Annotated in this window: 99 protein-coding genes and 10 pseudogenes (2 of these 109 cut by a window edge); 41 read left to right on the plus strand and 68 right to left on the minus strand. The window is 59.6% G+C overall.

Annotation, left to right across the window (positions count from 1 at the left end):
* Positions 1 to 195, minus strand: a pseudogene (locus BN1800_RS17040) (GNAT family N-acetyltransferase) (its annotated part extends 33 nt beyond the left edge of the window); the annotation flags it as partial.
* Between the two features lie 41 nt (positions 196 to 236).
* On the opposite strand from BN1800_RS17040, the gene BN1800_RS42435 reads away from it, so the two are divergent.
* The 5 genes and pseudogenes from BN1800_RS42435 (at position 237) to BN1800_RS17060 (ending at position 2,626) form a co-directional block, all read left to right on the plus strand.
* On the plus strand, positions 237 to 488 hold the full coding sequence (locus tag BN1800_RS42435) for a P-loop NTPase family protein (protein WP_244564539.1): 252 nt from the start codon (positions 237 to 239) through the stop codon (positions 486 to 488).
* A complete protein-coding gene (locus BN1800_RS42440; RefSeq protein ID WP_244564540.1) occupies positions 479 to 667 on the plus strand; it encodes a hypothetical protein in 189 nt (62 codons plus the stop codon). The genes BN1800_RS42435 and BN1800_RS42440 overlap by 10 nt, the downstream gene beginning before the upstream one ends.
* 145 nt (positions 668 to 812) lie before the next feature.
* Positions 813 to 989, plus strand: a pseudogene (locus tag BN1800_RS17050) (DUF736 domain-containing protein); the annotation flags it as partial.
* A 498-nt stretch (positions 990 to 1,487) separates the two neighbouring features.
* Positions 1,488 to 2,261: a Fic family protein gene (locus BN1800_RS17055; protein WP_244564547.1), complete on the plus strand. Its 774-nt coding sequence runs from the start codon at positions 1,488 to 1,490 to the stop codon at positions 2,259 to 2,261.
* A 101-nt stretch (positions 2,262 to 2,362) separates the two neighbouring features.
* Positions 2,363 to 2,626, plus strand: coding sequence for an SDR family oxidoreductase (locus BN1800_RS17060; protein WP_086999606.1), 264 nt, complete (start codon positions 2,363 to 2,365; stop codon positions 2,624 to 2,626).
* 21 nt (positions 2,627 to 2,647) lie between these two features.
* On the opposite strand, the gene BN1800_RS17065 is transcribed toward BN1800_RS17060, so the two are convergent.
* The 5 genes from BN1800_RS17065 to speB all read right to left on the minus strand — a co-directional run bounded on the left by BN1800_RS17065 (position 2,648) and on the right by speB (position 7,648).
* Complete coding sequence (locus BN1800_RS17065) at positions 2,648 to 3,445, minus strand: ABC transporter permease (protein ID WP_086999608.1); 798 nt, start codon at positions 3,443 to 3,445, stop codon at positions 2,648 to 2,650.
* Positions 3,442 to 4,296 carry an ABC transporter permease gene (locus BN1800_RS17070; protein ID WP_086999610.1) on the minus strand — a complete coding sequence of 285 codons (855 nt, stop codon included), beginning with the start codon at positions 4,294 to 4,296 and terminating at the stop codon, positions 3,442 to 3,444. Before BN1800_RS17070 ends, BN1800_RS17065 begins: the two co-directional genes overlap by 4 nt.
* Positions 4,293 to 5,330 carry an ABC transporter ATP-binding protein gene (locus tag BN1800_RS17075; RefSeq protein WP_086999834.1) on the minus strand — a complete coding sequence of 346 codons (1,038 nt, stop codon included), beginning with the start codon at positions 5,328 to 5,330 and terminating at the stop codon, positions 4,293 to 4,295. Before BN1800_RS17075 ends, BN1800_RS17070 begins: the two co-directional genes overlap by 4 nt.
* 107 nt (positions 5,331 to 5,437) lie before the next feature.
* On the minus strand, positions 5,438 to 6,526 hold the full coding sequence (locus BN1800_RS17080; RefSeq protein WP_425299025.1) for an ABC transporter substrate-binding protein: 1,089 nt from the start codon (positions 6,524 to 6,526) through the stop codon (positions 5,438 to 5,440).
* A gap of 60 nt (positions 6,527 to 6,586) precedes the next feature.
* Positions 6,587 to 7,648: an agmatinase gene (gene speB, locus BN1800_RS17085; protein WP_086999612.1), complete on the minus strand. Its 1,062-nt coding sequence runs from the start codon at positions 7,646 to 7,648 to the stop codon at positions 6,587 to 6,589.
* A gap of 165 nt (positions 7,649 to 7,813) precedes the next feature.
* Here speB and BN1800_RS17090 point away from each other — a divergent pair, with 165 nt between their 5' ends.
* The 3 genes from BN1800_RS17090 (at position 7,814) to BN1800_RS17100 (ending at position 11,048) form a co-directional block, all read left to right on the plus strand.
* Complete coding sequence (locus BN1800_RS17090; protein WP_086999614.1) at positions 7,814 to 8,845, plus strand: LysR substrate-binding domain-containing protein; 1,032 nt, start codon at positions 7,814 to 7,816, stop codon at positions 8,843 to 8,845.
* Positions 8,846 to 8,869: 24 nt separating this feature from the next.
* On the plus strand, positions 8,870 to 10,033 hold the full coding sequence (locus BN1800_RS17095) for an aminotransferase (RefSeq protein ID WP_086999616.1): 1,164 nt from the start codon (positions 8,870 to 8,872) through the stop codon (positions 10,031 to 10,033).
* 67 nt (positions 10,034 to 10,100) lie between these two features.
* Entirely contained in the window at positions 10,101 to 11,048 is a 948-nt protein-coding gene (locus BN1800_RS17100; RefSeq protein WP_086999619.1) for a lytic transglycosylase domain-containing protein, read from the plus strand.
* A gap of 9 nt (positions 11,049 to 11,057) precedes the next feature.
* Here BN1800_RS17100 and maiA read toward each other — a convergent pair whose 3' ends face one another.
* From maiA to hmgA, 3 genes are read right to left on the minus strand one after another with little or no spacing between them, the layout of a single operon-like run.
* On the minus strand, positions 11,058 to 11,717 hold the full coding sequence (gene maiA / locus BN1800_RS17105; protein WP_086999621.1) for a maleylacetoacetate isomerase: 660 nt from the start codon (positions 11,715 to 11,717) through the stop codon (positions 11,058 to 11,060).
* Between the two features lie 8 nt (positions 11,718 to 11,725).
* Positions 11,726 to 12,742 (minus strand): fumarylacetoacetate hydrolase family protein, encoded by a 1,017-nt coding sequence (locus BN1800_RS17110; protein ID WP_086999623.1) that lies wholly within the window; start codon positions 12,740 to 12,742, stop codon positions 11,726 to 11,728.
* 40 nt (positions 12,743 to 12,782) lie between these two features.
* Positions 12,783 to 14,138 (minus strand): homogentisate 1,2-dioxygenase, encoded by a 1,356-nt coding sequence (hmgA, locus tag BN1800_RS17115; RefSeq protein WP_086999625.1) that lies wholly within the window; start codon positions 14,136 to 14,138, stop codon positions 12,783 to 12,785.
* A 67-nt stretch (positions 14,139 to 14,205) separates the two neighbouring features.
* On the opposite strand from hmgA, the gene BN1800_RS17120 reads away from it, so the two are divergent.
* Positions 14,206 to 14,655: a MarR family winged helix-turn-helix transcriptional regulator gene (locus tag BN1800_RS17120; RefSeq protein WP_086999627.1), complete on the plus strand. Its 450-nt coding sequence runs from the start codon at positions 14,206 to 14,208 to the stop codon at positions 14,653 to 14,655.
* 445 nt (positions 14,656 to 15,100) lie between these two features.
* Here BN1800_RS17120 and BN1800_RS17125 read toward each other — a convergent pair whose 3' ends face one another.
* From BN1800_RS17125 to BN1800_RS17135, 3 genes and pseudogenes are all read right to left on the minus strand, one after another.
* Positions 15,101 to 16,447, minus strand: a complete 1,347-nt coding sequence (locus BN1800_RS17125; protein WP_086999629.1) for an SLC13 family permease — start codon at positions 16,445 to 16,447, stop codon at positions 15,101 to 15,103.
* A gap of 96 nt (positions 16,448 to 16,543) precedes the next feature.
* On the minus strand, positions 16,544 to 18,058 hold the full coding sequence (locus tag BN1800_RS17130; protein ID WP_086999630.1) for a malonate--CoA ligase: 1,515 nt from the start codon (positions 18,056 to 18,058) through the stop codon (positions 16,544 to 16,546).
* Positions 18,057 to 19,478: pseudogene (locus tag BN1800_RS17135) on the minus strand (malonyl-CoA decarboxylase); the annotation flags it as partial. The pseudogene BN1800_RS17135 and the gene BN1800_RS17130, both read right to left, overlap by 2 nt.
* 156 nt (positions 19,479 to 19,634) lie before the next feature.
* On the opposite strand from BN1800_RS17135, the gene BN1800_RS17140 reads away from it, so the two are divergent.
* Entirely contained in the window at positions 19,635 to 20,285 is a 651-nt protein-coding gene (locus tag BN1800_RS17140; protein WP_086999633.1) for a GntR family transcriptional regulator, read from the plus strand.
* A gap of 365 nt (positions 20,286 to 20,650) precedes the next feature.
* Here BN1800_RS17140 and BN1800_RS17145 read toward each other — a convergent pair whose 3' ends face one another.
* The 5 genes from BN1800_RS17145 to tauA form a co-directional block, all read right to left on the minus strand.
* Positions 20,651 to 21,157: a cupin domain-containing protein gene (locus BN1800_RS17145; protein WP_425299026.1), complete on the minus strand. Its 507-nt coding sequence runs from the start codon at positions 21,155 to 21,157 to the stop codon at positions 20,651 to 20,653.
* Positions 21,158 to 21,193: 36 nt separating this feature from the next.
* Positions 21,194 to 21,742: a peroxiredoxin-like family protein gene (locus tag BN1800_RS17150; protein ID WP_210191281.1), complete on the minus strand. Its 549-nt coding sequence runs from the start codon at positions 21,740 to 21,742 to the stop codon at positions 21,194 to 21,196.
* Positions 21,743 to 21,900: 158 nt separating this feature from the next.
* Positions 21,901 to 22,755, minus strand: a complete 855-nt coding sequence (locus BN1800_RS17155) for an ABC transporter permease subunit (RefSeq protein ID WP_086999637.1) — start codon at positions 22,753 to 22,755, stop codon at positions 21,901 to 21,903.
* Positions 22,752 to 23,540: a taurine ABC transporter ATP-binding protein gene (locus tag BN1800_RS17160; protein ID WP_086999639.1), complete on the minus strand. Its 789-nt coding sequence runs from the start codon at positions 23,538 to 23,540 to the stop codon at positions 22,752 to 22,754. Before BN1800_RS17160 ends, BN1800_RS17155 begins: the two co-directional genes overlap by 4 nt.
* A 55-nt stretch (positions 23,541 to 23,595) precedes the next feature.
* On the minus strand, positions 23,596 to 24,609 hold the full coding sequence (gene tauA, locus BN1800_RS17165; protein ID WP_086999642.1) for a taurine ABC transporter substrate-binding protein: 1,014 nt from the start codon (positions 24,607 to 24,609) through the stop codon (positions 23,596 to 23,598).
* Positions 24,610 to 24,834: 225 nt separating this feature from the next.
* On the opposite strand from tauA, the gene BN1800_RS17170 reads away from it, so the two are divergent.
* The gene (locus BN1800_RS17170) at positions 24,835 to 26,187 is read left to right on the plus strand and encodes an FAD/NAD(P)-binding protein (RefSeq protein WP_037142403.1); all 1,353 of its coding nucleotides are present in this window, start codon (positions 24,835 to 24,837) and stop codon (positions 26,185 to 26,187) included.
* Positions 26,188 to 26,446: 259 nt separating this feature from the next.
* Here the strand turns inward: BN1800_RS17170 and BN1800_RS17175 are convergent, their stop codons facing one another.
* The 3 genes from BN1800_RS17175 to BN1800_RS17185 all read right to left on the minus strand — a co-directional run bounded on the left by BN1800_RS17175 (position 26,447) and on the right by BN1800_RS17185 (position 27,477).
* Positions 26,447 to 26,785, minus strand: coding sequence for a serine hydrolase (locus tag BN1800_RS17175; protein ID WP_027511086.1), 339 nt, complete (start codon positions 26,783 to 26,785; stop codon positions 26,447 to 26,449).
* Between the two features lie 120 nt (positions 26,786 to 26,905).
* Positions 26,906 to 27,211 carry a type II toxin-antitoxin system RelE/ParE family toxin gene (locus BN1800_RS17180; RefSeq protein ID WP_086999644.1) on the minus strand — a complete coding sequence of 102 codons (306 nt, stop codon included), beginning with the start codon at positions 27,209 to 27,211 and terminating at the stop codon, positions 26,906 to 26,908.
* Complete coding sequence (locus tag BN1800_RS17185; protein WP_027511088.1) at positions 27,208 to 27,477, minus strand: CopG family ribbon-helix-helix protein; 270 nt, start codon at positions 27,475 to 27,477, stop codon at positions 27,208 to 27,210. Before BN1800_RS17185 ends, BN1800_RS17180 begins: the two co-directional genes overlap by 4 nt.
* A 465-nt stretch (positions 27,478 to 27,942) precedes the next feature.
* On the opposite strand from BN1800_RS17185, the pseudogene BN1800_RS17190 reads away from it, so the two are divergent.
* The 3 genes and pseudogenes from BN1800_RS17190 to BN1800_RS17200 all read left to right on the plus strand — a co-directional run.
* Positions 27,943 to 28,284, plus strand: a pseudogene (locus BN1800_RS17190) (FAD/NAD(P)-binding protein); the annotation flags it as partial.
* A gap of 301 nt (positions 28,285 to 28,585) precedes the next feature.
* Positions 28,586 to 28,831, plus strand: coding sequence for a type II toxin-antitoxin system Phd/YefM family antitoxin (locus tag BN1800_RS17195; RefSeq protein WP_086999648.1), 246 nt, complete (start codon positions 28,586 to 28,588; stop codon positions 28,829 to 28,831).
* Positions 28,828 to 29,256 carry a PIN domain-containing protein gene (locus BN1800_RS17200; protein ID WP_086999650.1) on the plus strand — a complete coding sequence of 143 codons (429 nt, stop codon included), beginning with the start codon at positions 28,828 to 28,830 and terminating at the stop codon, positions 29,254 to 29,256. Before BN1800_RS17195 ends, BN1800_RS17200 begins: the two co-directional genes overlap by 4 nt.
* A gap of 315 nt (positions 29,257 to 29,571) precedes the next feature.
* On the opposite strand, the gene BN1800_RS17205 is transcribed toward BN1800_RS17200, so the two are convergent.
* Positions 29,572 to 30,060 (minus strand): Lrp/AsnC family transcriptional regulator, encoded by a 489-nt coding sequence (locus BN1800_RS17205; protein ID WP_027511089.1) that lies wholly within the window; start codon positions 30,058 to 30,060, stop codon positions 29,572 to 29,574.
* Positions 30,061 to 30,188: 128 nt separating this feature from the next.
* Here BN1800_RS17205 and hppD point away from each other — a divergent pair, with 128 nt between their 5' ends.
* Entirely contained in the window at positions 30,189 to 31,301 is a 1,113-nt protein-coding gene (gene hppD / locus BN1800_RS17210) for a 4-hydroxyphenylpyruvate dioxygenase (protein ID WP_027511090.1), read from the plus strand.
* An 87-nt stretch (positions 31,302 to 31,388) separates the two neighbouring features.
* Here the strand turns inward: hppD and BN1800_RS17215 are convergent, their stop codons facing one another.
* Together BN1800_RS17215 and BN1800_RS17220 are read right to left on the minus strand one after the other, a co-directional pair.
* Positions 31,389 to 31,988, minus strand: a complete 600-nt coding sequence (locus BN1800_RS17215) for a HupE/UreJ family protein (protein ID WP_086999652.1) — start codon at positions 31,986 to 31,988, stop codon at positions 31,389 to 31,391.
* A gap of 171 nt (positions 31,989 to 32,159) precedes the next feature.
* On the minus strand, positions 32,160 to 33,176 hold the full coding sequence (locus BN1800_RS17220; protein ID WP_086999654.1) for a substrate-binding domain-containing protein: 1,017 nt from the start codon (positions 33,174 to 33,176) through the stop codon (positions 32,160 to 32,162).
* Between the two features lie 318 nt (positions 33,177 to 33,494).
* On the opposite strand from BN1800_RS17220, the gene BN1800_RS17225 reads away from it, so the two are divergent.
* From BN1800_RS17225 to BN1800_RS17260, 8 genes and pseudogenes are all read left to right on the plus strand, one after another.
* Positions 33,495 to 34,745 (plus strand): ABC transporter substrate-binding protein, encoded by a 1,251-nt coding sequence (locus BN1800_RS17225; RefSeq protein WP_425299035.1) that lies wholly within the window; start codon positions 33,495 to 33,497, stop codon positions 34,743 to 34,745.
* A 70-nt stretch (positions 34,746 to 34,815) separates the two neighbouring features.
* The gene (locus BN1800_RS17230) at positions 34,816 to 35,802 is read left to right on the plus strand and encodes a carbohydrate ABC transporter permease (protein ID WP_027511094.1); all 987 of its coding nucleotides are present in this window, start codon (positions 34,816 to 34,818) and stop codon (positions 35,800 to 35,802) included.
* Positions 35,802 to 36,632 (plus strand): carbohydrate ABC transporter permease, encoded by an 831-nt coding sequence (locus BN1800_RS17235; protein WP_037142405.1) that lies wholly within the window; start codon positions 35,802 to 35,804, stop codon positions 36,630 to 36,632. The genes BN1800_RS17230 and BN1800_RS17235 overlap by 1 nt, the downstream gene beginning before the upstream one ends.
* Positions 36,633 to 36,644: 12 nt before the next feature.
* Positions 36,645 to 37,670, plus strand: coding sequence for an ABC transporter ATP-binding protein (locus BN1800_RS17240; RefSeq protein WP_086999657.1), 1,026 nt, complete (start codon positions 36,645 to 36,647; stop codon positions 37,668 to 37,670).
* A 65-nt stretch (positions 37,671 to 37,735) separates the two neighbouring features.
* On the plus strand, positions 37,736 to 38,521 hold the full coding sequence (locus tag BN1800_RS17245) for a ThuA domain-containing protein (protein WP_086999842.1): 786 nt from the start codon (positions 37,736 to 37,738) through the stop codon (positions 38,519 to 38,521).
* 10 nt (positions 38,522 to 38,531) lie between these two features.
* On the plus strand, positions 38,532 to 39,647 hold the full coding sequence (locus tag BN1800_RS17250; RefSeq protein ID WP_086999659.1) for a Gfo/Idh/MocA family protein: 1,116 nt from the start codon (positions 38,532 to 38,534) through the stop codon (positions 39,645 to 39,647).
* Positions 39,648 to 39,793: 146 nt separating this feature from the next.
* On the plus strand, positions 39,794 to 40,885 hold the full coding sequence (locus BN1800_RS17255; RefSeq protein WP_086999661.1) for a Gfo/Idh/MocA family protein: 1,092 nt from the start codon (positions 39,794 to 39,796) through the stop codon (positions 40,883 to 40,885).
* Positions 40,886 to 40,893: 8 nt separating this feature from the next.
* Positions 40,894 to 41,070: pseudogene (locus BN1800_RS17260) on the plus strand (IS110 family transposase); the annotation flags it as partial.
* A 37-nt stretch (positions 41,071 to 41,107) separates the two neighbouring features.
* On the opposite strand, the gene BN1800_RS17265 reads toward BN1800_RS17260, so the two are convergent.
* Genes BN1800_RS17265 through BN1800_RS17275 form a run of 3 tightly spaced genes read right to left on the minus strand, consistent with a single transcriptional unit; the run spans position 41,108 to position 45,206 of the window.
* Entirely contained in the window at positions 41,108 to 41,380 is a 273-nt protein-coding gene (locus BN1800_RS17265; RefSeq protein WP_086999666.1) for a hypothetical protein, read from the minus strand.
* 51 nt (positions 41,381 to 41,431) lie between these two features.
* A complete protein-coding gene (locus BN1800_RS17270; RefSeq protein ID WP_086999668.1) occupies positions 41,432 to 43,330 on the minus strand; it encodes an ABC transporter ATP-binding protein in 1,899 nt (632 codons plus the stop codon).
* A 22-nt stretch (positions 43,331 to 43,352) separates the two neighbouring features.
* Positions 43,353 to 45,206 carry an ABC transporter ATP-binding protein gene (locus BN1800_RS17275; RefSeq protein WP_086999670.1) on the minus strand — a complete coding sequence of 618 codons (1,854 nt, stop codon included), beginning with the start codon at positions 45,204 to 45,206 and terminating at the stop codon, positions 43,353 to 43,355.
* A 236-nt stretch (positions 45,207 to 45,442) separates the two neighbouring features.
* Between BN1800_RS17275 and BN1800_RS17280 the strand changes: the two genes are divergently transcribed.
* The 3 genes and pseudogenes from BN1800_RS17280 to BN1800_RS17290 form a co-directional block, all read left to right on the plus strand.
* A complete protein-coding gene (locus BN1800_RS17280; RefSeq protein ID WP_086999672.1) occupies positions 45,443 to 45,904 on the plus strand; it encodes a hypothetical protein in 462 nt (153 codons plus the stop codon).
* 392 nt (positions 45,905 to 46,296) lie between these two features.
* The gene (locus BN1800_RS17285; protein WP_086999844.1) at positions 46,297 to 47,703 is read left to right on the plus strand and encodes an FAD/NAD(P)-binding protein; all 1,407 of its coding nucleotides are present in this window, start codon (positions 46,297 to 46,299) and stop codon (positions 47,701 to 47,703) included.
* 112 nt (positions 47,704 to 47,815) lie between these two features.
* Positions 47,816 to 49,279, plus strand: a pseudogene (locus tag BN1800_RS17290) (response regulator); the annotation flags it as partial.
* 113 nt (positions 49,280 to 49,392) lie between these two features.
* Here the strand turns inward: BN1800_RS17290 and BN1800_RS17295 are convergent.
* Genes BN1800_RS17295 through cyoA form a run of 5 tightly spaced genes read right to left on the minus strand, consistent with a single transcriptional unit; the run spans position 49,393 to position 54,442 of the window.
* Positions 49,393 to 50,133 (minus strand): SURF1 family protein, encoded by a 741-nt coding sequence (locus tag BN1800_RS17295; RefSeq protein ID WP_086999674.1) that lies wholly within the window; start codon positions 50,131 to 50,133, stop codon positions 49,393 to 49,395.
* A 48-nt stretch (positions 50,134 to 50,181) separates the two neighbouring features.
* Entirely contained in the window at positions 50,182 to 50,583 is a 402-nt protein-coding gene (gene cyoD / locus BN1800_RS17300; protein WP_027511104.1) for a cytochrome o ubiquinol oxidase subunit IV, read from the minus strand.
* Positions 50,580 to 51,200, minus strand: coding sequence for a cytochrome o ubiquinol oxidase subunit III (gene cyoC, locus BN1800_RS17305; protein ID WP_027511105.1), 621 nt, complete (start codon positions 51,198 to 51,200; stop codon positions 50,580 to 50,582). Before cyoC ends, cyoD begins: the two co-directional genes overlap by 4 nt.
* A 5-nt stretch (positions 51,201 to 51,205) precedes the next feature.
* Positions 51,206 to 53,209: a cytochrome o ubiquinol oxidase subunit I gene (cyoB, locus tag BN1800_RS17310; RefSeq protein WP_086999676.1), complete on the minus strand. Its 2,004-nt coding sequence runs from the start codon at positions 53,207 to 53,209 to the stop codon at positions 51,206 to 51,208.
* Positions 53,210 to 53,254: 45 nt separating this feature from the next.
* Positions 53,255 to 54,442, minus strand: a complete 1,188-nt coding sequence (cyoA, locus tag BN1800_RS17315; protein ID WP_027511107.1) for a ubiquinol oxidase subunit II — start codon at positions 54,440 to 54,442, stop codon at positions 53,255 to 53,257.
* A 372-nt stretch (positions 54,443 to 54,814) separates the two neighbouring features.
* On the opposite strand from cyoA, the gene BN1800_RS17320 reads away from it, so the two are divergent.
* Positions 54,815 to 56,149, plus strand: coding sequence for an MFS transporter (locus tag BN1800_RS17320; RefSeq protein ID WP_027511108.1), 1,335 nt, complete (start codon positions 54,815 to 54,817; stop codon positions 56,147 to 56,149).
* Between the two features lie 68 nt (positions 56,150 to 56,217).
* Here the strand turns inward: BN1800_RS17320 and BN1800_RS17325 are convergent, their stop codons facing one another.
* The 10 genes from BN1800_RS17325 to BN1800_RS17370 form a co-directional block, all read right to left on the minus strand.
* A complete protein-coding gene (locus tag BN1800_RS17325) occupies positions 56,218 to 56,688 on the minus strand; it encodes a cyclic nucleotide-binding domain-containing protein (RefSeq protein WP_027511109.1) in 471 nt (156 codons plus the stop codon).
* A gap of 107 nt (positions 56,689 to 56,795) precedes the next feature.
* Positions 56,796 to 59,510 carry an ABC transporter transmembrane domain-containing protein gene (locus BN1800_RS17330; protein WP_086999678.1) on the minus strand — a complete coding sequence of 905 codons (2,715 nt, stop codon included), beginning with the start codon at positions 59,508 to 59,510 and terminating at the stop codon, positions 56,796 to 56,798.
* A gap of 191 nt (positions 59,511 to 59,701) precedes the next feature.
* Positions 59,702 to 60,835, minus strand: a complete 1,134-nt coding sequence (locus tag BN1800_RS17335) for a glycosyltransferase family protein (protein WP_086999680.1) — start codon at positions 60,833 to 60,835, stop codon at positions 59,702 to 59,704.
* Positions 60,832 to 62,079 carry a glycosyltransferase family 4 protein gene (locus tag BN1800_RS17340; RefSeq protein ID WP_086999682.1) on the minus strand — a complete coding sequence of 416 codons (1,248 nt, stop codon included), beginning with the start codon at positions 62,077 to 62,079 and terminating at the stop codon, positions 60,832 to 60,834. Before BN1800_RS17340 ends, BN1800_RS17335 begins: the two co-directional genes overlap by 4 nt.
* An 11-nt stretch (positions 62,080 to 62,090) precedes the next feature.
* Positions 62,091 to 63,299: a glycosyltransferase family protein gene (locus BN1800_RS17345; protein ID WP_086999846.1), complete on the minus strand. Its 1,209-nt coding sequence runs from the start codon at positions 63,297 to 63,299 to the stop codon at positions 62,091 to 62,093.
* 93 nt (positions 63,300 to 63,392) lie between these two features.
* Positions 63,393 to 64,565, minus strand: coding sequence for an ABC transporter permease (locus BN1800_RS17350; protein WP_027511114.1), 1,173 nt, complete (start codon positions 64,563 to 64,565; stop codon positions 63,393 to 63,395).
* Positions 64,565 to 65,563, minus strand: a complete 999-nt coding sequence (locus BN1800_RS17355) for an ABC transporter permease (RefSeq protein ID WP_027511115.1) — start codon at positions 65,561 to 65,563, stop codon at positions 64,565 to 64,567. Before BN1800_RS17355 ends, BN1800_RS17350 begins: the two co-directional genes overlap by 1 nt.
* Before the next feature lies 1 nt (position 65,564).
* Positions 65,565 to 67,475 (minus strand): ABC transporter substrate-binding protein, encoded by a 1,911-nt coding sequence (locus BN1800_RS17360; protein ID WP_086999686.1) that lies wholly within the window; start codon positions 67,473 to 67,475, stop codon positions 65,565 to 65,567.
* The gene (locus tag BN1800_RS17365; protein WP_086999688.1) at positions 67,469 to 69,364 is read right to left on the minus strand and encodes an ABC transporter ATP-binding protein; all 1,896 of its coding nucleotides are present in this window, start codon (positions 69,362 to 69,364) and stop codon (positions 67,469 to 67,471) included. Before BN1800_RS17365 ends, BN1800_RS17360 begins: the two co-directional genes overlap by 7 nt.
* 148 nt (positions 69,365 to 69,512) lie before the next feature.
* Positions 69,513 to 70,856, minus strand: a complete 1,344-nt coding sequence (locus BN1800_RS17370; RefSeq protein WP_027511118.1) for an adenylate/guanylate cyclase domain-containing protein — start codon at positions 70,854 to 70,856, stop codon at positions 69,513 to 69,515.
* A gap of 448 nt (positions 70,857 to 71,304) precedes the next feature.
* Here BN1800_RS17370 and BN1800_RS17375 point away from each other — a divergent pair, with 448 nt between their 5' ends.
* Positions 71,305 to 72,645, plus strand: a complete 1,341-nt coding sequence (locus tag BN1800_RS17375) for a nucleotide sugar dehydrogenase (RefSeq protein ID WP_086999690.1) — start codon at positions 71,305 to 71,307, stop codon at positions 72,643 to 72,645.
* Here the strand turns inward: BN1800_RS17375 and BN1800_RS17380 are convergent.
* The gene (locus tag BN1800_RS17380; protein ID WP_027511120.1) at positions 72,635 to 73,810 is read right to left on the minus strand and encodes a DUF3095 domain-containing protein; all 1,176 of its coding nucleotides are present in this window, start codon (positions 73,808 to 73,810) and stop codon (positions 72,635 to 72,637) included. The genes BN1800_RS17375 and BN1800_RS17380 overlap by 11 nt on opposite strands.
* A 123-nt stretch (positions 73,811 to 73,933) precedes the next feature.
* Between BN1800_RS17380 and BN1800_RS17385 the strand changes: the two genes are divergently transcribed.
* Positions 73,934 to 74,413 (plus strand): class I SAM-dependent methyltransferase, encoded by a 480-nt coding sequence (locus BN1800_RS17385; RefSeq protein WP_086999692.1) that lies wholly within the window; start codon positions 73,934 to 73,936, stop codon positions 74,411 to 74,413.
* On the opposite strand, the gene BN1800_RS17390 is transcribed toward BN1800_RS17385, so the two are convergent.
* Together BN1800_RS17390 and BN1800_RS17395 are read right to left on the minus strand one after the other, a co-directional pair.
* A complete protein-coding gene (locus BN1800_RS17390; protein ID WP_086999694.1) occupies positions 74,414 to 75,292 on the minus strand; it encodes an FkbM family methyltransferase in 879 nt (292 codons plus the stop codon).
* The gene (locus BN1800_RS17395; protein ID WP_086999696.1) at positions 75,292 to 77,010 is read right to left on the minus strand and encodes an adenylate/guanylate cyclase domain-containing protein; all 1,719 of its coding nucleotides are present in this window, start codon (positions 77,008 to 77,010) and stop codon (positions 75,292 to 75,294) included. Before BN1800_RS17395 ends, BN1800_RS17390 begins: the two co-directional genes overlap by 1 nt.
* Before the next feature lie 302 nt (positions 77,011 to 77,312).
* Here BN1800_RS17395 and BN1800_RS17400 point away from each other — a divergent pair, with 302 nt between their 5' ends.
* Both BN1800_RS17400 and BN1800_RS17405 read left to right on the plus strand, forming a co-directional pair.
* Positions 77,313 to 78,401 (plus strand): glycosyltransferase family 4 protein, encoded by a 1,089-nt coding sequence (locus BN1800_RS17400; RefSeq protein WP_086999698.1) that lies wholly within the window; start codon positions 77,313 to 77,315, stop codon positions 78,399 to 78,401.
* A complete protein-coding gene (locus tag BN1800_RS17405) occupies positions 78,398 to 79,177 on the plus strand; it encodes a polysaccharide deacetylase family protein (protein ID WP_086999700.1) in 780 nt (259 codons plus the stop codon). The genes BN1800_RS17400 and BN1800_RS17405 overlap by 4 nt, the downstream gene beginning before the upstream one ends.
* Here BN1800_RS17405 and BN1800_RS17410 read toward each other — a convergent pair.
* Positions 79,159 to 79,989: an MBL fold metallo-hydrolase gene (locus tag BN1800_RS17410; protein ID WP_086999702.1), complete on the minus strand. Its 831-nt coding sequence runs from the start codon at positions 79,987 to 79,989 to the stop codon at positions 79,159 to 79,161. The genes BN1800_RS17405 and BN1800_RS17410 overlap by 19 nt on opposite strands.
* 289 nt (positions 79,990 to 80,278) lie before the next feature.
* A pseudogene (locus tag BN1800_RS17415) lies at positions 80,279 to 81,002 on the minus strand (SDR family oxidoreductase).
* 116 nt (positions 81,003 to 81,118) lie between these two features.
* On the opposite strand from BN1800_RS17415, the gene BN1800_RS17420 reads away from it, so the two are divergent.
* Complete coding sequence (locus tag BN1800_RS17420) at positions 81,119 to 81,622, plus strand: GNAT family N-acetyltransferase (protein ID WP_086999704.1); 504 nt, start codon at positions 81,119 to 81,121, stop codon at positions 81,620 to 81,622.
* Between the two features lie 14 nt (positions 81,623 to 81,636).
* Here the strand turns inward: BN1800_RS17420 and BN1800_RS17425 are convergent, their stop codons facing one another.
* The 11 genes from BN1800_RS17425 to pcaD form a co-directional block, all read right to left on the minus strand.
* The gene (locus BN1800_RS17425; RefSeq protein ID WP_086999706.1) at positions 81,637 to 82,353 is read right to left on the minus strand and encodes an ABC transporter ATP-binding protein; all 717 of its coding nucleotides are present in this window, start codon (positions 82,351 to 82,353) and stop codon (positions 81,637 to 81,639) included.
* The gene (locus BN1800_RS17430) at positions 82,334 to 83,098 is read right to left on the minus strand and encodes an ABC transporter ATP-binding protein (RefSeq protein WP_027511129.1); all 765 of its coding nucleotides are present in this window, start codon (positions 83,096 to 83,098) and stop codon (positions 82,334 to 82,336) included. The genes BN1800_RS17425 and BN1800_RS17430 overlap by 20 nt, the downstream gene beginning before the upstream one ends.
* Positions 83,095 to 84,090, minus strand: a complete 996-nt coding sequence (locus BN1800_RS17435) for a branched-chain amino acid ABC transporter permease (protein ID WP_425299028.1) — start codon at positions 84,088 to 84,090, stop codon at positions 83,095 to 83,097. Before BN1800_RS17435 ends, BN1800_RS17430 begins: the two co-directional genes overlap by 4 nt.
* A 13-nt stretch (positions 84,091 to 84,103) precedes the next feature.
* Positions 84,104 to 84,967 carry a branched-chain amino acid ABC transporter permease gene (locus BN1800_RS17440; RefSeq protein WP_027511131.1) on the minus strand — a complete coding sequence of 288 codons (864 nt, stop codon included), beginning with the start codon at positions 84,965 to 84,967 and terminating at the stop codon, positions 84,104 to 84,106.
* Between the two features lie 189 nt (positions 84,968 to 85,156).
* Entirely contained in the window at positions 85,157 to 86,329 is a 1,173-nt protein-coding gene (locus tag BN1800_RS17445) for an ABC transporter substrate-binding protein (RefSeq protein WP_086999710.1), read from the minus strand.
* Positions 86,330 to 86,491: 162 nt separating this feature from the next.
* Entirely contained in the window at positions 86,492 to 87,538 is a 1,047-nt protein-coding gene (locus BN1800_RS17450; protein ID WP_027511133.1) for a 3-carboxy-cis,cis-muconate cycloisomerase, read from the minus strand.
* Positions 87,539 to 87,650: 112 nt separating this feature from the next.
* Positions 87,651 to 88,820, minus strand: coding sequence for an acyltransferase family protein (locus tag BN1800_RS17455; protein WP_027511134.1), 1,170 nt, complete (start codon positions 88,818 to 88,820; stop codon positions 87,651 to 87,653).
* Positions 88,821 to 89,004: 184 nt separating this feature from the next.
* Positions 89,005 to 89,616 (minus strand): protocatechuate 3,4-dioxygenase subunit alpha, encoded by a 612-nt coding sequence (gene pcaG / locus BN1800_RS17460; RefSeq protein ID WP_086999712.1) that lies wholly within the window; start codon positions 89,614 to 89,616, stop codon positions 89,005 to 89,007.
* Between the two features lie 2 nt (positions 89,617 to 89,618).
* Positions 89,619 to 90,368, minus strand: coding sequence for a protocatechuate 3,4-dioxygenase subunit beta (pcaH, locus tag BN1800_RS17465; RefSeq protein ID WP_086999714.1), 750 nt, complete (start codon positions 90,366 to 90,368; stop codon positions 89,619 to 89,621).
* Between the two features lie 9 nt (positions 90,369 to 90,377).
* Positions 90,378 to 90,782 carry a 4-carboxymuconolactone decarboxylase gene (pcaC, locus tag BN1800_RS17470; RefSeq protein ID WP_027511137.1) on the minus strand — a complete coding sequence of 135 codons (405 nt, stop codon included), beginning with the start codon at positions 90,780 to 90,782 and terminating at the stop codon, positions 90,378 to 90,380.
* The gene (pcaD, locus tag BN1800_RS17475) at positions 90,779 to 91,588 is read right to left on the minus strand and encodes a 3-oxoadipate enol-lactonase (RefSeq protein ID WP_027511138.1); all 810 of its coding nucleotides are present in this window, start codon (positions 91,586 to 91,588) and stop codon (positions 90,779 to 90,781) included. The genes pcaC and pcaD overlap by 4 nt, the downstream gene beginning before the upstream one ends.
* 92 nt (positions 91,589 to 91,680) lie before the next feature.
* On the opposite strand from pcaD, the gene pcaQ reads away from it, so the two are divergent.
* From pcaQ to BN1800_RS17500, 5 genes and pseudogenes are all read left to right on the plus strand, one after another.
* Positions 91,681 to 92,604: a pca operon transcription factor PcaQ gene (pcaQ, locus tag BN1800_RS17480; RefSeq protein WP_027511139.1), complete on the plus strand. Its 924-nt coding sequence runs from the start codon at positions 91,681 to 91,683 to the stop codon at positions 92,602 to 92,604.
* 725 nt (positions 92,605 to 93,329) lie between these two features.
* Positions 93,330 to 93,596, plus strand: coding sequence for a DUF2277 domain-containing protein (locus BN1800_RS17485; protein WP_086999716.1), 267 nt, complete (start codon positions 93,330 to 93,332; stop codon positions 93,594 to 93,596).
* 106 nt (positions 93,597 to 93,702) lie between these two features.
* Positions 93,703 to 93,996: pseudogene (locus BN1800_RS17490) on the plus strand (RES family NAD+ phosphorylase); the annotation flags it as partial.
* 234 nt (positions 93,997 to 94,230) lie between these two features.
* Positions 94,231 to 94,377, plus strand: a pseudogene (locus BN1800_RS42450) (DUF2934 domain-containing protein); the annotation flags it as partial.
* Between the two features lie 231 nt (positions 94,378 to 94,608).
* Complete coding sequence (locus tag BN1800_RS17500; protein WP_086999848.1) at positions 94,609 to 94,794, plus strand: DUF3008 family protein; 186 nt, start codon at positions 94,609 to 94,611, stop codon at positions 94,792 to 94,794.
* A gap of 32 nt (positions 94,795 to 94,826) precedes the next feature.
* Here BN1800_RS17500 and BN1800_RS42455 read toward each other — a convergent pair.
* The 4 genes and pseudogenes from BN1800_RS42455 to BN1800_RS17520 form a co-directional block, all read right to left on the minus strand.
* A pseudogene (locus BN1800_RS42455) lies at positions 94,827 to 95,240 on the minus strand (recombinase family protein); the annotation flags it as partial.
* 848 nt (positions 95,241 to 96,088) lie between these two features.
* Positions 96,089 to 96,760 carry a hypothetical protein gene (locus tag BN1800_RS17510; RefSeq protein WP_086999718.1) on the minus strand — a complete coding sequence of 224 codons (672 nt, stop codon included), beginning with the start codon at positions 96,758 to 96,760 and terminating at the stop codon, positions 96,089 to 96,091.
* Between the two features lie 295 nt (positions 96,761 to 97,055).
* Positions 97,056 to 97,523: a transposase gene (locus BN1800_RS17515; protein ID WP_086999720.1), complete on the minus strand. Its 468-nt coding sequence runs from the start codon at positions 97,521 to 97,523 to the stop codon at positions 97,056 to 97,058.
* A gap of 394 nt (positions 97,524 to 97,917) precedes the next feature.
* Complete coding sequence (locus BN1800_RS17520) at positions 97,918 to 99,387, minus strand: DHA2 family efflux MFS transporter permease subunit (RefSeq protein WP_086999722.1); 1,470 nt, start codon at positions 99,385 to 99,387, stop codon at positions 97,918 to 97,920.
* 449 nt (positions 99,388 to 99,836) lie between these two features.
* Here BN1800_RS17520 and BN1800_RS17525 point away from each other — a divergent pair, with 449 nt between their 5' ends.
* Entirely contained in the window at positions 99,837 to 100,262 is a 426-nt protein-coding gene (locus tag BN1800_RS17525) for a VOC family protein (RefSeq protein ID WP_086999724.1), read from the plus strand.
* Between the two features lie 86 nt (positions 100,263 to 100,348).
* On the opposite strand, the gene BN1800_RS17530 is transcribed toward BN1800_RS17525, so the two are convergent.
* The 6 genes from BN1800_RS17530 to BN1800_RS17555 form a co-directional block, all read right to left on the minus strand.
* Entirely contained in the window at positions 100,349 to 100,552 is a 204-nt protein-coding gene (locus tag BN1800_RS17530; protein WP_037142411.1) for a hypothetical protein, read from the minus strand.
* Between the two features lie 50 nt (positions 100,553 to 100,602).
* Positions 100,603 to 100,866 carry a DUF1488 family protein gene (locus tag BN1800_RS17535; protein WP_027511145.1) on the minus strand — a complete coding sequence of 88 codons (264 nt, stop codon included), beginning with the start codon at positions 100,864 to 100,866 and terminating at the stop codon, positions 100,603 to 100,605.
* 1 nt (position 100,867) lies between these two features.
* On the minus strand, positions 100,868 to 101,023 hold the full coding sequence (locus tag BN1800_RS41425) for a hypothetical protein (protein ID WP_179213811.1): 156 nt from the start codon (positions 101,021 to 101,023) through the stop codon (positions 100,868 to 100,870).
* A 52-nt stretch (positions 101,024 to 101,075) separates the two neighbouring features.
* Positions 101,076 to 101,954 carry a beta-1,6-N-acetylglucosaminyltransferase gene (locus tag BN1800_RS17545; protein WP_027511146.1) on the minus strand — a complete coding sequence of 293 codons (879 nt, stop codon included), beginning with the start codon at positions 101,952 to 101,954 and terminating at the stop codon, positions 101,076 to 101,078.
* A gap of 275 nt (positions 101,955 to 102,229) precedes the next feature.
* The gene (groL, locus tag BN1800_RS17550; RefSeq protein WP_086999728.1) at positions 102,230 to 103,855 is read right to left on the minus strand and encodes a chaperonin GroEL; all 1,626 of its coding nucleotides are present in this window, start codon (positions 103,853 to 103,855) and stop codon (positions 102,230 to 102,232) included.
* Positions 103,856 to 103,918: 63 nt separating this feature from the next.
* Positions 103,919 to 104,215 carry a co-chaperone GroES gene (locus tag BN1800_RS17555; RefSeq protein WP_027511148.1) on the minus strand — a complete coding sequence of 99 codons (297 nt, stop codon included), beginning with the start codon at positions 104,213 to 104,215 and terminating at the stop codon, positions 103,919 to 103,921.
* A 424-nt stretch (positions 104,216 to 104,639) separates the two neighbouring features.
* Here BN1800_RS17555 and BN1800_RS17560 point away from each other — a divergent pair, with 424 nt between their 5' ends.
* The 3 genes from BN1800_RS17560 to glgB are packed head-to-tail and all read left to right on the plus strand — an operon-like array spanning position 104,640 to position 113,419.
* A complete protein-coding gene (locus BN1800_RS17560) occupies positions 104,640 to 107,885 on the plus strand; it encodes a maltotransferase domain-containing protein (RefSeq protein ID WP_086999731.1) in 3,246 nt (1,081 codons plus the stop codon).
* Positions 107,886 to 107,900: 15 nt separating this feature from the next.
* Positions 107,901 to 111,215, plus strand: coding sequence for a maltose alpha-D-glucosyltransferase (gene treS, locus BN1800_RS17565; RefSeq protein ID WP_086999733.1), 3,315 nt, complete (start codon positions 107,901 to 107,903; stop codon positions 111,213 to 111,215).
* Positions 111,212 to 113,419, plus strand: coding sequence for a 1,4-alpha-glucan branching protein GlgB (gene glgB / locus BN1800_RS17570; RefSeq protein ID WP_086999735.1), 2,208 nt, complete (start codon positions 111,212 to 111,214; stop codon positions 113,417 to 113,419). Before treS ends, glgB begins: the two co-directional genes overlap by 4 nt.
* Before the next feature lie 77 nt (positions 113,420 to 113,496).
* Here the strand turns inward: glgB and BN1800_RS17575 are convergent, their stop codons facing one another.
* Positions 113,497 to 114,716 carry the 3' portion of a putative bifunctional diguanylate cyclase/phosphodiesterase gene (locus tag BN1800_RS17575; protein ID WP_179213812.1) on the minus strand. Its footprint extends 814 nt past the window's final position, so 1,220 of the gene's 2,034 nt are visible here — the last part of the coding sequence; the start codon falls outside the window, past its right edge — the gene reads right to left on this strand; it ends in the stop codon at positions 113,497 to 113,499.

Here is a 114,716-nt window from a genome sequence, read left to right on the forward strand (position 1 = left end):
GTTCTCGGTGCCGTGGCCAAGGAAGCCGTTTGGAATGCGACCAACCTCTACGAAACCGTGGCGTTGATGGAATCGTATCGCTGCCGAATTCTCCGCATTCACCGCGAGCTCCAGCTGCAGAACACCGTGGTTTCGTGCATGCTCTGTAACCTCGTGCAAAAGGTTTGCGGCAATCCCGGTTCCGCGCAGCCCTTGCGCAGGATCACGGGCGAAATGAACTTATCTTCGATGACGTGTTGAAATCGCTTGAGGCCAAGCGTTCGCCGATCGTTTTGACCGAGCGAAAGGACCATCTCGATTATCTCCAGCAGAAGTTCTCGCCGTTTGTAAAAAATCTGGTGGTGCTGCGCGGCGGCATGTCGGCGAAGGACCGCAAGCAAGCCAATACTGCATTGAATGTCGCCGACGATGATGAGCGCCTGATACTTGCGATAGGCCTTACATCGGGGAAGGCTTCGATGACGCACGGCTCGACACATTGTTCCTGACCATGCCGATCGCCTGGAAGGGAACTCTGGCGCAGTATGTCGGCCGTCTGCATCGCCTACATGATGGTAAGAGAGACGTCTTGGTCGTCGACTATGTCGATAGCACCGTTCCGGTGCTGGCCCGGATGGCCGCAAAGCGACGAGTGGGTTATCGCGCGCTCGGCTATGTAATCGAATGATGGCGCCCCGCAGTGAGCGGGGCGCTTATCTCCTCCCCCGGAATTATGCGGAGAGAAATCCGCAGAAATCACCGGCAAATCCGGCCTTCAGCGACCGACACTCTGCATAGTCACGTTCTCAGCATAATCGACATTATGTGGAGCTGCACATAACGTCGAGCTCGGCGCCGCCTGGCAGAAGCGCTCGGAACAGACGGACCGCGACTACCTCTCGGTCAAGCTGGACGACCCGAGCTTCCCGGCTCCGATCTACGCAACGCTGGCCGAGGTCGAAGGCGAGGACGGTTACCAGTTGATCTGGTCTCGCCCCAATCGCGACTGAGTTCATCGAGGCTCCGCCCATCGGGCGGGCCTCTTCGTTGTGACTTCCGCCGTCCATTAGTTCATATTGGATGAAAATGGATGGAAAAATGGATCTCGATGTGCCATATCCCATTTGGATGGAAACGGATGGGATAATGGATGACAGTCCTTAATCTTGCGAAATTGCGTATCACGCCTGAGATCCTGTCGTTGATCGCCGAGATCGACGAATTCAAAGGTGCGTGGCGAGCGCTCGGCCGCATCGCGCCCGACCGGTTGTCCAGTTTGCGGCGGGTGGCGACGATCGAAAGCATCGGCTCGTCGACCCGCATTGAAGGCGCAAAACTAAGCGACCGCGAAGTCGAAAGGCTGCTCTCGAACCTCCGTATCGGCTCGTTCACCAGCNATTGAAGGCGCAAAACTAAGCGACCGCGAAGTCGAAAGGCTGCTCTCGAACCTCCGTATCGGCTCGTTCACCAGCCGAGACGAACAGGAGGTCGCAGGCTATGCCGAGGTGATGGAAACAATCTTCTCCGCCTTCGACGCGATCCCGCTTGACGAAAATCACATCCGCCAACTCCATCGGGATCTGCTTGCTCACTCGACCAAGGATGAGCGACACAGGGGAAACTGGAAAACCCTTGCCAACAACGTCGAAGCCTTCGACGAAGATGGACGAAGCCTGGGCGTCGTTTTCGCGACAGCATCCCCGTTCGATACGCCGAGCCGGATGTCAGAACTGGTGGCCTGGCAACAGGCTCAGGAGAAGGATGGGACGTTCCATCCTCTGCTCATCGTCGCTGTCTTCGTTGTGGTCTTTCTGGAAATCCATCCTTTCCAGGACGGCAATGGCCGCCTGTCGCGAGCCTTGACCACTCTGCTGCTATTGCGGGCGGGTTATTCCTACGTTCCGTATAGCTCTCTCGAAAGCGTTATCGAACAGAATAAGGAATCCTATTACCTCGCGCTTCGTCGAACGCAGGGCACAATCCGGTCGAACCAACAGGACTGGAATCCGTGGGTCGAGTTTTTCCTACGGAGCCTGCAGCGCCAGAAGCAGCGGCTCGAGCGCAAGATCGCGCGTGAACGCATCCTGCTGGGCGACCTGCCGGAATTGTCGGTCGCGATCCTCGAACTGGCGCGTGAGCGTGGGCGGGTTACGGTGATGGACGCGGCCAAGGCCACAGGCGCAAGCCGCAACACCGTCAAGGATCATCTTCGGGCGTTGACCGAGCAGGGGCATCTGACCCTTCATGGAGCGGGTCGCGGGACCTGGTACTGCCTGAACTAAGGCCGGAGTGATTGGTCCGCCGATGCGCCGAGACCACAGCACGGCCCAACTGTGTGCGGCGGCCATTGCCACGTCCCTTTGCCTGACGTTAGCGGCGCTCCATGTGCGGGCTCGATGAGGCATGTCTGACCGGAGAGCGGCTCCGCCTCGATCGTCCTCCCGCAACGGCCATCCGAAACTTTCTTCCCCTGACGGCATTGCCGCCATTCCTCGCGCGGCAACAAAGTTCCTCCCGGCCGCCCTCCATCGGACGTATCGGATCCGCTGGGAAGGCGGTAGCGGTGGCGCTCTTTCTGCTGTGTGACGACTCTTCCTATGTTACAGGTAGCCAATACGCTGTTGATGGCGGGTTGACGCTGCCATGAAATTTCACAGCTTCTGTTCGGTCATTTTTCTGATGCCATTGCTCCCAATAGCTTTGGAAGATCACCGAAGCGGGCGATCAAGCCGAATATGAGGGCAGCTGTCGCGACGAAGAGGATCGTGACAGACGCCATCGTCGGCGTATAGCCGTAACGCAGCGCGTTGAAGATCTTGATCGGCAAGGTCTCCAGCGTGAAGCCCACTGTCATGTAGGCGACGATGTACTCGTTCAGCGACAGAACGAAGGCAAAGGCGTAGCCCGAGACCAGATAGGGCCGGATCAGCGGCAAGACGATTGTTGTGAAGATCGTGCGATCATTTGCACCCATGGTCGCGGCTGCTTCGACGAAGGAGCGGTCGATCGACGTGAAGCCGAGCGACAGCGTCACCAGCGGTAATGTGACGAAGAAGATTGCGTGGCTGATTACGGCCGTCCACGGCGCACCGTAAAAGCCGGTGGTCGCCCAGAATGTCAACAGCCCGAGCGCAGTGATGACGGGCGGCAGGGTGAAGGGCGCGATGCCCAAGAGCTGGAAGATGTTCGCCCATGGGGCAATTCGCCGCCATAAAAACCAGGCAAGCGGCAAGGCGATGAGTACTGCAAGTGCTGCGGACAGAATGGCCAGCGTCAGCGAGGCGAAAAGTGCGTTCCGCCATTCGGGATTGGTGAAGACCTCACCATACCAGCCGAGCGAAAAGCCCTGGGGCGGGAAGGTCAGACTCTGCTTCGCGTTCACTGAGACGCCGGCAACGACGATGATAGGTGCTGCCAGGAAAAGGCCGATCAGAGAGAAATACAAGCGGTGGAGAAAGGTGTTCATGCCGTTTCTCCCTTGCGGCCGATCAGCACCGTCAGTCCGACCATGGCGAGCGTCACCAGTACGAGAAATACGGCCATCGCGGCGGCAAACGGCATGTTCGACTGGTAGACGGCTTGGTCGGTGATGAGCACCGAAAGGGTCCAGTGCGATGGACGTCCGAGAATCTGCGGCAGCAGGTAGGAGCCGAGTGCGAAGATGAAGACCATGATGAGCGTCGCGATGATGGTGTTGCGCAACGCAGGCACGACGATCGTGAAAAATGCCTTGACTGGCGAAGCGCCGAGAGTACGTGCCGCTTCCGTCAGGGTCGGATCAAGCCGGACGAGGGCGGGATAGAGGATCAGGATCGTGTAAGGCAGGGCCTGATAGACCATGCCGGCCAGAACCGCGCTGAAACTCGGCGTCAGCGCCACGGCCTGCTGCATGACGCCCGCCATGACAAGCAGATTGGTGATGCCGGCGGTGCGCGAAAACAGCGTCGACCAGGCAAAGCCGATGATGACTTCAGAAAGCGAAAGGATCGACAGCAGCGCGACCAGCCAAACGACCTGAGCCTTCCGTCCCATGCGCGTCAGCAGATAGGTGAATGGAATGCCAAGCACGATGCAGCAGATCGCAACAGCGATTGCAAGGAACAGTGAAAAGCCGAGTACCTTGCCGAAGAATAGGCTGACGAAGCGAGCGTAATTGTCGAACACGAAGGCGGGTGTGTAGAAGCCGCCCTGCTGCCGCTGGAAAAAGCTCACGGCAATCATCGTTGTAAAGGGAATGACGAAAAAGACCGTCAGCATTCCGGCCGGGAAGGCGAGTGGCCAGTAATCGGCAATCTTGTGCGGTGGTTCGCGCCTCATTTCTGCAGCACCACGCAGACATCGGGCGAGAGCTTGACGCCGACCTCATCGCCGACGTTGACGAGCGGCCGTTCGCGCGGCGTCGAAACGGCGACGACCTGCGTCCCGGAAAGATCGAGGAACGTCTCGATCGTGCCGCCGAGATCGCGGATGAAGGTTACCTTGCCGCCAATGGTGTTGCTGCCTGGCACTGTCAGGTGCACGTCCTCCGGCCGCACCGATATCGTTGCCTTGCTAAGGCCGGGCGGAAGCAAAACACCTTCGATCACCTTGCCGAGGACGGTTGCCCGGCCGGCGCTGTCGGCCTCGACGTTGAGCAGATTGGTCGAACCGATGAAGTCGGCGACGAAGCGGTCGGCGGGACGGCGGTAGATCTCGATCGGGCTGGCCGCCTGGCGGATCTCTCCGCTGTTCATGACGACGACGGTATCGGCCATCGTCATCGCTTCGCGCTGATCGTGGGTCACGACGATTGTCGTGATGCCGAGCTTCTGCTGAAGCTGGCGAAGCTCAACCTGCATCGCCTCCCGCAGTTTTGCGTCCAGTGCCGAAAGCGGTTCGTCGAGGAGGAAGAGCTTAGGCGAAATCGTCAGCGCACGCGCGATCGCGACACGCTGGCGCTGGCCGCCGGAAAGCTTGTTCACGGGACGGTCGGCATATCCGGGGAGATGGATCATCGTCAGCAATTCGTCGACGCGCTTCTTTTGCGCCTCCTTCGCCGTACCGCGGATGCGCAGCGGATAAGCGATATTTTCGCCAACGCTGAGGTGGGGGAAAAGCGCAAGCGACTGAAACACCATCCCCAAGTCGCGCTTGTGGGTCGGGATGGCCGTAATGTCGCTGCCGTCGAGCACGATGGCGCCGCTCGTCGGCATGTCGAGGCCGGCGATCATGCGCAGCAAAGTTGTCTTGCCGCAGCCGGAGGGGCCGAGTAGGCAGACGAACGTGCCATGCGGAACGCTGAGCTGTACGTTGTCGACGGCGGTGAAGGCGCCGAATTGTTTGGTGACGTTGTTGAGTGTCAGTCCGGACATGGATCCCCCGCGTGAGCCGCGTGCGTATGAAGAATGCCCCGCATGCGCCTTGCCGTCAAAGCCGGAAGGCGCATGCCGATCATTGGGGAGCATTCAGGCTTCGAAACTCAGCCGACGATGAGTTCCGTCCATTTCTGGTTCAGCCAATCGGACTTGCTCTGGTAGAGATCGTAGCGCGGCGTGATCGGCTCGATGTCGGAGGAGACGGCTGCGAACTCCTTGTCGGTCAAGTCGAGCAATTCGCGCTTGATGGTCGGTGCTGTGCCCACTTTGCGCGACATCAGCGCCTGGATGGCCGGCTGGCACATGTAGTCGATGAAGATATGTGCCTCTTCCGCCTTCTTGGAAGTGCGCGACAGCGCCCAGCAGCCGGAATCCTGGATGCCGCCTTCCTTCGGGAAGGTCGAGCGGACCGGGAAGCCGTCGGCGGCGGCCAGCCCGGTGACATCGTGGTAATACTGGCCCATCGGGATTTCACCGGACTTCAGCGCCTGCTCGAACTGCGCCTCGTCGCGATACCAGAGGCGGACATTCGGCTTCACCTCAGCAAGCTTGTCGAACGCCTTCAGGATGCCTTCCTCGGTGTCGAGCGCATTCGTACCGCCGAAATGCGTCTTGGCCGTCACTTCGAGTAGGAATGAGTTGGAGACGAGGGCAAGCAGGCCGAGCTTGTCGGCATTTGCCGGATCCCACAGCGCGTTCCAGGAGGTCGGAGCTTCCTTGTAGACATCCGTGTTTGTGACGAGCGTGATGTACCACGCCACGGCACCGACACCGGCAACGCGGCCGTCCGGATATTTGTTGACGAAGCGGTCGATGAGGCCGGAGGCGTTCTTGAGCTCTGCCATGTCGATCGGCGTCCAGAGCTCGGTTGCCTGGCCCTTTAACATCGCGACCTGCGACATCATCGAAAGGTCGGCAGGCGCCTGGCCGGCCTTGGCGGCCTGTTCCAGCTGCACCAGCCAGGCCTCGCCTGTCGGTTCGGCCACCGATTCGATGGCAATGCCGGTTGCCTTGGTGAATTCCGGAAAGACGTTCTTGTCGAACGAATCCTTGAAGTAACCGCCATAGACGCCGACCTTCAGCGACTTGTCCTGCGCGCGCAGAACGGCAGGCATGGCGAGCGTGCTGGTGGCGGCGAGGCCGGTTGCCAGCACGTTTCGGCGGCTGACCGCCTTGTCGAGAATGGTTTTCATGGCTTTGTTCCCTTTTTTGTTTGGTCTGTCATGACGTTGCAGATTCGGTCGTTGCCGGGCTCAATCGCGCTTGCTGCCGATGGATGGGCTGAAGACCATCAGGCTCAGGATTTCGAACAAGACCTGGGCACCGGCGTGGGCGGTATTGGTCGTGGCGTCATATTGCGGGGCGACCTCGACAACATCTCCGCCGACAAGATTGATCCCTTTCAGGCCGCGGATCAATTCCAGAACCTCCCGCGTCGTCAAGCCGCCGACTTCCGGTGTGCCGGTGCCGGGCGCAAAGCTCGGATCGAGGCTGTCGATGTCGAAGGATAGATAGGTGGGAGCTCCGCCGACGATCGCCTTTGCCCTCTCGATGATCGCCGGAATCCCCATGCCCGTCACCTCCTCAGCATGGATCACCGTCATTCCAGATTCGTAGGAGAACTCCCAGAGATATTCGGCCGAACCGCGGATGCCGATCTGCACAGTACGGGTCGGATCGAGCACGCCGTCGAGGACGGCATTGCGGAACGGACCGCCGTGGTGGAACTTTGTCTGGTCGAACGCGCCCCCCGTATCGCAATGCGCATCGATGTGGATCAAGCCGACCGGTTGCTTCTTGCCGACGGCCTTCAGGATCGGGTGCGTTATCGAGTGATCGCCGCCGACTGAAAGCGGTACGACGCCTGCATCAATGATCTGATTGATGCGCTTTTCGATGTCGTCATGACTGAGTTCCAGCCGGTAACGGCTCTGGAAGGGGACGTCGCCGATATCGGCGACGCGCAAATCAAACAGCGGCGCCGTGCCCAGCACATGATTATAAGGACCAATGCGCTCGATGGCGCGCAGTGCGCGCGGTCCGAAGCGCGATCCCGGACGGTTGGTGACGCCGAGATCCATCGGGATACCGGTGATTGCGACCTGCAGATTGCCGAAATCCGGCTCATCGGCGGCGACCGGCATGTAAGGGGCGCTCAGGAATGTCGGAATGCCGGCGTAAGGAGCAAGGCGCGTGCCGGTTTTTGAAAAGATCTTATCGGCCACCTTGCGGAAGTCAGGATCGAGTATCTGGCCGCCGTGGCTCTCGGCGAATTTCGCACGTAGTTCTTCGAGTTTCGTCTGATCCCAGGCCATTCCGGTTCACCTCTTGTCTCAAAAGGTGGGAAAGCGGAACCGCGCTGCGGTTCACGACCATTCCCCTTGCTGTCGTTTATTTTTTGCATTACCCGACAAAAAAGTTGAAAATGCAATTCACATTGTAATAGCAATTAGCGTGAGATTTTTTCACATTAGGTTGCCATGTTCAACCGACTGCCGCCGCTGAATGCATTGCGTGCCTTCGAGGCCGCCGCTCGCCGCGGCTCGGTCTCGGCGGCTGCGCGCGAGCTCAATGTTACTCATGGGGCCATCAGCCATCAGATCAAGGCGCTGGAAGCGGTCTTCGGCACGCCGCTTTTCGAGCGCAACGGCAAGCGGCTGAAGCTCACGCCGCAGGCTGCTCTGCTTTTACCGGCTCTAACAACTGCATTCGAGACGATCGCAGCGGCAACGGCGCTGGTGACCCGGCCATCGACCAGCGGCAGCCTTAGGATTTCATGCGTGCCGGCTCTGCTCTCATTCTGGCTGATTCCGCGCATGCACCAGTTCAGCGAACAGTTCCCGGATATCAGCCTGACGCTCGTCGCCTCCAACGACCCCGACCGGCTTTACTCGCCGGATATCGATGTCTGCATTCTTTATGGCGACGGGACCTGGCTGGACTGCTGGGCGCGCCTTTGGAGCAACCTGCAACTTTTCCCCGTCGTCAGCCCGACCCTGATGAACAGCCGCGCGTTGCGCTCTGTGCGCGATCTGCGCGATCACGTCCTGCTTCACGGCGACGATGGACGCGAATGGAACACCTGGCTTGCTGCAGCCGACGCGTTGGACATGCCGCGCGGCAGGCAGCACTTCATGAGCGATGCGCGGCTATCCACGGAGGCGGCCTTGAGCGGGCAGGGGGTTGCGCTCGGCGATGCGATTACGGCCGGCAGCCTGATCGCTCAGGGCGAACTCGTCGTACCCTTTGATCTCTCCGTTCCGGCCAATGATGCCTTTTATGTCGCCTGCCGAAACGAAGTGCGCGCCGCGCCGATCGTTAGGGTCTTTATCGACTGGTTCTTCTCCGCCCTCGAAAGAGATCGCGGGGCAGAGCCGCAGACGTCGGCCCGGCGTGTGATCCGCGGGCGCGGGCGAATTGACGCTCCGGCGGCTACAGCCGAAAGCTTCACGCCTGTCTCGCGCGCTCGCGCCGCCGCCCAACGGCCCGTCAAGCGCCGCCTGAAACCGTAATCGATCTCTCAAGGAAAGCCCGGAATGCCGCTTGCCCATCCAAATCCGCTCGTCTCTCGTTTGTCGCCGCCACCCATCCCTTCTGTGGTTGCCTGGGCGCGTGACTATAATGGCGGCAAAGGACCGCTGATCGACCTGTCCCAAGCCGTGCCCGGCTATCCCGCTCATCCAGAGATGCTGCGGCTTCTCGGCGAGGCGGCCGCCTCTCCAGCTATGACCGGCTATGGCGCCATCGAAGGGGAGGAGGCGCTCAGGAAGGCTTATGCGGCGCATATGTCGGACGTCTATGGCACGAGCGTTGCTGCCGCCAACATCCATATCACCTCCGGCTGCAATCAGGCCTTCATGTGCAGCACCATCGCGCTTGCCAAATCGGGCGAGACGATCGCGCTCACCAATCCCTTCTATTTCAATCACGAAACCACGCTTTCCATGCTGGGCATCGGACGTGTTCTCGTCGATTGCGATGCTGCGAAAGGCTTCTTGCCGAGCCTGGCATCGGCAGAAAAGGCCTTGTTATCGGGCGTGCGTGCCCTTGCGGTCGTCACACCGAACAATCCGACCGGCGCAGTCTATCCGCCGGCGTTGCTTCGCGAACTCTTCCATCTTTGCCGGAAATATGGAGCCTGGCTGATCCTGGACGAGACCTATCGGGACTTTCTGCCGGCCGATGCCGGAGCGCCGCATGATCTGCTCTCCATCGAGGGCTGGGATGAGACGCTTGTCCTGCTCTACAGCTTCTCCAAATCCTTCTGCATTCCTGGACACCGGCTCGGTGCGATAACAGCCGGTCCGCGCATCGTCGGCGAGATCGCCAAGATCATGGACAACATGCAGATCTGTGCGCCGCGGGCGGCTCAGGCCGCCGTGGCAACTGCCCTTCCGATCCTGGCGGACTGGCGCGCTGCAAACCGGCTGGAAATTTCGCGCCGCGCTGAGGCGCTGAAAGCGGTCATGGCAGAAACGAACGGCTGGTCGATCGCCGCAATCGGCGCCTACTTCGCCTTCGTCCGGCATCCTTGTGGGGATCTGCCTTCCGCCACGGTGGCGGAAAGGCTAGCCAAGGAAGCCGGAGTGATTTGTATCCCTGGAAGCTATTTCGGCGAGAGCCAAGACGGTTATCTCCGGCTTGCCTTCGCCAATGCCGATGTTGGCGTGATCGGGCAGTTGCGCGAGCGCCTGCGATAGGCGGTTTGCGCGCAATTTTTGTGATAGTGTCAGCGCGACGATCCGATGGAGTTTGGAGAGGGCACCGATGAGGCGCTCCATGGGGAAGGCCGCCGGAAGACTTGCGCCGATCGCAGGTGCGTTCATCGCTGTCTTTCTTGCCAGCCACCCCGCCGGTTCACAGCCTGAGGGGAGTGCCGCGCCACCGCCATGTCTTTACTCTCTGCAGGCTTCTTCCGGCGGGCCGGCCCTTTGCGTCCGAAAGGACAGTTTCAGCACGGACATCTGCACGGCCATCGATCATTTCGCGCGCGCCAACCAACTTCCCCCTGATTATTTTGCGCGGCTCATCTGGAAGGAAAGCCATTTTCGCCCCGATGCACTCAGTCCGAAGGGTGCGGAGGGGATCGCGCAGTTCATGCCGGGCACCGCCAAACTGCGCGGTCTTAAAAACAGCTATGATGCGCTGAGCGCACTGCAGGCATCGGCGGCCTATCTCAATGAGTTGCGCAACCGCTTCGGCAATCTGGGGCTTGCGGCGGCAGCCTATAATGCCGGCGAAAATGGTCTTTCGGCTTTTCTGGAAGCCGGTTCCCTGCCTTTCGAGACACGAAGCTATGTCACGGCGATAACAGCGCACACCGTCGAAGAGTGGAAAAACAGCCCACCCGACAAAGCAGCACTTGAACTCGATAAGGACAAGACCTTCCTGGAGGCTTGCATCGCTCTTGCCGAAAGCCGCCGTTTCAAGTCTGCTCCTTGGCAGCCCGAAGGCGAGTGGGCGCCTTGGGGCGCACAACTCGCCGCGCACTTCGACCCCGCAGCGGCACGCAGTCTTTTCCTGGAAGACGTTCGCAAGCTGCCGGTGCCCCTGAACGCCGAAAAGCCTCTCATTTTGCGCCAGCGCGACCGCAGCTTCGGTTACCGGCCGCGCTATGTCGCCCGCGTTGCGCGTCAAACGAGGGGCGAGGCAAATCAGGTCTGTGCGGCCGTGCGCAAAGCTGGCGGCGTATGCCTGGTCTTCAAGAACGACTGATTAGCTTTCTTATCCGGCTGCGGAGCTCGATCGTGCCGCCCGATCGGGATGAGCCGCAGCAAAGGCCGGCAGCCGTTCGCATTTTTCCGCAATCGCCGTAGCGCGCGGATAGGCGGAAAGATCGACACTCCACCGCCGGGCATTATAGATCTGCGGCACGAGGCAGAGCTCAGCCATGGTGGGCTGGTCTTTATGGCAGAATTCGCCGGTTTCCGGCCTGTCCAGCATTAGCTCGAAAGCGTTAAGACCGTCCCGGATGAACCTGCCCATCCATGCCAGCCGGGCGGCGTCGGGATCGTCCGATTGCTGCATGATGTGGGAAACGACGCTCAGATTGCAGATGGGATGTATGTCCATTGCGATGGCGTAGGAAAGGGCCCTGACACGTTGGCGGCCCAGCGCGTCTGGGGGCAGAAGCCCCGTATTCGGCCGTGTTTCCGAAAGATATTCGATGATGGCGAGCGACTGGGTCAGTGTCTCGCCATCGATAAGGAGTACAGGCACCAGTCCCTGTGGATTTCGCGCGAGATGAGCGGGCTGCCTGTGCTCCGTGGCCAGAAGATCGATGGCAACGGTCCGATAGGGGATCGCCAGCATGTTAAGCGCGATCCGGACACGGTAGCTTGCAGAAGAGCGCCAGTAGTCGAACAGAACCGTATCACTCACCATGTCGGCCCTCACTGCTTTTCGTATTTCGCAACGGTCTGCTCGATTGCTCCGAAGATCGAGTGCCCGTCCGCATCCTTCATCTCGATGCGGACAGTATCGCCGAACCTCATGAAGGGTGTTGCGGCAGCGCCGGTCTCGATCGTTTCGATCATCCGGATTTCGGCGATGCAGGAATAGCCGGCGCCGCCTTGGGAAATCGGCTTGCCAGGCCCGCCGTCCAGCTTGTTGGAGACCGTCCCCGAGCCGATGATGGTGCCGGCGGAAAGCGGGCGGGTCTTGGCGGCATGGACGATGAGCTCACCGAAATTAAACGTCATGTCGATGCCGGCATTGGCGCGCCCGAAGGGTTTGCCGTTAAGGTCGACAATGAGCGGCAGGTGCAGTTTGCCGCCGTCCCAGGCGTCGCCAAGCTCATCGGGCGTTACCGCAACCGGCGAGAATGTCGAGGAGGGCTTCGACTGAAAGAAACCGAAGCCCTTTGCGAGTTCCGACGGGATCAGCCCACGCAGGGAAATATCGTTGACGAGCATTAAGAGCCGGATAGCGCTACGCGCTTCGTCGATCGCGGCGCCCATTGGCACGTCATCGACGATGACGGCGATCTCGGCCTCCATATCGATGCCATAGGATATGTCCGCCGCCAGGATGGGGTCGCGCGGCCCAAGAAAGCTGTCGGAACCGCCCTGATACATCAATGGCTCGGTCCAGAAGGTGGCTGGCATCTCGGCTTCGCGTGCCCTGCGGACCAGTTCGACGTGGTTGACGTAGGCCGAACCATCCGCCCATTGATAGGCGCGCGGCAGCGGCGATGCGGCGTCGTGCTCGTGAAACCGCATGGATGGCTGCGCGCCGGTTTCCAGACCCTCCGCAACGGCGGCAAGACGTGGTGCGATGTGAGCCCAGTCGTCGAGGGCAGCCTGCAGCGTCCGGGCGATATGGTGGACTTCGGAGCACCGGCTGAGGTCCTTGGAAACGACCACCAGGCGGCCGTCACGGGTGGCGTCTTTGAGCGTGGCGAGTTTCATGCTCTTTGAATTCCAATTCTTGAATGACGAGTGAACTGTATCACTTGATACCGGCTGTTCCGTCGAATTTGCGTTTTAGACCATCCCAGCATTCGAGGTAGTCGTCCTGCAGCGTCTCAAGCTCGGCTGCGTACCGTGTCAGCTGCTGCGGATAGCGGGTCTCGAACATGAAGGCCATCGTATGGTCAAGCTTCACGGGTTTCAGCTCGACGTTGGACGCGTTTTCAAAGCCCGTCGAATCCGGCCCATGCGGCAGCATCATGTTGTGCAGGCTCATCCCGCCCGGGACGAAACCCTCCGCCTTGGCGTCGTACTGACCATGGATGAGCCCCATGAACTCGCTCATGATGTTGCGGTGATACCAGGGCGGGCGGAATGTGTGTTCGGCCACCAGCCAGCGCGGCGGAAAGATGACAAAGTCGACATTGGCGGTCCCTTCTTCGCCCGAAGGCGCCGTCAGAACCGTGAAGATCGACGGATCCGGATGGTCGAAGAGGATTGCGCCGACCGGCGCGAAAGTCTGCAGGTCGTATTTGAACGGCGCATAGTTGCCGTGCCAGGCCACGACGTCGAGCGGCGAATGGCCGATCTCGGTCACATAGAACTTGCCGCACCATTTGACGTGCAGGCGGCACGGCGTTTCCTTGTCTTCGTAGACGGCGACCGGAGTCTTGAAGTCGCGCGGATTGGCAAGGCAATTGGCGCCGATCGGCCCGCGATCCGGCAACGTGAACTTGGCGCCGTAGTTCTCGCAGATATAGCCACGCCATTCGGATCCGTCGCCGAGACGGGATACCTTGAACATCATGCCGCGCGGAATGAGGCAAATCTCCAAGGGCTCGACATCGATGATGCCCATTTCGGTGAAGACGCGGATGGCGCCGAGCTGCGGAACGACCAGCAGTTCCCCGTCTGCATTGAAGAAATAATCATCGATCATGTCGGCGTTGAAGACATAGGCATGGGCCGCCATGCCGGTCTGGGTCATGACATCGCCGGCCGCCGTCATCGTGCGGATGCCGGCGAGGAAGTTGAGCTCTTCCGCAGGCGCCGGGATCGGGCTCCAGCGCAGCTGGCCGAGCGGCAACGTATGATCGTCGAGACACGGCGACGATTTCCAGAGGGGATAACTGGCATTGGAAAAGCGGCCCGTGTGGCGCACGCTCGGGCGAATGCGGTAGAGCCAGGAGCGTTCGTTGGTGCCGCGCGGTGCGGTAAAGGGCGAGCCTGACAGTTGTTCGGCATAAAGCCCGTAATTGCATTTCTGCGGGCTGTTCTGGCCCTGCGGCAGAGCGCCGGGCAAGGACTCCGTCTCGAAATCATTGCCAAAGCCCGGCATGTATTGCGGGTTATTTACGACCGCATCGGCAGCCGTGCTCCTCGTCTTCTCCAGCATGCCTTGCACCTCCTCTTTCAATATGGTTACAAACGTAACTGTCTATTTTGTAACTATCAAGGAAGCCATGGATACCGGCCAATTCGATCTCGAGCAGTTCCTGCCCTTTCGCCTAAACCGCGCCGCGGAATTCATCGCGTTGCGCTTTGCGGCGGCCTATAAGGCCAAATATGGCCTGACGCGGCCGGAATGGCGCACGCTCGCAGCACTCGGCAGCTCCGGGCGCATGACGGCGAAGGAGGTGGGCGTTCATTCGACCATGCACAAGACCAAAGTCAGTCGCGCGGTTTTCTCGCTTGAGAAACGCCGCTGGCTAAAGCGGGCGCAGCATGAGGATGACCGCCGTGTCGAACATCTGGAACTGACGGCTGCGGGGCGAAATACCTATCGCGAACTGACCATGCTTGCCTGCAGCTATTCGGCGGAAGTGGCGTCGCTTCTCGGACAAGACGGCCTGCAGGCGCTTTCCTCCGGCCTCACCGCCGTTGAGGCCGCCATGGTGACACCGCGTCATTAGCTCATCTTATCCGTGACGGGTCGATCTCGGTGGCGTGGATGAGGACGAGCGCTGATGGAAAAAAGAGCCGCTATCCTTGGCGTCCATCTTCTCGATCATGCGCGTGTCACCAAAGGTTAATCCGCCTCGCATAGCCCCGCGCGGCCCGCCTCGCGGCGATACTGAAAACAGCTATTTGAATGAGAAGTGACTGATAATTTTCTGCGAAAGCTTTGCAGCGAAAGATCGACGCCTTCTGCAACCTCCACCTCTCGCTGATCCAGACGGCCGGCGGTTAATGGAAGGACCGCCGGGCGATGATTGCGGTGTCGACGTCGGTCTGCTCGCGACGAATGCGCGACAAATAGATCCTGGCCTAGACGCGATTGCACCTTCGATCAGGGCGTCCCTCTCCCACCGGACGCCGACAATTTTTCGCCTCCCGAAGGCGGCGGCAGTGCTGCCATCAGACGAGGCCCGGCAAGACGAAGACCGACCAGGCAACGATCGGCCCGATGATGGCGATCAGCGCGCTATAGACCAGCAACTGCCGTAGAACCTGTTCGCGCTTGTCGTCCGGGGCGTTGGCGACGACGAGGGCGCCATTGGTCGAGAACGGGCTGGTATCGACGATTGTTGTCGAGATCGCGATTGCCGCAACCACGCCGACGGCACTGATGTGGCCTTGCAGCAGGAACGGAACAGCCAGCGGGATGATGGCGCCAAGCAGCGCGGTCGAGGAGGCAAAGGCCGAGACAATGGCGCCTGTGAAGCAGAGTAACAGCGCGATCAGGAGCGGCATGCCGAGGCTCGATATGCCGTTGGCGACATAGTCGACGGTGCCCGCCTTCTCCATGACGCCGACATAGGTGATGATGCCGGCAATCAGAAGCACGGTCGACCAGCTTACCTTGTCGATTGCCGCCTTCTGGGTCTTCGGCGAAATGAGGGCGAGCGCGACAGCGACGGTGATCGCGACCAGACCTACATTGAACTTGAAGACCAGAGCGCCGATGCCGAGCGCCGTCAGGCCGATCAAGGTGAAGATCTTTTCCGGAGTCAGGCGCAAATTCTGAGCGGTGTCCGCCGCCGTGCCGTAGACGTGCTCCCTGATGGGCCTGGCCGGCGTGCCGCCGTGGCCCCGGATCGCCGCCGATACACCCTCGGGATGCAGTTCGGGCAGGGGACCGGTAGCAGCCGGTATCTGCTTCATCACGCGAGCGCCACCGAAGACGAAGAAGACCAGCACGGCGATCGCCAGATTGAAGAAGAAGCTTGAGAGGAAAAGCGATGTCGGGGCAAAGGGCAGGCCGGCCTTGGCGACGATCTGATTGGTGATGCCGCCATAGACGCTGATCGGCGAGAAGCCGCCCGCCTGCGCGCCATGGATGACCATCAGCCCCATCATCGCAGGGCGGATCCGGTATTGCACGGCAAAGCTCAACGCGACCGGGGCGAGGATCGCCACCGCCGCCGGCCCGAGCGCACCGAATCCGGTGATGATCGCGGCAACGACGAACATCACCCAGGGAATCCAGACGACATGACCGCGCACCAGCCGCACGGCGCATTCGACGAGCCAGTCGATGGTGCCGTTGATCTGCGCGATGGCGAAGAGGTAGGTGACGGCGACGAGCGTCAGGAATAGGTCGCTGGGGAAGCCCGCGAAAATGTCGCTGGCCTTCATGCCGATGATAAGCGATCCGAGCAGGAAGGTGCAGCCGAAGGCCAGGGCACCCATGTTGATCGGCTGGATGGTCGCGATGACGAACATGGCGATAAGCAGCAGTATGGATAGGATTTCGATGCTCATGATTCCCCTCCCTCCGACGCCTCCAGCGCCGGTAGCTAATGTTCTTCAAGATTGGACATATCCGTGCGCCTTCCTCCCAGAGGGCGCGCGGTTGGCTCACGTCGTGATGTAAAGATCGGCGTATTGCTGCCGCAGGACATTCTTCTGGACCTTGCCCATGGTGTTGCGCGGCAAGTCCTCGGCGAAGATGATGCGCTTCGGCTGCTTATAGCGCGCGAGCCGGTCCTGGAGCGCGCCAAGGATCGCCTTTTCATCGAGCGCCGTGTCGGGCTTGCAAACGACGATGGCGGTAACGCCTTCGCCGAAATCGGGATGCGGAACCCCGATGACCGCGCTCTCAGAGACACCCTCGAGTTGGTCGATCTCGCCCTCGACCTCTTTCGGATAGATGTTGTATCCGCCGGAGATCACGAGGTCCTTGCTGCGCCCGACGATGTGGAGGTAACCGTCCTCGTCGATCTTGCCGAGGTCGCCGCTGATGAAGAAGCCGTCGGCCGTGAATTCCGCGGCGGTCTTTTCCGGCATGCGCCAATAGCCTTTGAAGACGTTCGGTCCCTTGATCTCGATCATGCCGGTTTCCTCGGGCGCAAGCTCGGCGCCGGTCGCGGGATCGGTGATGCGCAGCGTCACGCCGGGGAGGGGCAGGCCGACCGTTCCGGCGATCCGCTCCCCGTCATAGGGATTGGACGTGTTCATGTTGGTTTCGGTCATGCCGTAGCGCTCAAGGATTGCATGCCCGGTACGGTTCTTGAACTCGATATGCGTCTCGGCGAGCAGCGGCGCCGAACCGGAAATGAAGAGGCGCATGTTCGCGACAGCCTGCCGGTCGAAGCGGGGGCTCTGCAGCAGGCGCACGTAAAAGGTCGGCACGCCCATCAGGAGCGTCGCCTGCGTCATCAGCGACATGACCCCGTCCGGGTCGAATTTCGGCAGCAGGAACATCGAGGCGCCGGCAAGCAGCGTGACGTTCGTAGCGACGAACAGCCCATGCGTGTGGAAGAAAGGCAAGGCATGGATTAGCCGATCATCGGCGGTGACGTGCCAGCAGTCGCGCAAGGTTACGGCATTCGAGAGCAGGTTGCCGTGCGTGAGCATCGCTCCCTTGGAGCGCCCGGTCGTTCCCGAGGTATATAGGATCGCTGCCAGGTCGTCGGCGGTGCGCGAGGCATCGACGAAGTCGGCCTGTTCGTCTCCTGCGAGATCGAGAAGCGAGCCCGTACCATCGGCGTTAAGCGTTTCGACGATCGCGCCGTGCGGCTTTGCGATCCTCTCGACGCTCTCGCGGCCGGCCGACGGGACTATGACCAGCCTAGGTTCGGCGTCGCCGATGAAATAGTCGAGCTCGGCGAGCGTATAGGCGGTATTCAGCGGCAGGTAGACGGCGCCCGAGCGAAGGCAGGCAAGGTAGAGGATCAGTGCCTCGGCACTTTTTTCGACCTGCACGGCCACTCGGTCGCCGGGGCGAATGCCGAGCGTATCGATCGCGCTCGCGATGCGGCTCGAAAGGTCCAATGCGTCATCATAGGCCCATATGTGACCACCATTCATCCGGATGAACGGCGCGTTGTCGCGGGCCGCCGCCCGTATGGCGTCGAAAAGATGGTTGCTCATTCTTGCCTCCTCCAATCCTTCTCGTTTACGACCTGCGCACCCGGCCGCGAAACCCGGCGACGTTAGCTGTCGCGCCGGCTTCGCCGTTCCGGTTCATCAGGTTCTTGACAGGCGGCGATGCAACAACCTCCCCGCGCTGCGCCAACGCCTCGTGATTGGTCACGATGTCCTCGAGCTTGTAGAGGTAGTTGACCATCAGGCCGTGTGCCTGCTGCATGGCCTTGGCCGAGCGATCGCCGAGAAAATTCAGTCTTTCCAGCCGGGCGCCGTTGCCGAGATGGAAGCGGGCGACTGGATCGACCGGGCGGCCGTCGGCGGTCCGTGCGATCAGGAAATAATGCGCCGCGAGCCGCAGCAGGACGCGCTCTACCTCGGCCGCCCTGTTTTCGTCGTCGGCCCACGCCGGGTCATCCAGCAGCGTCAGCGCCTTGCGATCCGCATCCGACAGCAGCGGGTCGCTCGCCGAAGCACGCGCCTTGGCGAGCCAGCGCGCAAAGCCCGGAACGGGCGACAGCGTAACGAAATTTTTGAGGCCCGGCAGATCCCTGTGCAGGTCGTCCACGACCTGCTTGATTAGGAAATTGCCGAACGAGATTCCGCGCAGGCCGTCCTGGCAGTTGGAGATCGAATAGAAGACGGCCGTCGTTGCCTCGTCGGCGGCAATTTGCACCCTGCCTTCGTTGAGCACGTCGGCGATGGAGTTCGGCACGGATCGCGCGAGCGCCACCTCGACGAACACAAGCGGCTCGTCGGCCAGCCGAGGATGGAAAAAGGCAAAGCATCGGCGATCAGCCGGCGCAAGACGACGACGCAGTTCATCCCAGCCGGCGATCTCGTGCACGGCCTCGTATTTGATGATCTTTTCCAGGATGTGCGCCGGCGTCGACCAGTCGATCGGGCGCAAAGTCAAGAAACCGCGGTTGAACCAGGAGCCGAACAGATGCGTAAAGTCGGCGTCAAGCGCTTGAAACCCAGTCGTTTGCTCTTTCGAGGCAAGAAGCTGCTGACGTATCCGGACGAGCTTTGCCGTACCGCTCGGCGCGTGATTCAATCGGCGCAGCAGCTCCTGCCGCCGCGGTTCTGCCGCCTGGTGGAGAGCAATGATTGAAGTTGAGCTCTTGTCGGTGCGGTAGTTTTCAACCGCCCGGTCGAGCTTCGCCGTGTCGGGTCCGAATTTGTCGGAGAGCACGTGAAAGAAGTGCTGCACCCTTTCTGCGTCGAGTGCGCTCCAGCGATCGAGTATCTCGGCGGCAATGGCCATGCCCGAAGCTTCGCCGCGGCTCGACAGCAGCATTTCGCAGAGGGTTTCGAGATCCGCCTCGGCGGCGACCTCAGAGACACGTGAGCTGGAAAATAAGAGCTTACGTCCGCGATCGGTGATGCTCTGCAGCATGTCCGTGAAAAAAGAGGTCTCAGGCATGCCCATTCTCCCCCTTCTCAAATCGACTGGTTGCGGCGAGTGCGGCTGCTTCCCATCGCATGGTTTCACCGGTAGTATGTAATCTGCCACAACACGTACACGATGTCAAGTATCGTGTATACAAGAATCGTGCTTATGTATAAGGAACTGCAACCAATGTCCGAGAATGTCGGCCGATGGCTCCGGGATGAGATTGAAAATGCAATTCTTTCCAATGAGTTCTCCCCAGGCGAGCGGCTGGACGAAATGGTGCTCGCCAATCGGTTCGGAGTCTCGCGGACGCCGGTGCGCGAGGCGCTGATGCAGCTCAACGCCATCGGCCTGATCGAAATACGGCCCCGCAGAGGGGCCGTCGTCATCGATCCGGGACCGCACCGCGTCTATGAGATGTTCGAAGTGATGGCGGAACTGGAGGGGCTCGCCGGGGCACTGGCTGCCCGTAGGCTCGACGATGAGGCCCGCGCAGCGATCGCGGCAGCGCACAGGCGCTGCGAGCTTTCAGCCGAGGCGGGCGACAGCGATGCCTATTATTACGACAACGAGGCCTTCCACAAGGCGATCTACGCCGCGAGCCGGAGCGACTTCCTCGAGGAGCAGTGCACCCAATTGCACCGGCGCCTGCGCCCCTACCGGCGGCTGCAACTGCGCGTGCGCAATCGCCTGGCGACGTCCTTCTCGGAGCACTGCGCGATCGTCAACGCGATCTTTGCAGGGGATGGGGAGGAGGCGCGGCGCCTGCTCAGGGCGCATGTCGGGATACAGGGCGAGAGGTTCAGCGATCTGGTTGCAAGCATGGCAAGCAGATGACCTCGGATCCGGTGACGTCGCCGAAGCGTGCACAGCGGTCGGGGCGGGGCCGTTGGGCAAGAATTTCGTCCCGGACTATTCTGGCCATCGTCGCGGAACTCGCCATGCCAGAGCGATGTGTAGCATCCGGGCTTCACGGTTGTGACCAGTGGCTGGTCAAGGGCAATGCGACCTTCAGGACGGCGCCGATTTATCATTGGTGGGACTCGCTATCCGGAGGGCTCGCCGTTCGATTCCCGGCATATCGTGAGGTGAGATAATATCCGGTTCGGCAGATGGCCAAGATGGCAACAATGAAGTGTTCGATAAACGGATGATGAGGCGTCTTTCAAACGCCTCATCATCCGCGTTCACGGCGCGCTTGGTCAACGATGGATCGGATCGATCCAGCGGACCTCTTCCGGCTTTTCGACCGGTTCGATATCGAGATTGACGACCACCGGTTCCTGGCCCGAGCGGACGAGGACGCATTCCAGCGTTTCGTCGCGGCTGGCGTTGATTTCCTGGTGCGGCACATAGGGTGGCACGTAGATGAAATCACCCGGACCGGCTTCGGCGGTGTATTGGAGGTTTTCGCCCCAGCGCATGCGGGCCTTGCCTTTTACCACATAGATGATGCTTTCGAGATCGCCGTGGTGGTGAGCGCCGGTCTTGGCGTTGGCATGGATCGTCACCGTTCCGGCCCAGATCTTTTCCGCACCGGCGCGCGCCTTGCTGATGGCCGTCGCCCGGTTCATGCCGGGCGTCTGGGCGGTATTCGGATCGAGCGAATTGCCGGGAATGACCTTCACCCCATTGTCGCGCCAATGGTCTTCGGCATGGTGATGATCATCATTGTGGTCATGATCGTGATGGCTGCGGTCGTGGGTCACTTTGTTCTCGTTTGCTTGAGGCGTCTCTAGTTAGGATCAGGCGGCGGCGCGCGTGGCAAGCTTGCGCACCGCGTCGATGACCTCTCCGGGTTCGGTGCCGACCAGCCAGTCTGGGCTGAAATCGGCAAAGCGCACATGGCCGCTTTCATCGATGACGATCGTCGCCGGCATTGGCAGTTCCCCCGTGCCGGTACCCGTCACTTCGCCGATTGGCGCACCACCGGCGATCGACGACTGCTTCGAAGGTTTATCGAAAGTGTAGAGGATACCGAAGCGGCGACCAAGGGCATTGTCCTTGTCACTGGCGATTAAGAAATCGAGCTTGTGACGCTTCTTGATCGCGACCAGCCGTTCCGGCACCTGCGGGCTGATGCCGACCAGCGTTGCGCCGAGCGTCGCCAGTTCCGGAGCGAGATGCAGATTATAATAGGGCAGGGCGATATTGCATGCCGGGCATCCGGCAAAGCGGAAGAAGACGAGGACGAGCGGACCATTCTTCAAAAGCGCATCGCGCGTCAGTTGCTCGCCGCCGACCTCGATAAGCTCGAAAGGCTGGCGGACATCCGCGAGGATGACAAGCGACAATCCAGTGAAGCGAATGTCCGATGCCGCCGATCAGGAATATCTTGAGCCGACGAACTCAGATCGGAGTTCGTCGGCGGCCCCCGAGCCGAACCTGATATCGTTTGCCGCTCGCGAAGCGGCTCCTTCAGGAACCCGATGCCGCGCCGCTGCGCCCTCGGTCAGAGCTTGCCCTTCCAGGGTACGAGGAACGCCTCCAGAAAACGAATGGCGGCGGAGAAGATGAACGCGCAGATCGCGATGATGCCGATACCGACAAAGACGACGTCGGTCGCCAGGAACTGTGAGGCCGCCATGATCATGAAACCGATCCCGCGCGTGGAAGCGATCAATTCAGCTGCAACCAGCGTGCCCCAGCCGACACCGAGCGCAATTCGAACACCGGTGAGGATCTCGGGCAGGGCGGATGGCAGGACGATGTCCAGGAAGAGCTGCAGCCGGTTCGCGCCCAGCGAACGCGCGGCATTGACGCGTTCGATCGGGAGCGAGCGAACTCCGGCCTGTGCCGAGAGGCAGATCGGTGCGAACATCGCCAGCACCAGCAGTGTGATCTTCGACGTCTCGCCGATGCCGAGCCAGATGATCATCAGCGGCAGGTAGGAGAGCGGCGGAAGCGGCCAGTAGAACTCTATTGGCGCGTCGAGAACCCCTTTTGCCCAGCGGTTCAGGCCCATGAGCAATCCGAGCGGAATGCCGGCGGAGATGGCGATGAGGGCTGCGGCTACGATGCGGAACAAACTTGCGGAGACATGCTCGGACAGCGACGCACCGGCGTAGCCGTCGCGATAGATGACGTCGATCTGCGTCAGCACCTCGTCTGGACGCGGCAGGAACAGGTGTGGAACGACACCGAGTGCGGATACAAACCACCACAGCAGCAGTATGGCCAGCGCGGTGGTAGCGCTGATGGCCGCTGTCGATTTTTCGCCGGCTCCGAAGCTTGCCATTTTCACCAGCTTGATCTGATGGTTCTGTATATGTGCCGCAATCGGCGGGGCCTGAACTATATCGCTCATGCGGCGCTCCTGAGGTCTTCGGTGCTGTGCAGAATGGCGCGTATCTCCTCGCGCAACTCGGCAAATAGCGGCGACGCCTTGATTGATCGGGCGTCGCCGGTTTCGGCGAAACGGCGAACGAAATCGAGATCGAAGCGTGCCACAACGCGTCCTGGTCGAGGTGACATGACCAGGACCTGCGTGCCCAGGAACAAGGCCTCTTCGATCGAGTGCGTGATGAAGAAAGCCTTCTTTGCCGTTTTATCCCAGATGGAAACCAGCAGTTCCTGCATCTGCTCGCGCGTCAGGCTGTCGAGCGCGCCGAATGGCTCGTCCATCAGCAGGATGCCGGGACTTGTTGCCAGAGCCCGCGCGATGCCGACGCGCTGGCGCATGCCGCCCGACAGCTCGTAAGGAAAAGCGCCGGCGAATTCGTCGAGGCTGACGAGCCGGAGCAGTTCCAGAGCGCGCGTTTCGCGCTCCTTCCGCTTTACCCCGGCGAATTTCAAACCGAGCGCGACATTGTCGACGACGGATTTCCAAGGCAGCAGCGCGTCTTTCTGAAAAACGACACCACGATCCGCGCCGGGTCGTTCGACCGCGCGACCATCGAGTGTTATCCGGCCATCCGAAAGCGGAAGGAAACCCGCAATCGCGTTGAGAAGGGTTGATTTGCCGCATCCCGACGCCCCGAGCGCGACGACGAAGCCCCGTTCGGGAATATCGAAAGAAACGCGATCGAGCGCGTGAATGGTCCGCCCGTCGCGGGCTGCGAAGAAAACGCTAGCGTGATCGACTTTAAGCATGTTGCTGCTCGCAAGTTCGACGCCGGCGCAGGGATTGCGCCAGCGTCAGGGAGGATCAGTTGCTGACGCCGGTGAGCGCGTCTGCGGTTACGAAGGCCCCGTAATTCGCCAGCACGTCGGAAACCTTGCCCTGTTCTTTCAGAAACGACGCCGTGTCCTTGAGGATCTTGGCAGCACCCGCCTTTTCGCCGCCGCCGAGCCAGGCATCCGATGCCTGGACCTCAGGCGTCAACAGGGTGAGGTTCTTCAAGGCCGACGCCTGCTGATCGGGCGTTCCGCCAATGAGTTTCGCAAGCGACTTGGCGTTGTCGCTGTCGGGGCTCCAGGCGGATTTGTCGGACGCGAAGGATGCGTAGTATTTGTTGACGACCGAAGCGAAAGCCTTCAGAAATTCCGGGTTGTCGGCGGCAAACTTCGAGGTCGCGACCCATGCCGAGAATGTTGGCGCACCCTTGTCTGCCACGTCTTTGGAGGTCACGAGGACCTTCCCGTTCTTCTTGAGTTCGGTGAGCGCCGGATCCCAGACGAAGCCGCCATCGATGTCGCCGCGGTTATAGCTCGCGACGATTTCGGGCTGAGGGATTGCGAAGACCTGAACGTCCTTTTCGGTCAGGCCCCGCGATTTGATGAGCGCCAGGAGCTGATAGTGGTCCGTGGACACCGGCGCTGCAGCAAGTTTCTTCCCCTTGAGATCATTCAGGCTTTCGATGCCGGAGCCGTTACGGACGACGAGAGCCTCGTCGATGCCTGAGATGGACGCAAGGTAGAAGGCCTTGACCTCGAGCCCGCGTGATGCAGCAGCCGCAAACGGGCTGGAGCCGACATAGCCGACCTGGACATCGCCGGATGCAATCGCCGCAAAGATTTCGGCGCCTGAATTGAACCTGCGGAAGTCGATGTCGTATCCCGTCTCCTTGGCGAATTCGCCATTGGCGATCGCCACGGAAGACGGCAAGGCGTCGGTTTGGTAGGCGACGACGACCGTCTTGTCCGCCGCTTGGGCGACGATCGCCGTTGCAAGAGTGCCGACGCCGACTGCGATCGCGGCAACTAAGTTCCTGAAATTCATCTTGAGCCCCTTTGTTCAGGGCCCGCACGGCCCTTGATCTCACCTCAAAAGCGTAATGGTTCAGAAGGGGCTAGCGGGAGAAATAACAAACTATATTTATAGACAATAGAGATAATTGTTTTCGTCATTGCGCCGGTTGCGCGATCCGCTGGTCCGGCGCGCGGCGTCGGGCTTGAAAGAAGAAATGTCTCAATGACGTTGCGAAGCTTCAGGGAGAATGCGTCGATGTATGATGTTATCGTGGTCGGTTCCGGTTTTTCAGCGATAGCTGTTACCTGCAATCTCATCGAACAGCTTCCCGCCTCGGCGAAGATCGCCGTCATTGGCGATGATCCCGGTTTCGGCCGCGGGACGGCCTACCGGACGGAGCTCTATCTCCATCGCCTCAACGTTCCCGCAGGCCGCATGAGCCTGCTGCCGCATCATCCCGACGACTTTGTCGACTGGCTGAAAAGCCGTGGACGCCGGTTGCAGGCAGGGGATTTTGCTTCGCGGAGCGATTACGGTCTTTATGTCCGCGATACGCTTGCACGGCTGCTTCGAAAGCGGGACGGCCGCTGCCGGGTCGACCTTATCAAGGCCAAGGCGGCGGGATGCGTGGACCGTTACAGCAGCACGCTGGCCTTCCATCTTGGTAATGGCGACGAGATTACCGGGAAGAACGTGGTGCTCTGCCTCGGTGTCGGGAACGCGACCCTTCCGGTCGATCTGGAGGGAGTCCCAGCATCGGCGCGATCGCGGATCATCGAGAACCCGTGGCGGCTCTCGTGGCTGAGGCGCGTCGCACCGTCCGATGCGGTCTGCATCCTCGGCTCCGGCCTGACGATGATCGATCAGGTTCTTGCTCTTCGCGCCCATGGCCACAGTGGCCGGATCGATGTGCTTTCGCGTCGCGGGCTCGCACCGCTCGGACACGCGAGCAAGCCGCAGGTGCCGCTGCCGATCGACGTTCAGATGCTTCCGGATACGATCAGCGGCATATTGAAGATCTTGCGGGCGAAGAGCAGGGCGGCCGCCGACTGGCGAGGCGTGATGGACGGTCTGAGACCCGCGACGCAGGCTCTTTGGCAACGGCTTTCGAGCGAGGAGAGGGCACGTTTCCTGCGGCACGCGCTTCCCTGGTGGAACATTCACCGTCACCGGGTCGCGCCCGACGTGTTCGACAGGTTCGAGAAGTTGGTCACGGAAGGAACCGTTCGTTTCCACGCGGGCTTCTTGAAATCGCTCGGGGCCGAGGAGGGCAGGCTCGCTGCGAGCTACAGGGTCAGAGCGACGCGAACGATCGCCGAGATCAGCGCGGACTGGCTCGTCAACTGCACGGGAATGGAGCGCGCCGGGATCAGTCACTCACCGCTTTTGAAGGAAATGAGCCGGTTTCACTTGATTGCCCCTGATCCTCTCGGTTTGGGCATCGAGGTGAATGCCGCTTCCGAAGTGATAGCACCATCTCGGATTTCACCTGCTCGACTGTTCGCAGTCGGCGCCTTAACGGCGGGACAATTCTGGGAAATCACGGCCGTCCCGGATATCCGGGTACAGGCCAAGGCCGTGGTTGAAGAGATCGCCGCGAACGGCTGACTCCCACGCATGACGATGAGAATGCGGTTGTCTCTTTTCGATTTGGCATTTGAATCTGAGAACACGAGCGGCTCGGGTTCTCAGATTAATTGCTACGTTCCGCGCCAGCCTTGACAGCCCGGTTCACGGCCCGCCAAAGCTTCAAGGAAGTAGATAAGGCTTGGCGGGAGCGCAGGCGGTCCGTATCGGACGGTGGCAAGCGGAGGCGTCGCAGTCCTTGACCGGTTGCAATCGAAAGCCTCGTGCAGAAATCCGATACCTAATCCGCAGCGCTGTTATCGCTCGCGGAAATCGCCAGAACGACAAGCATTCGAATGGTGAGCGTCGAAGATTCGTCGAAACAGTTTGTAATTGAAGGCAGGAAACTGCTGCCGATATCAGTGCGGTTCACGGACTCGTCCAAATCAAGCGTCTCGTCACATAGCAGCGCACCAATTCCAGCGATTTTGATAACACTCGCTGCAATGCGAGGCTCTTCACCCCGAACCGAGACTAGCTGGTCATCATGTAGAAATGCGAAAGAAGCGGAGCGCCCCGGATCGGACGCGAAAGCCAGAAGTTCATTTTCGATCTGTTGTAGGAGACCGGATGTGAGCATAGGCAGGTCATTCCAATGAAGTCAGGGCAATCTGCGACAACTCTACACTACCGCGCTGGCACCGCCACGGTGATCGTGCAACGCTGCTCCTTCCTCGTCATCTCGGCCTCTGAACATGCGTTAGTTCGGCCATTCCTCGACCGGCCAATCCCGCGATGTATGGATGACTCGCAGGATCACGACGCTATCGCGGCCGGCCACCTGTCGCAGCTCATAGGCGATGATGTACGGATGCCGGGCGAGGCATTTTTCATAGGTTCCGCTCACCCGCCCCGGCCTCCCGGTCGCGAACTCGCCCAGCTTATTGCCGGCGTCCTCGATCGCGTCAACGACCCGCTCGGCGGCAAGTGGGTTGTCCTCGGCGATATAGCGCAAGATTTCGAGGTTATCCCGATGCGCTTCAATCGACCAGACAACCGGCCTCATCCGTGCGCGGCCTTCCGGCGCTTCGCGTCCGCAATGACCTCGCGCATTTCCGCGACGGCTTGTTCATGGGGGATGACTCTGCCAGCTTCGGCGTCGGCCATGCCGCGTTTGATCCCATCGATGATTTCAAGTTCGCGCTCGACATAGGCGGAAATGGCTTCGGCCGCGAGGAACGATTTGCTGCGGCGGGTGTCCGCCGCGATCCGTTCCAGCTTCGACTTAGTTTCGGGAGAAACCCGAATTGTCATGGTGGTGCTGGCTGTCATCATGAAAACCTTGTGTTGAATTGTGTACAAAGTAACACGATCGGCGATGTAGGACAAGGAAGGTGTGCATCCGTGCAACTGTGCACAACACAATTTGGGCACGACATATACGCCTGCGTTCCTCGAATGCCCGCTTGCGACGGGTCCGCGAGCTCGGCGCTGCATTAGGCGCGACGGTGCCGTCACCGGCCTGCACTTAACGAGGGCCAGAACCGCCGCAGGGCCTGCTAACGCGGCCCGAACAGCGGCGTCCGGCTATTTTCGCGTAGTAGATATAAACCTAGATCGGGATTCTGTCTGTCTGGCGGACTCACGTTGTTTCACTGACTTCCCAAGGCGGGCGAGGCGCTATCCCAGGGGCGTATCACCCAACCGGAATGCGTCAGCTCGTCCGGCTACATCGCATCCATGTGAGCCTTTAGCTCTGCCTCGCGGTCCTTGGCGCTGCTGCTCGAAATCCTCGGGCAGGGCAGGCTCGCTGCCAGCTACAGGGTCAGAGCGACGCGAACGATCGCCGAGATCAGCGCGGACTGGCTCGTCAACTGCACCGGAATGGAGCGCGCCGGGATCAGTCACTCACCGCTTTTGAAGGAAATGAGCCGGTTTCACTTGATTGCCCCTGATCCTCTCGGTTTGGGCATCGAGGTGAATGCCGCTTCCGAAGTGATAGCACCACCTCGGATCTCGCCTGCTCGACTGTTCGCAGTCGGCGCCTTAACGGCGGGACAATTCTGGGAAATCACGGCCGTCCCGGATATCCGGGTGCAGGCCAAGGCCGTGGTTGAAGAGATCGCCGCGAACGGCTGACTCCCACGCATGACGATGAGAATGCGGTTGTCTCTTTTCGATTTGGCATTTGAATCTGAGAACACGAGCCGCTCGGGTTCTCAGATTAATTGCTACGTTCCGCGCCAGGCTTGACAGCCCGGTTCACGGCCCGCCAAAGCTTCAAGGAAGTAGATAAGGCTTGGCGGGAGCGCAGGCGGTCCGTATCGGACGGTGGCAAGCGGAGGCGTCGCAGTCCTTGACCGGTTGCAATCGAAAGCCTCTTGCAGAAATGCTGTCTCGCGATTGTTGTAGGCAATATAACTACTTCATGGAGATTTTCATGGAAGAAGCTGTTTCGGCAGCGGATGCAAACCGCAAATTCTCCCTCATTCTGCGCAGCGTCAGAGACGGGAATAGCTACGTCGTCACAAGTCATGGACGACCCGTGGCGCGGATTGTTCCTGCGGACAGGCACGAGAACGTTGTGGTTGGTGCTCGCAACGCTCTTTTGTCCCGCCTTGAGCAACAGCCTGTTGTAAGTGCCGAACGATGGACGCGCGATGAACTTTATGAGGATGATCGGTGAAGGTCGCGCTCGATACCAATCTTCTGGCCTACGCGGAAGGTGTAAATGGAGCGGACCGGAGGGATATCGCCCTTAACTTTCTAAGGCGCTTACCGGCGGATGCTGCGGTTATTCCGGTTCAAGTGCTCGGGGAGCTTTTCAACGTCCTTGTGCGTAAGGCGGGCAGGTCAAGGGACGAGGCGCGTGAAGCCTTGCTCGGCTGGCGTGATGCATTCTCCATAGTCGAGACATCCGCAGAAGTCATGCAAACGGCCGTAAAACCCCGGACCGATGCCCGCCAGTATGCGCATGAAGCCTGGAGAGGCCATGGGCGGCGGCCCGCTCGGCACCCATGTCCGAAACGGGCGGAGCTGTCGTCGATGCCTGCGGAACATGCCTTCCACCTCATGCTGCAGACCTGCCACGCCAGATTCAGGACGGAATGACGGCGTCCTCGGACTGGGAATTGTTCGCCTTGTTCAAGCTTCCTTTAACAAGGGCGGTCTGGACGTTGACTTGTGAAAGGTTGGATCGAGTCGACTAGCGCCCGCCATGCTCCGTCTTCAACCCGTTGAGGCCGAAGCGGGCGTTGATCGCGGGCGGCGACGCATCACCGCCCAAATTGGCGAACCGGCCGGCATTCCGTGGCCTGTCGGTATTTTTTAGATGGCCTTCGCCAGACTGCGGAACCGGCAATCAGCCCTGTCGAGATACCGCGATCTGCAGGAACGAGCCAACCAAGATTGTTGAAAAGGATATCTCTAGGTCGCGCGGTAGGCGTGGGAAGGGCGGACCGGCAAACCTTGAAAGTCCTTCAATGTCTGAAGTACGATGGACGTCTTGACATGCTGAACGCTGTCATGCGGCAGGAGCACGTCGTTGACGAAGCGCGACAGTCCCGCAAGATCGGGCGTCACGACCTTGAGGTGGTAGTCCATTTCGCCAGTCAGTGCGTAACATTCCAGCACCTCCGGCAGGTCGGCGATCAGCGCGGCGAAACGTTTGGCGTTGTCGCGGTTGTGGGTGGCGAGGGTAACGGCGATGACGACCATGAGGTCGAGCCCCAGCCTGCCGCGATCGAGCACGGCGCGATAACCGTGGATAAAACCCTCCGTCTCGAGCCGCGCCCGCCGGCGCGAGCACTGCGATGGCGAAAGGGCGATCAACTCTGAGAGCTCATTGTTGGTCAGGCGGCCGTCGCTTTGGAGCTCGGCCAGGATTTTGAGGTCGTATCCGTCGATCCGTTCCATTTGTGCGTATTGCTCCGCCTTTATGCATGAAACATGTATTGAATTGGGGAAAGTGCGCGTGAATGCAAGCACCGTGCATGAAAATCGCGTCATAATGCGTCTCATGATCCAGTTTGGAGGAGAGAACGATGGGCCCTTATCCGCACGATGCACCGCCGACAGGCATCACTGCCGACAATCCGGCCGGTACGGACGGTTTCGAATTTGTTGAATTCGCCCATCCAGAGCCGGAGAAGCTGGGTGAGCTTTTCACCCGCATGGGCTACACTTGTGTTGCCAAGCACCGCACGAAAGACGTCACCGTCTGGCGCCAGGGCGGCATCAATTATCTCATCAATGCCGAACCCGGCAGCCATGCCATGCGCTTCGTCGGTGAACACGGTCCCTGTGCGCCCTCCATGGCCTGGCGCGTCACCGATGCCAAGCATGCCTTCGACCATGCCGTGTCGAAGGGTGCAACACCCTATGAAAGCAAGGACAAGACGCTCGACATTCCGGCCATCGTCGGCATCGGCGGTTCGCTGCTTTACTTTGTAGAAACTTACGGCGAGAAGGGCTCGCCCTATGATACCGAATTCGAGTGGCTCGGCGAACGCGACCCGAAGCCGGAAGGCGTCGGCTTTTATTACCTCGATCATCTGACCCACAACGTCTATCGCGGCAATATGGACAAGTGGTGGGATTTCTATCGCGAGCTTTTCGGCTTCCGGCAGATCCACTTCTTCAATATCGACGGGCGCATCACCGGGCTTATGAGCCGGGCGATCACGTCGCCTTGCGGCAAGATCCGAATTCCACTCAACGAGTCCAAGGACGATACAAGCCAGATCGAGGAATATCTCAGAAAGTACAAAGGCGAAGGCATTCAGCACATCGCCGTCGGTACGGAGGAGATTTATGACGCGACGGACAAACTGGCCGGGAACGGGCTGAAATTCATGCCCGGGCCACCCGACACTTATTACGAACTCTCGCACGAGCGCGTGCACGATCATGACGAACCGGTCGAGCGGATGAAGCAGCACGGCATTTTGATCGACGGCGAAGGCGTGGTGGATGGTGGCACGACCCGCATCCTGCTTCAGATCTTCTCAAGAACCGTCATCGGTCCGATCTTCTTCGAATTCATTCAGCGCAAGGGCGACGAAGGCTTCGGTGAAGGAAACTTCCGCGCGCTGTTCGAATCGATCGAGGCCGATCAGATCCGGCGCGGTGTGCTGCGTCCCACGGCTGCAGAATAAACGGACCTGGGCCCTTGCCTGGGTCGTCGAAGGGAAGAAGCGGCGAGTGCAGATCGCCGCTTTTTATTTTGGCGTTTGTCCGAAAGGTCAGATCATGCCGGTGAGGATGCCGACGCCTGCGACAGCCGCAAAGCCGCCGGCAAGACGTGTGGCGATGAAGCTTCGACGTTTGCCTGTGCGGCCGATCGCATAGCCAAGGCCGAGACCGGCGGTGTGAAGAAGCGCAGTTGCAATCATGAAGCCTGCCGCAAAAGCGGCGCCTGCGGCGCTTTCCGGCATTTCAGCACCATGGGCATGGCCATGGAAGATCGCAAACAGCCCGGCCACCGCCATTGCGACGGCTGCTGGAGCCTTGACGTCGAACGCGACGACCGCGCCGAGAACGACAACCGACAGTGCTATGCCTGTTTCGACGAACGGAATATCGATGCCCGCGATGCCGAACGCTCCGCCCAGAGCCATAGCCAGGACAAAGGTGGCCGGAACGAGCCAGGTTGCGCGGCCGCCGAGCTGATAGGCGAAAATGCCCACCATGACCATAGCGAGGATATGGTCGAGGCCCGATATCGGATGGCTGAAGCCATGGACGAGGCCTGCAGCTTCACCAATTGCGGGATGAGCATAGGCAGTGGCCGGGAGCGCGACTGCGGCCAGCGCCAGAAGCCCGCTTTTATGTGCTGATTTCATTGGTCAATTCCCCACTGAGTTTCAGAATTCCAACTGCGGTAAGCATAGGTAAGGTCGCGGGTGTCATGCTATGGGACAGGCGCTGGAGGCGTCAACAAAAAATATCGAATATGAATATATTTCAATAGTTTACTGATGTGGTCGCAACATGCATCCGCTTACCTGTGAGCATCACTGCCTCAGGGCGCGCGTCGATTCTCTCAGGTTGAGTTCGACGGGCCACAATTCGTGGATATCCGAAACGGGCCGTCCCGCCAGCAATTGCAGCGTCAGGTCGGCACATCTTGCTCCGGCCGCCCGCATCGATGAACGGCTTGCCGAAAGCGAGGGCGCCATGTTTTCCGCCGTCAGGTAGGGAAATACGTCATCATGCGCGATGACCGAAACATCCTCTCCGATCTGCAGGCCGAGAGATCGGGCAGCGCGATAGACGCCGAGTGCCGTCATCATCGATCCGGCCACGAAGGCTGTGGGAGGATTGGTGTTCTCGAGAAAGAAGCGGGCATGTCTAAATCCCAGCTCATCTGTGAATGTATCGTGGGCAATGAGCTGCGCATCATGCACCAAGCCGCGTTCCTCGAATGCCTTGCGGAAGCCGATATCGCGGTGGATTGAGTAAGTCAGCCCCTTGCGACCGTTGATCATTGCGATCCTGCGGTGCCCGAGATCAAGCAGATGTTCCGTCGATCGGCGGATTGCGCCCTCGTTGTCGATGTCCAGCCATGCGTGCGGAATGGCGATATCCGATCGCCCATGCACGAAGAAGGGAATTCCGAGCCGGTCCAGAAGCTCGATGCGCGGGTCGTTCGGTTTGGGAGAGTGGACGATGATCGCGTCGACGCGCCGGCTTTCGGCGAGCCGCCTGTAGGTCAGCAGCTCTTCGTTATTATCGCGGTCCGCCATGGGGATCACGAGAATGTCGGTATCCTCCGACGCCAACCTCTCGGCCATGCCGGCCATGAATTCGGCGAAGTGGAATTCGCCGGCGCGCCCCATGATCACTCCGATCGCCCCCACGCGGCCGGTCTTCAGCCGCACCGCATTGACATTTGGCCGGTAACCCAGCCTCAGCGCTTCCTCAACGACGCGCGCGCGCGTCGTTTCGCTCACCTCCGGATAGCCGCTCAACGCCCGGCTTACCGTTGTTGGCGACAGCCCGACTTCTTTTGCGAATTCCTTGAGCTTCATTCGAACACGTTCTGTTGGACCTCGCGGATCAATGGCGGATTGTTGACGGTTCGGCAATCTCGTCTATCACCGCCTGGCACGATTTGAAATCGATTTCAATAATTTGATCCATTTGAACTTGGACCACCGCTCACATTCGAGCGTGCTGTATTCTATATAAATAATTGAAATACAATGATAAATATAACTTTTGCACATGGTTTGACGCCGCTAGGGAGCCACCCTTGACGGTTGAAAAAAGTTTTGCAATGCTCAGTTTAGCCAAATCGATTTCAATTTTCGTCTGGCAACGGGAGGACTACTATGAAATACCGTTTGATGGCCGCCGTTTCGGCGGTTTCGATGATCTGTACCTTGAATTTGGCGGCGGCAGCCGAGCTTTCCTTCGCGGCGAGTTCGACGGGGAACAACCTCGAGTTCTTCCGCAAGCAGTTTGTCGTCTTCGAGGAGAAGACTGGCCACAAGGTCAATATTGTGAGCATGCCGTCGTCGAGTTCGGAGCAGTTCTCGCAATACCGGCTGTGGCTCGCTGCCGGAAACAAGGATGTCGACGTCTATCAGACTGACGTCATCTGGGCGCCGCAGCTCGCCGATCAGTTCGTGGACCTGAAAGAAGCCGCCAAGGATGTGGCTGGTCAGTTTTTCCCCTCGATCATCGCCTCGCAGACGGTCAATGGGCGCCTCGTGGCGCTGCCTATGTATACCGATGCTCCGGCGCTCTACTATCGCAAGGACCTGCTCGAGAAATATGGCAAGCAGCCGCCGAAGACCTGGAATGAGCTTGCGGAAACCGCCAAGGAGATCCAGGACAAGGAGCGCACGGCCGGTCAGAAGGATATGTGGGGCTTCGTCTTTCAGGGAAACTCCTATGAGGGCCTCACCTGCAATGCACTGGAATGGGTAAAGTCCTCCGGCGGCGGTCAGATCGTGGAGCCGGACGGCACGATCTCGATCAACAACGAAAAGGCCGCTGCCGCCATCGAACGTGCGAAGGGCTGGGTCGGCACGATCTCGCCTCCGGGCGTGCTTGCCTATCAGGAAGAAGAATCTCGCGGCGTCTGGCAGACCGGAAATGCCGTCTTCATGCGCAACTGGCCGTATGCCTATTCGCTCGGCAACGGCGCAGACAGCGCCGTGAAGGGCAAGTTCGACGTCACGACGCTTCCCGTTGCCACCGCCGGCGACAAGCCGTCGTCGGCACTCGGCGGCTGGAATCTTGCGGTTTCGAAATATTCGGACGAGCAGGAAGCGGCTATTGAGCTCGTGAGGTTCCTGGCGTCGGAGGAGGTTCAGAAGGCGCGCGCCATCGAACTTTCCAACCTGCCGACCCTGACTGCGCTTTACGACGACAAGGATGTCGCTGCCGCGCAGCCTTTCATGCCGGAGTGGAAGCCGATCTTCCAGGACGCCGTGCCGCGTCCTTCGGCAACGGCCAAGGTGAAGTACAACGAGGTGTCCTCAAAGTTCTGGACGGCCGTACACAATACACTGTCCGGCAGCGGGACCGCGGCGGAAAACCTCGAACTCCTCGAGGCCGACCTGACGACCCTGAAGGGCGATAGCTGGTGAGTATGGGAACCGGCGGCCGGAAAGCCGCCGGTTCCGTCTCCAGAAGTCTCAAGCACGGGATAGCCGTTTCATGGGCGAAATCGTAGTTTCACAAGCGGCCAAACCGCCAGCCTCCGCCTTGAGGTCCACAACCGAATTGCGCTCCGAGCGCGTTCGATCGGCCTGGTTGTTTCTGGCACCGACACTGTTCATACTGGCGGTGGTGGCCGGGTGGCCGCTGTTCAGGACGATTTATTTCAGCTTCACGAACGCGTCGCTTACCGATCTTGGCAATGCGCAGTTCATCGGTTTCAGCAACTATCTCTCTTGGGTCACGCTGAAGAGCGGACGCACCATCTATCGCGGGCTGCTTGCCGATCCGGTCTGGTGGAGTGCAGTCTGGAACACTGCCAAATTCACGCTGCTTTCAGTGACGATCGAAACCATGCTTGGCCTTGTCGTTGCGCTCGTTCTCAACGCGCAGTTTGTCGGACGCGGCATCGTGCGCGCTGCGATCCTCATTCCCTGGGCCATACCGACGATCGTTTCGGCAAAGATGTGGGCCTGGATGCTCAACGACCAATTTGGCATCCTGAACGATATCCTCCTCGGATTCGGTCTCATCAGTCAGAAGATCGCCTGGACCGCCAATCCGGAGACGGCGATGATTGCGGTCCTGATCGTCGATGTCTGGAAGACGACACCCTTCATGGCGCTTCTCATTCTCGCCGGACTGCAGATGGTGCCTGCGGATATCTACGAAGCCGCCAGGATCGACGGCGTCAATCCGGTCAAGGTCTTCTGGCGGCTGACGCTGCCCTTGATCCGGCCGGCCATCATGGTCGCGGTGATCTTCCGGATGCTGGATGCGATGCGCATCTTCGATCTGATCTATGTGCTGACGCCCAACAACGCCCAGACCAAGACCATGTCGGTCATGGCGCGCGAGAACCTGTTCGACTTCGACAAGTTCGCCTATGGTGCAACCGCTTCGACAGTCCTCTTCCTCATCATCGCCTCCGTCACCGTGCTCTACATCTGGTTCGGACGCGTCAAGCTCGGCGGGGAGGAACGCTGATGCTGCTCTCGGTCACAAAAAACACGCTCTTCTATCTGCTCGTCGCAGTCATCGTCATCCTCGCGGTCTTTCCGTTCTACTATGCGATCCTCACGAGCCTGAAGACTGGCACGGCGCTTTTCGAGGTCAATTACTGGCCGGTTTCGATTTCATTCGGCAACTATTCGTCGGTGATGAGCCAAGGCGGCTTTGTCCGCAGCCTTGGCAACTCCGTGCTAATCGCCTTGGTCGTGGTTGCCGCGTCGCTGCTGCTTTCCATCACGGCATCCTTCGCCCTGGCGCGCGTGAACTTTCGCGGGCGCGCGCTTTTGATGCTGACGATCCTGTCCGTGTCGATGTTCCCGCAGATTGCGGTTCTCGCAGGCCTCTTCGAGCTCATCCGGTGGATCGGCATCTTCAACACGCCTTTCGCGCTGATCTTTTCGTACATGATCTTCACACTGCCGTTCACCGTCTGGGTACTCACGACCTTCATGCGCGAACTGCCGATCGAGATCGAAGAGGCGGCGATCGTCGACGGCGCCTCGCCCTGGGTTATCATCACCCAGGTCTTCATGCCGCTGATGTGGCCTGCGCTCGTCACCACCGGCTTGCTTGCCTTCATTACCGCCTGGAACGAATTTCTCTTCGCACTAACTTTCACATCATCAAACACACAACGGACCGTGCCGGTCGCCATCGCGCTGCTTTCAGGTGGCAGCCAATTCGAAATTCCTTGGGGCAACATTATGGCGGCTTCGGTCATCGTCACCGTACCGGTTGTTGTCCTCGTCTTGATATTCCAGCGCCGGATCATCTCGGGGCTGACTGCCGGCGGCGTTAAAGGTTGAGGGAGCAGAACATTGGCAGAAATCCGCCTCGACAATATCCGCAAGAGCTTCGGCGCCTTCGAGGTCATCAAGGGTGTGAGCATGGACATCCGCCGCGGCGAATTCATGGTTTTCGTAGGCCCGTCCGGATGCGGCAAGTCCACGCTGCTGCGCCTTATCTCCGGCCTTGAGGACATCACGTCCGGCACGCTTTCCTTCGACGACAAGGTGGTAAACCAGCGTGCGCCGTCGAAGCGAGGCATCGCCATGGTGTTCCAATCCTATGCGCTCTATCCGCATATGACCGTCTTCGACAACATGGCCTTCGGCATGAAGCTATCGGGACGGACGAAGGATGAATGCCGGCAGCGCGTCGAACAGGCAGCCGGTATGCTGCAGCTTTCACCCTATCTCGACCGCCTGCCGCGCCAGCTGTCGGGCGGGCAGCGTCAGCGTGTCGCGATCGGCCGGGCGATCGTTCGCGATCCCAAGGTCTTTCTCTTCGACGAGCCGCTGTCTAACCTCGATGCCGCCCTGCGCGTGGCAACAAGGCTGGAGATCGCCAAGCTCCACCGCAGCATGCACAACACGACGATGATCTATGTGACGCACGATCAGGTAGAGGCCATGACGCTTGCAGACCGGATATGTGTTTTGCGCGACGGCGTCGTCGAGCAGGTTGGCACACCCTTGGAGCTCTATGAGACCCCGAACTCGCTCTTCGTTGCCGGTTTCATCGGCTCGCCGAAGATGAATTTCCTGTCCGACGGACTGGCGCAGCCTTACAATGCCCATACGATCGGCGTGCGCGCCGAGCATGTCCGGATCACGTCGCAGGCGGCCGTGTGGAGCGGGAAGGTCATCCATTCGGAAATCCTTGGCTCCGACAGTTTCGTCTATCTGGACATCGGTGCCGACGAGCCGTTTATCGTCCGGGAAACCGGCGTCTCCGGCCACCGGCCGGGTCAAAAGCTCGGCGTTGCGCCGATCACCGATCACATACACCGTTTCGACCAATCCGGCCGCGCGCTTGCAAAGGCATCCGTGCGCGCTGCTTGACCATCCACGAAGGACTGATCTACCTCCCAAGGATCGATCCGCCTCACATCGCAAGGAGTAACGACGTGTCTATTCGCACCATTGTCTGGGGTGAAAACATCCATGAGAACACCAACGCCGTCGTCAGGGAAATTTATCCCGATGGCATGCACACCACGATCGCCAGTGCGCTGAACAGCGATCCGGTAATCAAGGCGACGACGGCGATGCTGCAAGAGCCGGAACATGGGCTTACCGAAGCCCGGCTTGCCGAAACCGATGTGCTCACCTGGTGGGGCCACAAGGATCACGGCGCGGTCTCCGACGAGGTCGTCGAGCGCGTCGCCAAGCGCGTTTGGGAAGGCATGGGGCTTCTGGTGCTGCATTCCGGACATTTTTCGAAGATCTTCAAGCGGCTGATGGGCACGCCCTGCGCGCTGAAATGGCGCGAGGCGGGCGAACGCGAGCGCCTGTGGGTCATCAATCCGCGCCATCCGATCGCCGCCGGTCTCGACGAGAATTTCGTTCTTGAGAACGAGGAGATGTATGGTGAGCAGTTCTCGGTTCCCGAGCCGCTGGAAACGGTGTTCATCTCCTGGTTCCAGGGCGGCGAGGTGTTCCGGTCCGGCATGACCTGGCGGCGTGGGGCGGGCAACATCTTCTACTTCCGCCCCGGTCACGAGACCTACGCGACCTATCACGATGCCAATGTCCGCAAGGTGCTGATCAACGCTGTCAAATGGGCCTACAACGCGCAGGGAACCCTCAAGGGCATTACCGATGCGCCGAACGTTCCGGTGGAGAAGGCGCCCGAGCCGATTGTGGAGCGCGGCCCGAAATTGCACCAGGCCGGCGAAGCCGGTTATCGCTGAGGGGACACGGATGAGACTTCTTGTTCTCGGCACAGGCTCGATGGCGCGTAGCCAGATCAGCCATTTCAAACTGATCGAAGGCGTCGAAGTGGTCGGTGCCGTCGATACCGATCCGGCACGCCTTGCCGAATTTGCCGATCATTTCGGCATTGAGAGACGTTTCCTTACGCTTGAGGAGGCGATCGCCTGGGGTGGGTTCGATGCGGCGACGAACGTCACGCCGGACCGTGTCCACCATCCAACGACGATGGCGCTCATTGCCGCGGGCAAGCACGTGTTCTGCGAAAAGCCGCTGGCGGAGAACTATGCGGATGCTCTGGAGATGACCAATGCCGCCGAGGCGGCCGGCGTGATCAATATGGTGAATCTGACCTATCGCAATGTGGCGCCACTGCAGCGCGCCCGCGAGATGGTGCTCGCCGGCGAACTCGGTACGATCAAGCACGTGGAAGCATCCTATCTACAGAGTTGGCTCGTGTCTCGCGCCTGGGGCGATTGGCGCACGGAATCGCGCTGGCTTTGGCGCCTTTCCACCGGTCACGGTTCGAACGGCGTGCTCGGCGATGTCGGCATCCATATCCTCGATTTTGCGTCCTATGGTGCGGCAACCGACATTGATCACGTCTTTGCAAGGCTGAAGACCTTCAACAAGGCGCCGGGCGGTCAGATCGGCGAATATATGCTCGACGCCAACGACAGCTTCACCATGTCGGTGGACTTCGCCAACGGTGCGCTCGGCGTCATTCACGCCAGCCGCTGGGCGACGGGTCATCTGAATGAGCTGAAGCTGCGCATCTACGGCGAGCGCGGTAGCCTGGAGGTCATACACCGGCCGAACGGATCGCAATTGCGCGGCTGCTTCGGCGAGAACGTCGAGACGGCCACCTGGGCGGATATCGATGTTCCGCCGGTGCCGACCAACTACCAGCGTTTTGCCGAAGCGGTCGCGACCGGCAAACAGCTTGACCCGAACTTCCGTCACGCCGCCAACCTGCAGAAGGTCATCGATCTTGCGATCGTCTCGGAAAGGGAGCGTCGCGAGCTCAATCTATTGTCGGCGGAAGACGGCATGACACCCGGACCGGAAGGCGCCGGCAACGTGGAGGTGCTGCCGATCGCCGTGTAAGCACCATCGCACTCCGTATTGCCATGCGGCCGGTCGAGGGCCGTATGGCCGGATGTTTGAGCCCTGCCTTGACGAAGCATGAAAGAAGGCCGGGCGCAGATGCCAACCCGGCCGTCTGGCCGGCCGCAAGCAGAAGGAGCAAAATAATGAAACTGATCATTCTTGGCACGGGTTGGTGGGCGAACACCCACGCCACGAGTTTCTCGGAAATCGCAGATGTGGAGATCGTCGCGGCGGTCGATAGCGATGATGTACGCCTGCGTGCCTTTGCCGCCCGGCACGATATTCCGCTGACCTTCAATTCACTGGACGATGCGATTGCCTGGGGCGAGTTCGACGCGGCAACCAATGTCACTCCGGACCGCGTCCACTATGCCACGACCTTGGCCCTGCTTGCCGCCGGCAAGCACGTCTTTTGTGAAAAACCGCTGGCGGAGAATTTCGCCCAGGCCGCGGAGATGGCCGACGCCGCCGAGAGGTCGAAACAGATAACGATGGTAAATCTCACCTATCGCAACGTCGCGCCGCTGCAGAAGGCCCGGCAGATGGTGCTGAACGGCGACATCGGTCAGGTCCGCCACTTCGAGGCCTCCTATCTGCAAAGCTGGCTCGTTTCGAAGGCGTGGGGCGACTGGGCGACGCAGCCACAATGGCTCTGGCGCCTGTCGAGCAAGCACGGGTCGAACGGCGTTCTCGGTGATGTCGGTATTCACATTCTCGACTTCGTCGTCTACGGGACCGGAAGCGAGATCAAGACCGCCGCTGCGCAACTGAAAACCTTCGAGAAGACGCCCGGCAACAGAATCGGCGAGTACGAACTCGACGCCAACGACAGCTTTGTGATGATGGCCGAACTGCAGAACGGCGCTTTGGGCGTGATCCATGCCAGCCGCTGGGCAACCGGACATCTGAACGAACTGCGGCTGCGGGTTCACGGCGACAAGGGCGCGATCGAAGTCATCGATACGCCGAATGGCCCGACGCTCAGGATTTGCGCCGGCGCGGATGCTGACAATGCGATCTGGCGGCAGGTGCATGTCGAACCCGTTCCGACGAACTTCGAGCGGTTCGCAGAGGCTGTCAGAACCGGCGTCGAGCAGGAGCCATCCTTCCGGCATGCCGCTAATCTGCAGGAGGTCATCGATCACGCGCGCATCTCGGCCGCCAGTCTTCCCGCGCTGATCATCGCCGCTCAAAGCGGGCAATATGGCGGAGGAGGCGCCAAGCGCCACATTTAAGCGGATTTAGAAAGGTGCGGTCGGACACGGGCAGTAAAATTCCGATCGCGGGCATTCAGGAAGCCGGGCTGGATGGCTTCTGGATCCATCGTGCGCTGAAGGCGAACGGGATAGAAAGCCACGTCGTCGATCAGGCTTCGATAGCAACCTCGAGCAGTCGGCGACGAGCGAAGACGGACAGGTTATGCATAAAATGTGCAGAATAATAAAAAAGCCCGTGCCTCACGACAGACCCTTGATTGCATAAAATTGATCCAGCAAACCATTGATATAAATGACTTTTCTAACCATGAAAATATTCATGCATAAAAGATGCATGAAATACAGTTCACGGCTGGAGGCTGGCGCGCTCGATAGCGCATTCAGGCTCGTACGATGACGATATCGAACGCACCCTGCTGCCGCCCGAGCGCGGCAATCTGCTTTTCGCAGTTCCTCGATCTGGATGAGGATCTCGGCCCGCTTTCTCTTCAAGTCGTCCGCAACAAGAACCATACGCGACCACGCCTTAGGATCGCGGCGATCCTAAGGAGTTCAACGGACAGCCTATGTCGCCGACCTGCTAGCAGCCGTGTCCTCCAGGGCCTCCTCCGGAATGTCGTCGAAGGAGGCATAGTTCAGGTTGTAGAGTCGCGAATAGAGCTTGCCGTTCTTCATCAGCTGCCGGTGATTGCCGCTTTCGATGAGCTCGCCGTTCTGCAGAACGATGATGCGGTCAGCCTCGCGGATCGTCGCCAGCCGGTGGGCGATGACGAGGCCCGTGCGGTTTTCGAGGAGCTTCACTAGCGCCTTCTGGATCAGCATTTCCGTGTAGCTGTCGATATTGGCGGTCGCCTCGTCGAGCACCAGGATCTTCGCGTCGGCGACGAGAGCGCGCGCGAAACTGAGCAACTGCCGCTGGCCGAGCGAGAGGTTGCCGCCGCGCTCGCCGAGTATGCTGTCATAGCCTTCCGGCAGGCGCATGATGAAGTCGTGGGCGCCCACCGCCTTGGCGGCTTCGATCACCTGTTCGCGCGTCGCTCTTGTCTTGTGATAGCGAATATTGTCGAAGACGGTACCGGTGAAAAGGAACGGTTCCTGCAGCACCATGGCGATCTGATCGCCAAGCGAATCCTGCGTCAACGCGCGAACATCGTGCCCCCCGACCAGGACCTGACCGTGCTGCACATCGTAAAACCGGTGGATGAGCGACATGCAGCTCGATTTGCCCGAGCCGGTCGGACCTACGAGAGCCACTGTTTCGCCCGGACTCACCTTGAAGCTCACATGCTTGAGGACGGGATGCTTCGGATTGTAACCGAAGACGACATCACGGAATTCGACCGAACCATCCATGTCCTTCGAAAGAGCCTTGGCGTTCGGCGCGTCCTTGATATCGACCGGCACGTCGAGGACCTCCGTCAGCCGGCGACCCGAAGCCATGGCGCGCTGCATGACGGAATATTGCAGCGTCAGCGAGCGGATCGGGTCGAAGAAGCGCTGAATGTAGAAGAGGAATGCCACAAGCACGCCGACGTCGAGCGCCTGGTTCAGGACGCGCGCGCCGCCAACGACGATAACGAGTGCCATTGCCACGCCGGTCAGGCTATCGACGATCGGCACCATCACCTGGGCATAGCGGGCGGCCGTCAGATGCGTCTCGAGGTTCGCATGGGCTTTGTCGTCATAGAGCGTGAAATTGACGCTCTGGCGATCCATGCTCTGCACGGCACGAACACCGTGTATCGCCTCGGCGAGTGCGCCAGCCGCCACGGAGTTCGTCTCGTGCGCTGCCATGAAGGATTTGCGCGCCAGCGGCAGCCAGAAGAGACGGACGATGAAGAGGACAGGCAGGACGGAGAGTGTCAGCAGCCCGAGCTTGAAGTCGAGATAGAGCATGACGAAGACGATGCCGAAGAGCAGGGCGATATCGCCGACGGAGAGCACCGACGTCTCGAGAAATTCCTGCATGGAGTTCACGTCGCCCTGAAGGCGTGACATCAGCCGTCCGACCTCTGTCTTGTCCATGAAGGAAAGCGAGACTCTCTGGAGATGCGAGAACATCGCCCTGCGGATGTCGAAAAGCACCTCCTCGGCGACATTGCCGACCAGCGTTTCCTGCGCGTAGCTTGCCGCATAATTGATCAGGATCGCAATCAGAAAGGCGATGATCGAATAGAGGAGGGCGGAGCGATCCCCGCCCGGCTGCATGCCGTGGTCGATCGCGTAACGGATTATAAGGGGGATCAGCAACTGCATCGCCGTGAAGGTGAGCACGGCTGCAACCGACCACAGGACTTGCCGACGGTATGGCGCGACGAAGGTCCAGATGCGCTTGACGATGTTGCCGTCGAAGGCCTTTCCGAACATTTCTTCTTCGATGCGGTGCGAGCCGACGACCGCCCGCGGCGGGCGGCGGCCGTCCTCGCGAACGTCGGAGCGTTCGGTTTCCAGTTCCTCGGCCATGAAATCCTCCCGCGCCGGTTTCTCACGCGCTCAAAGCGTCGTCGCCCGGCCGTACCTGCAAGTCGTAAAGTGCCTTGTACCGGCCGCCATAGGCCAGCAGTTCCTCATGCGTGCCGTGCTCGACGATGCGGCCGTCCTCGACGAAGAGGATCTGATCGGCATGCATCAGCGAGCTCAATCGGTGTGCGACGATGATGGTAACGCGGTCAGCGGCATATTTGCGCATGGCGGCGCGGATCCGCTGTTCGGTCGCCGCATCGATTGCCGCCGTCGAATCGTCGAATACCATTACCGCCGGCCTCAACATCAGCGCCCGGGCTATCGAAAGGCGCTGGCGCTGACCGCCGGACAGCGAAACGCCGCGTTCGCCGACCACCGTGCCGTAGCCTGTCGGTAGGCCGAGCACGTAGTTGTGCAGCTGCGCGCTTTCGCTCGCCCGCTCGATCCGTGGCTCCTTGGCCCAGGGGTCGCCATAGGCGATGTTGTTTTCGATGGTCGTGGTGAACAGGAAGGAATCCTGCTGCACGACGGCAACGGAGCGGCGGAGCGATTGCAGCTTCACCTTGCGGACGTCCTGTCCGTCGATCGTGATCCTGCCCTTCGTCACGTCATAAAAGCGCGGCATCAGATGGGCGATCGTCGATTTACCGCTGCCCGGCGGCCCGACGATGCCGATCGTTTCACCGCGCCGCGCTTCGAAGGAAACGCCGTGGAGCACCTGATGCATGTCCGAGCTTGGATAAGCGAAGTCGACATCCTCGAAACGGAGCGTGCCTTCAGTCACCTTCAATTCTTTTGCACCCGGGGCATCACGTATGGCGATCTCGAGGTCGAGCAGGTCGAAGAGGCGCGTGCCGCATGTCGAAGCCCGGGCAAAGGCGTTGACCATCATGCCGAGCTGGCGCACCGGCATTTGCAGGATGGTCATGAACGTCAGGAAGGAAGCGAGCACGCCGACGGTGATTTCGCCCGCCATCACCTTTTCTCCGCCGACCCAGAGCACGAGGCCCATCGCGGCGAAGAAGGAAAAGGTCATGGCGCTGGTATTGGCAACACGGATACCGACGCGCTGATGCGCAAGCGTCAGCGCATTCTTCGAGGCTTTTTCGAATTTGGAGAGCTCATGCTCCTGCGCAGCGAATGCACGCACGACACGGATGCCGCCGAGGTTTTCCTCCATGATGCGCGTCAGCACCGAAAGCCGCTCCTGCAGGTCGAGCCACGTGGCCCGCAGCCGGAGCTGCGTCACCGATGAACGCCAGCCGACAAAAGGCACGAAACTTAGAGCCAGGAGACCAAGAACCACATCGGTCGAAATCAGCATGTAGGCGCCGATGCCGATCAGCATCGAGAGCAGGAAAACGCGCACAAGTGCCGTCGAAAAGTACATTCGCACGCCTTCAAGATCGAGCAGCCCTATGGTGATCAGGTCGCCCGAATGAACGGTGTCGTGGAAGCTGAAGGACAGCCGCTGGATCTTCTCGTAGCAGGCAAGCCGCAGTTCATAGCCGATATGGTGACCGACGCTTTCGCTGTAGTAGTTCTGGACCATCGTGAAGACGCCGCGAAGCACGCTGGCGCCGAGTAAAAGCAGCGCCGTCGTCAGCAGCGCGTCCTGCGCCAGCTGGCCGGCAGCTCCGCCCGTCAATGCAACCTGCGTATGATCGACTGCCTGGCCGAGCAGCCGCGGAATCAGAAGCTGGAATGTGGAGGCTATGAGGGTTGCGCCGATGGCGAAGCCCGCTTGCCAAGGGTGACGAAAGGCCATGACGGTGATGCGGACCAGAGTATAAAGACCCTTGCCCCAGCCTGCCGCATTCACAAGCGCAAGCGAAGCCGAAGGCTTCGTCGCGCGTATCGACGCATCGCTGCTCACGGTATTGATTCCAAATAGATGTATGGTCGGACGCTGGCCCGAAAAGACGGCAATTCCATGAAGGAAATGGTTAGCGCGCTTACTTTTGCTGATTCTACCTGAGCGTTCAAGTAAAGAATTCACCAGCTGGTTATTTTATCGTGAGTGACGGGCGGTGAGAACCGCAGCCCTAGCTCGATCCCAATCGGGGTAGGTGCCGCAGCACAAGAGGTTTTTTCACGATCCTTTCGGCAGACGTGACGAAGCAGGAAATCAGAAGGACGGCAGAGACCGAGGCGCAGAACAGCAAGCCGGCGGACACCGGCGAAACTGGCGGCAACACTGTCGCCAGCGATTGCACGACGGACCCGCCGAAAGTGCTCTGGCTCGCATTGTCGGCCAATGAGGACGGTTCGCCAGGGCGATCAACCTGGTCGGCGGCATCGATGCGCAGACACGATAGACCCCATGAGATGCGCGATTGGGTAAGTCCATCCATCAATTACGGCGGGCATGCCTTTGGCCTGCCTGACGCGGATTTTCAGTCATTTCTGTCACAAAGAGGCAAGTTTCTGAACGACATTACGGCACTGTCGCCCTCCTATCTGGTTCGAGCGAACTCGCCTCCGATCGTGCTCCTGTATTCGGGCAGCCTACGGGATCAATCGACCGACCACATGTCGCTCGTTCGCAGCCCGCAATTTCGGTGCCGGATTTGAGAAGGTCGCCGAAAAGAGCGGACATACTATGACCATTCTCGACGAGGCTGAGCGCATCCCGGCACGCTATAGCGACTTTTTCAATTTCCTGATCGACCGTATCAAGAAATAGCCGAGCAGACAGCTCTAGTGAAGAAGGCACCATCCCGACGGACGCGGCTAAGCAAAAAATTCTTTATTTGTATCAGCAGCCTGACTACCGGACCTGCAAGTGCGTAGAATAAAACGCTTGCCACCCGCCCATTTTGGCGCTTTCATACACGACTAGTTTGATAGACTATGGCGGCAAGCGTTCCAGACTGCCGCGTGAACCTCAGCAACGCATGAGCGTATATTCCTGCGTTGAAACCTTGATCGAGACGCGATGCGGGCCAACCCGCAAGGGAGTTGAGATGACGGTTCAGGGTCTTTTTGCTACGAAATTCCATGCGAAAGGGCAGGTTTCAGCGATACCGCGTATCGCCGTTGTCGGACGCGGCTTTTCCGGCATGATGAGCGCAATCGCCTTGATGAAAACGGTGCGGACACCGTTCCACCTTCAGCTTTTCGATCCGAATTCTTCGGTCAGCGGCGGTCAGGCGCTGTCGTCGACGCGTTCTTCGACGATCCTCAATACCCGTGTCCGCGATCTGTCCGTGTCGCTCGGCGACGCCGACGATTTCAACGACTGGCTCTGTAGCAACGCGGAGTTCCGGGCCGCCGTGCCCGCCGCGATCCCGGGTTTCCGACAGATTTTCGTTCCGAAGCAGCTTTTCAGCGATTACGTCTATCAGCGCTTTTCAGAAGCGCTCGCAGCCCGCAAGGATATCACCGTACAGGTCTGCCACGACCCCGTCGTCTCGATCCGCAGGAGACACGCAAACCGCTTCCTACTTGAGAGTGCCAATCCCGCCAATCCGATTTTCGATACCGTCATTTTGGCCACCGGTTACGGGCTTTCCGAGCCCGAGGCTGTCACGGAGGATCAGTCGCCGCTGCGGTCGCAGCGCCTCGTTGCCCGACCGCATGCGGCTCTGCTTGGAAGTGGCATTCGCGTTGTCGACCAGTTGCTGCAGCTGCGCGATAGCGGCTACACCGGCCAGATCACCATCGTCTCGAAACATGGTTTCCTGCCGCAGAGCCATACGCCGAATTCCGCCGATCCGGTTTTTCCGGCCGAGGAGCTGCCGCAAAGCCTGCCGGAGATCGTCCGCTTCATCCGCGCTGCCTGCCGAAAGGCGGAAGAAGAAGGCCGCAGCTGGCAATCGGTGATGAACGGCCTACGCAGACATGCCCGCTCGCTTTGGCGTTCGCTGCCGGCGCGCCAAAAACGCCAGTTCAACCGGCATCTGCGCGCCATCTACGACAGCCACCGCAACCGCCTGCCCGAGGCCATGTACCTGCGCTTGAAGCGCGAGCTTGCCGACGGCAATACCGTCCTTCGCCGTGGCACGGCCGGCCGCCGGGGGCTGAGCGGCATCTTCTTCACCCCGGCTGGATCGGATGTCGAGGAAGTCATCTATGCGGAGCGTGTTTTCGATTGTCGCTGCCGGGCGCCGAATCTCGCGATGCCCCTGATGCAGAGCCTGATCAGCTCCGGCCTCGCCATGCCCGACGAGCTTTCACTGGGTCTTGCTGTCAATCAGCGCGGCGAAGCCTGCCTGGAGGACGGATCGACGGTGGACGGCCTCTTTGCCGTCGGTCCGCTCGGCCTCGGCAGCCTGCCGGATATCGATCTGGTCCCTGAGATCGTCAGCCAGGCCTACGCGGCTGCGGACAAGATCGGGCAGCAGCTCCACCCTCAAAGCAGAGCTGTCTGAATTATTCAGACTTCCCCGGAACCATTTCGGCCTCCTTCGGTTTAGGCAACTGATGTTTTCTCTTGGGGGCCCTATGGAACTCGCCGATCGATATGATGCGTCTCTCACGGACGAGGGCCGCTTGCGATTACTTGTCGATGCCATCACCGACTACGCCATCTATATGCTCAGTCCGGAGGGCCGTGTCGCGACCTGGAATGCCGGTGCGCAACGCCTCAAAGGATATTCGCAGGAAGAGATCATTGGCGGGCACTTCTCGAATTTCTACACCGAGGAGGATCGTGCTGCCGGTGAGCCGGAACATGCTCTTGACGTTGCCCGCCGCGATGGCCGATTCGAGAAGGAGGGCTGGCGGGTGCGCAAGGACGGCAGCCGTTTCTGGGCGTGCGTGGTCCTTGATGCGATCAGGGACGACTGCGGTGAGGTGATTGGTTTTGCGAAGATCACACGCGATATGACCGAGAAGCGCGAAATCCAGTATGCCCTCGATCAGGCACGCGAAGAGCTTTTCCAGGCGCAGAAAATGGAGGCGATCGGCCAGCTCACCGGTGGCATCGCCCACGACTTCAACAATCTTCTGATGGCCGTTCTCGGGAGCCTGGAGATTTTGAAGAAGCGGATGCCTGAACAACCGGAGCTGATGCGCCTCGTGGAAAATGCCATTCAGGGTGCGCAGCGCGGTGCGGCACTGACGCAGCGCATGCTCGCCTTTTCCCGGCGCCAGGAACTGGCGGTCAAGACGATCGACATTGCCATGCTCATGGACGGAATGGCCGACATGCTGCAACGTTTGGTCGGGCCGCTGACCATGCTGGAAACCGAAGTGCCACGGGATCTTCCGGCAATTGCCACCGATCCCAACCAGCTCGAAACAGCCATCCTCAACCTGATTGTGAATGCACGTGACGCAATGCCGGGCGGCGGGAAGATCACCGTGAGGGCGGAAGAGCGGGCGATGGGTGACGGGAACGGGGCTGTTGCGCCCGGTACCTACCTGTGTATTTCGGTCACTGACCGCGGAGAGGGCATGGACGAAAAGACGCTTGAACAGGCGACGACACCCTTCTTCACGACGAAAGGTTTCGGGAAGGGCACTGGTCTCGGCCTGCCGATGGTTCAGGGGCTCGCGGCGCAATCAGGCGGCAAACTCGTGTTGAAGAGCCGTATCGGCGAAGGAACAGTCGCCGAACTTTGGTTCCCTGCGATCCCGGAGCAGGACGTTGCACCAGCAGAACATCCGGAGCAAGCGGCTGATCATCGCGACCTTCCGCATTCGCTGCGCATCCTGGCCGTCGACGATGACAGTCTCGTGCTCATGAACACCGTTCTGATGCTGGAAGATCTCGGCTATGAAGTCATCGAGGCGGCATCGGGTGCCGATGCGCTGGCCATCCTTGCCGCTGAACAGGTCGACCTCGTCATTTCCGACCACGCCATGCCGCGGATGACCGGTGCAGAGCTTGCGGAGGCGATCCGCCGTGATTGGCCGCAAATGCCGATCATCCTTGCCACGGGCTATGCAGACATTCCACCCGGCGGCGGCCTCATCGACCTGCCGCGCCTCGGCAAGCCCTTTTNCGGGCTATGCAGACATTCCCCCCGGCGGCGGCCTCATCGACCTGCCGCGCCTCGGCAAGCCCTTTTCGCAAGCGCAACTTGCCGAGGCAATCAGCCGGACGATTGCCGCGACTACGGCGTTCGAATCTCGCCGCGGATCACGTATCCCAGCAAACCTGCCACCATCAGCGCCAATCCAAACCATGTGATCGCGTAGACGAGGTGGTTGTTCGGAAAGACGATACGCGTCAATCCGCCGACCGGTAAGCCGCCTGGGTTTGGCGTCGCATCTGTATCGATGAAATAACGAGCGGCGTTTGTGACGCCCTTTTCCACCGCGATCGCCGCGACATCGCGGGAATACCAGCGGCCCGAGGCCGGGTCGTTCGACTGCAGCAGCGAGCCTTTCGGCTCCGTCATCCGTATCAGCCCGGTGATCGTGACCGGACCGGAGAGTTGGCCGGACTGCCGGGTTTCAGGATTGCGCTTGTCGACCGGCACGAAGCCACGGTTGATCAGGATCGCCTTGCCATCTGGAAGCGACAGCGGTGTCATCACCCAATAGCCCGGTCCCAGCTCAGTCGAGGCATAGACCAGCGTCTCCTTACCGTTCTGCAGTGTGCCGGTCGTCGTTACGCGGCGGTATTCGTCATCGGCGGCGTTGACTGATCTGCCGAGCGGCGCCGGAACCGGTTCGGCTTTTACCCGTTGATCGACCCGAGCAATGAGATCGAGTTTCCAGGATAACCGCTCCACCTGCCAGACGCCGAGCGCAACAAAGCCCGCAATCGACAGAAGCATTAGGCTGCAGAGCATTGCGAGCTTGACTGCCGAGCGGCGCCGGTCTTTCGGTTCAGGAGAGCTGTTTGACATGGCTACAAAACCGGAGCGGGCGGCCTGCCGCCGCCCGCTCGATGCCCCCTAGGGCATGTTCTTCATCACTTCGGGGCTCATCGGCATCATATTGGTATTCAGATGATGCATGACCCAGAGCGAGCCGGAAAGCGCGATCGCCACGATCACGATGGTGAAGATCAGCGCCATCATCGTCCAGCCGCCCTCCGAGCGGGTGTTCATGTGCAGGAAGCAGATCATGTGAACGACGATCTGTACGGCGCCGAGGGCCATCACGAGCGTGGCCGTCACCGCCGGGCTTTCGAAGACGCCGGCCATGACAAGCCAGAAGGGGATCGCGGTCAAGATGACCGAGAGGACGAAGCCGATCGTGTAGCTCTTTAGCGAGCCATGGCCCGCCCCGTGCCCGTGGCTGTGGCCATGATGGGCTTCGTGCGCGTCCTCATGCGCGGGTGCTTGCGAAATCATCCGAGAACTCCCATCAGATAGACGAAGGAAAAGACGCCGATCCAGACGACGTCGAGGAAGTGCCAGAACATCGAAAGGCACATGAGGCGGCGGCGGTTGGCCTCGATCAGGCCGTGCATCGAAACCTGCACCATCAGTGTCGCCATCCAAATGATGCCGGACGTGACGTGCAGCCCATGCGTTCCGACCAGCGTAAAGAAGGCCGAAAGGAAGGCGCTGCGCGATGGGCCTGCGCCCTCGTTGATCAAGTGGATGAACTCGTAGAGTTCAAGGCCGATGAAGGCCGCGCCGAAGAGGCCGGTCACCGCCAGCCAAATCAGCGTGCCGGGTTTGCTGTTTTTTTCCATCTGCAGCATCGCAAAGCCATAGGTGATGGAAGAAAAGAGCAGCATCGACGTGTTGACGGCGACGAGCGGCAGGTCGAAGAGGTCTTTCGGGGAGGGCCCGGCCGCATAATTGCGGCCGACAACACCGTAAGTCGCAAACAGCACCGCGAAGATCAGGCAGTCGCTCATCAGGTAGAGCCAGAAGCCGAGATTCGTGCTGCCTTCCGGATGATGTTCCTCGGTCAGATAGAATTCAGGCTTTTCGGCCGTGTCGATGGTATGATCGCTCATGGTCATCACACCTGTGCCGCAAGCAGTTCGGTCCGCTTGCCTTCCGTTTTGCGGACGTCTTCCACCGGGATGTAGAAGTCGCGCCTATAGTTGAAGGTATGGGCGATCGTGACGACGAGCAGCCCCACAGCGGAGAGCACGACGAGCCACCATATATACCAGATGAGGCCGAAGGCGAGAGCCACGCTGATGGCCGAAAGGATCGCGCCGGTGCCGGTGTTTTTCGGCATGTGGATCGGCTTGAAGCCTTCAAGGGGCCGTTCGTAGCCGCGGTTCTTCATGTCGTACCAGCTGTCATGATCGTGCACGACCGGCGTGAAGGCGAAATTGTAATCCGGCGGCGGCGAGGAAGTCGACCACTCCAGTGTGCGGCCATCCCATGGATCACCTGTATGGTCGGCGAGCGCCTCACGCTTCATGAAGCTGACGACGAGCTGAACGAGGAACGCCAGGATGCCGAGCGCGATCAGGAAAGCACCGAAGGCCGCAATGATGAACCAGATCTGCAGCGACGGATCCTCGAATTGCGAGACACGGCGGGTGACGCCCATCAGGCCGAGCACATAGAGCGGCATGAACGCCAAGTAGAAGCCGGTCAGCCAGAACCAGAAGCTCACCTTACCCCAGAAGGCATCGAGCTTGAAGCCGAAGGCCTTCGGGAACCAGTAGTTGACGCCGGCAAGCAGGCCGAACAGCACGCCGCCGATGATCACATTGTGGAAGTGGGCGATCAGGAAGAGCGAGTTGTGCAGCACGAAGTCCGCAGGCGGAACGGCGAGCAGCACGCCCGTCATACCGCCGATGACGAAGGTCACCATGAAGCCGACGGTCCAAAGCATCGGCACCTCATAACGAATGCGGCCGCGATACATGGTGAAGAGCCAGTTGAACATCTTCGCTCCCGTGGGGATCGAGATGATCATCGTCGTTATGCCGAAGAAGGAGTTGACGCTGGCGCCGGAACCCATGGTGAAGAAGTGGTGGAGCCAGACGATATAGGAAAGGATGGTGATGACCACCGTTGCGTAGACCATAGAGGCATAGCCGAAGAGGCGCTTGCCGCAGAAGGTGGCGACGACTTCCGAGAAGATGCCGAAGGCCGGCAGCACGAGGATATAGACCTCAGGATGACCCCAGATCCAGATGAGGTTGACATACATCATCGGATTGCCGCCGAGGTCGTTCGTGAAGAAGTTCGTTCCGGCGTAGCGGTCGAGCGACAAGAGCGCGAGCGTTGCCGTCAGGATCGGAAAGGTGGCGACGATCAAGACGTTGGTGCAGAGCGAGGTCCAGGTGAAGACGGGGAGCTTCATCATGGTCATACCGGGCGCGCGCATCTTGACGATGGTGGCGATCAGATTGATGCCCGACAGTGTCGTTCCCACACCTGCGACCTGCAGGCCCCAGATGTAGTAATCGACGCCGACTCCGGGACTGTAGTCGGCGCCTGAAAGCGGCGGGTAGGCAAGCCAACCGGTGCGCGCGAACTCGCCGATGAAGAGCGACAGCATGATGATGATGGCGCCGGCCGTCGTCATCCAGAAGGAGAAGTTGTTGAGGAACGGGAAGGAGACGTCACGGGCGCCGATCTGCATCGGCACCACGAAGTTCATCAGGCCCGTGACGAAGGGCATGGCCACGAAGAAGATCATGATCACGCCGTGGGCGGTGAAGATCTGGTCATAATGGTGCGGCGGCAGGTAGCCTTCCGATCCGTTGAAGGCGATCGCCTGCTGGATGCGCATCATGATCGCGTCCGAGAAGCCGCGCAGCAGCATGATGACGGCGAGGATGACATACATGATGCCGATCTTCTTGTGATCGACGCTAGTGATCCAGTCGTGCCACAACGGACCCCAGAACTTGAAATAGGTGATGAGGCCAAGCACGGCCAGACCACCGATCACCACGGCGATGAAAGTCGCGACGAGGATCGGCTCGTGATAGGGGATCGCTTCAAGCGTCAACCGGCCGAAGATGAACTTCAGGAGGTCAGGATTGGAAAACATGGATTAACCCGTTCATTGGTGTCTTAGCGACGCAAAGCGCTAGGTTTAATTGTTGTTGCCCGGCTGAGCCGGATTGCCGCTGCCGTGGTTCATGTCCGGCATCGAATGGCCGTCGTGCTGCATTCCGGGCATGGTCTGCCCGCCCTGCTGCGGTTGGGCGCCGGGCTGCTGGCCGCTGTTTTCCGTGCCCTTCGGCGCCTCGTCGCTGAAAGCCGGCGTGCCGGTTGCCGGGAAGGTCGGGGCGTTGGCGCGTTCGCCCTGTTCGGCATGACGGTTGTCATATTCCAGCCGCTCGCGGTTTTCGGCGCTTTCCCTGCCGCCGCCGCCCATCATGTCGATATGCATCATCTCGTTCATGCACATCTTTCCGGGTGTCGCGCACATGTTGAGGATCGCCTCGTAGAGGCCGGCCTCGGCGCTGGAGTAATAGCGCACCGGCTCGCGTTCGCTCGGCTTTTCAAGCTTCAGGTAGGCATCGCGGTTCAACGCCGTACCTTGGGATTTGACGCGGGTGACCCAATCGTCGAAGCCCTGCTGGTTGAGGCCGTGAAACCTGAAGCGCATGTGCGAGAAGCCATCGCCGCTGTAATTGGCGGAAAAGCCCTCGTACTCGCCTTCCTTGTTGATGACCGCGTGCAACCTCGTCTGCATGCCCGGCATGGCGTAGATCTGGCCGGCGAGCGCCGGGATATAGAAGGAGTTCATCACCGAAGAGGCGGTGATCTTGAAATTGATCGGCACGTCGACAGGGGCGGCCAATTCGTTGACGGTCGCGATGCCGAGATCCGGATAGAAAAACAGCCATTTCCAATCGAGCGCTACGACTTCGACAGTCAGCGGCTTCGCATCGGCAGGAATCGCACGTTCTGCGTCCAGCCGATCCAGCACGCGATAAGGGTCGAGCTTGTGGGTGCTGATCCAGGTGATTGCGCCGAGCGCGATGATGATGGCAAGCGGCGCAGACCAGATCACGACTTCGAGGCGGGTCGAGTGATGCCATTCCGGATCATAGGTCGCCGCCGTGTTCGAGCGCCGGTACCGCCAGGCGAAGAACAGTGTCAAGAACAAGACGGGCACGATGATCAGCAGCATCAGGAAGGTCGAGACCATGATGAGGTCCGCCTGTTGATTGGCGATATCGCCCGAAGGCGACATCACCACCAGATTGCACCCTGCCAGCATGAATAGCGGCAATACGAATAGAAGGCGGGAAAACTTCATCAGTTTTTGCACGTCTCTAAGCTCTTGTTGTTTCGTCCGAACCGCGACTAAAGCACGGAACGGCATGGTGACATGAGGTGTTTGGTCGCAGTGCAGCAAATATGCCGCGGTGCGGCAGGATATCGCTTTTTTACGGCCTTCCTGAAATCCTGATTAATTCAGTAAGGATTTTGATCGGCGATAAAATGTTTCCCGGCCTATATATCCGCAAAAGCAGCGTTGGCCAGTTTCCGCCAGCCGTCCCTCATGCATTTTGCGACCTGCATTGCAATTTTGGAAATGGATGATGAACTATTTACGCCACGCGGACTTGATAACCCGGCAGGTTTGATCAAGATCGTCTTGAGGCGCTTCGTACAAGCACTTCAACGAGGGAGGCGTTAAATGGCTGAAACACAAGTACACTACGGACCGTCATCGCGCACGCTGGAACGCGACGCCCGCAGAATTCATGACGATAAGCCGGTCTCGCCGGGCAGCATCGCGATCGGTGTCGTCATCGGGCGCATGTCGGAATTTTTCGATTTCTTCGTTTACGGCCTGGCCTCGGTTCTCGTCTTCCCGCAGCTTGTCTTTCCCTTCGCGCCGGACCGGCTGACCGCCACGCTTTATTCTTTCGCGATCTTTTCGCTGGCTTTTCTCGCCCGCCCTGTCGGCTCCGTTGTCTTCATGACGGTCGACCGCCTTTACGGCCGCGGCACAAAACTGACGATCGCGCTCTTCCTGCTTGGCGGTTCGACAGCCTCGATCGCCTTCCTGCCCGGTTATAGCCAAATCGGCTACTGGTCGATCGCGCTGCTTGCGCTCTTTCGCCTTGGGCAGGGCTTCGCCCTCGGCGGCGCCTGGGATGGGCTTGCTTCGTTGCTGGCGCTCAATGCACCGGAACGGCACCGCGGCTGGTATGCGATGATCCCGCAGCTCGGCGCGCCGATCGGCTTTGCCCTGGCGAGCACCCTCTTCGGCTTCTTCGTTGCCAATCTTTCAAACGATGATTTCCTCTCTTGGGGCTGGCGCTACCCGTTCTTCGTCGCGTTCGCGATCAACGTCGTGGCGCTCTTTGCCCGCCTGCGTCTCGTCATGACCAAGGAGTTCGGCACGCTTCTGGAGCAGCATGAATTGGAAGCCGCGCCAATTCTCGATGTCCTCCGCATCCACGGCCGCGATATCCTGATCGGCGCCTTCGTGCCTCTCGCAAGCTTTGCGATGTTCCATCTCGTTACCATTTTTCCGCTTGGCTGGATGAGCCTCTACGGCAGTCAACCGCTCGGCACTTTCCTGGTCGTGCAGATCATCGGTGCCATGGTCGGCATCGTCGCGATCATCGCCTCGGGCCTGATTGCCGATCGCATCGGCCGCCGCGGTCAGCTTGCCGTCTGCGCCGTGCTGATTGCGATCTTCTCGTTCATCGGCCCGATGCTGATTGCCGCCGGCGACACTGGTCAGGATGCTTTCGTCATCATCGGCTTCGGTGTGCTTGGCCTTTCGTTCGGACAGGCGACCGGTTCGATCTCTTCGCGATTCGGCCGCGGCTACCGCTACACGGGCGCAGCCTTCACGTCGGATCTCGCGTGGCTGGTGGGTGCAGGTTTTGCGCCGCTCGTTGCGCTTGGCCTGTCCAGCCGCTTCGGCCTGCCTTTTGTCGGCTATTACCTGCTTTCAGGCGCCATCTGCACGCTTGCCGCGCTTGCCTTCAGCAAGGCGCTGGAGCAGCGCGAATAGCGACGACTGAAGCATGAAGCCCGCCGGCTGTCCGCCGTACGGGCTTTTCACGTCTGGATTCGCCGAAATTACTGAAGGGCTGCCTGCGGCTTTTTTGCAGCACGTGCTGCCGTCAGTTCCGCGGTCGTATGGTTCAGGCGGTCGGCAAGGACGCGCATGATCTCGACGGCGATTTCGGGAAAATCGCTGAGAAGCTTCAGGAAATGTTCCTTGCTGATGCGAAGCACTTCGAGCGCGGAGGTGGCACGGACGGTTGCGGTACGCGACACGTCACAGAGAATGGCGATTTCGCCGACGATGGAATTAACCTCGACATCGGCGACCTTTATGTCGCCTGCAGGCGAATTCACCAGAATATCGGCGGTTCCGGAAAGCACGACATAGGCCGCGTCGCCAGGATCGCCTTGGTGGAAAAGGTCCTGACCGGCCTTGTAGGTCATCCGGTCGGAGGTGAAGGCCAAAAGCTTGAGTTTCGCCGGGGCGACCCTTGCGAAGATCGGCACCCGCCGTAGCATTTCGACTTCATCTCTCAACAGCATGAGCGTCTCACCCCCTGCCGCTTCTCCTCGCCGAAGGAGAACGCGCTTTAAAAAACTCTACTGACATTCCCTCGCAAGAATGCCGTCTCTGCCGCCCTAATAGAATATTACGATAACAGTTCCTTGAACATACCGTTTTTCTCGGAAAGTTCCGGATAGTTCCCAGCTTCCACTAAATCACCGCGATTAAAAAGCAGAATCCGATCGAAGATTTCTGCAAGTCTTGCGTTTGAAAGCACCCAGATAATCGCTGGACGTTTACCTTCCTCGTGTAGACCTTGAACGACATTGCGGATGATCTGATCCTGCACACGCTGATCGAGCGCGGGAAGCGGCCGGTTGAAGATGAAGTAATCAGAACGTTTCAAAAGCGCACGGGCAAGGTTGAGTTTTTGCCGCTGGACCATGGTCAATCGTTTGCCGCCGGAGCCGACATCGAATTCAAGTCCGATCGACAACACGTCGTCGAAAAGATCAAGTGTGTCGAAGAGTTCGCTCATGATGGTACGAATACGATCGGACGCGTCCGCCTGTTGATAGGCGATGCGGCCGAACAGCACATTGTCCATCAGCGACGCGGATGAGGTGAAGCGCTCGGGATCGTAGCGCTCGATGAGAGCTGCCAGATCGTCCGGTATATTCTCGTGAAATTGCTTGCGGGCGCCCACGATCTTCGCCATCAGCTCATCGCTCAGCAAGCCGAAGCGGTGGCGCGGCTCGATATAGGCAAAGCTCAGCCGGATGATCATCGACCGCTCGTCGATAGTCGCATCCTCGAACCTGCGGCTCTGCAATTTCTGCAGCAATGCCTGATAGGTCGGAATATCATCCGCCGTCATGAAGGTCAGTTGCTGGAAGAAGGGGTGGTCCGGCGGCAGATCGTGGAAGAGTTCGACGGCGTTTTCGGCGATTTCCAGACCCATCGCATAGAGGTCGTTGCTGAGGCCGGTATCGCGGAAAAGCTGCTGGAAATACGGGTGTGCCGCAAGCCTGCGGTTGTTCATCATCGGCCGTTTCATCGTGCCGAAAAGCAGGTTTTCACCGACCGTTGCCTGGGGATTATAGTTGTCGAAGTCAAAGGGCACGACAACGGCATCGAGGTTCTCGTCCTTCATGCGTTCGCGCAGCGACCGGCGCAGATCAACGATGCGACCTGCAAGAGCAACGTGCACGCTTGTGTCGACCGTCGAGCGGAGAGCAAGGTCAAGTATGTCGTGCGAAATCAACACGGCATCGAGCACCGGCCGGATCGCCGTCAGCAGATCGTCCGGGCCGGTCGCGCCGGCGGCGTTGTAATCCACCCAGTCGCTGTTGAGGTCGAGCGTCGGGTTGCCGGCCTTCAGCGCCTCGGCGGCATGCCATTTGAAGTCCTGGGCGGCCTCGCCTTCGTAGCCCGGATCGGTCAGCGGCGCGTGCTTGAGGCCGTAGAGCAGGTTGTCACGCAACGTGCCGTGGAAAAAATAAGTATCGGCGGAAGCGTAGGAAATGCGGCGGCCGGTAATCGATTCCGGCAGTTCCAGAAGGTCGCGGCCGTCGATGCTGATACGGCCCGAGTCGGGCCAGACGATGCGGCCGAGCGCTTCTGCGAAAGCCTCCGCACCGCTGCCGTTCGGCCCGACGATCGCCACCGTCTCGTTCGGCCTGATCTCAACCGAGACGCGATCGACCAGACGCGCGCCGCTATCGTCGCTGACGGCGAGGTTGCTGACGACGAGTGCCGCCGTCAGTGGGCCGACTGCTTCTGCCGGGATTTCCTGGATCCGGCTGTCGATGAGGGGCTCGACATTGAACTGTTCATAGACCTGCTGATACTTCACCTGAACGTCCTGGCGCATCTGATCCCAGTCGATCAATTCCTTCAATGGTCCTGGAAGATCCTTGTAGGCGCTGATGACGGCGACGAGCTGGCCTATGTCAAGGCGCCCGTGCAGCGCCAGATAGCCGCCGATCGCGTAGAAGAGGAAGGGGGTCACCTGAGCCAGGAAGTTGTTCAGGAACTTCACCAGGAACTTCCACTGGTAAAGGTCGTAACGAATTGAAAAGATCAGGCCGAGACGCGTAGCGATGTCAGCACGTTCCAGGTTCGAGGTGTCATTGCCATGGATCGTACCGATCCCCTCGACAATCTCGCCGACGCGGCCGGAAAGCTCGCGGGCCGTCAACTGGCGCTGGCGGCCGAGCTCGAGCAGCCGTTTTCTCATACGCGGAATGATGACCGCCTGCACGCCGACGATTGCTGCTGCAATCATGCCGAGCCAGAAATTCTGGACAATGATGAAGGCAAGCGCCGTCAGCGCCTGGCCGCCGAGAAGGGCAGGCGAGACAAAAGCATCACCCGTGAAGCCGCCCATCGGCTCCACCTCGTCCTTGATCATCGTGGCAATTTCAGCAGATTTCACGCGCTTGAAATGAACGGGCGGGAAACGCAGCACCCGGTCGATCAATTGAAACCGGATACGCCGCAGCATCCGTTCGCCGAGGCGGCCCTTATAGGTGTTGATATAGAACTTGAAGAGGCCGTTCAGCACCACCAGTGCCAGGAAGACGAGGCTCAGCGCCATCAGCGTCTGCAGCCGGTTGAGCTGCAGACCCTCGAAGAATTCGACATGCCCGATCAGCGGGATGTCGTAGGCAATATGCATGAAGGTCTGCCTCGCATTCGCATTCTCGAAGCCATCACCCTGGATCGGTCCGTTGACGATCTGTTTCGGCAGATCGAAGGACAGGAAGTAAGGGACCATCGAGACGGCGACCACGGCCAGAATCCAAAGCTGCTGCCGGCGCGTGTTCGACCAGATATAGCGGGCGAGGCTTTTTTCCATGCTAATCGTCAGCCTGATGGGAAAGGGCGGACCGCGATATCGGGCCGTTCAAAAGGGGAGATGCCGAAAACAGATTCATGCAACCGGACCGCCGGATATCGTAGAAGATCAAGGAGAAGCGGATTGATGTGGAATGCCGATTCTCGCCAGAGGTTAGTTATATCACAGGATTTTCATAATAGGCGAGCGATTCAACCGAGCATCGATCGGATGATCGAAGCGGTTGTCCCGGCGCCTGTCAGATCGAGCGCGACTTCCTTTCTGGCCGGCGCTGCAAGCGCGCTTTCGACCGCCGCCGCCACGTGCTCGGCCGTCAATCCTTGCTCCGGAAGAATAGTGGCAAGACCCATCGCCTGCAGGCGCTCGGCCCGCACGGTCTGCTCCGTTTCGCCGCCGGTGACAAAGGGAATGAGGATCGAGCAGCAATCCGCATGCAGCAGGTCTCCGATCGTATTGTAGCCCGCCTGCGAGATCGAGACCTTCGCGCCGCGCAGCAGGGAAGGAAAGTCCTTGCGGAAGCGCGTGAGCGTGATGTTAGCGGGCGCATTCCGGCTCAGGCCTATAAAGTCCGCTTCCGGCAAATTGGGACCGGTAACGAGCAGCCAGCGATGGCTTTCGGGGAGCATGGCGGCTGCATCGCGGGCCGCGCGGATCAGGTCCAGGCCAACGGCTCCGCCGCCCGCAGAGGCAATGATGTCGAAGATTTCCGCTGACTCGGCCGCTGGTGCTGCTGCAACGAGGCCTGTGTAATGCACCTTGTCTGCGATTTCAGCTGTCAGCCGAAAGGTATCTTCAAGCCGCACGAAATCCGGATCACCGTGAATAAGCACGGCATCGAAGTGGCGCTTCACCAGGTCGACGGTTTCCTCGTCGCGCCCTGGCTTGCGGTTTTCCTGCAGGATGTCGCGCACGGAGGTGAAAAGCTTCGGCCGCGGATCGGTCTTTTCGATCATATCGAGCAGCGGCAGCAACTCGAAACGCATCTGCCGCCGGCCGAAGGGGAAGGCCTCGATTATGACGGCGTCCGGCTTCGCCTCTTGAAACGCTGCAAGCAGCAGATCGCGACGTCGCGAGAGAAACTCCTCGCCGGCGACATTGCCGTCGGCGTCCGCAAGGCCAGAAAAGCCTGCATTGCTGGCGACGACCGCTGGCAGCGCTACGGTCTTCACGCCGTCGCCGGGAAAACCGGAAACCGGCAGGCCGCCGGTCACGATCGTCACATCGAAGCCGTCATTGGCCAAAGCGTCCGCAATGCGGCTTGCGCGCGCGATATGGCCGATGCCGAGCAGGTGCTGGACGTAGAAGAGGATGCGTTTTGCACTCATGAGGGTTTTTGCCATTCCTCTTCAAAGAGGCGTATTAGCTGCCTTACGCTGGAATGATAGTCGAAATGTTCACGCACGCGTTTTTCCGCCGCATCGCCGAGACGGCGGCGCAGCGCCGGATCACGGATTGCCGCCTCGAGTGCATAAGCGAGCGCCTGCGGATCATCGGGCGGAACGACAAGACCGTTCTCACCGTTGGTCAGCAGTTCAGGAACGCCTGAAACATCGGTCGAAAGGCACATCAATCGCTGGCTCGACGCCTCGACCAGCACGTTCGGCAAACCGTCCCGATCGCCGTTGGATGCGATACGGCACGCAAGCGCGAAGAGATCAGCCTGGCGGTAATGGCCGAGCACCTCCTCCTGCGCCATTGCGCCTTTCCAGCTTATCTTGCCGGCAAGCCCGAGCTCTGAAGCAAGAGCTCTCAGCTTGGCAAGTTCATCACCACCGCCGATATGCTCGAAACGCCAATGCAGGCTTTTCGGAAGCAGGGCAAGCGCGCACAGCAGCACGTCGTAGCCCTTCTTTTCGACCGCCCGGCCGACGCTCAACAGAAGAACCGGATGGGCAGGGTCGGCGCCGTCGCGGCCTGAATGTTGGCCTTCGAAATGGCCGAAGCGGGCCAGATCGAGGCCGTGATAGCTGAGATGCACCGCATCCGGCCGGTCGGTTAGGCTGCGCATATGCTCGTAGCCGCTCCTGGTGCATGTCACTGCCCAGCGGGCGCTGCCAAGTTTGATATTTAACTCCCAGTCGGGCGACGTCCAAATGTCTTTCGCATGTGCCGAGACGGTCCAGGGCACGCCCGTCAGGATGCTTGCATATTCGGTCACAGAAGCAGGTGTGTGGATGAAATGCGCGTGCAGCCACTGGCCGCTATCCGGCCATTCGCAAGCCAGGACCAGCGCCTGACCGAGGCGGCGGAAGCGGTTGCGGGACATATCGCGCGGCAGATCGGCCAGGAAGCGCTTCATCAACGCCTTGAATCCCGGCTTTCCGACGCCGGCGAAAAGTCCCTTCAGTACGCGCATCGGCTCTTCGTGCAAGTATTCCGGCAGGTAGACGACGCGGGCCTTGATCTCGTCATGCACTGGATGGCGTTTCTTGTCGGTCGGCCGCCTCATCGAAATCAGCGTCAGGTCGAAGCCTGCTTTTTCCAGGCCAAGCAACTCTTGGGCAATGAAGGTTTCGGAAAGGCGTGGGTAGCCTTTCAGCACGACAAGGATCTTGCGGCGTTCCGGCAAGGCTTTGTTCTTTACTCTGCGCCGACGACGGCAAGACGGCTGCCGCGATTGTCGAGCCAGTGGCCGACTGTCTGCGAAATATGATCGAGCCCTTCGAGTTGCATATCGCTTCCGCTCTTTGATGGCGGCAGACGTTGCGGCAGCCGCTTCAGCGCCTCGGCCATGACGGCCGGATCAGCCGACTGATCAGGAAGCAGCATGTCCACCAGGCCGAGGTCGCTGGCGCGCTGGGCGCGCAGCAACTGCTCTTCCCTCGGCTTGATGCGCGGCACGATGAGGGCCGGCTTGTCGAAGGAAAGGATTTCGCAATAGGTGTTGTAGCCACCCATGGCAACGACGCCTGTGGCGCCGACGATGAGCTCTTCCATATGGTTGTCGAACTCGATCACCTCGATATAGGGAATCTTCTCGCCCTTCCTGACGAGTTTCGACCGCTCGGCTGCCGGCATATAAGGCCCGAGTACGACCAGTGCTTTTTGCTCAAGCGTCGCATCATGCTCATAGGCGTTCATCACGTCATGAACGAGGTCGGAGCCATCCCCGCCGCCGCCGGTGGTGATGAGGATGTAGTCGTCCTTGCGGGCATTAATCGAGGTGTTTCCTTTCGATACGCTGCGCTGCAGGAAGCCGACGAAGTCCATTTTCCGGCGCACGCTTTTCGGGACATCGAGGCCGATCAGCGGATCGTAGAACTCGGGCGGCCCGTACACCCAAACGCTGTCATAATACTGGTCGATCTTCTGCATGATGCCGTTTCGCTTCCACTCGGCGTCGAGCAGATGCGGCGCATCCATGATTTCGCGGAGACCGAGCACCAATGTCGTGCCCTGCGCTTTCAGATAAGCAAGCGTATCTTCGACTTCGCCCTTGAGTCCCATCGGCTCCTTGTCGACGATGAAGATGTCCGGTTGGAAGGTCTCAGCCGTATGGCGGATGCTCGATTCGCGCATCTTCAGCGTTTCGTGCAGGTCGATATGGCTCGCCATCGACGTATATTCGCCGTTATGAAGTTTGATCACGCTGGGGATCTTCACGAAATCGACACGCGCCCGGTAGTCGAACGCACCGGCGATCGTTGCGCCGGAAATGATCAGCACATTGAGACCGCGATAATCCTCGACCAGCGCATGTGCGATTGTCCTACAGCGGCGCAGATGGCCGAGCCCGAACGTGTCGTGGCTATACATCAGGATGCGAGCATCTTCCACGCGTCTGGCCATGGGCAGTTCCTTCGGGGCGAACGACATACTTAGACCCCCAATTTTCCGGAGGCCGAGACATGGCAGAACGGAATATCTCCGCCGCGCTTGCTGCTATTTGTAGGGATCTGCTGCATCGCGCAACCCATCTCCCAGAAAGTTGAAGGCCAAAATGACAAGAACCACCGGAATGATCGGGAAAAGCAGCCACGGGTAAAAGGCGATGACACTGACGCTCTTGGCCTCGGTGAGCAAGATGCCCCAACTGGTGATCGGCGGACGGAGGCCGAGGCCCAGGAAGGAAAGCGCCGTTTCGCCAAGGATCATGCCCGGGATCGAAATCGTTGCAGAGGCAATCAGATGCGACATGAAGCCGGGAACAAGGTGCCGCCCGATGACCCGGGGCGTGCTTGCCCCCATGAGCTGGGCAGCTTGCACGTAATCCTCCTCACGCAGTGCCAGAAGCTTGGAACGCACCGCACGTGCAAGCCCGGTCCAATCGATGATACCGAGGATGACGGTGATGCCGAAATAGATGACGATCGGGCTCCACGTCACCGGCATGATGGCCGCAAGGGCCATCCAGAGCGGCAGGCTCGGCAGCGACTGCAGCACCTCGATTACGCGCTGGACGATGAGATCGAAGACGCCGCCCCAATAGCCGGCAAGGCCGCCGATGACGATGCCGAGCACAAAGCTGATCGCGATGCCGAGCAGGCCGATCGTCAACGAAATCCGCGCGCCGTAGAGGATACGGGAAAGTACGTCGCGCCCGAGACGGTCGGTGCCGAACAGGAACATCTGGCCGCCTTCTGCCGGGCAGACAAGATGAAGATTGGACTGAACGAAGCCCCAGAACCTGTAGGAATCGCCACGGCAGAAGAAGCGGATCGGCTGAACGTCGTCCGGTTTGTCGGTATAGATCCGACGCAGCGTGTCGAGGTCGAGTTGCATCGCGCGGCCATAGACGAAGGGACCGACGAACTCGCCCTTGTCGAAGAAGTGCACGCGCTGGGGCGGGGAATGGATGTAATCGACATTGCGCGTGTGCAGGCCGTAAGGCGCCAGAAACTCGACGACCAGGATCATCAGATAAATGGCAAGCAGGAAGATGCCGGAAGCCAGCGCCAGACGGTGCTGTTTGAACTTCCACCACATCAGTTGCTTCTGGGAAGCAAGGTGAATGCGCGAATTCGCAGCCGTCATCGTTTCCGTGGCGATCGGATCGAACGGTGCGGTCGAGACGTAGTGCTGCAACGGAGCGCCGGGCGGCGGCAAGGGCGACATTATTTGGTGCTCCTGCCTTGCAGACGGATGCGCGGGTCGAGGAAGCCGAGCGCAATATCGGAAACCAGCACGCCAATGACATTCAGGAAGGCAAGGAACATCAGGAAAGAACCGGCAAGATACATGTCCTGGCTCTGCAGCGCCTTGATCAGCATCGGGCCGGTCGTTTCGAGCGACAGCACGATGGCGACGATCTCGGCGCCGGAAATGATCGACGGCAGGATCGAACCGATGTCGGCGACGAAGAAGTTGAGCGCCATGCGCAGCGGATATTTGATCAGCGCACGGGTTGGATGAAGGCCTTTGGCGCGCGCAGTCGTTACATATTGCTTCTGCATCTCATCCAGCAGATTGGCGCGAAGGCGGCGGATCATGCCGGCCGTACCTGCCGTGCCGACGATAATGACGGGGATCCAGAGATGGGACAGGATCGACCGCGCCTTCTCCCAGCTCATAGGCTCGGAGAGGTATTTCTGATCCATCAGGTGGCCGATCGAGATGCCGAACCAGATATTGGCGAAATACATTAAGATCAGCGCCAGCATGAAGTTCGGAATGGCGATGCCGAGCAGACCGAGGAACGTCAGTCCGTAGTCGCTCCAGCTATATTGATGGGTGGCGGAATAGATGCCGATCGGAAAAGCGATCAGCCAGGTGAGCAGGATCGTCGTGAAAGAAACGAGGATCGTCAGCCATAGGCGGTCGCCGACTACTGCCGAAACCGGCAGCTGGTATTCGAACGAATAGCCGAAATCGCCGTGCAGCATGCCGCCGACCCAGTAGACGTAGCGGATGATCGTCGGCTTATCGAAGCCGTACTGCTGACGCAGCTCCTCGATTTCCTGCAGGTTCGCACTCTCGCCCTGCGCCCGCAGTTCGGCGATCTGGCTTTCGAAGAAATCGCCCGGCGGCAGTTCGATGATCGTAAAGACCAGTGCCGAAATCACGATCAGCGTCGGCACCATCGCAGCAATCCGCCATAGGATATATTTCAGCACCTCACGCCTCCTTCAGCCAGAAAGCATCCGGCATGTAGATGCCGAGATAGGAGGTTGGATCGAAACCGTAGAGCGCCCGCTCCGGCACATTCTGCATCTTGGCAGAACGCAGGATCGGCTGCAGCGCGCCGTTGATGAGTCCGATCGAGAAAACCTGCTGTGTATAGATCGACAGCATCTTATGCCAGATCGCTTCCCGCTCGCGGAAGTCGGCAGTGGCACCCCACTGGTTGAGGAGGTCGACGAGCTCGACTGCCTCAGGCAGGTCGGGCGCACTGCCCTCCTGACCGGCAGAGAGATAGTGCATGCCCCAGATCGGCCATTGCAGCTGGTCGTCCACCGTTGGCGCGAGCTGGTTAGGCGCCATATCGGCGGTCGGAACGCCGTTCTCGATGCCGAACCATGTCGACATCATGATCGCGCCGCTCATGGCGCGGCTCTGGAAGACGTCGCGCTGCGAAGTTCGCGTGTAGAGCGCGAGCCCGATATTCTTCCAATGATCGTGCACGAGTTCGAGGACGTCGGTATCGAGCGTGCTCTCACCGGCAGTTTCAACGATGATTTCCGCTCGCCGTCCGTCCGGCAGTAGGCGGAAGCCTTCGCCGTCACGCCTTGCAAGGCCGAGTTCGTCAAGCAGGCGGTTGGATTCATTTGGATCGAACTGGATGAAGGCGTCGGCATATTCGTGCTTGTAGAGCGGGCTGTCCTGCAGGACGGTGTCGGCGCTCGGCCTGCCGAGGCCGTAGAAGGCCACCATGTTGATTTCGTGCCGGTCGATCGAAAGCGACAGCGCCCGGCGGAAGCGAACGTCGCGGAAGAGCTTCCGCCAGGTTTCGTCGGCGCAATTGAGGTTCGGGAGCAGCGCGATCCGCGATCCGCGCGCCTGCTTCCAGAGATTGACCTTTACCGGGAAACGCTTCTCGGCCTCCTTCAGGAAGGTATAGTCGTTGAAGTCGATACCGGTCGCCTGCAAGTCGGATTCACCCGCACCCGCTTTGGCCGCGATGATCGACGACGAGCTGACGTTCACGACAAAGCGGTCAATATAGGGCAGTTGCATGCCGTTTTCGTCGACGCGATGGAAGAATGGGTTGCGGATGAAAATGAATTGGTCGGCTGGCGGCGCTGTGGTGTTGCGCCACGGATCGAGCGTCGGCAGTTCTGGATTTTCCGGACGCGAGGCGCGCGACATCTTGATGTGCAGGTCGACCCATTTCTTCGCGCGGTTCTCGCGCATGAGTGCGGAAAGCCGGAAGTCATCCTGGTATTTCTTGTGGAACTGCTTGAGGTAATGCGCGGGACCGAAGATGACGAGCGGCAACGGGCCGGCGAGCGCCGGCAGGAAATTCGGGTTGGGCTTGTCCCAACTGTAGCGGACGGTGAATTCGTCCAGCACCTCGAAACGCGGAAGCGTGCCGTGAGGTCGCAGTTCGAGCGCGCCGCCGCCGGGCGTCAGGGCTTTGTCGAGGATGACGTCTTCCCACCAGTAGCGGAAATCGTCGGACGTGAAGGGATGGCCGTCGGACCATTTGTGTCCTTCGCGCAGGTGGAAGGTGAAGACGGCATCATTTTCCGAAGTATAGCCGCCGAGGATATCCGGCTGGAACCGCAGGTGCTTGTCGTAACCGACAAGGCGCGAATAGCCGTAAACGGTCATGTAGCGGATGTCACGGGCGCTGCCGATAATGGTACGCACCGAACCGCCGTAGACGCCAGGCGTCAAGCCGGCCTCCTTCATGTTGACGATGCGCGGATGCTTCGGGATCCGCTCGACCATCGGCGGAATACGGCCTGCCCTCAAAAGGTCGCGCAGGAATTCCGGCTCGATATCACGGTCGCCCACAGCATATGCGATCGAGGGTCCGACGGCTGAGCCGATAAGGCCGCCGAGAAAGGTTCGGCGGCTTACCATGCACGTAGTTCCTTTGCATCGGCACCCTTGCGGGCGCGCACTAGGTGGCCGTTGCCGAGATCGGCATAGGCGAGCTCTGACGCGTCGTCATGTTCAGCGGTAAAGGTTATGCCCCAGTTCTGCTTGTCGGCGGCGCCGTTCTTGCGTAACGCCTCGAAATCGAGCGGCCGGTCGAGATCGGGGAAGGGCACGGCGGCAAGCAGCGACTTCGTGTAGGGATGCACCGGGTCCCGCAAGATGATCTCGCGCGGGGCGATTTCGACGATGCGGCCCTTGCACATCACCGCGATACGATCGGCCATATAGTCGACAACCGCGAGATTGTGCGAAATGAAGAGGTAGGTCAGGCCGAGCTCTTTCTGCAGATCCTTCAGCAGATTGAGGATTTGCGCCTGCACGGAAACATCGAGTGCAGAGACCGGTTCGTCGAGGATGATGAGCTTAGGACCGAGAGCAAGGGCGCGGGCGATGCCGATGCGCTGGCGCTGGCCGCCGGAGAAGCTGTGCGGGTAGCGGCTCAGGTAGCGCCGGTCGAGGCCGATCGCGCCCATCAGCGCTTCGACCTTCCGCTTGCGTTCGGCGCCGTCTCCGCGGTCATGGATTTCCAGCGGCTCGCTCAGGATGTTGCGCACTGTCATGCGCGGCGACAGCGAGGAGACCGGATCCTGGAACACCATCTGGATCTTGGTGCGCAGCGCCTGCAGATCGTCGCCCTTGACGGAAAGAACGTCGATCACGTCCTTGCCGTCGTTGAAGATCACCGAGCCGCCGTCGGGCGTGACCGCGCGCATCAGGATCTTGCTGACAGTGGTCTTGCCGCAGCCGGATTCGCCGACGAGCCCCAGACATTCGCCCCGCTGGATATCAAAGCTGACGTCGTCGACGGCCCGCACGACCGCGGCTTCATCCCTACCAAAAAGGCTGCGCTTGCGGGTCGTAAAGGCCTTGGAGAGGTTGTTGACCGAAAGCAAAAGCTTCGGGGCGTCCGTATCCGCCATCTGCTTTTTGCCAAGGAACGATTCCAGATTGACCGGCACATCGCGCAGGGCCTTCAGCCGCTCGCCAGGCTTCATGTCGAAATGTGGCACGGCAGCCATCAGGCCCTTGAGGTATGGATGTTGCGGATTGCGGAATATCGCATTCACGGGCCCAGCTTCCATGATTTCACCGTGATAGATCACGACGACTTCGTCGGCCATATTGGCGACGACGCCGAGATCATGGGTAATGAGCAGCATGGCCATGCCGAGTTTGTGCTGCAACTCGCGCAGCAACTCGAGAATTTGTGCCTGGATGGTCACGTCGAGCGCCGTCGTCGGCTCGTCGGCGATCAGCAACGCCGGCCTGCAGATCAGGGCCATCGCGATCATCGCGCGCTGGCGCATGCCGCCTGAAAGCTCGAATGGATACATGTCGTAGGTGCGTTTCGGATTGGCAAAGCCGACAAGGCCGAGCATCTCTTCGGTGCTTTCGCGCGCTCGCTTCTTATCGGCGTCCGTGTGGATCAGCAGCACTTCGCTGATCTGGTTGCCGACCGTGTGGAGCGGCGAGAGCGAAGTCATCGGTTCCTGGAAGATCGTTGCCATGCGCTTGCCGCGCAGATCCCGCATTTCCTCGCTGTCGCGGCCGAATTGCAGGATATCGGTAGTCTCGCCATTGAGCGGATCGGTGAAAAGAATGCGGCCGCTTGCCTTTGCGGCGTTCGGCAGGATGCCCATGATCGACTGGCTGATGACCGATTTGCCGGAGCCGGATTCACCAACCAGTGCGGTCACTTTTCCCGGAAGAACGCGCAGTTCGGCATTTTTTACAACGCGCAGCTTATCCCCGAACACCGAGAATGAAACGTCAAGGTTCTCGATACGCAATAAGTCGAACGCGGACGCCATACCAACGATATTCCCCCAGTCACTTTTGTGTTCCCGTTAAGGCACACTATCGTACCGCAATCGGGGTGTCTAGTTAATGACAGGGCAGGGGGAAACCCGCGCGTTTCGCCTGATTTTACAAAAGCAAAACAAACATTTCAGCCGCGGCCTACTGAACGAATCTCTCGACCGTTGGCCGCTTCGCCTGCTTCTTGGCGTCGCGGTGGAGCAGGATGACCTGTTCGGCTTCGGAAAGGCCGTTCGGGGCGACTTCGCGGAAACCGCCTTCAATGGCGAGTGCCGGTGCGGGAGCGCGCGGCTGAAGGATCGTCACCTTCTGGCGGATGCCGCGCAGCTTCTCTTCGCCGAGGGTCGTCCATTCGCCGCCGCAATAGCCGGCAAACGCCTGGCTGGCAACGACCTCGCGATTATACTTCTTGGTCAGTGCCTGCAGGCGCTGGACCTCGTTGACGGCCGAACCGAAGGCCGAAAACGTCAGGCGGTCCTTGAGGCCGACATTGCCAAGCATCACGTTGCCGATATGCAGTCCGATGCCATAGCTGATCGCGCCAAGACCTTTTTCGGCGCGTTCGTTATTGAGTTCGGCAACGCGGGCCTGCGCCTGATAAACGGCGGAAAGGGCCGCCTGCGATGCAATCTTCGACGGATCCTTGTGACGGCCGCAGGGATAGACAGCGAGGAAGCCGTCACCCAGGAAGCTCAGGATCTCGCCGCCGTTGCGGTTGAACGGTGCTGCTATCGCGTCGAAAAATTCGTTCAGCGTGTCGATATAGGCCTGCCGGCCTTCCTTTTCGGCATACATCGTCGACTGGCGCATATCGCCCATCACAAGGGCGGCTCGGATCGTTTCTCCGTCGCCGCGGCGGATCTGGCCGTTCAGCACGCGCTTGCCTGCATCGCCGCCGAGATAGGTCGTCAGCATGTTGTTTGCGAGCTTGCCGAGCACGGCCATCTTGGCGGCAACGGCCAGATGATTCTGCATGCGCAGCAGCGCATCGATCATGTCGTCGGAAAAACCAAAATGATTGTCCGTCGACCACGAACCCATCATGCCCTGGACAGAACCGTCGCCGAAGGGCTGCACGAAAGCAAGATAGTCGGTGATCTTCTCGGCGCGAAGATCCTCGAAGATCGGGAATTCCGCCGGGCCATCGAGCGGGATGCGGCGGCGGATATGCTGGAGATTGTTGTCCAGCAGATAATAATAGGGGCTTTGGAGAAAACGGTCGGGCTTTGCGCCTACCGAATGGCGATAGCCCTCGATCGTGACGCCGCTCGCCCGCCGCCAGGTAAAACCCAAAGCGTCATAGAGCGGATGAAGCATCGAAAACGTCAGGTGCACGCGCGCGATCGGCAGGCCGGCGGCAGCAATCCGCTCGCAGAAACCGCGAACGATGTTCTCGAGATCATCACCTGCAAGCGAAGAATGTGTCAGCCATTCGGCGACGCGGTCCAGAAGGATGGAGGACACGCTGGATTCGATCGTGCTCATTCTCGGTATTATCCTCATAAAGCACGTCCGTTCCTGAAAAACGATAGAAAACCGGCCCGCGGCACCGTCATGCGCAGGGCGGAAATTCAAGATGGACGAGCGGTATTATCGTGTCAACGATCTGCCGAAGACCCGGCAGACGCACCTGTCAGACCCATAGAAATCGGGAGGACGGGCAGTCCTTTCTGTCATTCACTTATTCAATTTAAATAGGCGTGCCGGAAATGCGAAACAATGGCATCCGGGCAATTTTCTCCCGTTGCGCGATCATCGCGAACGATGGCCGGGTCTTTTCGGTCACACTGGAGAACCCATGCCCGGCAGATGCCGCGCCGATGAAGCATGGCGATCGCGTCTGCCTCACATCGTCGTTAGGAGACTGCGGGTTTCAATCCCGGCGATCTTGCATTATCTCACAGCCTAACTTCCTCTTTTGAAGAGACCTGCCTTGGCCAGCCCATCCTCCTTCGCCGCCCTTTCCGCAAAGATTAAAAACCGCTCGGCCCGTGCGGGCATCATCGGACTTGGCTATGTCGGCCTGCCGCTGGCGATTGCGATTGCAAGGAGCGGCTTTGCCGTTGTCGGCTTCGATATCGATCCGAAGAAGATCGTGGCGCTCGACGCCCGCAAATCCTATATCGACGCGGTGGCCGACGATGCGTTGAACGCCGAGGCGGAGGCAGGCCGCTTTTCAGCGACGGCGGACTTTGCGGGCCTCCAGGCTTGCGAGATCGTTATCATCTGCGTGCCGACGCCACTCACGAAGCATCGCGATCCGGATCTTTCCTATGTCGAGGCGACGTCACGCTCGATCGCAGACCATCTTCGCGCTGGCCAACTCGTGGTGCTGGAATCGACGACCTATCCTGGTACGACGGACGATATCGTGAAGGTGATCCTTGAAAAGACGGGACTGAGATCCGGCGTGGATTTCTTCATCGGCTTCTCACCAGAGCGCGAGGACCCCGGCAACCAGCACTATCATACCGCAACCATTCCGAAGGTTGTCGCCGGCGATGGGCCGGAAGCGCTGGAACTGATGAAAGCCTTCTATGGTGCGGCGGTAACAACCGTCGTTCCGGTGTCCTCTAACGCGACGGCCGAAGCGGTAAAGCTTACGGAGAACATCTTTCGTTCGGTCAATATCGCGCTCGTCAACGAGCTGAAGACCGTCTATGCGGCGATGGGTATTGACGTCTGGGAAGTGATCGACGCGGCTAAGACCAAGCCGTTCGGCTATATGCCGTTCTATCCGGGGCCGGGGCTCGGCGGCCACTGCATTCCGATCGATCCGTTTTATCTGACGTGGAAATCCCGCGAATACGAACTGCCGACACGCTTCATCGAACTTGCAGGCGAGATCAATTCGGCAATGCCGCGCTATGTCGTCGGCAAGCTTGCAGAAGCACTCGATATCCGCGCCGGAAAAGCGCTCAGCCGCAGCAAGGTTTTGGTCCTTGGTCTTGCCTACAAGAAGAATGTCGCGGACATCCGCGAGAGCCCGTCGCTGCGCCTGATCGAAATCATCGAGGAGCGCGGCGGCAGGGCGGACTATCATGATCCTTTCGTTGCCGAAATTCCGTCGACCCGCGAATATCAGGAGCTGAAGGGCCGGAAGTCCGTGGCGCTGACGCAGGAGGCCGTGGCGGGTTACGACGCGGTTCTGGTTGCAACCGATCACGATCAGGTCGATTACGCCGCGCTTGTCAAAGATGCACCGCTGATCGTCGACACGCGCAACGTCTTTACGCGGCTCGGCCTTTCGGCACAGCACGTCATCAAGGCGTGACGTTTATCGCAGATAGCGTCTTGCCGGTGATTTTGCTGGCGGCAACGGCATAGCCGCCGCTTGCGCCGTCGATGAAGTGCATGTGATCGCGCGAAAGCGGTGTCGGCACGAAACAGGTCATCAGCGCGGATTCTTGCCGATGCAGTCCATAACGGGCGATCCCCTTGGCCCGCGCTTCATCGAGCAGCTTTTCGATCCGCTTCAGCCGTGCGGCATCCACATCGATTGTCATCTTCAGGCCGTCGTCGAATTTGCGGAAATCCGAGTTTCCGGCAACATCCTCCTTGTAGCGCCGGGCGTCGAATTTGCCGAGCGGCATACCGATTTTGTAGAGCGCGGCCAAAAGGGCGAGCTGCAGCATGATGAAGAGCTTTGTAAGAAAACGCTTTCCCTTTGGCGCGGCCACCTTTACTTCGCGATCAATGCCTTTCATCGAGAAGGAGAGCTTCGGACCTTCCGGAGGTATCGGATGGCCGCCACGACCCTGCTCGGCGGCAATCGCGACGATTGTCGTGACCAATTGCTGAAACTCCGCTCCTACTCCCATTGCGCCAGGCACGGCAATGATGGAGACGATTTCTCCATAGTTCGATGAGATCGGGTTCCAACGGCAGGAGAGCCCGGCGAGATTCGGCCGGCTACCTGGTGCTGCGCGTGCAACGGCGTAATTGCCGTCCTTCATCTGCCGTTCGGCCCAGCTGTTGCCGCCCCCCGAAAACATCGCGTAGGTAACGTAGGGGCTCGCGGAATAGCGGGCGATCATCACGTCGAGACCCTCGCGGCGGATATCGGCAAGCGGCACGACGGCGGCGCGCAGCGTGAAACCGAGATCCTCCTCGACCCAGATCTGCACGGCCGCGAGCGCATCGCGCGCAATCTGTTCGAGGGATCCCGGCAAAGCTATGAGCGCCCCATCGCCGCCGAAGACGAAGGGATAATCGCCCTTGCCGACGGCATTCAGCACGGCGGAGATAACGGAGGCGCCGGCCATGTTGACGTCCTTGTAGCGGCCGCCTTCGATCGCCTGCGTAGATCCGACGATATCGGCAAGCGCCAAAATCCAGCCGTCCGGCAGTGGCCGGTAGTTTCCAGCATCGGTCACACCCTCGAAATCGGTGAAGACCGGCACTGTCGCAAAGAATTTCTGATCCGAAACGGCATTCATAATCCAACCTTATCACAGACCCGTATCGCTGCGGCAACGGCATTTTGATTTACGGTGATCGACTTTGCGCGGTTTCATGTGATAGCACCGGATTGAAAAAAAGAATGACGGACAAGGACATATATGAGCCGCCTCGACAGCTTCATCCGCCGTTTGACGGCTCAGCGCGATATCCTCAATTCCATCGGCGCTCTGGTCCAGGATACGGACGGTCCGGTTCTGGAATTCGGCCTCGGAAACGGCCGGACCTATGATCATTTGCGTGAACTTCTCCCGAACCGCCGCATCATTGCCTTCGATCGCGAGGTGCACTCCTATTCAGCCTCGACACCGCCTCCGGAGGACATGGTAACGGGCGATATCCGCAAGAGCGGCCGGGCCTTCGTAGGCATCGGTGCGGTACTTGCCCATGCCGACATCGGGACCGGCCACGACGAGATCGACGCGGTAACGCTGACCTGGCTGCCGCAGCTGGTGGCCGGCGTTCTTAAAACGGGCGGTATCGCCGTCAGCGGCCTGCCGCTCGATTGGCCAGAGCTGGAGCCGCTGCCGCTGCCTGACGGCATCAAGGATGGACGGTATTTTCTCTACCGGCGCAAATAGTCAGGGCAGGAAGAGCACGTCATATTGGTCGATGCCGCCCGGCAGGTCGCGGACCTTCATGTCCTGCTCGCCCACCTCGAAGAAGACGATGCAATCCTCGTAGAGGCTTGAAAGCGCTGCTACGAAATCGCGGGTCTGTCCTGGCCCGTAGAAGATCGGCGTGAATTCCATGTAGAGCGGCACGCGCCGCGACATCAGCGGTGCCATGGAACGGCAGGCGACAGGTTCATAGCCTTCGATGTCCATCCAGACGAGGCCGATGTCGCTCTCATTGAAACCTGCGTGACCGATGATATCGCCCACCGGCTTTACCGGAACGCTCACCTTGATGTCCGATGAACTTTGGCGAATGGCGCTGCTCTTTCCGTGGTTGTTTGCGTTGAGAAAGAAATCGATCTCTCCCGCAGTCTCCCCTGCGGCGCAGTTGACGAGCGTGACCTTCTCCTCCAGCCCGTTCTTGCGAATGTTGGTTTCCAGCAGCCGAAAATTGCGGGGGTCAGGCTCCACGCTGACGATGTGCTTATAGGCGTTGCTCAGCGCGAAATAGACGGTCTGCGTCCCGATATTGCCGCCGAGTTCAAGCAGGACGCCCTCCTTTCGCAACAGGCCGCGTTCACGCAGCGACGCCAGCAGCCGGTCGACGTTCTCGCGTTCGAAATGCCCCTTCCGGAAGACCTTGCGGCCGATATAGTCGGACGGCGAAAAGGTCATCAGATGATCGCCGCCATCAACGGTCATGGAAACTACGCGCGGACCGATATTCTCGATGAGCAGTCGGCGGCCGAAGCGCGTGTCAAAGAAGCGGCCCGCCAGGGTGTTTCGCACCTTGCGCAGCCGCTTTCGCCAGTATTTTTTTGAACGCCACGTGTTAACGGCCATCAGGCTTTCCCGTTGAGCGGCCTAGCCGCTTGTTCTTTGTCGACCACATAGACTTTCAAAGGCAGAGCACGGCCGCGCACGCTGATGTTGCGGCTTTCGATGCCGCGCATGTCCGCGCCCGAAAGATCGGCCACCGGCTCGGAAATAACAAGCGCCGCACCGAACTCCTTGGCGGCGCTCTCAAGGCGGCTTGCGACGTTCACCGTGTCGCCGACGGCGGTCAGATTTCGCACCCTGCCATACCCCATTGTTCCGACGACGGCCGGCCCGAAATGGATTCCGATCGCGATCTGCAGGGGGATCGTCAGTTCATCGGCGAGTTCGGCACCCAGTTTGTCGATTTCGAAGGCGATCGTTTCGGCTGCCTTGAGCGCCTGTCGGCAAGCGTCCTCGGGTGAAGTGCCGATGCCGAACAGAGCCATGGCGCCGTCGCCGATGAACTTGTCTATCCGTCCGCCTGTCTGTTCCACTGCCTTGCCGACAAGCGCAAAGTAACGATTGAGCAGGAAAACGATGTCGAAGGGCAGCCGGGTTTCCGTCAGGCTCGTGAAGTTGCGGATGTCGCAGAAAAGCACCGCGATGTCCCGCTCCCGGCCGGGGTTTGTTTCCTGCGTATTGGCGGGCAGGGAGGTTTCCGTTGCCGGGATCAGGAGCGGTACGACGGTGATGTCGTGGTCCGGGCGGAGCTGACAGGCGAGACGCACGTCCAGGCCCGCATTGATGCGGTCGAGCGTCTTCTGCTCCAGTTGGTCAGGCTGCGGCAGACGCTCGTAATCGCCGAGAATCTGAACGCGGCAGGTGGAGCACTGTCCTTTGCCGCCGCAGACCGAGTAATGCGGCAGCCCACCGAGACGGCTTGCCTCAAGCACCGTGAAACCGCGCGGCACCTTGATCGTTTCGCCTCCCGGATAATGCACGGCAATCTGGTCGGTACGCTCCTTCCATTTGCGGCGGGTGCGCGCAGCGACGACGGACAAAAGCGTCAGCGAAAAGGAGCCGTAGAGCCCGGCGCGGATCATTGCGATCTGCCGCTGGGCGTCCGGATCGGAAAAATAACGGGTGTTCAGGTTCTCCTGATAGCGCCCGGTGTCGACAAGACCTTCGTAATCCGGTTCGGCGATCGTACGGCCCATTTCGATAAAGCCGAGCAGCGAAAGCACCGGCAGCAGGATGGCAAGCGCCAAAAGCAGCGGCGCAAGACCGTCATACCAAGGCCGGTAGCGCAGCCAGAAATGCAGGCCGATGCAGCCGCGGATCCAGACGACGACGAGCGCGACTGCCTGCCGGATGCCGTTGCCGAAAGAGAGGATCCATAGCTGGCGAACGACCGTTTCGTAGCTGTCGGCATATCTGTAAAGTTCGTGAACGATACGCGTTCCGACCACATGATCGATCAGAAGCAGCGGGATCGCGAGGCCGAGCACGATCTGCGCCATTTCGCCGTTCGGCATGACCAGGCTGCGGCGCATGTATAACGAGCGAAACACCAGCGTGATGTGAACGAAGATCGCGCTGTAGAAGATCAACGTGCCAAGCGGATTTCGCCAAAGGGCGACAAACAGCCGGCGGCCATCATCGGCAGCGGCGACGGAAATGAGGCCGAGTGCATGGTTCGACAGGTGAAGAACCACGAAAGCGAACATGACAAGGCCCGAGCCGAGCCGCGCGCGCCGGATGCTGCGCTCCGAGAAGATCCCTGTGTGCACGACGGTTGCCATTCATTCCCGTTCTTGAAGTTCGAATGCTTTTGCCGGGAACCGGTTAACTTTAGATCGACTTGACCTAAATCTGAATCCGCCGCCCGACCGAAAGGCTGGAATGTGATCCGGCGAAAATCACTTCACAGCTTTCAGCATCATGCTCTAGTGATGTTTGGATAAATGCGGAATGCTGTCTTCTCCAGCCGCGATCACATTCCATATGTTTATCAGTAACTTTTAAGGAAGCGGACAATAGCGGAAATTTTCGCGATAGGCCGGATGGCTGGTTGGAAACAGTGCGTTCTCAAAGGAGCGTGCTGATGCGGATTGCATTTTACGCGCCGCTGAAATCTCCTAACCACCCGACACCCTCCGGCGACCGCCTGATGGCACGGCTGCTTGTCAGGGCGCTGCAACTCGCCGGCCATTCCGTCGAGATCGCCTCCGAGTTCCGCAATTTTGCACCGACCCCCGAGGCGGCAGCGGCGCTTGAGGACGAGCGGCAGGCAGAACTTCTTCGGCTGAGGAGGGCGTGGCACAACGAGCCAAAACCGCATCTCTGGTTCTGTTATCATCCGTACTACAAATCTCCGGATCCCTTCGGACCGATACTCGCGGCGGAATTCGGCATTCCTTATGTCACTGCCGAGACATCCTATTCCCGCAAACGTGACGCCACCGGCTGGGCACCGTCGCAGGCGCTGGTTGCCGCGGCAATCCGGCAGGCGGCCATTAACATCGCGCTCACGGTACGTGACGAGGCAGGAGTCGGGCAGGCTGTTCCCGAGGCTCGACTTGCCTTAATCAAGCCGTTCATCGACACGGCGTCTGTCAGGAATATCGATCTGCGGCCGGATTCGAAACGGCTTGTAACGGTCGCCATGATGCGCGCCGGCGACAAGATGGCCAGCTACACGATGCTGGCCGCGGCGTTGCGGATGATCGAAGAAAAGACCTGGACGCTGGGCATCATTGGCGATGGACCGATGCGGACGGAAGTCGAGGCGCTGTTTTCGGATTTCCCACCTGGCCGTATCGATTGGCTGGGAGAGCGCAGTGCTGGCGACGTCGCCTGTCTGCTCTGCACATCAGGCCTTTATGTCTGGCCTGGCTGTGGCGAAGCCTACGGTCTTGCCTATCTGGAAGCTCAGGCGGCCGGTTTGCCGGCGGTGGCGCAGCGAACCGCGGGCGTGCCCGCGGTGATCCAAGATGGCGTGACCGGCATATTAACGGCGGATGGCAATGTCGGCGCCTTTGCGGCCGCGATCGACCGGCTGCTGCACGATCCGGCGCGACGCCAGGAGATGGGGGAAGCGGCGCGGCGTTTCGTGCTGGAAGAGCGATCGTTGGAGATCGCCGCCAGGGAACTGGACGGGATACTGAAAATATACGCAGGAGTTGAACCATGAGCGGCAATTCGGTCTGGAGACCCCTCCATGAAGAACTTGCGCGCTGGCAGGAGGCTGGAAAAGTGGCCCGCTTCTGGTGGCGCGATGACGATGCGATCGAGCCGACGGCGGCGCTGGACAGATTGCTCGGCCTTGCAAACGCGCATGAGACGCCGTTGACCGTTGCTGTCGTTCCGGCAAAGACCGGTCCGGCGCTTTCCGAGCGGCTTTCGGCTGCGAGCGGCGTCAGCGTTGCCGTGCATGGTTGGTCGCATGAGAACCATGCGCCGCCGCAAGAGAAAAAGCAGGAGCTTGGCGGACACCGCCTGGCGGAGGCCGTGCTTGGCGAACTTTATAGCGGCTTTCTGACACTGCAGCGACTGCATCCGGCGCGGTTCATTCCCATGCTGGTGCCGCCGTGGAACCGCATCGACGGGAGCCTTGTTTCAAAGCTCCCGGCGCTCGGTTTCGAATGCATGTCGGCTTTCGGCCGGGCGGCCGAGGAAGCCTCGATCCCGCTCCTCAACACCCATATCGACGTCATGGGACGAGGAGCGGACCGAAAGGGGCCGCGGGTCGGAAAGCCACATGACGAACTTGTAAGCGAACTGGTGACGGAACTGCAGGACCGTTTCGAAGGCCGCCACGAACCGGTCGGCTTGCTGACCCATCATCTCGCACATGACGCGACTGCGTGGAAATTTACCGAGGGGTTCCTTGCAGAAACCGCCGATCACCCGGCGATCGCATGGAAGCCGGCGACTGCCCTTGTGAAAGATCAGATGTCGACAACCTGATTGTCACGCGCCGCGAACGCGCCGGGAAACGCCGCCTGGGCATCCTTTTCCATTTTGCCGAGCTGCTCGTCTGTGCGCGACGGCGCATGGTGGAAGAGCGCGAAGCGCTTCGTCCCGGCCATTTTGGCAAGTTCCGTGCCGTGCTGCCAGGTCGAGTGGCCGAAACCCTTGAAACGCTGCATCTCGTCTTCGTTGTAGGTGCAGTCGTAGATCGCCAGATCCGCACCTTTCATCATTTCCAGCGCGACGGGGTCGTGTGTTCCCGGAGTGTGTTCGATGTCGAAAACGAGGGCGATTGCGCGGCCCTCCCACTCGATCCGATAGCCGATTGCGCCACCGGGATGATTGAGCATGTAGGTCTTTATGCGGACGCCGCTATGCGGGGAAAGCGTGTCGCCGGCACGAAAGTCGCGGAAGTTCATCGTTGCCTGACAGATATCCGTCTTCACCGGGAACCATGGCGGGCTGATGAACTGATCGACCATCTCCTTGGTGCTCATCTTGCCGTTCAGATGGCCGGACCAGATGTTGACGTTTATCGAGGGATAGTAGATCGCCTTGAAGAAGGGCAGACCGATGATGTGGTCGTAATGACAGTGGCTAAAGAACAGATCGACGTGCGTGACGCCTTCATTAAGCATGGCAAACCCCGCCTCGCGCAGGCCGGAGCCTGCATCGAAGATCATCAGGTGGTCGCCGCAGCGGACTTCGATGCAGGAAGTGTTGCCGCCGTAGCGGTCGAATTCGGGGCCCGATACCGGGATGCTGCCGCGAACGCCCCAAAATTTTACCTGAAACTGATCGTTACTCATGGTTCTTCAAAATCGGGCTCCCGCGTGGCGCTATCGTAATCATAGTTTAACCCTGATGCGAAGTGCGGAATTCCGCGGGGTTGCCTCTATCCTGCCTATTGTCCTAATCGCTAGCAGCAGAAGGAGTAGATTTTCCTAAGGCGGCAGTATTTGGATCCGAATGCAGCCGGACATGGTTTGTTTTCCGTAAACGGAAATGCCGGAGTCTGTGAGGCGGCGGACAGTTCCTGCCATATTAGGTGGCCCTTCCAGGACGAAAATACAATTCTCTGCTTTCCGGCGTTCCTATCTAAAGGCTGGCGGTGATGCCGCCATCGACCATCAGCATGTGGCCGTTGACGAAGGAGGAAGCGTCCGAGGCGAGAAAGGCGACTGCGCCGACCAGTTCTCCCATTGCCCCATCGGCCTGCAGGTATCCGGTTCTCCAGCCAAGCCGAGAAATTCGGATCGTCCACCAGCGCCTGGTTGAGTGGCGTCTTGAAATAGCCGGGTGCGATCGCGTTCGCCTGCAGGCCGTATTTTGCCCAATCTGTCGCCATGCCGCGGGTGAGATTTCTGACCGCACCCTTGGTCGCCGTATAAGGGGCAATGCCCGGGCGAGCGAGTTCGGCCTGGACGGAGGCGATGTTGATGATCTTGCCTTTTCCGCGGGCAATCATTGCCGGCGCCGCCGCCTGGCTGACGTAAAAGATGCTTGAGACGTTGGTCTTCAGCAGTTCATCCCACTTTTCGATCGGGAAAGATTCCAGCGGCGTTCGAAACTGCATTCCGGCATTATTGACGAGGATGTCGACCGGGCCGATCTCGCTTTCGATATAGGCGATGCCATCGCGCGCCGCGGCAGCGTCGGACACGTCGAAGGCCGCGCTCAGCGCATGGAATCCTCTTGCCCTGATCGTCTCCGCTGCGGCGGCTGCTTTCCGGGCATTGCGGCCGTTGATGACGAGGGAAGCGCCGTGTTCTGCAAGGCCGAGCGCCAGCGCATGGCCGAGGTCGAACAAGTGAAAAGACAAACCCGACTCCTCATTGTTACGGCTGATTGAAGAGGAGTTGCCGTGTCAATGCAAGCAGTGGCTTTGACGCAGGCCGCTGCGGTCTGTTATGTCCGGCCCTAGAGTGGAGGATCATCATGCGCATCCGCAACGAGACCGAAGCCGATATCCCGGCGATCCGCGCGCTGGTTAGCACGGCATTCGCCGGCAAGGCTTACAGCAGCCAGACGGAAACGGCAATTGTCGACGCCCTGCGCAGGAACGGAGCGCTTTCCGTGACGTTGGTTGCCGAAGACGAAAGCGGCATCATCGGCCATATCGCGTTCTCACCCGTGACGATCGACGGCGAAGATCTCGGTTGGTACGGCCTGGGTCCGATCGCCGTCGCGCCTGAAAGACAGCGCGAGGGCATCGGCAGCGCTCTGGTGCGCGAAGGGCTCGCAGCCATCCGAAAACGCGATGCCAATGGATGCCTCCTGCTTGGCGATCCGAATTATTACGGCCGGTTCGGCTTCAGGGCGGATGCGCGCCTCAGGCTTGCAGGCGCTCCGCCCGAATATTTCCAGGCATTGTGTTTCAGCGGCGAAATGCCGGCAGGCATGGTCACCTATGACGCGGCTTTCGAGGTGACGAACGACTAGGCCGCGCATAGGGCCTAATGCAAGCCGCCGACGCCGAGCAGGCGTTCCACGGCATCGTGATCCGTCGATAGCGCATCGGGTGTGCCGGTCCAGGCAAGGCGGCCGCGCTCCAGAATGATGACCTGATCGGCGAAGTCGAGTGCGCTCTGGATGCGCTGTTCGACGAGCAGTATCGTCATGTCGCCGGTTTGAGCGAGTTCGGAAAACGCTGCCATCAGCTCTTCGCAGATGACGGGTGCGAGACCTTCCAACGGTTCGTCGAGCAGCAGCACGGAGGGGCGGCCGAGCATGGTGCGGGCGGTCGAAAGCATCTGCTGCTCGCCGCCGGAGAGCTGGCTGCCGAGATTGCGGCGGCGTTCCTTCAGGCGCGGAAACATCTGGTAGGCCTCTTCGAGCGCCGTCTTCGGCCGTCCCTTGAGGCCAACGAAGAGATTTTCCTCGACCGTCAGCGTCGGGAAGATGCAGCGCGCCTGCGGCACATACCCGAGCCCCTGATGGGCGCGAGCGGCGCTGGCCATTGCCGTAACGTCGGAGGAGCCAAGGCGGATGCGGCCATCATAAAGCTTGGTCTGTCCGGCAAGCGTCGCAAGCAAGGTTGTCTTGCCCATTCCGTTGCGGCCGAGGATGGCAAGGCGCGCGCCAGCGGGCATAGAAAAGGAGACGCCCTCCAGAACCCGCGTCGGTCCATAGCCGGCGGAGAGATTTTCGACCTCAAGCGGCGTGGCTGGCATTGGCATAGCTCCCGAGATAGGCCTCGCGCACGCGGGCATCCTTGGTGACGTCGGCTGGGGCGCCATCGAAGATGATGGCGCCTGCCGCAAGCACGATGACGCGCCTGGCGAAGCGGAAGACGAGATCCATGTCGTGCTCGATCATCAGGACCGCTAGATCGGCGGGCAGATCGGCGAGCGCCTGTTCGATGCGGCCGGTGTCGCTCTGGGGCACGCCTGCTGCGGGCTCGTCAAGCAACAGCACTTTCGGCTTCAGTGCCATGGCGACGGCAATTTCGAGGAGGCGCTGCTGACCATAAGCAATTTCCCTGACCTTGCGATGCATGAGATCGTTAAGGCCGAGCGTGCCGAGCAGATCGACGACTTCTGCCATGACGTTCGGCATTTTGAGAAAGTTTCCGAACATCCGGCCCGTGCGTCCGTCGCGCTGCAGGATCGCAAGCGCGACATGTTCGGCCGGCGTCATTTCCTGGAAGAGCCGGGTGACCTGGAAGGAACGGACGAGGCCGCGCCTGACGCGGCCTGCCGCACCGATCCTGGTCACGGTCTCGCCAGCGAGGCGCACGTCGCCGGAGTCCGGCGGAAGGTTGCCGGTGACGAGATTGACGAAAGTGGTCTTGCCGGCGCCGTTGGGGCCGATGAGCGCGACGCGATCACCTGGTGCCATCGAGATCGACACGTTGTTGGTGACCGCAAGGCCGCCGAAGGATTTCCTGAGATTGATGACTTCGAAGACGGGGCTCATTCGGCCTCCCTGCGGCGGGCGAAGAAGGCAGCTGCGGTCCCGTAAAGCCCCTTCGGAGCGAAGAGTACGACGGCAATCAGAAGCGCGCCGACCATCGTCAGCCAATGGAAAGGGTTTGCAGCCGACACATAATCCTCGAAGAGCATGAAGATGACGGTGCCGGAGAGCGCACCGAAGAGCGAGCCGGTGCCGCCGAGCACAAGCATGACAAGGCTTTCGGCCGAAAGCGTGAAGGAGAGGCTGTCGAGGCCGACGACCTGCGTCGAGATGGCGTTGAGCGCACCACCAACACCGGCGACCGCACCGGAGATGACATACATCTTCATCAACGCTGCTTTCGGTGAAGCGCCCATTGCGCGGATGCGCAAGGCGTCTTCCTTGATGCCGCGGCAGAGCATGCCGAAGGGCGAACGCACCAGAAGGCGGAGCAGAATGACAACGGCAAGCAGCAGGATCACCCCGAAAACATAGGCAGTGTGGCCGTAAAGATCGAACTCGAAGATGCCGAACACCGGATCGGCCGAGACGCCGGAAAGGCCGTCGCTGCCGCCGGTCCAGGACGACGCCTTATTGGCGAATTCGTGGAAGAGGTGGATGAGCGCGATCGAAAGGACAAGCTGCGGCAGGCCATGGGCGCGCAGGACGACGAAACCGCAGACGAGGCCCGCAGCCGCACCGCCGGCGACACCGGCAGCGGTCATCAGGAGCGGATCGGTGATGCCGTAATGGGCCGAGACAATGCCCGCCGCATAAGCACCGGAGCCGAAGAGCGCGGCGTGACCGAGCGTCGCCACGCCGCAATAGCCGGTGACGAGATCGAGCGACAGGACGAGCAAGGAGATCGCGATGACGCGCGTCAGCAGCGCAAGGTTATCCGGAAAGAGCAGATAGCCAAAACCGGCGAGCACAAGGATTGCGGCAATGCCGGCCGCATCGCGGCCAAGCGAGCGATGGCGCCGGATGGGTGCGGCCGTCGTTATTTGTGTGTTCATGGCGATCGTCATCCTACTTCATCCTTCCGGCAAAGCCGCGCGGGAAAACGCAGATGATGGCGATGACGGCGAGATAGAAGAAGAATTCCCCATATTCCGGCATCAGATAGCGGCCCGTGGTATCGATGCCGCCGAGCACCAGGCAGGCAATCAGAGCACCCGGAATGGAGCCCGCGCCGCCGACCGAGACGACAACGAGGAAGGTCACCATGTAGCGCAGCGCATAATAGGGCTCGACAGGCAAGAGCTCGGCGCCGACCACGCCGCCGAAGGCTGAAAGGCCGACGGCGACGGCGAAGCTTAGCGCATAGATGATCTCCGTGCGCACCCCAAGCGCTGCGGCCATGGCGGCATTGTCGACGGACGCGCGCAGTTTCACGCCGAAACTCGTCTTCTCGATCGTGTACCAAAGGGCGGCTGCGACGGCGAGGCCGCAAAGGATGGCAAAAAGCCGGTGCACCGGAATGGTGCGAAAACCAAGATCGGCGGAGCCTCGCAAGCCGTCGGGCAGCGGAATGGTCTTCAGCGTCGGTCCCATGACGTAGTTGGCGATGCCGATGATGCAGAAGGTGATGCCGATCGTCATCAGCACCTGGGTAAGTTCCGGCGCACCATAGATGCGGCGGAATAGGAAGCGTTCGACAGGAATGGCGATGACGATGGTTCCGACGACGGCGACAATAACTGCTATTCCGTACCCGAGACCGAGATCATGCGCTGCGTAGGAGGCGATATAGCCGCCGATCATCGCGAAGGCGCCATGGGCGAGGTTGACGACGCGCATCAGGCCCATGGTGACTGACAGGCCGATCGAGATCACGAACAGCACCATGCCATAGGCAAGCGCATCGACGGCTATGCTGAAGACAGTTTGCATGAGGTTCGTGTGTTCCTTTTGTCGTCCATGAAGCCTCGCCGATGGCTCTCGCTCTACATCGTCCCGCGTACCGTGCCGCCTCCTCGTCCGCCTGCCGGCATCCTCTCGCTTGGGAGAAGGGATTTGCGGCGCTGGGAGAGGACAGGATGAGGGGGCGGTTTCCACGATCGCGCCCTCATGACAGGCGGTTTACTTCATAGCCGCCAGACCCGGATCACCCTGCTTTTCGAAGACCTGGATTTCCTTGTTGATGTATTTGCCGCCCGCATCCTTGGTGACTTCGCGCAGATAGATATTCTGCGTGAGATGGCGGCTTTCCGGATCGATCGAAACCGGGCCGCGCGGGCTTGTCCAGGAGAGACCTTTCACGGCTTCGACGGCCTTTTCGGCGTCCTGCTTTCCGCCGGTCGCCTCGATCATCTTGTAGATGACGTGCATGCCGTCATAGGCGCCAACGGCGGGGAAGGTGAGTTCGGACGGGTTGCCGAGCGCCTTGCCGGTGGCTTCGACGAAGGCCCTGTTTTCCGGCGAATCATGCGAAACCGCATAATGGAACGTCGTCAGCATGCCGAGCGCGGCATCGCCGAGTGCCGGCAAGTCAGATTCCTGCGTCAGGTCGCCGGGGGCAAAGAGCTGGATGCCGCCGGCCTTCAGACCATTTTCGTCATAGGCCTTCACGAAGCCGAGCGTCGTCGGCCCGGATGGCAAGAAGGCGAAGACGCCTTGTGCGCCGGAGTCTTTGATGCGCTGCATGATCGGGCTGAAATCATTGGTGGCAAGCGGCATGCGGATCGCCTCGACGATTTCGCCGCCGGCCTTTTCGAAGCCCGCCTTGAATGCGTTTTCAGCGTCGACGCCCGGACCATAATCGCTGACGACGGAGATGACTTTCTTCACACCCTTGTCGAAGGCGACCTTGGCGATTGGCGTGGAGGTCTGCCAGAGGGTGAAGGATGTACGAACGACCAGCGGGCTCTTGGTGACGATCGCCGAGGTCGCCGCGTTCATGATGACGAGCGGCGTATTTGCCTGCTTCAGGATGGGCGTGACGGCCATTGCATCCGGCGTAAAATAAAAGCCGGCGAGATACTGGACCTTTTCCTTGACGACGAGTTCCTGGGCAAGCGCCTTAGACTGCGCCGGATCGGCGGCCGGCAGATCGCGATAGATTACTTCGATGGTGTTGGCGCCGATCTTGGCGCCGTTCGTTGCCATGTAGGCGTCGATACCAGCCTTGAAGTTCTTGCCCTGCAGCGCGAACGGACCCGAAAATGGGCCGACAACGCCGACCTTGATCGTGTCGGCATAGGCGGCCGCGCCCATGACGAGTGCCGCTGCAGCGGCCAGAACCATCCGTTTCATGTTTTCTTCTCCCTTTGTGTCCGGCGCACTCCACCGCCGGATTAGCGCGAAGCTAATAATTTTCGCGTCAGTGTGTCATGGGGAATAGTAATGTAAAATGAAATAAATGCCGTAATTCATAACCGGAGAATTATGTTTCGTACTACCTGACGTCGCCATGGTCTATGATCTTCCGAGGCGCAAGATATTGCCGGTCAACTCACGTGCAAGCCGCAGGGCGGCGGCGGTCGCCATCACCATCTGCGGTATCACGAGCCATTCGAGCGTCCAGGCGGCACCTGAACGTTCCTGTTCGTGAACGAGCGATTGATGGATGGCGGAAAGCTGGGCGGCGTTGAAGCGGGCAAGCGCAACAAGCGTCTCGGCCGCGACGGGATTTTGCTTATGTGCCATGGCAGACGAACCGCCGCCGCCAGCAAGTTCGATCTCGCCGCCCGCCTGCGCCAGAAGGGCTATGTCCTGGCCCATCTTCCCGAGGCTGCCGGTGATCAGCGAGAAAAGGTTGGTAAGATCGGCGATCATGGCACGCTGGCTTTGCCATTGCGGTTCGTCAGCGAGCCCGAGTTCCTGGGCAAGTGAAGCGCGGATGGCGGCCGCCTTGTCGCCAAGCTTGTCCAGCGTCCCGGCCGCGCCACCGAACTGGACGGGAAAAGACTGTTCCGTCAGCCGGCCGCGATAAAGTTCAAGCGGTGCCCGCCATGTCCGCAGACGATCGGAAACGGCAATCGGGATTGCGGCCTGCATGCGGGTATGACCCATCAGGGTGTTCTGGCCGAATTCGCGGTCGAGCGCGTCGAGAGCGAAAATAGCGGCACCGAGCCGGCCGGAGAAAAGAAAGGCGATCGATTTCAGCCTGATCATCAGGCTGGTGTCGATGACGTCCTGGCTGGTCGCGCCGAAATGGATATGCTCGGCCGCGTCGCCGCCCACGGACTTGCGCAGTTGCTTGATAAGCTCGGGAACCACGACGCCGTCCCTGGCGGTCGCGGCCTTGAGGCCGGCCATATCGGCAGTGAAGCCTTTACAGGCGTCGGCAATGCGGCTTGCCGCCTTTTCCGGGATCAGGCCGTGGATGCTTTCGGCCTTCGCAAGCGCTCGTTCGAAAGAGAGCATGGCGCGGATATCGGCATCGGCCGAAAGATAGGCAGCAACCTCATCGTCGCCGAGAAGGCCGCACAGAAACGGGTGGTCGAAGGCCGGTGTGGTCACGTGACGTCTCATTGATTTCTGCCTGCTCTGCCGCCAGTTTGGCGGCAGAAGGACCGCATGGCTACCGAAATCCCGGAAGACTAGGGACAAAGGCTTTCCGCTCCTTTGCCGACTATACCTTTACCGGCTCTTCGACGGACAGGATCTTTGTATCCGCATTCTCGTCGACGCCACGCGCCTTTGCAACGAACGAGAATTTCTTTCGCATGCCCAGGATGGGTTTTTCGATCATATGCCAGGAAAAGACGGCGATACCCAGGGCGGCACAGATGCCGACGGCATAGAGTGCGAGCGCTCCCGTCTTGGGGATGAGGAACAAACCCGGTGCCAGGCTGATCAAAATCTGTAGAAAGGGATCGTGATAGAGGTAGACGCCGTAAGAGTAGTCGCCCTTGTGAAAGACGGAGGGCAAGGGTACCGGCGTCAGGCCGACAAATATCGTGATATAGACGAGTGCCGGCAGGACGAGCAGCCTGTTCGGCACGCTCTCGATTGATGGACTGCTCAAAAGGAGCATCGCCAGGACGGAAATCGCCAGGCTGGCCACAAACAGCGATCTTTTGTGCGGAATAAAATCCCGCAATTGATAGGCGAGGATGCCGAGCAGAAACGCGAACACCAGTTGGGCGCCGCGGCTGACGAACAGCGTGCTCAAAACCAGGTTTATGCGATAGGGCAGCAGATGTCCGAGGAACTGGACGACGAGCCCGGCGAGGATGAAGCCGCCGGTCAAAAGTGCCAGCTTCTGCCACGACTTGATGATCGAGGTGATCATCAGCGCAGACATGATGATGTAGCAGAAGATTTCCCAAGGCACAGTCCAGAGAGCCCCGTTCACCCGATGCGTCGGGTTTTCTTCAAACACGCCCGGCAGGCTGTAATGGATCCAGCCGACGATGTTGAGGAAATACTTGTAGAAATCGGCACCAAGAAAATAGTCGCGCGAGGCGACGGTCGTCACCAGTGGGCCGATGATGAGCGCGCAGACGACGATATCGACGGCAAGGGCTGGGACAATGCGCAATCCGCGGTTCAGGAGAAAGTTCTTGAGGCTGAGCCGCTGAGCGCTGCCGGCGATCAGAAAACCGCTGAGCGCAAAGAACATCGGCACCAGTGCGTATTCCGCAAACCAAAGCGGGCTCGAACGAAAAAACGCGTCATTTCCGGTCAGCAAAAGCGAATGTGCAAATACGATTGAAAAAGCCAGAGCAATTCTGAGGAAGTCGAAACCTGGACCAAGACCCTTGTGTGCGGACAGGACGTGCCCGAATGTTTTCTGCATGTTTCCACCATCACCGTTCAGCCCGTCCAAGTCTTACTGCGGTGCAGCATTTTTAACAACCCGCATGTCGCTGTTTTGTCATGGGCGCAGCTCTCTTTGATTGTAGTCCTGACCGTCAACGGCATTACCCTCCGCCAGGAGTTGCCTGCACCATAAAGGCAAAACCTCTTATTTTACATCATGGTCAAATGTCGAGAAATACGGTTTCCTGCTCCCCCTGAAGGCGGATATCAAACGTATAGGTTGTGTCATCGCGGGACGCGATCATTGTTGCAGTGCGCTCGCGGTGCTCGATACGGGAAAGCAGCGGATCGGCGTTGTTGGCGTCCGCCTCTTCGGGAAAATACATGCGGGTGTGGAGCCCGATATTGATGCCGCGCGCGACGATCCAGAACGAGATGTGCGGCGCCATCATGCTGCCGTCCTTGAACGGGACGCGGCCGGGCTTGACGGTTTCGAAGATGTAGGCGCCGCCTTCGGCGCTGGTCGGGCAGCGTCCCCAACCGGTGAAATTCGGGTCGGCCGTACCGCGCATTTCCGATGGGCTGTTGTAAAGCCCCGCGCTATCGGCTTGCCAGATTTCGACCACTGCGTCACGCACGAGCGCGCCTGTGCCGTCATAAATACGGCCTGTGACGGTGATGCGTTCGCCGAGCGTCTTGTCGTTGACCATCGCGCTGCCGAGGTCTTCTGCGTAAACGCCGCCGATATCGCAGAAATTCGGCGTCAGGCCGATATGGACATAGGGACCTGCCGTTTGCGACGGGGTTTCCTTGAGATAGCCGGATTCCTGCATAGTCAGTTGCCCTCCAGCCGATTTTCGAACAGTGTCGAGCGGCGGCCGCGCAGCACAATATCAAACTTATAGGCGCGCGCATCCATGGGGATGGTGTTGCCCCAGTCGAGCGGTGCAATCAGCTGCTCGATCGCTGCCTTGTCCGGGATCGTGCCGACGATCGGACATTTCCAGATCATCGGATCGCCTTCGAAATACATCTGCGTGATCAGCCGCTGGGCAAAGCCGTGGCCGAAGATCGAAAAGTGGATATGCGCCGGGCGCCAGTCGTTGACGCCGTTCGGCCACGGATAGGCGCCGGGGCGAATGGTGCGGAAGGAATATTGCCCATACTCGTCGGTGATGCAGCGCCCGCAGCCGCCGAAATTCGGATCAATGGCCGCAAGATAGGTTTCTTTCTTGTGGCGATAGCGCCCGCCAGCATTGGCCTGCCAGAATTCGACCAGCGCGCCCGCAACCGGCCGGCGACGTTCGTCGAGCACCCGGCCGTGAACGATAATACGCTCGCCGATGGCGCTTTCGCCGGGGCGGGCGAAATTGTGGATCAGGTCGTTGTCGAGTTCGCCGATGATCGAGTGGCCGAAGACCGGTCCGGTAATCTCGGAAATCGTGCCATCGAGCGATAAGAGTGCGCGCTGTGGAGAGCGCAGCACCGATGTCTTGTAACCGGGCGCATAGGCCGGTGGGTGCCAGGCGCGGTCGCGGGCGAAGAAGGCGCCAGTTTCCGGCTTGCGGTTCGGGATATCGGACATCTCTTCCTCTCAGGCTGCCTTTTCGGCGTCCATTTGCTCGAAAACCTGCTTGGCGATCTTGATTGCGTGATTGGCTGCCGGAACGCCTGCATAGATCGCCACATGCAGAAGCGCTTCACAAACATCATCGCGGCTGGCACCGGTATTGGCTGTGGCGCGCACATGCATCGCAACCTCGTCGTCCTGGCCCAGTGCCGCCAGAAGCGCGATCGTCACGATCGAACGCTCGCGCTTGGTAAACGCCGGACGCGACCAGACATGTCCCCAGGCAGCCTCCGTGATCAGGTCCTGAAACGGCTTGTCGAAAGCCGTCGAGCCTACTTCGGCGCGATCGACGTGATCGTCGCCGAGGATCGCGCGGCGGGTCGCCATGCCCTGCCTGTAGCGTTCGGACGGGATCGGGGCTTCATTCATGGGCTCTGTTCTCCATGCAAGGCAAAGTCGATGAAGGCACGGATGATGGCGGTGAGTGCCTCCGGCTGTTCGACGCAGGGGATGTGACCGGCATCGCGGATCACTTCAAAACGGGCATTCGGGATCAGCTGCGCGGTCGACCTCACCAGGTCCGGCGGCGTCGAGCCGTCCTGATCGCCGGCGATGCAGATGGTGGGAACCGCAATCTTCTTTGCAGCCTCGGTGTAGTCGGCATCACGGATCGACTCGCAGGTCGCGATGTAGCCTTCGAGCGGCTGACGGGCCAGCATATTGCTGTAGCCGTGATAAGCGGCGTTTTCCGGGCGGCGGAATGCCGGTGTGAACCACAGCTCCATCACCCGATCGACGATGCTGCCGATTCCCTCTTTTCCAACGGTGGCAATCCGCGTGTTCCAGCTTTCCTGGGTGCCGATCTTGTGTGCCGTATCACAAAGGATGAGGCCGCGCACAAGGTCCGGGCGCTGCTGATAGAGAGATTGCGCGATGAGGCCGCCGACCGAAAGGCCGCAGATGAATGCCTGTTCGACCTCAAGCGTCTCTAGGAGACCGATCAGGTCGGAGGCATGGTCCTCGATCGAATATGGCACCTGGCCGACATCCGAGAGGCCGTGTCCGCGCTTGTCGTAAAGTACGATCGCAAAGTCTCCTGCGAGCCGCACGATCACATCGCGCCAGATCCGGAAATCCGTGCCGAGCGAATTGGCAAAGACGATGACCGGCTTGTCGGCCGGACCGCCAATGATCTGGTAGTGGATCGTGACATCATTGACGCGAGCAAATTGCACGGGGCTTCCTCCTAAGGCGAAATTGAATGTTTAATTCGGTTAGGTAAAATGATATTTCGTGGCTTTCCGATAACTTATGGGTTATGTGACACATGATCGACAGCCGCATCAAGTTTCGCCATCTGCAGACCTTTGTCGAGGTTGCGCGTCAGAAAAGCGTCATGAAGGCAGCGGGACTCCTGCGTGTCAGCCAGCCGGCGGTGACAAAGACGATCCGTGAACTGGAAGAGGTGCTTGGCGTCGACGTTTTCGAGCGCGACGGACGCGGCATAAAGATCACCCGATACGGCGAGGTATTCCTGAAGCACGCAGGCGCGGCGCTGGCGGCGCTCCGTCATGGGCTCGATTCCGTCACCCAGGAGCGGGTGGGCGACGCTCCGCCGATCCGCATCGGCGCGCTTCCGACGGTCTCGACGCGCGTCATGCCGCGGGCGATGGAACTATTCCTTAAAGAGAATACCTGGAGCCGCATCAAGATCGTAACCGGCGAGAACGCGGTCCTTCTGGAACAGCTTCGCGTCGGCGATCTCGATGTCGTCGTCGGGCGCCTCGCCGGGGCGGAAAAGATGGCGGGCTTTTCCTTTGAGCATCTCTATTCCGAGCAGGTGGTCTTTGCCGTGAGAGTAGGCCATCCGCTGCTGAAAGCCAAACAGTCGCCTTTTGCGGCGCTGGGTGATTACACGGTGCTGATGCCGACGCGGGCCTCGATCATCCGCCCTTTCGTCGAGAGTTTCCTGATCGCCAACGGCGTGCCGAACCTGCCGAACCAGATCGAGACGGTCTCCGATTCTTTCGGCCGTGCCTTCCTGCGGTCGAGCGATGCAATCTGGATCATCTCGACCGGTGTCGTGGCCGCCGATATCGAGGACGGCATCCTGGCGGCGTTGCCGATCGACACGAGCGAAACGAAAGGGCCTGTGGGACTGACGATGCGTACCGACGCACTTCCGTCGCTGCCGCTATCTATTCTGATGCAGACGGTCCGCGAGGCCGCACGGGAGATTTCCGCAAAATGAAGGGACGAGGACGCCGTCGCAAGGAAGGCGATCCGCGGTTCCGTTCCGTTATGCCGAAGGTGAAGAGCCGGTTATCATTCGATGGCCGATGCCAAGGCGCAAGGTGTGACGATGGCCCGCGTCCACGCGGCTTCAAACGGTATCCGCGATGGAATTTCGGACGATACGATCTCGACCTGAACCATTTGCTGCACCGTCCGCTGGCCTCGGTGTCGGCCTTGGGGACATTGCCCGCAGATTCTCTGAAATCATTGTCTGATCTAGCGGTCCGCCTTTCATCGACCGTCGCCGCTACCGAAGGGCTGACGCGGGTCCGATGCCACGGCGGCTGCAATGGGGGCAATGTCCGGATTGCAAACCATCGGGCGACTGGTCTTATACGAGCTGCGTGGTCGTGATGGAGGAATGCATTGATTCCGGCGCCGGCAGCGCGGTGGAAGTCGCCGTCAACAGTGCCGCTAACGCAGTGGCGCATTAACGCTGTGGCGCATTGTGCTCTATGCCTGGACCGATGGACGCGAGGATGACTTATAAGTTCTGTTTGGTTATTTTTGGTCATCTAGCGTGTCTTCCGCCAAACGGCAGCAGGCATCAAGGCTATCTGGTTGAGGGGAGATGGCTGGAAAGCACGCAATAGCCCCTGGGGCCTGCTAAGCCGCCGCCCGCTGTCAAGGTGGGAAGGAGACGACGATGACGAAGATGACGAAGACGACTGGGAGCAAGTCATGTGCCGAAACATAAGAACTTTGTTCAATTTCGATCCGCCTGCGACCGACCAGGAAATCCATAACGCCGCGCTGCAGTTTGTGCGAAAGCTGAGCGGAACGAACAAACCGTCGAAACGCAACGAGGCGGCGTTCGACCGCGCGGTCGGTTCGATCGCGGCATGTGCCCGCGAACTGCTCGTTTCACTCGAGACTTCGCAACCGCCGCGCGACCGCGAAGAAGAAGCCGCAAAAGCGCGCGCGAGAACAGCGACCCGGTTCGCGTGAACTGTGCCGGTGGTCTGGCCCGCCGCAGGATGAATCCGGCCCTTGCGGGCGTGGGACGTCATGACCAATGCTCGGGACATGGATGCCTCCCTGCTGGAGGGATGGAGGCCGTTTGCCACCCAGCCAGCACTATGTCGAGATCACCATTCCACGCGGATTAACGTATGAAGTCTTCTCGCCTCCAGCACTTCCTGGTTGGGATGCGATGCCGGCGACCGTGAGTAGGAAGTTCGGTGAACAATGGTGCTTGGAAAAGCGAAGTGCGATCCTGCTGGTACCCAGCGTGGTGGCGCGCCTCGACCACAATGTCCTGATTAATCCGGCTCATCCGGAATTCCCACAAATCGGGGCAAGCTTGCATCAGCCGGTCTATTGGGACCGCCGATTGTTTGGTGCCTAGTCTTCTGCTTAGGCAGGAGGCGCTCCCGGACTGGCTGCTCGGAGCGGTGGTTGGCCGCCGGTTTTGACGCGGACAGGGAGGGAGTTCTTGTCGGCCCGCTCGGTGCGCACCGGCTCTTCATCGATGAGATTCTCCATGCGCAAATTGGGTCTGGTGCAGGATCGCTACGGATAGCCCAAGGCTCGTCTCGTACGCGCAGCCCTGAGCCTGTGAATCCAAAAATGTTCCACCATGATGGCGAACCATCCGAACGAGCTCTTTGCTTTCGAGGCAACAGCACTATCTCAGTTCCCTTGCAACTCGGAGGAGCAAACCGTGAAGGCGACGCGAGAGGAACAAATCCGAAAACGAGCCTATGAAATATGGGAGCAGGAGGGCCGTCCGCATGGCGAGGACCTCAAACACTGGCTGAAGGCTTTCGAAGAGATTGGAAGCAGGCCCCAATCTACCGCGAAGCAATCAGGATCCAAAGCTGACAAGCGAGCCAAGACGGTCGCCGAGGCGAGAAAGCCGGCGAGCGGTGTCGCCGCCACTGACCGAAAGCCATCGAAAGACAAACGCACTCTTGAGCCGGAGCATCAATCTAGTGCCTCGAACGCAACGGTGCCCGAAATGCCAGCAAAATCCAAAGCTCAGCAGACGGCCTCAGGTGCTGCCTTATCAGCAAAGCGCGGCGAGACGTCCAAGAATAAGGTAAAGGGCGCCTCCAAGAGCACGGAAAAATCCATGAGCGAAAAGCAGCCCGAAGAGTTTGCATCGACCAAAACAAAAGGCAAACCCGAACGCGTTTCTAAGTAGGCGGCCGGATCCGGCCGCCTCGTGACGGGCTCTCATGAGCGAACGAGCCGGAAGCGACACGCTTCGTCCAGCCGCCCCGACGGAAGACGGTTGCCATTTCCGGCCACCACGCGGCGGCCGGCCATGCATCCGGTCCAATTGGGCAGCAATGTCGCGCAGCGATAGATCAGGATCGGCGATTGCGATCCCGGCGACCAGTTTAATCAGATCGTCCTCCGCCGGCCAATGCGGCGATCGAACAAGTAGCTCCGGCTCCGCGAGCTTTTCGTGCACCATCCGGTGGACCGCCCGGCGCAACCGTTCGACTGTCCAGTCATGACCTTCTACGATTGAGGATCCGCATGACACTGCACCGAGGTAATAAGCTCGTCGAGACAGGTGCGCTCAAGCGCCGCCGACACCGCACGCACCGCCTCTCGTCGGCGTTTCTGAAGCTCGGGGGGACCCATAGCGGTCAGCCCGAACTTCGTCATATTCCCGTATCGGCATATAGCCCACTTTGAAGGATCGTGGCATCGTCGGCTCGACACGAATCGAGGTTCTGCATGACAATCGGAAGCCGCCGGGCGGCTGTCACAAAGGCACTTGGACGCGCGCGCAGGCTGGGCATCGAAATCGACCCTGATCCCGCCTTTCATACGTTGATCGAATGCTGGGTCAAAGGCGAATTAACAATGCCGCAGATTCGCGAGCGGTATCTCGCGCTGCTGAAGGAGCGAGAACAGTCCCGGCGCGAGTGGAAAGGACGATCTCGACTTTCCGTTGCTACTGAACCCGAAGACGCCGCAGAGTCCTCACTGATGGGAGGAACCGAGGCTATAGGCATGCAAGAAGGTGATCGGCAGAGGGAGGAAATAAGTCACCCGCGTTTGCCAAAACGACGCCGGCCGCGGAAGCCGTGAATGATGGTTTCGATGCATTTCCGCTGAAGACCGGCGACGTCCCCGTACCGGCCGCCTTCACGTCAGATTTCTCAGTCCCGGTCGACCTCGCGCGGATGACATCGTCGATATTGCACGGTGGCTGTGACGGCCAGGCCAGTGAGAGGAGGGTTGCGCCTCATGGTGCGATCACAATCGGCACTCCAGCGATCGGGCAGGACACCACTCCAAGAGTCAGGATGGGATCGACCATCCGGTAGTTGTGGTTTGGGCCGTCTGTGTCCCACCGCGTTCCAGGTCTGTAGTCCCACGAAAGGTCCGCCACTGCGCGATGTGGCGGGCAGTTCGTTACACGAAATCTGCGACGTGTCGCAGCTTGCGGCACCGGGCAGATCTCGCCGCTCGAAAGAACATCAACGCGCTGCGTTGATGTTTGCCGACATGGCTCTTTTGAAGCGGTCTGCTTGCGCGACATCAAACCGCTCGAGCATCTTCTTGAGCTGCACGTTCTGTGCATGGAGCTGTTCGGCCAACAGGCTATTGAGCCGCTTATTTTCTGCATCAAGGGCAGCTAGTTCGTCGAAGGAAACCCAATCTCGGGCAGTCACGGATTCCGCGCTTCGGGGCTCGTCCCTGCCCATCGCAATGTGCGCGATCGGGGCTGCGCTACGCTTGGCGCGCTTTCGATGGGTGCCTTTTGATGTTTTCCGAAGCTGCGGCGCAGGCTCGCTCTCCTGCACGGGCGCAACAACTTCTGCCGTTAGAACATCTGTCTCATGCTGCTTCGGCACCTCAACCTCAGCAACCTTTGGGCCGTTGCCCGTTGGTACCGCTGCTTCTGCAGTGCTGGCCCCGCCCACGTGTCCGCTAGCAGAACCCGAATTCATCGGGCCAGGCGGCATTGTGTCGCCGTCGTCCGGCGTACCAGGTGCTGCATTTGAATTGAACGGATGCGGCGCCGTATCTTCCGCTTCGCGAACGAAAGCCTTGAGGTCAGTGTCACCCCAAATTGAGCTTGTCCGCACCTTCGTCGATCGTCGACCCGACTTGAATTCAACAACGAAATTCCGTTGTGGCATTTTCATATGATTTCAACCTTGAGCGATGCGTGGCAGAGCCAGCGCCGATCAGCGCCACGCGTTCCTGCCAGCGGATCCATATATCGCCTTACCGCGCGCTTCAACTGTCACCGCGCAAGACAGTGACGAATACTTCGCGCTGACACCCGGTGTAAACGACCTTTGAGGCGCTACCGCAGGGAATGTCGCCTTCGCGATTGCTCGCCTCGACGGCGGGATTGGAGGCGAGCCCGACCTTTGAAGTCGCGCAAGACCGGGCGGTCAATCGATAGAATGACCGCCTGCAAGGCCTCGTCCTTGATCAATCCAGCCCGAGCCTCTTGCGCAGTTGCGTATTTTCCGCACGCAACTTTTCCGCCAGGCGCTTGCGAAGTTTCTGGTTCTCCTCTTCGAGCTGGACCAGATCGCCCAGTTCATCGCTGGTCGGAACCGGCTTCTTGTTCCTTTGAACAACCGGCGTCGCGGTCCGCTTCCAATTATAGTAGGTCTGCTCCGATATGCCGGCCTTCTTGATCGCGTCCTTGAGGGTGCTTTTGCCTTCGGTGATTTCCGTTCCGATCAGCTTGAGCTTACCGGTTTTTTCCTGCTCGCTATACGTCCTGGGCTTAGCCACGGGCGACTTTACAGCCGCTGGCTTTGATGTAGCGCGCGCCGGTTCGGCAGCCGTCTTTTGCGGCCGTGGCGGCCTCTGCTTCTTGACAGCAGGTGTTTTTGCCTCGGCGTCCGTCGCCGCAACTGCATTCGGTCCTATGTTGTTCTCGTCAGCCATCAGTATTTCCTCTCTAGCCATTACCTGTTTTCCGCCGAGTGAGCTCCAGAGTCAACACCGCCGCAAGCCTCCTGCTTTTGCGGGCAGTCGAAACCAATTGGGTCGGCCCGGAATGGCACGCGGGAGTCGACCTGACGCGCTCTAAAGATCGCTGAAGGAGTATGCTTTTCGTCCCGCTTTTCTCACTCGATCTCGTAAATCGCCGCGTTGTTGTCCTCCACCTCGCGCAGCCCCTCATATGACGAATGCCGCAACTTCACGAGCGGTATCCGATCTCGGCAATCAGCGTGGGTGCCTGCATCACTGAGACAACCACCGGCGGGCCCGAACCGTGGCCGCTTTCCAGTGATGGATTTCATGGGCGTCGTCCTTCGAGTAGGCGGATTGCCTCTTTTCAATGCGATACGCCGTGGCCGCCTATCGGCTTCTTGATGAAGAAAGCCGTCGCGATAGCTGCAATGGAAATGGCCGCCCCACAGAAGAACGCCGCGCGGATCCCACCCGTCGTCGCCGCTACAGCATCGGCGCCGGCAAGTGTGAGGCTCGAACCTTCCATCGTCATGATCGCAACGAAGAGCGCGGTGCCGGCCGCGCCGGCGACCTGCTGGGTGGTGCCGATCATGGCACTTCCATGCGAATAGAGATTGGGCGGCAGTGCTCCGAGGCTCGCAGTGAAGAGAGGGGTGAACATCAGCGCAAGGCCAATGCTGAGGACGATATGGGCGATCAGCAGCATCCAGACGGGCGTGTCCTGCTGAACGAAGGTCAGACCCCACATCGAGACGCTGAACAGAATGGCGCCCGGAACGACGAGCGGCATCGGACCATGCCGGTCGAACAGGCTGCCGACCGTCGGGGCGCAAAGTCCCATGATCAACCCACCCGGGAGCAACAGCAACCCGGTCTGAAGTGTCGTCAGCCCCAGCACGTTCTGAAGATAGATCGGCAGCAGGATGAACACGCCGAACATCGACATCATCAGGATCGCCATCATCACGACCGGAATGGTGAAGGCCTTGATCGTCAAGGTGCGCATGTCCAGCAATGCCCTGTCCTGGCGCTGAAGCCGCAACTGCCGCAGGACGAAGATTGCAATGACCGCCGCACCTACGCCGAGCGGAATCCAGGGCGAGACGGCTGGCGTCTCAAGCGCGGCCTCGCCCAGTCCGCTCAGGCCATAGACGAAGCTGCCGAAACCGATTGCGGAGATGGGGACAGAGAGGATATCGATCGGCGCCTTCGTCGGCTCGGTGACGTTCTTGATTTTCCATGCACCGAGCGCCAGAGCTATGAGCGCGATCGGCAGGACGAGCAGGAACATCCAGCGCCAATGAAGCGCTGCCAGGATAAGCCCGGAAATCGTCGGGCCGATGGCGGGCGCCACGGAGATGACGATGGAGATATTGCCTATCGTCTTGCCGCGCGAGTGCGGCGGCACCAGATGCATGATCGTGGTCATCAACAGCGGCATCATGATCGCCGTGCCGGATGCCTGTACGATCCGTCCGATCACCAGCATGCTAAAGCCCGGCGAGAGTGCGGAAATCAGCGTGCCGGCGCTGAATAGCGACATCGCCAGAATGAATACGGGCCGCGTATTCAGGCGCTGCAATAGATAGCCAGTCACCGGAATAACGACGGCCATGGTCAGCATGAACGCCGCCGTCAGCCATTGCGCCAGGCTTGCAGAAATCTTGAGATCCGCCATCAAGTGCGGCAGTGCGACACCCATGATGGTTTCGTTGAGGATGACGACAAAGGCCGAAACCAGCAGAAGACCGATGACGAGCTTGTTACGAGCGCTCTGGTCTCCTGTGACGGGGACATCTTCAACGCCGGATATTGCTTGGGAATCGAGGGTCATAGCGGTGCCTTGAATGGATGCGGACTTTATCGCTATCGAATGCAAAAGCGAGCACCATCATGACGTATCGTCAAGCAAAGATCCGACAATGAGGTTTAAATTTTCTCAGCGCAGGTTCGATCGCTGATATGGTGAATCGCGTGCTGACGACAATACTGGTTTCAACGATCGGTTCCGAAATCACATGAGCCATTGGAGCGGGCTCGCCTCGTTCTCCTGGTTGAAAGCCGATCGCTTCTCGCTGTGACTTAAACGCCGTTTGCAACGCAGATTTCGCGGCAGATCAGAATGTCGTCCGCGATTAGGGATGCCTTACGGCCCAATAAAAAACACCTCCGAGTGATAAGCCCAAGCCCACTCTCAGTCGGTGCTCCTTGGACAGCGCTGTACGGAATCGAGGGCCGTTCGATCTCGGATGTGCCAGAGCTGACTGAAATGGAGGAATGTCCATGAAGCCGCATATTTCTGTCTTGACGCTGGGTGTCGCCAATCTTGAGCGGTCGCTCGCCTTTTACCGTGACGGCCTTAAACTGCCTACTCAAGGGATCGTGGGCCGTGAGTTCGAGCATGGAGCCGTTGGGTTCTTTGACCTGTCGAGCGGCGTCAAACTTGCGATTTGGGCTCAGGACGACCTGGCCCACGACAGCGGTCTGGCGAAAGCACCCGCAAGCAGCACCTCATTTTCGATTGGCCACAACGTCTTGCATCGACGTGAGGTGGACGAGGTCATGGAACAGGCCCGGCATGCGGGGGCAGACATCGTAAAGGTCGCCGAGGAGACCTTTTACGGTGGATACGCTGGATACTTTACCGATCCGGACGGCCACCTATGGGAAGTGGTGTGGAATCCGGCCAATCTGCCACCGGAGGATTGAATCGACGTGATTTCCGGGCCTCGACGTCGATCTCTCCAATGCGAAAACCAAGGAGCTTAGTTTGAAGGCTGAGGTCAAGCCGGTGATCACTTGCTCTTGGCGGTCGATTTTTTGAATTCCGGAGCGGGAAGCTTGGCCTCCGCCAGCATTTCTTCCTGCGTCGCTGAAGCACCGAGCTTGAGAAAGAGCCGCTCGGCTTCCGTATCACTCAATCGGTATTTTTTGGCGAATTCGTAAACGGCGGCTCGCGGTCCGTCCAAACGTGGCTGTGTGGCTTCGAATTTTATCATCGGGAATTCTCCTAAGGTTCTCAAAAAAGGTATGTGTGCGAAGAGCGGCGTCACTTCAGATCGGCTGCAGTCAGCGTGTAGGCCGATCGGCGATTGCGCTTGTAGACTTTGATCGCCGCGTCCTGGATAGCCGAACGCAACCTGTCGAAGGCATTGAGATAATCCGCTTCGACGAAGCTCTGATCGGCTTGCTTCATGAGCGCGGCAGCCTCTATGAGAAAGCGCACTTCAAACATGCCATCATAGCCTTGAAAGCGGACTGACCGCTTCCCTTCGTCGAAACTGCGGCTGCTGTTTGGGAATTGAAGTGTCATGTCAGCCTCTTTCGGGCGTGAGTAAGCCGGGATTGTGGGTGCCGTCCGGCGTCAACCCCTTGGCCAGATCGGGAAAGACCGGCTCTAAAGCCTCCTGCCAGCCGATATCCCTATCGCGATAATGGCCGGAATTGCGACGTTTGTTCAATACAACCATCTGACCCTCATCTGGCGCTGTGGTTCCTTCCATGGCGGTCAGGAAGGCAAGTCTAAGCTGCATTCGCCGGCATGAGCTGCACCCGGTCAACATTTGCAACAGCCTGGGCGGCGAGATGTCGTTCCAAGACCCCGAGAATCTCGCTATCAACCGTCTGATCGAATTTCCGGGCAAAGAGATTGGGGCTTGATATCAGTTCAGGGGCGTCTTGGCGCTGATAGGTTCTGGGACGCAGCTTTATGGTGCCATCGGGAATCCAGTCGATCGTCCGCAGGTCATCGTTGACGATTTCGCTTTGCATCGCAGAATTCATCATCACCGTTTGGAAGAATCCTTCGTCTGCAATCAGGGTGTTTTCATAGAACGCCTTGTAACGAGCCACACTCGGGTCGTGGCAGACGAAGTCGCAGAAAGCCCTTGTCACGATCATCCACTGATTGCCGATATAGGGTACGGCGTCGGTAAGGAAGGGCCTTGAATGTGCAGTGCGCTGAATGGTCTCCTCCAACTCGACCACGTATTCGCTGACGCGGTGCATTGTGTCGGGGCGCTCCCGATCCTGGTCCCGAACCTTGATGAATTCGCAATTGAGGTTGGCATTCAGGAATGCGGTGATCTGCTTTTGGGGTTTCAGCGGAAAGTCCTGGCCACTCAGGTTGATGAAATGGCTCCATTCGCCCATTTGCAGCAGGCGCTCCATGCCGCGTAGTTCGGCATCGACCAGACTGTAGCCGCCCCAAAGAGCCTTCTCGCTTTTGATCATGTCAGCGTTGGCATAGGGCAATAGAAACCTCCGGATTTCGGCTTCAAGATCGGCACCCGAGTTCTTGTCGACATGCACGACGTAGTGATTTTCGCTATTGTGGATCGCCCTGAACAGACGCTTGAATTGATCGGGATAACGATGAACCAGGATTAGATAACCGATCATATGTTGGCCCCGCAGGATACGGATGATCGGAGGCATTGGGCGGGATGGGTAGTCATCGCGTTGATCCTTTGAGAAGCGTGTCGAGCGGCGAACAGCGAGGCTGATCGGCCGATTTCTTCTTTGTTCGGGGAATATTGAGACAAGCACGGAACTGGCGGAGCCAGGCACCTCCAGACACAGAGTAAAGTCGCGCTTTTTATTGGTGAGACCAAGGGCCTCTATCGATCGGGGCCCTTGGTCGCAGCGTAGTTTTGGAGGTTTCGCAAGGGCCCTCGTTACATCATGCCGCCCATATCAGGCATGCTGCCTCCGGCGGCATCCTTCCTGGGAAGGTCGGCAACCATTGCTTCCGTCGTCACCAGCAGGCCGGCAACCGAAGCGGCGTTCTGCAGGGCCGTGCGGACGACCTTGACCGGATCGACGATGCCCATGGCGATCATGTCGCCATACTCGCCGGTCTGGGCGTTATAACCGAAATTGTCGGTATTGCTTTCCAGTATACGGCCAACGACCAGTGAGCCTTCGTCACCGGCATTTTCGGCGATTTGGCGAACCAGCGACTGCAAGGCCTTGCGGACTATGCTGATGCCGGCATTCTGATCGTCGTTCTCGCCCATGATCTTAAGGGTAATGGAGGCCCTAAGCAGAGCCGTGCCGCCGCCGGGAACGATTCCTTCTTCGACTGCGGCGCGGGTTGCATTCAACGCGTCGTCTATGCGGTCCTTCTTTTCCTTGACTTCGATCTCCGTCGAGCCGCCGACACGGATCACCGCAACGCCACCGGAAAGCTTGGCAAGACGCTCCTGCAGCTTTTCCTTGTCATAATCCGAGCTGGTTTCCTCGATCTGGGCCTTGATCTGTGCAACGCGGCCTTCGATGTCGGACTTGGTGCCGGCACCATCGATGATCGTGGTATTTTCCTTGGTAATGGAGATCTTCTTGGAACGGCCAAGCATGTCGAGCGTGACATTTTCGAGTTTGATGCCGAGGTCTTCGGAAATGACCGTGCCGCCGGTCAGGATCGCGAGGTCTTCGAGCATAGCCTTGCGGCGATCGCCGAAGCCTGGAGCCTTGACGGCGGCGATCTTCAGGCCGCCGCGCAGCTTGTTGACGACGAGGGTTGCAAGCGCTTCGCCTTCGACGTCTTCGGAAATGATCAACAGAGGCATGCCGGTTTGAACGACGGCTTCCAGGATCGGAAGCATGGCCTGCAGGTTGGAAAGCTTCTTCTCATGCAATAGCACATAAGCATCTTCCAACTCCGCCACCATCTTTTCGGCATTGGTGACGAAGTAAGGTGAAAGGTAGCCGCGGTCGAACTGCATGCCTTCGACGACTTCGAGTTCGGTTTCAGCGGTCTTGGCTTCCTCGACCGTGATGACGCCTTCGTTGCCAACCTTCTGCATCGCATCAGCAATATACTGACCGATTTCCTTCTCGCCGTTGGCCGAGATGGTACCGACCTGGGCAATCTCTTCCGACGTATTGATCTTTTGGGCCTTGGCAAGCAGATCCTTGACGACGGCGGTGACGGCGAGGTCGATACCGCGCTTCAGGTCCATCGGGTTCATGCCGGCTGCAACAGCTTTTGCGCCTTCGCGAACGATCGCCTGGGCAAGAACGGTTGCCGTCGTGGTGCCGTCGCCGGCGATGTCGCTGGTCTTCGACGCGACCTCGCGCAACATCTGGGCGCCCATGTTTTCGAACTTGTCTTCAAGCTCGATTTCCTTGGCGACCGAAACGCCGTCCTTGGTGATGCGCGGTGCGCCGAAGGACTTGTCGATCACGACGTTGCGGCCCCTCGGACCGAGCGTCACCTTCACGGCATCGGCGAGGATATCGACGCCGCGCAGCAGCTTTTCGCGCGCATCACGACCGAATTTGATTTGTTTGACAGACATGGAAAAACTCCCGGGCTGATCGCCCAATGGTCTTCATGAAGGGAAATAAAATGGAAGAAACGGTTAGGCGACAACGCCCATGACGTCGGCTTCCTTCATGATCAACAGGTCTTCGCCGTTGAACTTGATCTCGGTGCCGGACCATTTGCCGAACAGGATCCGGTCGCCGGCCTTGACCTCGAGCGGCTGGATCTGGCCGGCATCATCGCGCGCACCAGGCCCAACAGCGACAACTTCGCCCTCCTGCGGCTTTTCCTTGGCAGTATCTGGAATGATGATGCCACCCTTGGTCTTGGCGTCAGCCTCAATACGGCGCACGACGACACGGTCGTGCAACGGCCGAAAAATGGTACTAATCATTTCTGGGTTCCTCAACGAGAACGCAGCCGAATGGCCGATCTCGATAGACAATCTTAGCAGTCTTACGTTGAGAGTGCTAGGATTGATTCATGTTTTGGTCGCATTCGGCAAGTTTGCGCTCGAACGCGCCACGTATTTCCAGCCGAAGGGCAGCCCAGCACTGACAAGCCATCATTATCGATGCTTTGGCACATCGCGCCCTTAAGATGAAAAGCCGCAATTCAGTGATCGGGAACTGCTGACTGCGCCAATCGGGGCTTTTCAAGATAGTTGGCCCAGAACGGACGTCTCATTCGGGAAATTGCATTCCGGTCAGAGCTCCGGTCAACCTGCACCACGTACCGAAATGGTGGCCAATTGCGACAGCACAAAGGAACAAGCACGGTAGCCTTGCAGTTAATGCGTAAACCGTTAGGCACCCACGATGAACACGCGCCCCCAATTCGCGTCGCGAACCTCGCAACTGCCGCCGCAGATTTACTACGTGCATCCTCTGATCTTGAAGGGGTTGGAGGCGTGGAGGGAGGTCTTTGCGCATGCGAGTGACCTTGGCTTTGACACGGTCCTGACGGCTCCGCCTTTCGAACGTGGCCATAACACCAGTGTCTTTGTCGCAGAAAGCTTCGATCGCCTCGATCCGGAATTAGGGCTGGGTGACTCCGTCACGGACGCCGTCAGAGACTTGGTCCAAGCAGCAACCGACAACAACCTCAAGATTATGCTCGACCTGGTCGTTGATCGGGTCGCCGTTGATAAGCCTTTAGGATCGATCATCGCCGATCCGCGCGTACCCCCGCACGAAGCCGGCAGCCGGCGCATCGATTTCACACGCGAACCGGGCCATATCGACGACTGGCTTAGTCGGATGAGGCTGCTTACAGACCTCGGAATTGCAGGCTTTCGCTGCGTTGGTATCGCAAGCCTGGCTCCAGAAGCCTGGTTCAACATTATCATGTCGAGCCGTAAATCGGCGCCGCAAACAACCTTTCTGGCTTGGACACCTGGCACCGACTTAAAGGATCGCAGGGCCCTGGAGGGCATCGGCTTTGATGGCAGCTTCTCCTCGTTGGCATGGTGGGACCTCGAGGAGCGATGGATCATGGACGAATACCAGATCCAGAGGCAGATCGGTTATCAGATCACGTTTCCTGAAGCGCCGTTCGGCAAGCGCATGGCCCACGGCACCGACAGCCAAGAGGTTTTGCAGCGCAAGGCTGTCCGGGCACTGCGGCTCTCTTCCACATTTGCCAGCGGCCTGATGATCCCGATGGGCTTCGAATACGGTGCCGCGACACCGCTCGATCCCATGCATGGGGATGGAACCGGCCTGCGCGGCCTTCGCGAACAGGGCGCGTTCGACCTTTCCAGCGATATCCGCGCCGTCAATGCCTGGACCAACAAAACGGCCGCCGGCTTCGCGCGTCGGCCTCTCAAGCTCATCTCCACCAGCCAAACGCCGGCCGTTGCTCTGATGCAGACGGACCAAGAGGATATGCATAGCTCACAGAAAGTGCGCGTGGTCGTCCTCAACCGCGACCTGCGGCGCAGCGTCAGCGCGCCGTTCAATCTTTTGCGTGAGGCCGCATCCTCGTTCCTACCGCTGATCAACCCGCAAGACGATGATGAGATTCTTGCCGCCCAACTGAAGCTGAAACCGGGTGAGCTTCGCGTTTTCGAAGGACAGTCATCCGTTCCCATCATTGATGCGGTTGCAGTACCTGCTGTCAGCGAGGCAGCGGCATCTGCAAGACTGGCAATCGAAAAGATCACGCCGGCAGTCGACGAGGGTCGTTTCGTCGTCAAACGCGTTGTCGGCGAAGTGATAAAGGTTGAGGCCGATATTTTTGGAGACGGCCACGACCCCCTTTCGGCGGCACTTCTGTGGCGGCCGGCCGATCAGAGCGGGTGGAACGAAGCCCGCATGGAGCTCGTCGAAAATGACCGCTGGCGCGCCGAATTCGTGGCAAAGCGCCTAGGACGGCATGAATTCGTCGTGGAAGCGTGGCGTAACCCCTTCCAGATCTACCGCTATGAATTGGTCAAGAAGCACGAGGCACGTCTCGACCTTAGGCTCGAGATCCAGGAGGGCATCAACTTCGTGCTCGATGCGCTCGACCACGCCGACGGCCAGATCAAGACCCGACTGAAAACCCTGTTCGACACGCTGACGGAAACGCAGGATGCTCGGCGCACCGAAATCCTGCTCGCCGCAGACACCGCCGAGCTGATGGCAGCAGCAGACAGGCGGCCCTACCGCCTCCGCTCACAGGTCATCCCGCTCGATGCCGAGCGTTCGGCCGCCGCCTTCGCAAGCTGGTACCAGGTATTCCCGCGCTCCCAGAGCGGCGACCCGAACCGTCATGGCACATTTGATGATGTGATCCAACGGTTGCCGACCATCCGCGCGATGGGTTTCGATGTGCTCTACTTTCCGCCGATTCACCCGATCGGCACGACAAATCGCAAGGGTAAGAACAACAGCCTGCGCGCAGAACCAACCGATCCCGGCAGTCCTTATGCGATTGGCTCGCAGGCCGGTGGCCATGATGCGATTCATCCCGAACTCGGCACCTTCGAAGACTTCCGGCGGTTGATCGAAGCTGCCAAGGACGAGGGCTTGGAGATCGCGCTTGATCTTGCAATTCAAGCGTCACCCGATCACCCGTGGCTAAAGCAGCATCCGGGCTGGTTCGACTGGCGACCGGATGGAACGATACGTTACGCGGAAAATCCCCCCAAGAAGTACGAGGACATCGTCAACGTCGACTTTTATGCGGGCGAAGCAATCCCGTCGTTGTGGATCGCGCTTAGAGACATTGTTCAAAAGTGGGTCGATAACGGAGTAAAGCTGTTTCGCGTCGATAACCCGCATACCAAGCCCTTTCCCTTCTGGGAGTGGCTGATTGCCGATATCCGATCACAGCACCCGGAGGTCGTATTCCTGTCGGAAGCCTTCACGAAACCCAAGGTGATGTACCGGCTCGCCAAGATCGGCTTTTCGCAGTCGTACACCTATTTTACCTGGCGCAACTCCAAGTGGGAGCTCGAACAGTACATGCGTGAGATCACGACGGAAGAACCTAAGGAATTCTTCCGTCCGCATTTTTTCGTCAACACGCACGACATAAACCCTGACTTCCTGCAGAATGCGCCGCGTCCGGCCTATCTTATCCGTGCTGCGCTCGCAGCGACGCTGTCGGGACTTTGGGGCGTTTATAACGGCTTTGAGCTTTGCGAGGGTCGGCCGGACGCCAAGCGCAAGGAATATGCCGACTCTGAAAAGTACGAGATCCGGGCGTGGGACTACGATCGGCCTAGCAACATTAAATCCGAAATTGCGATGCTTAACCGCATCCGCAGGGAAAATCCGGCTCTACATTCCCATCTCGGCCTGCAGCTTCTCACAGCCTGGAACGACAACATCATGTTCTACGAAAAGGCGAGCCCCGGGCGCGAGAACGCTCTGCTGATCGCCGTCAATCTCGATCCGTACAAAGCCCACGAGGCAGATGTGGAAATTCCGCTCTGGTCATGGAACCTCCCCGACCATGCCGCACTCGATCTCGAAGACCTGATCAATGGTCACAAGTTTACCTGGGCCGGCAAGGTTCAGCGCCTTCGGCTCGATCCGCACGCCGGGCTGCCGTTTTCGATCTGGCGCGTGAGATAAGGGAGGAAAACAAAAATGGACGTCGCTACAAGCCGGAGCCAGACGCAGACCGAGACGCAGACAAGCACGCAAGATTCCGATCCCCACTGGTATAAGGACGCGGTCATTTACCAGCTTCACATCAAGTCGTTCTTTGACGCTGATGGTGACGGCATCGGCGACTTTAAGGGACTGCATGAGAAGCTCGATCACATCGCTTCGCTCGGCGCCAATGTCATCTGGCTCTTACCGTTCTTCCCTTCCCCGCGCCTTGACGACGGATACGACATCGCCGACTACACCAATGTCAGCCCGGACTACGGCACCATGGAGGAGTTCGAGGCCTTCGTCGAAGCCGCACATCAACGTGGGCTGCGGGTCGTGATCGAGCTCGTCATCAATCACACCTCCGATCAGCACCTGTGGTTCCAGCGGGCGCGCCATGCGCCTCCCGGTTCGCCGGAGCGCGACTTCTATGTCTGGTCGGACACGGATCAGAAGTTCCCGGAAACACGAATTATCTTTCTTGACACTGAAAAATCCAACTGGACCTGGGACCCCGTCGCCGGCGCCTATTATTGGCACCGGTTCTATTCCCACCAGCCCGACCTCAATTTCGATAACCCGCTCGTGCTGGAGGAGCTTCTGAACGTGATGCGCTTATGGCTGGAGACCGGGATTGACGGTTTCCGCCTGGACGCGATCCCTTATCTGGTCGAGCGGGAAGGAACAATCAACGAGAACCTGCCCGAGACACATGCGATCCTGAAGAAGATCCGCGCAGCCCTCGAGTCCACTCACCCGGGCAGGATGCTGCTTGCCGAGGCCAATCAGTGGCCGGAGGATACCAGCGATTATTTCGGCGATGGCGATGAATGTCACATGGCATTCCATTTTCCCCTGATGCCACGCATGTATATGGCAATCGCCAAGGAGGATCGTTTTCCCATTACCGATATCATGCGGCAAACGCCGGAAATTCCGGAGAGTTGCCAATGGGCGATCTTCCTGAGAAACCATGACGAGCTGACGCTCGAGATGGTCACCGACGACGAACGAGACTATCTTTGGAATATCTATGCCGCTGATCGCCGCGCGCGCATCAACCTCGGAATTAGGCGGCGTCTTGCGCCGTTGATGGAGCGCGACCGCCGCCGCGTTGAGCTGATGAACGCGCTTCTGCTTTCGATGCCTGGTACCCCTGTGATCTACTATGGCGACGAGATCGGCATGGGCGACAATATCTATCTCGGAGATCGCGATGGCGTGCGAACGCCGATGCAGTGGTCTCCGGACCGTAATGGCGGTTTCTCGAAGGCAAACCCTGCCCGCCTCGTTCTGCCTCTCATCATGGATCCGCTTTATGGCTACGAAGCTGTCAATGTCGAAGCGCAGGGGGCTGACGCCCATTCGTTGCTCAACTGGACGCGACACATGCTGGCGTTGCGCAACAAGCACTCCGCATTTGGACGGGGTTCCTTACGATTCCTAAAGCCGGGCAACAGGAAGATCCTTGCCTATCTTAGGGAATACCAAGGCGAGACGATCCTTTGCGTCGCCAACCTGTCGCGCCTGCCGCAGGCCGTCGAGCTGGATCTTGCCAATTTTGCCGGTTACGTCCCGATTGAGCTCACGGGCATGTCACCTTTCCCGCCGATCGGTCAGCTCACCTATCTGCTCACGCTGCCCCCTTACGGTTTCTTCTGGTTCCAGCTCTGCCAGGACACTGATGGCCCCGCCTGGCGCGCCGAGCCTCCAGAGCAGATGCAGGACATGGTGACCATGGTCGTGCGTCGCGACCTGCAGGAACTGCTCGATGAGCCCCGGCTTTCAGGTACACTCTCGAACGAGGTGTTGCCGGCCTATCTCGGTAAGCGGCGCTGGTTCGCCGGTAAGGGCGAGAGGTTAAGGCATGCGTCCCTGATTTCCGCCATGCCGTTTCCCTTCGCCGGCAACATCCTGTTTGGAGAACTGGAAGCCGAGCTAGACGCGCGCAACGAGACCTACCTGCTGCCGCTTGCCGTGTCGTGGGATGACAGCCAGCCGAGCGCCCTTGTCCAGCAGCTTGCTCTTGCCCGTCTCCGTCAGGGACGTCGCGTAGGCTTTCTGACTGACGGTTTTGCGATGGAGGGACTTGCGCGCGGCATCATACGCGGACTCTGTGAACGTGCCGTCATAGCCGGTCGCGCTGGTAAGCTCGAGTTTCTGGGAACTGCGCAGCTCGACTGCACGAGCGTCAATGATGAAATGCAGGTGCGTTGGCTCTCCGCAGAGCAATCCAACAGCTCGCTGATCGTCGGCGATATGGCGATGGTAAAACTCATCCGCCATATCTTGCCGGGGGTCCATCCGGAAGTGGAGATGACCCGCCATCTGACGAGCGTGGGATATGCGAATACCGCGCAGCTGCTTGGTGAAGTCGCGCACATCGCGCCTGACGGCAGCCGCTACACACTGATTATCGTGCAAAAAGCTATCCGCAATCAGGGCGATGCCTGGAACTGGATGCTGGCCAATCTGCGCCGCTCGATCGACGAGGTCGTGGTGACCGGCATCGATGGCAAGGCGGCCGACGAACATTTCCAGCCGTTGGTCGAGTTCGCTGCGACCGTTGGCAAGCGGCTCGGCGAACTGCATGTGGCGTTGGCGCAGCCGACAGAAGACGAAGCCTTCAAGCCTGCCGACATCACCGACGAGGACGCGGCTAGCTGGGCAAACGCCGTGAGAGAGCAAATTCGCGACAGCCTCGTCATGCTTGAGGCGAGTGGCGACAGTCTTGCGCCCGCGCTTGCGAAACAGATCGTCTCGCTCACCCAGCTGCGCGAGCCTCTCTTGAATACTGTTGACGATCTCGCCAAGGCTGCAGTCGGCACGCTGATGATCCGAAATCACGGCGATTTTCATCTTGGCCAAATCTTGGTTGCGGAAGGGGATGCCTACATCATTGACTTTGAGGGCGAACCCGCCCGCGATCTCGCCAAGCGCCGCGCCAAGGCCAATCCCCTGCGAGATGTCGCAGGCCTCCTCAGGTCGCTTAGTTACTTGGCATCATCCGCCGATCTCGACCGCGAACAGGTAAGCGAGGTGGAAGACCAAAGGCATACCGCACTCGTCAGGCGCTTCATCGACCTGGCCGAGCCGGCGTTTCTTCATGCCTATTTCGGAGTGATCGACAACGCGCGCGAACTCGACATTCCGAGCAATTCGCGCGGTCGCATCCTCGATCTTTTCCTGCTGGAGAAGGCGGCTTACGAGATCGCATACGAAGCGCGGAACCGACCCAACTGGCTGGCGTTGCCGCTTGGCGGTCTTTCTGCCATCGCGTCGAGACTGCTGGAGAAGGTCGCATGAGATACGAGCGCACAGACTTGATGACCGGTACTGTCGAAGAGGGCCTTCAGGCTCTCGTCGAAGGCCGTCACGGTGATCCATTCTCGATCCTTGGACGCCACCAGTACGGCGATTTTGCGGTCGTAAGGGCGTTGTTACCCGGGGCGGCATCGGTCGACCTCGTCGAGGCTGACACCGGCCACGTGCTGACGAGACTTGAGACGATTCATGAGGGTGGTCTTTTTGCCGGGGCGATCGGCGACACGACGAGTTACCTCTTTCGCATCAACTGGCCGGATGCCGTGCAGGAGACGGAGGATCCTTATTTCTTCGGTTTATTGCTCGGCGAGCTTGACCTGCATCTGATCTCTCAGGGCACCCACTATGATCTCGGCCGTACGCTCGGCGCCATTCCGATGGAAATCGATGGCATCCAGGGCGTGCGTTTTTGCCTGTGGGCACCCAGTGCACGGCGGGTTTCGGTGGTTGGCGACTTCAACAGTTGGGATGGTCGCCGACATCCGATGCGACTGCGTCCGTCAGCCGGCGTATGGGAGATCTTCATCCCGCGCCTGACGCAGGGGGAACGCTACAAGTTCGAGTTACTTGACGCCAACGGCAATCTGTTGCCGCAAAAAGCCGACCCGGTTGCCCGTGCCAGCGAGGCTGCGCCCTCCACGGCTTCGGTCGTCGCGTCCTCGAAACCCTTCCGCTGGAGCGATGAAGACTGGATGCGTGCTCACCGCGCCGACCGCGCACTCGAAGGTGCAATTTCAGTCTACGAGGTGCATCTCGGATCTTGGCTTAAGATCACTGAGGAGGCAAACCGGCCGCTCGACTGGGTCGAGCTCAGCCAGAGGCTGGTCCCCTATGCTCGAGATCTCGGCTTTACGCACATCGAACTGTTGCCGATCATGGAACATCCGTTCGGAGGCTCTTGGGGCTATCAGCCCCTTGGCCTTTTTGCTCCAACCGGCCGCTATGGCATGCCGGATGACTTCGCCTATTTCGTCGACCGCTGCCATGCCGCGGGCATTGGCATCATCCTCGATTGGGTACCGGCGCATTTTCCAGCCGATGTCTGGGGGCTCGCCCGCTTCGACGGCACCGCGCTCTATGAGCATGAGGACCCACGGGAGGGATTCCACAAGGATTGGAACACCCTGATCTACAACCTCGGGCGCAACGAGGTCAAAGGGTTCCTGATCGCCAGTGCACTCGAATGGCTGGAGCACTATCACGTCGACGGTCTGCGCGTCGATGCGGTCGCCTCGATGCTTTACCGCGACTACAGCCGCAACGAGGGCGAATGGATACCCAACAAATACGGCGGGCGGGAGAACCTCGAGGCGGTGGAATTCTTCAAACATCTGAACAGTATCATCCATCATCGGTGCCCGCATGCCTTTACGGCGGCCGAAGAGTCGACCGCCTGGCCGGGGGTTACGAAGCGGCCCGAAGACGGCGGCCTTGGCTTTGATTTCAAGTGGAACATGGGCTGGATGCACGACACGCTGCATTATATGCAGGCGGATCCAGTCTACCGCAAATACGATCATGCGGCGATGACGTTTGGCATGATCTATGCTTATTCCGAACGCTTCATGCTGCCGCTTTCCCATGACGAGGTGGTGCACGGCAAGGGTTCGCTGCTCGCAAAGATGCCCGGCGATCATTGGCAGCGGCTTGCCAATCTGCGCGCCTATTACGGGTTCATGTGGGGTCATCCAGGCAAGAAACTGCTTTTCATGGGTTGCGAGCTTGCCCAGGAGAGCGAATGGAGCCACGATGGTTCCGTTCATTGGGACCTGCTCGACAACCCAGCTCATGCAGGTATCCAGCGGTTGATCGGCGACCTCAACAGGCTTTATGCGCGAGAGCCGGCGCTGCAGTTCGGTGACGTTCATGCAGCTGGCTTCGAATGGGCAGCCGCCGACGATGCGGAAAACTCCGTCTACGGCATGCTTCGCAGTTCGAGCGACCGCTCGTCGCTGATGCTGATTATGTCCAATCTCACGCCTGTTCCGCGGGACGGCTATCGTGTCGGCGTGCCGAGGGAGGGGCGCTGGGAGGTGGTGCTCAATACGGATGCGGCAATCTATGGGGGATCCAATCTCGGCCAGACCGAGGTCTGGGCAGAACGCCAGCCAAGAAATGGCAAGGGGTATTCTATCCTTCTCCTACTGCCGCCGCTCGCGACGGTCTTCCTGCGGCAGAAGGAGTAGATTTCTTCCGTCTGGCGCTTTGACGTGGCGGCGGACATATAGGCGGCCGGGCTCAGGGGTCATGCCTTGCAGGGATCTTACGGCCGAACGGGTTCATCGCGGTGGTCAGCGGGACTGGGTGGTGAGCGTTCAAGCAAGAGCTTCTCAACGTGGCTGAGTGGCAGAGGTTTTCCGAAGAAATACCCCTGAATTTCAGTACAACCATGCTCCCTCACTCGATCGAGCTGGTCGGTCGTTTCGACACCTTCTGCCGTGGTCGTAATGCCGAGACTTGATCCTAGATCGACCACCGCCTTCACGATGGCGGCGCAATCCTTGGACTCCCCAAGCTCACGGATGAACGATTGATCGATCTTGATCTTATCAAAAGGGAAAAGCCTCAGATAACTCAAGGAAGAATATCCGGTGCCGAAGTCATCCATCGCGATCCGTACGCCAAGTCCCCTTATGTGGTGCAGGGTCGCCAAGGCCGTCTCACTGTCCGTGAGGAGGACGGATTCCGTGATTTCGAGTTCAAGCCGAAAGGCTGACAGGCCGGAATCGGCAAGGGCAGAAATAACCGTATGGGTAAGCGTCGGGCTTCGGAACTGGAGTGGGGAAAGGTTTACCGCAACCCTCACATCCCCCGGCCAGTTTGCGGCATCCTTGCAGGCCCGGCGCAACACCCATTCGCCGATCGGCACGATTAAGCCGGTTTCCTCTGCGAGCGGGATGAAGTCGGCGGGTGAAACCAATCCCCGCTCAGGATGGTGCCAACGCAAGAGTGCCTCGAAACCGACGATCTCTTCGGTTCCTGCGTTGACCTGCGGCTGATAATAGATTTCGAACTGGTTGCGTGCGATAGCCTGCCGAAGATCGATTTCGAGTTTGCGCCGCTGCTGAATGCCGGCGTCCATAGCAGGCTCAAAGAAGCAATACGTGCTTCTGCCGTTCGATTTCGCCTTGTAGAGAGCGGTATCGGCATTCCTCAAAACACTATCGGCTGTGTCGCCGTCGTCAGGAGCGATCGCAATACCGATGCTGACCCCGATGTGAACAAGCTGCCCCTCGATGTCGAACATTTCGCCGATAGCGTCGACAAGTCTTTGCGCCAGGGCTGAGGCCGTTTCATTCGTTCGAGCGTCCTGGTGGAAGACGACGAATTCGTCACCGCCCAGCCGTGCGATGCTGTCGCCCTCAGCCAGGCAATTCTTCAGTCTGTCCGTTACGGCCTTCAGCAGAAGGTCGCCGACTGCATGACCCAACGTATCGTTCGCCTCTTTGAAGCGGTCGAGATCGAGGCATAGCAGCGCGCTGC

It is taken from the genome of Rhizobium sullae, from assembly GCF_900169785.1.
Lineage (GTDB): Bacteria > Pseudomonadota > Alphaproteobacteria > Rhizobiales > Rhizobiaceae > Rhizobium > Rhizobium sullae.

Excerpts from the sequence above, each read along its gene's own strand:
- BN1800_RS17235 (WP_037142405.1), top strand. The coding sequence starts at position 35,802 with ATGCTGCTCTCGGTCACAAAAAACACGCTCTTCTATCTGCTCGTCGCA.
- BN1800_RS17385 (WP_086999692.1), top strand. The coding sequence starts at position 73,934 with ATGAGCCGCCTCGACAGCTTCATCCGCCGTTTGACGGCTCAGCGCGAT.
- BN1800_RS17485 (WP_086999716.1), top strand. The coding sequence starts at position 93,330 with ATGTGCCGAAACATAAGAACTTTGTTCAATTTCGATCCGCCTGCGACC.
- BN1800_RS17535 (WP_027511145.1), bottom strand. The coding sequence starts at position 100,866 with ATGACACTTCAATTCCCAAACAGCAGCCGCAGTTTCGACGAAGGGAAG.
- tauA (WP_086999642.1), bottom strand. The coding sequence starts at position 24,609 with ATGAATTTCAGGAACTTAGTTGCCGCGATCGCAGTCGGCGTCGGCACT.
- BN1800_RS17370 (WP_027511118.1), bottom strand. The coding sequence starts at position 70,856 with ATGAGCACGATCGAATCCAGCGTGTCCTCCATCCTTCTGGACCGCGTC.
- BN1800_RS17110 (WP_086999623.1), bottom strand. The coding sequence starts at position 12,742 with ATGAAACTCGCCACGCTCAAAGACGCCACCCGTGACGGCCGCCTGGTG.
- BN1800_RS41425 (WP_179213811.1), bottom strand. The coding sequence starts at position 101,023 with ATGGTTGTATTGAACAAACGTCGCAATTCCGGCCATTATCGCGATAGG.
- BN1800_RS17265 (WP_086999666.1), bottom strand. The coding sequence starts at position 41,380 with ATGGTTCTTGTTGCGGACGACTTGAAGAGAAAGCGGGCCGAGATCCTC.
- BN1800_RS17365 (WP_086999688.1), bottom strand. The coding sequence starts at position 69,364 with ATGGCGTCCGCGTTCGACTTATTGCGTATCGAGAACCTTGACGTTTCA.
- BN1800_RS17055 (WP_244564547.1), top strand. The coding sequence starts at position 1,488 with ATGGAAACAATCTTCTCCGCCTTCGACGCGATCCCGCTTGACGAAAAT.
- BN1800_RS17445 (WP_086999710.1), bottom strand. The coding sequence starts at position 86,329 with ATGAAACGGATGGTTCTGGCCGCTGCAGCGGCACTCGTCATGGGCGCG.
- pcaH (WP_086999714.1), bottom strand. The coding sequence starts at position 90,368 with ATGTCCGATATCCCGAACCGCAAGCCGGAAACTGGCGCCTTCTTCGCC.
- BN1800_RS17180 (WP_086999644.1), bottom strand. The coding sequence starts at position 27,211 with ATGAGGCCGGTTGTCTGGTCGATTGAAGCGCATCGGGATAACCTCGAA.
- BN1800_RS17230 (WP_027511094.1), top strand. The coding sequence starts at position 34,816 with ATGGGCGAAATCGTAGTTTCACAAGCGGCCAAACCGCCAGCCTCCGCC.
- BN1800_RS17350 (WP_027511114.1), bottom strand. The coding sequence starts at position 64,565 with ATGTCGCCCTTGCCGCCGCCCGGCGCTCCGTTGCAGCACTACGTCTCG.
- pcaG (WP_086999712.1), bottom strand. The coding sequence starts at position 89,616 with ATGCAGGAATCCGGCTATCTCAAGGAAACCCCGTCGCAAACGGCAGGT.
- BN1800_RS17175 (WP_027511086.1), bottom strand. The coding sequence starts at position 26,785 with ATGCTCACATCCGGTCTCCTACAACAGATCGAAAATGAACTTCTGGCT.
- BN1800_RS17555 (WP_027511148.1), bottom strand. The coding sequence starts at position 104,215 with ATGATTAGTACCATTTTTCGGCCGTTGCACGACCGTGTCGTCGTGCGC.
- BN1800_RS17335 (WP_086999680.1), bottom strand. The coding sequence starts at position 60,835 with ATGAGTGCAAAACGCATCCTCTTCTACGTCCAGCACCTGCTCGGCATC.
- maiA (WP_086999621.1), bottom strand. The coding sequence starts at position 11,717 with ATGGTGAGTGATACGGTTCTGTTCGACTACTGGCGCTCTTCTGCAAGC.
- BN1800_RS17285 (WP_086999844.1), top strand. The coding sequence starts at position 46,297 with ATGACGGTTCAGGGTCTTTTTGCTACGAAATTCCATGCGAAAGGGCAG.
- BN1800_RS17545 (WP_027511146.1), bottom strand. The coding sequence starts at position 101,954 with ATGATCGGTTATCTAATCCTGGTTCATCGTTATCCCGATCAATTCAAG.
- BN1800_RS17170 (WP_037142403.1), top strand. The coding sequence starts at position 24,835 with ATGTATGATGTTATCGTGGTCGGTTCCGGTTTTTCAGCGATAGCTGTT.
- BN1800_RS17510 (WP_086999718.1), bottom strand. The coding sequence starts at position 96,760 with ATGAAAATGCCACAACGGAATTTCGTTGTTGAATTCAAGTCGGGTCGA.
- BN1800_RS17080 (WP_425299025.1), bottom strand. The coding sequence starts at position 6,526 with ATGAAAACCATTCTCGACAAGGCGGTCAGCCGCCGAAACGTGCTGGCA.
- BN1800_RS17090 (WP_086999614.1), top strand. The coding sequence starts at position 7,814 with ATGTTCAACCGACTGCCGCCGCTGAATGCATTGCGTGCCTTCGAGGCC.
- groL (WP_086999728.1), bottom strand. The coding sequence starts at position 103,855 with ATGTCTGTCAAACAAATCAAATTCGGTCGTGATGCGCGCGAAAAGCTG.
- BN1800_RS17100 (WP_086999619.1), top strand. The coding sequence starts at position 10,101 with ATGAGGCGCTCCATGGGGAAGGCCGCCGGAAGACTTGCGCCGATCGCA.
- BN1800_RS17225 (WP_425299035.1), top strand. The coding sequence starts at position 33,495 with ATGGCCGCCGTTTCGGCGGTTTCGATGATCTGTACCTTGAATTTGGCG.
- BN1800_RS17380 (WP_027511120.1), bottom strand. The coding sequence starts at position 73,810 with ATGAATGCCGTTTCGGATCAGAAATTCTTTGCGACAGTGCCGGTCTTC.
- BN1800_RS17560 (WP_086999731.1), top strand. The coding sequence starts at position 104,640 with ATGAACACGCGCCCCCAATTCGCGTCGCGAACCTCGCAACTGCCGCCG.
- BN1800_RS17390 (WP_086999694.1), bottom strand. The coding sequence starts at position 75,292 with ATGGCCGTTAACACGTGGCGTTCAAAAAAATACTGGCGAAAGCGGCTG.
- BN1800_RS17155 (WP_086999637.1), bottom strand. The coding sequence starts at position 22,755 with ATGAGCGATATAGTTCAGGCCCCGCCGATTGCGGCACATATACAGAAC.
- BN1800_RS17440 (WP_027511131.1), bottom strand. The coding sequence starts at position 84,967 with ATGCAAACTGTCTTCAGCATAGCCGTCGATGCGCTTGCCTATGGCATG.
- BN1800_RS17360 (WP_086999686.1), bottom strand. The coding sequence starts at position 67,475 with ATGGTAAGCCGCCGAACCTTTCTCGGCGGCCTTATCGGCTCAGCCGTC.
- pcaC (WP_027511137.1), bottom strand. The coding sequence starts at position 90,782 with ATGAATGAAGCCCCGATCCCGTCCGAACGCTACAGGCAGGGCATGGCG.
- BN1800_RS17430 (WP_027511129.1), bottom strand. The coding sequence starts at position 83,098 with ATGAGCCCCGTCTTCGAAGTCATCAATCTCAGGAAATCCTTCGGCGGC.
- BN1800_RS17345 (WP_086999846.1), bottom strand. The coding sequence starts at position 63,299 with ATGGCCAGACGCGTGGAAGATGCTCGCATCCTGATGTATAGCCACGAC.
- BN1800_RS17515 (WP_086999720.1), bottom strand. The coding sequence starts at position 97,523 with ATGGCTGACGAGAACAACATAGGACCGAATGCAGTTGCGGCGACGGAC.
- pcaQ (WP_027511139.1), top strand. The coding sequence starts at position 91,681 with ATGATCGACAGCCGCATCAAGTTTCGCCATCTGCAGACCTTTGTCGAG.
- BN1800_RS17500 (WP_086999848.1), top strand. The coding sequence starts at position 94,609 with ATGCCAGCAAAATCCAAAGCTCAGCAGACGGCCTCAGGTGCTGCCTTA.
- BN1800_RS17095 (WP_086999616.1), top strand. The coding sequence starts at position 8,870 with ATGCCGCTTGCCCATCCAAATCCGCTCGTCTCTCGTTTGTCGCCGCCA.
- BN1800_RS17525 (WP_086999724.1), top strand. The coding sequence starts at position 99,837 with ATGAAGCCGCATATTTCTGTCTTGACGCTGGGTGTCGCCAATCTTGAG.
- BN1800_RS17120 (WP_086999627.1), top strand. The coding sequence starts at position 14,206 with ATGGATACCGGCCAATTCGATCTCGAGCAGTTCCTGCCCTTTCGCCTA.
- BN1800_RS17185 (WP_027511088.1), bottom strand. The coding sequence starts at position 27,477 with ATGACAGCCAGCACCACCATGACAATTCGGGTTTCTCCCGAAACTAAG.
- cyoC (WP_027511105.1), bottom strand. The coding sequence starts at position 51,200 with ATGAGCGATCATACCATCGACACGGCCGAAAAGCCTGAATTCTATCTG.
- BN1800_RS17060 (WP_086999606.1), top strand. The coding sequence starts at position 2,363 with ATGTGCGGGCTCGATGAGGCATGTCTGACCGGAGAGCGGCTCCGCCTC.
- BN1800_RS17070 (WP_086999610.1), bottom strand. The coding sequence starts at position 4,296 with ATGAGGCGCGAACCACCGCACAAGATTGCCGATTACTGGCCACTCGCC.
- cyoB (WP_086999676.1), bottom strand. The coding sequence starts at position 53,209 with ATGTTTTCCAATCCTGACCTCCTGAAGTTCATCTTCGGCCGGTTGACG.
- BN1800_RS17220 (WP_086999654.1), bottom strand. The coding sequence starts at position 33,176 with ATGAAGCTCAAGGAATTCGCAAAAGAAGTCGGGCTGTCGCCAACAACG.
- BN1800_RS17270 (WP_086999668.1), bottom strand. The coding sequence starts at position 43,330 with ATGGCCGAGGAACTGGAAACCGAACGCTCCGACGTTCGCGAGGACGGC.
- BN1800_RS17195 (WP_086999648.1), top strand. The coding sequence starts at position 28,586 with ATGGAAGAAGCTGTTTCGGCAGCGGATGCAAACCGCAAATTCTCCCTC.
- speB (WP_086999612.1), bottom strand. The coding sequence starts at position 7,648 with ATGGCCTGGGATCAGACGAAACTCGAAGAACTACGTGCGAAATTCGCC.
- BN1800_RS17255 (WP_086999661.1), top strand. The coding sequence starts at position 39,794 with ATGAAACTGATCATTCTTGGCACGGGTTGGTGGGCGAACACCCACGCC.
- BN1800_RS17075 (WP_086999834.1), bottom strand. The coding sequence starts at position 5,330 with ATGTCCGGACTGACACTCAACAACGTCACCAAACAATTCGGCGCCTTC.
- BN1800_RS17125 (WP_086999629.1), bottom strand. The coding sequence starts at position 16,447 with ATGAGCATCGAAATCCTATCCATACTGCTGCTTATCGCCATGTTCGTC.
- BN1800_RS17395 (WP_086999696.1), bottom strand. The coding sequence starts at position 77,010 with ATGGCAACCGTCGTGCACACAGGGATCTTCTCGGAGCGCAGCATCCGG.
- BN1800_RS17160 (WP_086999639.1), bottom strand. The coding sequence starts at position 23,540 with ATGCTTAAAGTCGATCACGCTAGCGTTTTCTTCGCAGCCCGCGACGGG.
- BN1800_RS17410 (WP_086999702.1), bottom strand. The coding sequence starts at position 79,989 with ATGAGTAACGATCAGTTTCAGGTAAAATTTTGGGGCGTTCGCGGCAGC.
- BN1800_RS17400 (WP_086999698.1), top strand. The coding sequence starts at position 77,313 with ATGCGGATTGCATTTTACGCGCCGCTGAAATCTCCTAACCACCCGACA.
- BN1800_RS17405 (WP_086999700.1), top strand. The coding sequence starts at position 78,398 with ATGAGCGGCAATTCGGTCTGGAGACCCCTCCATGAAGAACTTGCGCGC.
- BN1800_RS17295 (WP_086999674.1), bottom strand. The coding sequence starts at position 50,133 with ATGTCAAACAGCTCTCCTGAACCGAAAGACCGGCGCCGCTCGGCAGTC.
- BN1800_RS17065 (WP_086999608.1), bottom strand. The coding sequence starts at position 3,445 with ATGAACACCTTTCTCCACCGCTTGTATTTCTCTCTGATCGGCCTTTTC.
- BN1800_RS17320 (WP_027511108.1), top strand. The coding sequence starts at position 54,815 with ATGGCTGAAACACAAGTACACTACGGACCGTCATCGCGCACGCTGGAA.
- hmgA (WP_086999625.1), bottom strand. The coding sequence starts at position 14,138 with ATGCTGGAGAAGACGAGGAGCACGGCTGCCGATGCGGTCGTAAATAAC.
- treS (WP_086999733.1), top strand. The coding sequence starts at position 107,901 with ATGGACGTCGCTACAAGCCGGAGCCAGACGCAGACCGAGACGCAGACA.
- BN1800_RS17530 (WP_037142411.1), bottom strand. The coding sequence starts at position 100,552 with ATGATAAAATTCGAAGCCACACAGCCACGTTTGGACGGACCGCGAGCC.
- hppD (WP_027511090.1), top strand. The coding sequence starts at position 30,189 with ATGGGCCCTTATCCGCACGATGCACCGCCGACAGGCATCACTGCCGAC.
- BN1800_RS17205 (WP_027511089.1), bottom strand. The coding sequence starts at position 30,060 with ATGGAACGGATCGACGGATACGACCTCAAAATCCTGGCCGAGCTCCAA.
- BN1800_RS17130 (WP_086999630.1), bottom strand. The coding sequence starts at position 18,058 with ATGAGCAACCATCTTTTCGACGCCATACGGGCGGCGGCCCGCGACAAC.
- BN1800_RS17520 (WP_086999722.1), bottom strand. The coding sequence starts at position 99,387 with ATGACCCTCGATTCCCAAGCAATATCCGGCGTTGAAGATGTCCCCGTC.
- BN1800_RS17330 (WP_086999678.1), bottom strand. The coding sequence starts at position 59,510 with ATGGAAAAAAGCCTCGCCCGCTATATCTGGTCGAACACGCGCCGGCAG.
- BN1800_RS17455 (WP_027511134.1), bottom strand. The coding sequence starts at position 88,820 with ATGCAGAAAACATTCGGGCACGTCCTGTCCGCACACAAGGGTCTTGGT.
- BN1800_RS17420 (WP_086999704.1), top strand. The coding sequence starts at position 81,119 with ATGCGCATCCGCAACGAGACCGAAGCCGATATCCCGGCGATCCGCGCG.
- BN1800_RS17435 (WP_425299028.1), bottom strand. The coding sequence starts at position 84,090 with ATGAACACACAAATAACGACGGCCGCACCCATCCGGCGCCATCGCTCG.
- BN1800_RS17425 (WP_086999706.1), bottom strand. The coding sequence starts at position 82,353 with ATGCCAGCCACGCCGCTTGAGGTCGAAAATCTCTCCGCCGGCTATGGA.
- BN1800_RS17325 (WP_027511109.1), bottom strand. The coding sequence starts at position 56,688 with ATGCTGTTGAGAGATGAAGTCGAAATGCTACGGCGGGTGCCGATCTTC.
- BN1800_RS17250 (WP_086999659.1), top strand. The coding sequence starts at position 38,532 with ATGAGACTTCTTGTTCTCGGCACAGGCTCGATGGCGCGTAGCCAGATC.
- cyoD (WP_027511104.1), bottom strand. The coding sequence starts at position 50,583 with ATGATTTCGCAAGCACCCGCGCATGAGGACGCGCACGAAGCCCATCAT.
- glgB (WP_086999735.1), top strand. The coding sequence starts at position 111,212 with ATGAGATACGAGCGCACAGACTTGATGACCGGTACTGTCGAAGAGGGC.
- BN1800_RS17140 (WP_086999633.1), top strand. The coding sequence starts at position 19,635 with ATGTCCGAGAATGTCGGCCGATGGCTCCGGGATGAGATTGAAAATGCA.
- BN1800_RS17215 (WP_086999652.1), bottom strand. The coding sequence starts at position 31,988 with ATGAAATCAGCACATAAAAGCGGGCTTCTGGCGCTGGCCGCAGTCGCG.